Source organism: Pseudoalteromonas sp. GB43 (assembly GCF_054923805.1).
This window is the reverse complement of the sequence record NZ_JBPCHJ010000001.1, coordinates 1,095,758-1,211,100: the sequence shown is the minus strand read 5'-3', so window position 1 is coordinate 1,211,100 and position 115,343 is coordinate 1,095,758. Positions and strand designations below refer to the sequence as shown.

Genomic DNA, 115,343 nt, shown 5'->3' with positions numbered 1-115,343 from the left:
AGCCAATCATGCTTGCAGGTGGTTTAGGTAACATTCGTTCTGAGCATGTTCAAAAAGGCGAAATCCCTGTAGGTGCTAAGCTAATTGCACTAGGTGGTCCGGCAATGAACATCGGCCTAGGTGGTGGTGCTGCGTCTAGTATGACATCAGGCCAATCAAACGAAGACTTAGACTTTGCATCGGTACAACGTGAAAACCCAGAAATGGAACGTCGTTGTCAGGAAGTTATTGATAAATGTTGGCAGCTAGGTGATGCAAACCCAATCGCTTTCATCCACGATGTGGGCGCAGGTGGTCTTTCTAACGCATTCCCTGAGCTTGTAGACGACGGTGGTCGTGGTGGTAAATTCCAACTTCGTGATATTCCAAACGATGAGCCGGGTATGGCACCACACGAAATTTGGTGTAACGAATCTCAAGAGCGTTACGTATTAGCAGTTGCGGCAGAAGACTTCGCGCGCTTTGAAGCAATCTGTAAACGTGAACGTGCAGAATACGCTGTTATTGGTGAAGCAACAGAAGAGCGTCACTTAACGGTTGAAGATAGCCACTTCGGTAACAACCCTGTTGATCTTCCGCTTGATGTTTTACTTGGTAAAGCACCAAAAATGCACCGTGAAGTTGAATCGAAAAAAGCGCAATCTCAACCATTAGACGTTGCTAACATTGATGCTGCAGACGCTGCACAGCGTTTATTACGCTTACCAACGATTGCTGAGAAAACATTCTTAATCACCATTGGTGACCGTACGGTAACGGGTTTAGTTGCGCGTGACCAAATGGTAGGTCCTTGGCAGGTGCCAGTAGCAAACTGTGCGGTAACAGCCGCTGCGTTTGATACTTACCACGGTGAAGCAATGTCACTAGGTGAACGTACACCAGCTGCACTTTTAAACTACGGTGCTTCTGCTCGTTTAGCTGTGGCTGAGTCACTAACGAACATCGCGTGTGCGAACATCGGTGGCCTTGAAAATATCAAGCTATCTGCAAACTGGATGGCTGCAGCAGGTCACCCTGGCGAAGATGCGGGTCTTTACGAAGCTGTAAAAGCGGTAGGTGAAGAGCTTTGTCCGGCACTCGGTTTAACTATTCCTGTGGGTAAAGACTCAATGTCGATGAAAACTCAATGGGATGAAAACGGTGAGCAAAAATCAGTTACTGCACCATTATCACTGATCATTACTGCCTTTGGTCGTGTTGAAGATGTGCGTAAAACAGTAACGCCACAGCTACGCACTGATAAAGGTGAGTCATCACTATTATTAGTTGATTTAGGTGCGGGTCAAAACCGCATGGGCGCATCAAGCCTTGCACAGGTTTATAAGCAACTAGGTGATGTAACGCCTGATGTTGATAACCCAGCACTATTAAAAGGCTTCTACGAAGCAATGCAAGCGCTTGTTGCTGATAACAAGTTACTTGCTTACCATGACCGTTCTGATGGTGGTTTATTCACAACTATCGCTGAAATGGCATTTGCTGGCCACACGGGTGTTACTGTTGACCTTGCAGGCTTAACAGGTTCAGACATCGAAGCGCTTTACAATGAAGAGCTAGGTGCGGTTATCCAAGTGGCAAACGCTGACTTAGACGCAGTTAAAGCCGTTCTTGCAGACCACGGTCTAGCAGCTATCAGCCATGAAATTGGTGCACTAAACGCTGATGACCGCGTGGTATTCACTCGTGGTGATGATGTGGTTCTTAACCACACGCGCACTGAGCTTCGTACTATTTGGGCAGAAACAACTTACCAAATGCAAGCGCGTCGTGATAACCCAGAGTGTGCTAAGCAAGAGTTTGACGCTAAGTTTGACGCAAAAGACCCAGGTCTTAACGTAAAACTAAGCTTTGACTTAAACGAAGATGTTGCAGCGCCTTACATTGCAACGGGTGCGAAGCCGAAAATGGCGATTCTACGTGAGCAAGGTGTTAACTCTCACTTAGAAATGGCTGCGGCATTTAACCGTGCAGGCTTTGCTGCGGTTGACGTGCACATGAGCGACATTCTTGAAGGTCGTTTAACACTTGAGCAATTTAAAGGCTTAGTGGCATGTGGTGGTTTCTCTTACGGTGACGTATTAGGCGCAGGTGAAGGCTGGGCTAAGTCAATCTTATTTAATGAGATGGCACGTGAGCAGTTCCAAAGCTTCTTCCACCGCGAAGATACATTCAGCTTAGGTGTGTGTAATGGCTGTCAAATGCTTTCAACATTGAAAGAATTGATCCCGGGCACTGAGCACTGGCCACGTTTCGTAACGAATAAGTCAGAGCGTTTTGAAGCTCGCTTTAGCCTTGTAGAAGTACAAGAAAACCCATCGGTATTCTTTAACGGTATGGCAGGTTCACGTATGCCGATCGCTGTTTCTCATGGTGAAGGTCATGCTGAGTTCGCAAACACTGATGCAGTTAAAGCAGCGCTTGAGTCAGGTACTGTGGCAGTGAAGTTTGTTGATAACTACGGTAACCCAACAACGCAATACCCAGCTAACCCGAATGGCTCGCCAGAAGGTATCACAGGTATTACTTCTACAGATGGTCGTGCAACGGTTATGATGCCGCACCCAGAGCGTGTATTCCGTACTGTTGCTAACTCATGGCACCCAGATGAGTGGACTGAGGATAGCCCATGGATGCGTATGTTCCGCAACGCTCGTAAAAACGTTGGCTAGAACTTAATTGTGTGCCTAGCTATACAAGCTAGGTTCATACAAACCCTTTAAACTAAAAAGGCTGCACTATCATGTGTGGCCTTTTTGTTTATAATGTTCTGAGAAGCGAGAAGCGAGAAGCGAGAAGCGAGAAGCGAGAAGCGAGAAGCGAGAAGCGAGAAGCGAGAAGCGAGAAGCAAGGAGAGTTTTTTGAGTTTTAAGCGGGCGTGTGTTGGGTTGCTAGGTATCGTGTTAAGCATGGTGCTGTTGGCGTATCTGTTCAGATTACCACTGACATCGTGGTACTTAACGCCTATGCTCAGTAAAAATGGTGCTGAGCTTCACTGCATTGATTGGTCATTAACTCGCAAGCTTGATTTGAATATCGAGAAATTATGCTTAACCTACCAAGGACAGCAAATTGAGTTAGCTGGCATTATTGCGAATAAGCAACAGGTTAGTGTTTCTCGCGCTAACCTCATCGTTAGTGACCTTACAAATAATCAACAACCTGACACTTCACAAACTGAATTTAAAAAGCTTGCTTTGGTATTACCCGAGCAAAGACCGCTAATAAGTATTGAGCAGCTTGATGTAGTCTCACCGTTTACCCAAAATCCTGTTAGGTTGGCGATACAAGAAAAACGCCTAAATCATTTTACGATTTCACGGGATCTCAATGCTGACGTTGTAATATCTAATTATGAAGTCAAAGCCAACATCACGTTTGATGAGCAAGTGGCAGAGCGATTCGTAACATTGCCAACAAGCAGCCATTTTACCACTCAATCACAGATTAAGTTTGATGGAATTACAGTTGCAATTGAAAGCTCAATCAATGCAAGTTATCAGCATGCTCTAGCGCAATGCGACTTAGGTTTTGCTAGTGAAGGGCAATTGAGTGCTAAGTATCAATTAAATCAACAGCATTTATACGCGGATTTATCAGCTTTACAAAATCAACTGAGCGCAAACCGAGATTGCTTAAACACCATAGCAGACCAACAGCATCAATCATTTATTGAAGCGCAGTTACCGCTTACTTGGCAGTTACACATTGAAAAACCAGTGAGTGTAGAAGATAAAAATCTTTCAGCCCCAATCATAAAGCTGCAAGCTATACAAGGGCAAAGTGAGGTGACAGTCAGTAATACATCCCTTTCTTTGCTGGATCCGCTCACATCACTGAATAGCCAAGTTAGCATTTATTTTAATAGTAAAGATATAGATGAGCTTAAGCTAAACGCACATTTGCATGAAAGCAGCGTTAGCGCTGATTTTCAACTGTTGGTGGATTCACTACCTGCATTTTTAGATTTTCAGTCTGATGGCGCCTTGACTGAGGGTTTTGGGGTTGAAGATATTGGGGCTAAAGGAAAGCTAAATATTGAAGGGTTATTTACTAGCCCTACAGCTAAACTGAATACCAATATCAGTGTTAAAAACGCCCTAATATCGGGTGCACAGATAGCTGATTTTAGCAGCGCAATTAACGCTGAGTATAATGCCCAGCAGCACCTAGTTGTTATCGCTAATAGCAAAGTTAAATCATTAACTTATGATGATATTAACGCAGCAAAAATTAGCAATGAGCTTACTCTTAGTACAGATCTCAGTGTGGGGGAGTTATTTGCTGATATTGATGCCAAAACCACAGCCGCTAAATTATCAACAGCAGAGCTTAGCTTAAATAAGTTGTCTGTTGTGTCAAAAGCTCTTCAAAGCCGCGCCTTGCAGGCAACGCATCATGTGTTTGCAGATGGCTTTGAAGCGCTTGTTAGCCATCATATGTCTGAGGTTGCTCACCCATTTGAATTAGTGATACCAGAGCAGGCAGTATCCAAGCTAAACCCGATAATTGCTCAGTTTGAGCCGCTTGCTATAGTCACTGATGGAGTCGTTTCGGGCAATATAAAAGGGGATGTAAATCTTCAACAAGCACAAGGGCGCGTGCAAATAAGTAAATTCAGTGCGCTTTATAATGATTATCTAGCGAATGATTTTGCAGTGAATTTGAACGGCACGTTTAATTCAGGGCAGCTTAATATTGCAGCGACTAAATTTACACTCAATGAACTGCGCGCAGGTGCCGTGGTCAAAAATATACAAGGTCAGTTGCAGGTAACAGCTAATCAGCCTTGCGCAGCTAAACTAACTGGTCAGGTTATGGGCGGGGCATTTGTGGTGAATAAGTATTGCCCACTCAGTGATAACCAAACCGCGACTGTTAAATTTGAAAATATTGATGCCAGTAAATTGGTCACCCTTGATGCTGAATCAGGGATTAGCTTAAGTGGGCGCTTAGCAGGCACTTTACCCGTTGTAATAAGTCAACAGGGTATCGAGGTAAAGCAAGGGCAGTTAGTTAATCAGGGTGATGGTAAATTACTGATCACTAATAATGCGGGCTTTGAAGCGGTAAAAGCGCAGCAACAAGAGCTGAGTACCACGCTGAGTTTACTTGAGAATTTAGATATTAAAAAACTACGCAGCAGTGTTAATCTCAAACCGGATGGTTGGTTACATTTAGGTGTAAATTTAGAGGGTTATAATGAAGCGCAGCAGCAAGCAGTGAACTTTAATTATAATCATGAAGAGAATGTATTTACTTTACTTAGAGCGCTGCGTTTAAGTGATGAAATTACTCAAAGAGTTGAGAAAGAGTATGCAAAAAAAGGAAGCAATGATGGCTAAGTGGTTAGTAATGCTGACGGCGGTAGGCATGCTGAGTGCCTGTACGCATCGTGTTGAAGTGGCAGCAAAAGAGCCGATTACAATCAACTTAAATGTAAAAGTTGACCATGAGATCCGCGTAAAAGTGGATAAAGAACTAGATACCTTATTCAGTGATGACAGCGAATTATTCTAAGGAGCACACATGCGTAAATTACAACTTAAAAAACTAAATGTGATCACCTTGATCAGTGCTGTTTGTTTATCTTTCTCTGCTTGGGCTATCAGCCTTGATGATGCAAAAAGCCAAGACGTTTAGTGGGTGAAGACAGCTCAGGCTATTTAGGTTTAGTGGTTAATAACAGCGAAGCAAAAGCGGTCGTTGATGAAATTAATGCAAAGCGTAAAGAGCAATATTTAAAACTTGCGAAAAAGAACAATCTTTCGTTAGCTCAAGTTGAAGCCCTTGCAGCTGCTAAAACTATCGAGAAAACGAAGCCGGGTCACTACATTGAAGTGAACGGTGAGTGGGTAAAAAAATAACTCACTAAATTTAATCGCTATAATAAACAAAAAGCCAGCATTACTGGCTTTTTATCTATAGAACGCTGGTAGGTGTTAGCGCTTATCGATGCAGTTTTGCAGTAGCTGCTGCCAAAAATCGATGCCTTTGCGTCTTGCAAGTTTAATGTTGTGCTCTGGGATAGATTCGGGTTCATCGTAGTTGTCTAACGCTTCGCTCATGCTGGCTTCACGGATTAAATGCAGTGTTGGGTAAGGTGCACGATTCGTATAGTTTGCAGCATCGCTGTCATCGCTATCAGCAAATACATAGTCAGGGTGAAAGTTGGCTATTTGATACTTACCTTCATAGCCTTGCGCAGCTAAAAGCGCATTGGCTAAATCGACTAAATCTAAGAACTCTTCAAAATCTTTAAAGCCTTGCTCAAACATCAACAAAGTGGTTTCGCGCTCTGCTTGTTGGTCTAACGCGCTACATTGCTCAAGCATATCCATTACTGCATCATCAAGCGTAATAGACTGACTAATTTGATAATGAATGCAATTGCTTTCAACTTCTTTACGGGCAAACGGGCAGAAATTGTATTTTACGATTACGCTTGATACCCATTCGCGCATTTGTATTTCTGGGCGATTCATCGCTTGCTTTGAAGTCACATTATTTCTCTATTCTATTTTACTTTTCTAAGTAATGCTCAATTAAATTAACCGTTTTACTGATGGCGCCTTGATTGTTAGCAACGCATTTTTGAGCTTGTTGACCGAGCTTAATCGTCTTTTTTACATCAGTGCTCAAAGCGATAAGTGTGTCAGCAAGGTGATTTTCATCGGTAACGGTTTTAGCTCCCTGAGCACTAATCAGTTCAGGATAAATATGGTCGAAGTTATAGGTATGAGGGCCTGCTAATACGCCAACCGAAAACGCTGCTGACTCTAACGGGTTATGGCCGCCTCGCTCTATTAAACTACCGCCAACATAGCTGATGTTTGCCACACCATATAAGCATTGTAACTCACCTAACGTGTCAGCTAACACTATTTGTTGGTTGTTATAGTTATCTTCACTGCGACGACTAAAGCTCAAATTTGAACTTTTTAAAACTTCAGCAACTTTATCAAATTGCTCTGGGTGACGTGGAGCAATAATCAAAAGAGCGTTGGGTAACGCTTTTAACAGCTTCTTATGAGCAGTTAAAATAAGCTCGTGTTCAACAGGATGAGTAGAGCCAGCAACCCAGATAAAGCGCTCGTTGTTATACTGAGTTTTAAGTGCTGCGACTTTATTTAATTGCTCTTCTGTAGGCGTGATATCAAATTTAATTGAGCCAAATACGCGTGCCTTTTCAGGTTTTAAGCCAAGTTCAATAAAACGTTTTGCATCATTTTGATTGTGACTGACCAGGTCGCTAATAGACTGCATGATCACCTTAGTTAAAGGCATTACCTTTTGGTAGCCTTGTTGTGATTTAGTTGAAAGTCGGGCATTTAAAACAAGTACTTTTGTGCCGGTGTTGTTGCTTTGCGCCATCAGGTTTGGCCAAAGCTCAGTTTCTAAAATACACAGTACCTTTGGCTGGATACGTTTTAAAAATCGATTGGTAGCGAAGAAAAAATCAATCGGTAAATAACAGCAGCTAACCGCATCTTTAAAGTTATTTTTTATCTGTTCGCGACCCGTTGGGGTATTACAGGTTACTAAAATAGTAAGTGCAGGGTTTTCTGATTGAACGGCCTTAATAAGCGGCGTTGCTGCTAACACTTCCCCTACAGAGGCACAATGAAAAACAACATCGTGATGAGATAAGTTCGAAAAGCCAAAGCGCTCAGCAAAATGTTCACGGTAACCCTTATTCTTTTTGCCGCGTAAAACATACAGGTAAAAAACAACCAGTGGGCTTAGTAGGTATAAAAGTAAAGAGTATAAAATGCGCGCCATTGCTTAGCCTATATAGGTAAAACGTTATGATAGCGTGGAACCTTTGGGATCTAAATATAAAATGTTAAAAAGGGTTATTAAAGAAAGTTTTAAAGTGTTTACTGTTAGCTAATTTGGTAATATTTCGGTTACTTAATAAATCAACGAAGCAGTTATGAAATTTAAAATGATAAAAGCCTCGGTAATTGGTGCTTTTCTAAGTTGTTCAATGCCTTTATTTGCAGCACCTACCGCCTACTTACCGATTGGCATGGATGCACAGCTTGATCATCAATTAGATACTTTGTTTGCCTTAACCACAGGCGCGCCTATGGTTAAACCTTATCGTTTATCGGAAGTAGAAAGTGCGCTTCTTGAGCTTGAAAAAAAAGAGCCAGGACTAGTCGCAGCTATCCGTTATAAAATAAAGCCTTATCAAAGTGATGATGCAGTAACACGTGCAGGTGTTAAATTACAAGTTGATACAGACAACAGTAAAAAAATAGCAAATCAACGCGGACTTAGCTCTGATGAATGGGGACAAGGCTTTTTTGAAGGTATTTGGCGTGCCAATGATTACACGCTAGTACAGGTTGGAGTTGATTACCGAGCGAAGGCAAATAAGTTTGTAAATTACAATTCGTTTATTAGTTTTGCTGGTGAAGATTTACAGTTAAACCTTGGGTATAAAGAACATTGGTTCTCGCCGTTTAAGCATTCTGCACAAATCATTTCAACCAACGCAAAAACAGCCCCGTCAATTTCGATTGGTATGGTAAAGCCTGCTCATAATTGGTGGAATTTTGATTTTGAATTGTATTATTCAGAGTTAGAACATGTTGAGAATGGTATTTTATATCAAGGTGAACTTCATAGTGGTACGCCTAAACTTGCGGGTACTCACTTCAGTATTGAACCTATTAGTGGTTGGAAAATTGGCCTTAACCGAATGATGCAGTTTGGCGGTGGGCCTCGTAAAGTAGATGCTGGAGATGTATTTGACGCTTTTTTTGATCCTGCCGGAAATGATAATGTTGCATTAGTAGGTAGCTCTGATGCGGAGCTGGGCGATCAGTTCGCTTCAATTACAAATGTAATTAACTTTAATTGGGGATTGCCAACAGAGCTTTATTTTGAATACGGTGGTGAAGATACTAAAGAGCACAAAAACTATCAGTTTGGTAATGTCGCTTATAGTTTAGGGGCTTTTTTCCCAAAATTAACAGACTCAATAAGTTTTAGATTTGAACATACCAATATGCACAGCTTTTGGTATAAAAACTATATTTATCCTACTAAGGGTAATACGGTAGATGGATTTGTTGTTGGACATTTTGCTGCAGATCAGCGTTACTTTGGTGACGGCGTACCGTCTGAAGTAAATGTTTTAGAAGTGACTTATTCTGAATCTTTTCAGTCTCTATGGCGTGCTAAAGTTTCAACCATTTCGAATAAAAGTAACTACGAGTATGATATAGGTGGATTTAGTCGAGAATATGATGATGCAATTGAACTTCAACTAAGTAACACGCGTCAATTAAACGAGCATACATTAGAGACAACTCTTACCTATGGTGAAGATGTTTTTGGCGATAACTATACTTGGTTATCTGTAGCCTATTTTTGGTAAGCAAAGCCGTTAATACTTTTTAAGGAATATTTATGTCAAATCTTGATTCTGTAGCGGCAAGCTACCTAGAAAGTTTAAATCGTCATCAAATGTTGTTTGAGACGATGGAAACCTACCACCCTGAAGTAATGCAACTACTAGAAGCTTGTCACAGTGCTTTACAAGCAGGTGGTAAGGTTATTTGGTTTGGTAATGGTGGTAGCGCGGCTGATGCACAGCATTTAGCTGCTGAGTTTGTTGTGCGTTATAAATTGGAGCGCGGTCCACTTGCTTCTATCGCATTGACAACAGATACCTCAATTTTAACCGCTCACAGTAACGACTATCATTTTGATACTGTATTTGAGCGCCAAGTGCAGGCGTTATGTAAGCCTGAAGATTTGGTGATTGGCTTAACCACATCTGGCACTAGCCCTAACATCAATCTTGCACTGGCAGCGGCAAATGAAATCGGCGCCTTTACTGTGGCATTAACAGGTCGAGATGGTGGTAAGGTAAAAGATATCGCTAAGCTACCTATTATTATTAAAAATGATGAAACCGCGCGTATCCAAGAGGCGCACATGTTTATCGGGCATTGGCTATGCGAAGCCATTGATATGGTTGTAGCGGAGCAAAAGTAATGGATTTAGCGTTACTAAAAAACCTTTCAAAGGCACGTATTTTAGTTGTTGGTGATGTCATGCTAGATAGATACTGGCATGGCGACTCAGGGCGTATTTCGCCTGAAGCCCCTGTACCTGTTGTAAAAGTCAGTAAGTTTGAAGACAAAGCCGGTGGTGCAGCAAACGTCGCAAAAAATATTGCCCGTTTAGATGGTAAAGTCGGCTTATTAGGCTTGGTTGGTGAAGATGAAAGCGGGCAAATCCTCGAAACAATTTTAAGTTCAGAGAAAATTGATTCGCAATTAGTGAGTGTTTGCGATTTACCGACTATTTCTAAAATGCGAGTAATCAGCCGCCATCAACAAGTTGTGCGTCTTGATCTTGAAGAGACCTTTACTGAGCAACACAGTCAACTGTTATTAAACCGTTTAGAGCTGGTTTTAAATGACTACGATTTTGTGTTGTTTTCTGATTACAACAAAGGCTCACTGAGCTTAATTCAACAAATGGTTCAGGTTGCAAAGAAAGCGGGTAAAACGGTGCTTATTGATCCTAAATCATCTGATTTAAGCTTATACCGAGGTGCTGATTATATAACACCTAACTTAAACGAATTTAAACTTGCTGGTGGTAAAACTGATTCTGAGCAAAGCTTAACCCAAAGCGCTCGTGATCTAATCAATGAGGCTGGTATTGCAGCGATGCTATTAACGCGCTCAGAGCAGGGCATGTCGTTAATTAGCCAAGCAGAAAAACATGATTTTGCAGCCCAGCAGCTTGAAGTCAGCGATGTTACTGGCGCAGGCGATACCGTAATCGCGACATTAGCAGTGATGCTTGGTGCGGGAATGGCTGCAAAAGATGCAGTTGAAATTGCCAACCTCGCTGCTGGTATTGCGGTGAGTAAATTGGGTGCCGCAACCGTGTCCCCAGAAGAGTTGAGCCGTAAACTTGGTCAATATTTACAGCAAACCGGCGAGCATTACCAAACGCCGTTTGAAGATGTGCTTCAGCATATTGAGTTTGCTAAGCAAAATGGTGAAAAAATAGTTTTCACTAATGGTTGTTTTGACATTCTTCACGCAGGTCATGTGCGCTACCTTGCTCAGGCTAAAGCACGAGGTGATAGGCTGGTTGTTGGCTTAAATAATGATGAATCAATCACTCGCTTAAAAGGCCCAGAAAGACCAATTAATCCATTGGATGAGCGTGCTATGGTATTAAGTGCGCTTGCGTCAGTTGATTGGGTTATTCCATTTGGCAGCATTGAAGAAAATGACACGCCAGCTAAGCTGATTGAGCAAATTAGCCCTGATGTGCTAGTAAAAGGCGGCGATTACACCGTTGACCAAATTGCTGGTGCCGATCATGTTTTACGCCATGGCGGAAAAGTCGAAGTACTTGAGTTTCTTAATGGATGCTCAACATCAAACGTAATTAGCAAAATTAAGTCTTAAGCAATGCTTGGTAGTCACACACCAGTGACTGCCAATCACTTTGTTGCCAATGCATCACTTCATTACGGCCTTGCTCTTTTGCAAATGAACGGGCAAGGCGTTTGATATTCTCTGTTTGCCAGCTAGCATGTGGCTGTTTGATTTCACCGCGGTCAAAGTCAATGATAAACACCTTACCTGTATCATCGAACAAGATGTTATTGATGTTTAAATCTGCGTGATAGACGCCATGATTGTGAAATTCGCTGAGAGTGACTGCTATCGCTTTTAGCTCAGACTGGCTAAGTGGACGCGTGATTAAAATATCTAACACGCTTTTGGCGCCTGTTACTGCCTCGGTGATGATATCGCCGCGATAGATTAAGCCATGGGTAGTAACTTTTGCTGCAATGGGTGTCGGCACATTTAGGCCAAGTTCAAGCAAACGCATCATCAGTGTAAACTCTTTATAGACACGAGTTTGCTTTAAACCAACATATAGGTACTGATCGCTCAGTAACTTACCAATTAAACCACCACGCCAATAGTGACGAAGAACGCCTGTAAACTGTTGATGTTTAAAAAACCACGCTGTTGCACGACCTTTTTTGGCACCAACTATTTTATCTTGTTGTTGCCAATACTTGGCATCGAACCACTGTTGCGTGAGCTCGTCTTTATAAGCTGGGTGACACAAAAGGGTGGTGTTTTGCAGATGCTGAGTTTCAAACATAACAACTTCAAGATTAAATAAAATTAGCGCTATCTTACCGTATTTTTAGCTTTTCGCATAAGTGCTTGCATTAGCATCAAGTTAATTTAAGATCGCATATTATTTGCTGTAGCTAAGGGCGCACGTGACTCAATCAACCTCCTATTCAGATATTTGTATTTTAAGGCTTTCGGCTATTGGTGATGTATGTCATGCCGTATCAGCAGTGCAAGCAATTCAAAAGGCACATCCGAAGGCAAAAATTACCTGGGTGATTGGTAAAGTTGAGGCTATGTTACTGGCCGATTTACCAGGTGTTGAGTTTGTTGTGTTCGATAAAAAGCAGGGCAAACAGGCTTATCAGCAACTTAAAGACACGTTCAAGGGGCGTAAATTTGATGTGCTATTACATATGCAAGTCGCACTCAGAGCGAATTTAGCAGCCCGTTGTATTCCTGCAAAGATCAAAGTGGGGTTTGATTGGGCACGCTCAAAAGAGTTGCATAGTTTGTTTATTAATAAGCGTATTGCCCCGCAATCAGAGGCGCATGTATTAGAAGGTTTTAAAGGCTTTGCTCAAGCAATTGGCATCCCTGATTACAAACCTCAATGGCAAATGCCAATTACTGAGCAGCATCAACAAGCAGCCGATGCGCTATTAGGTGAAGAACGTTTAGCCGGGCGTATTTTTGTTATCTCGCCTGCGGCAAGTAAAAAAGAGCGAAATTGGTTACCTGAGCGTTATGCTGCACTTGCAGAACATGCTCATCAACAAGGCTTTTCGGTGGTTATTACTGGCGGCCCAACCCCTTTAGAGATTGAACTTGCCGAGCAAATTATCGCGCAGAGTTCGGCACCTGTGCTTAACTTAGTAGGGAAAACTCAACTAAAAGAACTGTTATGTGTTTTGAAACGTGCTGCGTTAGTGCTAGCTCCTGATACTGGGCCTGCGCATATGGCTGTAACGGTAGGAACACCTGTTATTGGTTTGTATGCCCACTCAAACCCAAAACGCACAGGACCTTATTTTTATCAAGAGTATGTTGTTGAGGTTTATCACCAAAACTTACGTGAACAAACAGGCAAAACAGCGCAACAGCTACCTTGGGGAACACGCGTTAAAGGGGCTGATTTAATGGCGCAAATAAGTGTAGAAAAGGTGATTTCGATGTTTGACCACGTGGTAGATAAAGAGCAATTGTCATGAGCAAAGTTTTATTTTTAGACCGTGATGGTGTGGTCAATATTGATCATGGCTATGTATACAAACCAGAAGAGTTTGAACTTGTACCCGGTGTATTCGAAGCGTGCAAAGCCTTCGCCGACGCTGGTTATAAAATTGTGGTAGTAACTAACCAGTCGGGTATTGGCCGTGGTTATTATTCAGAGCAAGATTTTTCCAACCTTACTGAGTGGATGAAGGGCGAATTTTTACGCCATGGCGTTACAATTCTTGATGTCTATTTTTGTCCGCATCATCCAAGCAAGGCTGAGCCTGCTTATTTGCAAGAGTGCAACTGTCGCAAGCCTGCTCCGGGTATGCTGTTACAAGCCATCGATGAGCATCAAATCGACCCATCACAAAGTATTATGGTCGGTGATAAGCTTGGCGACCTTATTGCCGCTGAAAGAGCCAATATCGCGACCCGTGTTTTAGTTCGCTCAGGGCAAAGTTATGCTGAGTCAACAGAACAACATGCCGATATTGTTTGTGAATCTTTAGCTGATTTACCCAATTTATATTTGTAATTTATGAGGTAAGACCAGTTTAAGTTCACAAACCCACACCAGTTGAGGGTTTGCGACGAACTGCAAACAGTGCAATTGTTCGTCTAAGCTTTTACAATAGGTGCAAAATTTAAATTCATGCTAATCATTTCTGATTAGGTACAAGAATATGTGGAGATTACAGATGAGAGCATCTGCGTTTTTTAATCAGTTGCAGCAGCAAATTGATGAAGTGAAAGCTGAGGGCTTATACAAAAGCGAACGTGTTATCACGTCGCAGCAACAGGCTCAAATTGAAGTTGCCTCTGGTGATAAGGTTATTAATTTTTGCGCTAATAACTACCTTGGCTTAGCAAATAGCCCAGCGTTAATTAAAGCTGCTCAACAAGGCCTTGATGATCACGGTTTTGGTGTAGCGTCTGTGCGCTTTATTTGTGGTACTCAAGATATCCATAAAACTTTAGAGCAAAAGATTCTCTGAGTTCTTAGAAACAGAAGACACCATTCTTTACTCATCATGCTTTGATGCAAACGCAGGTTTATTCGAAACAATTCTAGGTCCAGATGATGCGATTATCTCTGATGCACTAAACCATGCTTCGATCATTGATGGTGTACGACTTTGTAAAGCAAAGCGTTTCCGCTATGCAAATAACGATATGAGTGACCTTGAAAAGCAACTTATTGCTGCTGATGAAGCGGGCGCTAAAACTAAGTTAATCGCTACTGACGGCGTTTTCTCAATGGACGGCGTTATTTGTAACCTTGAAGCGGTTTGTGACCTTGCCGATAAATATGATGCATTAGTGATGGTTGATGACTCTCACGCTGTTGGTTTTGTTGGTGAAAATGGTAAAGGTACGCCGGAGTACTGCGGTGTACTAGACCGTGTTGATATCATCACGGGTACCCTTGGTAAAGCACTTGGTGGCGCATCAGGCGGTTACACATCAGGTAAAAAAGAAATTGTTGAGTGGTTACGCCAGCGCTCTCGTCCTTACCTTTTCTCAAACTCACTTGCACCATCAATTGTTACTGCATCAATTAAAGTACTTGAGATGCTGAGCAATGGCGGCGAGTTACGCGCTAAACTTTGGGATAACGCAAAGTATTTCCGTGAACAAATGGAAGCAGCAGGATTTACCTGTGCAGGTAAAGACCACGCTATTATCCCTGTCATGTTAGGCGATGCTAAAGTTGCCTCAGCCATGGCTGACAAATTACTTGCTGAAGGTATTTACGTAACAGGTTTCTCATTCCCTGTAGTACCTAAAGGTCAAGCACGTATCCGTACGCAAATTTCTGCGGCGCATACAAAAGAGCAATTAGATACCGCTATTGCTGCCTTTACCCGTATTGGTAAAGAAATGGGTGTTATCTAATTTTATTCCCTAAACCGAAGCTTTTGCTTCGGTTTTGTTTAATTGAGTGTAAATCATGAAAGCATTATCTAAATTAAAAGCAGAACCAGGGATCTGGATGACTGATGCGCCAAAGCCTGAAGTTGGCCATAACGATCTGCTTATTAAAATCCGCAAAACAGCAATTTGTGGTACAGATGTCCATATTTATAAATGGGATGAGTGGGCACAAAATACAATTCCTACGCCAATGGTTGTTGGCCACGAATATGTAGGTGAAGTGGTTGATATGGGTCAGGAAGTACGTGGTTTCCAAGTGGGTGACCGTGTTTCTGGCGAAGGCCATATTACCTGTGGTCACTGTCGTAACTGTCGCGCTGGTCGTGTGCATTTATGTCGTAATACAACAGGTGTTGGTGTAAACCGTGAAGGTGCATTTGCTGAATACCTTGTGATCCCAGCTTTCAACGCATTTAAAATTCCAGATAACATTCCTGATGAACTAGCATCAATCTTTGACCCATTCGGTAATGCAGTACACACAGCGTTGTCGTTTGACTTAGTCGGTGAAGACGTATTAATCACAGGTGCTATCCAATTGGTATCATGGCAGCTGCTGTTGCCAAACACGTGGGTGCACGTCATGTGGTTATCACCGATGTGAACGAATACCGTCTAGATTTAGCGCGTAAAATGGGCGCGACTCGTGCTGTAAACGTAGCAACTGAAAAGCTTGAAGATGTAATGAAAGAGCTTGGCATGACTGAAGGCTTTGATATTGGTCTTGAAATGTCAGGTGTGCCAGTAGCATTTAACAGCATGCTAAACAACATGAATCACGGTGGTAAAATTGCCATGTTAGGTATTCCACCTTCAGATATGGCGGTTGATTGGAACCAGGTTATTTTCAAAGGTCTAATCATTAAAGGGATTTATGGCCGTGAAATGTTTGAAACGTGGTACAAGATGGCGAGTCTAATTCAGTCAGGCCTTGATTTGAAACCAATTATCACTCACCAGTTCTCCGTGGATGACTTCCAAGCAGGCTTTGATACAATGATTTCAGGCCAATCAGGTAAAGTAATCCTCAACTGGGATTAATACCGAGTAATTTGATAAGGCGGCTTTGGCCGCCTTTTTAGTTTAGAGAGTACTATGTCGTATAAACATATTTCAGTGAGCGAAACATTTGCGCTGTTAGATAAAGAAGAGGTTGTGATTGCTGATATTCGCGATCCTAACTCATTTCAAACGGGTCATATCCCAGGTGCTGAGCATTTATCAAATGCCAACATCAGCGAATTTATGATGCATAAAGAGTTTGACCAGCCAATCATCATCGTTTGTTATCATGGTGTGAGCTCTCAAGGTGCTGCTAGCTATTTAGTTGAGCAGGGGTTTGAAGACGTATACAGCATGGATGGTGGCTTTACAGCTTGGCAGACGCAACTTCCGGAGCATATTGAACGATGATTGAGTTGGGTAGCATAAATAATCCTCGCGCCGCACAAGGCTTTATAGATTACATAAAAAGTAAGGGCTTACATGGAGAGCTGCGCTCGCAAGATGGACAAACTGTGATTATTTGTGTTGCTCCAGAGCACTTTCATCAAGCCCAATCTCTTTGGCAGGAGTTTGCTGCTAACCCTCATGACGAAAAATACCAACAAGCTTCATGGCAGGTGGGCAGTACACAATCGCCTCTGTCATATCAAGGGCAATCCCTTAATTTAAAAGCTCGCTTTAAGGCATTAAGCTGGCTAAACCGTACAGTTACTCTAGTCTCGATATCTATATTTATTGCCTTCTTATTAGGTGGTTTTGAAACTATTTACAGTATGTTGCAGTTCAACCCTGCACAGCCACTAACTTGGTTTACACCTGCCATTGTGCATTTTAGCGCTATTCATCTTATTTTTAATTTGATCTGGTGGATGACGCTGGGTAACGATATAGAAAAACGCAGTGGCAAATTAACCTTAGTGGGTTTATTTTTAGTGACGGCATTCATTAGTAATTGGGCACAGTTTTTAGTAGTTGGGCCTAACTTTGGTGGTCTAAGCGGCGTTGTGTATGGTTTACTGGGGTTTTGTTGGATCTACAGCGTAATGAGGCCAACAGAGCCGCCACTAGTAAGTAATAGCATTGTCGGTTTTATGCTGGTATGGCTTATTCTAGGCTTTGTAGATATGTTGCCTGTGAGTATGGCGAACTGGGCGCATTTAGCGGGGTTATTGGCTGGTATGGCTTATGCCGTGTCAGACAAGCTGCTTTCACGCAAATAATCGCGTAAATAAAAATGGCGGCTAATGCCGCCATCTTACAATTAATGATATAAATACTTAGTAAATAACACTTCTCGGACAATCTCTTGTCCTGTTTCTTGTTTTAGTAGTGCTTTTAGCTTTTCGGTGCAGCGCTTTCTTATTTCTTCGCGACCGGTAAGCGATTTAATGTTTTCTTCAGGCTCTTTTGAGAGTATTTCAACAATCGCATCACGCAATAGTGGAGTGTGATGTTCTACGATTGCGATATCAGATAGATCATTGAGCATGAGATCCACCGTAATACGAACATAGCCAAGTTTTTTATTACCTTGACCTATGTAGTTAGTGATGATGTCAGGCTCAAAACCAAAGTAGCCAACATTTGATTCAGCGCGAACAGACCAACTTGTTGCAGTAACAAGTAGCATGCTTATCAAGTAAATTGATAACAATGATTTTTTCATAGTTAAGAATATTCCACCCTTTCAATGATTTTTAGTCTATACCCAAATTCACTTAAGATACAGGCTGTTCTGTGTTTTTTAACCCAGCTTGAGATTAAATCATGACTTTTGCCAAACGTGCAGCAGTGATATCATTTGCACGGTTTTTAAAAATAATGAGTCGTTGTGATCACATTCCCAGTTTCATTAGCTGCAAATTGGCAGCCTGCTTCAGCATTTCCAGATTTGACGCAACAACAGCAAAGTTGGTTGCTTGAAGCTGGGTCATTAACAGCTAAGCTTAAAAGTCACTGTCAGGTCTTTTCAGTTAAAGTTTTAAACGAAGCACCTTTTGACTTAACCCGCGAGCAACAAGCATTACTCAATACCTCTTTAAGTCAGGCATTAAATCGCGAAGTGTTACTACTATGCGATGGTAAACCAATGGTTTATGCACAAAGCTGGTTGCCGGCAGATGATACATTAAAAAAGCAGCAGTTACTAAGTATGGGGACAAGGCCGCTGGGCGATGTTATTTTTCAAGACCCAAACTTATCGCGCACTGAAATAGAAGTTGCTGAGTTTTCACAGCAGCACGCTATTCAAGCTTTAACAGCTGAAATAGGCTACTCTTCACAAGCATTGTGGGGAAGGCGCAGTGTATTTAGCTTATCTAATGCTCATTTTCTCGTGGCTGAAGTATTCTTACCTGGAGCGTATATTTACCTATGAAGCTAGCTGCACTTAAGGTCGCACATATAGCTTACTATAAGCAATTAATGCGTACCGATAAGCCAATAGGCACTTTATTATTATTGTGGCCTACTTACTGGGCGCTATGGCTTGCCGAGCTTGGCACGCCTAGCTTATTAAATTTTGTGGTATTTAGTTTGGGTGTCTTTGTGATGCGCAGTGCCGGCTGTGTAATTAATGACTTTGCCGATCGTAAAATTGATGGCTCAGTTAAGCGCACAGCCCAGCGACCGCTAGCAGCAGGTTTGGTATCAAGTGGTGAGGCTCTGAGCTTATTTGTACTGCTCATTGTGGTGGCGTTTGGCTTAGTGTTAACACTTGGATGGTCAACGATTTTACTATCGTTTGGTGCTTTAGCACTGGCGTTCTGTTATCCATTTATGAAGCGCTACACCCAGCTGCCGCAAGTTGTACTTGGCGCGGCATTCAGTTGGGCTATTCCAATGGTTTATATGGCATCAATTGGCTCAGTACCATTAGAAGCCTGGCTCCTATTTATCGCGAATCTTGTTTGGACTGTGGCTTATGACACCATGTATGCCATGGTTGATAGAGATGATGACTTAAAAATTGGCGTTAAATCGACAGCAATCTTGTTTGCCAGCTATGACAGACATATCATCTTTTTACTCAATGCCTTATTTATTGCGATTCTTGCTTACATAGGTATGAGTCATCAGCTTGGCTTGCCATATTGGCTGGGCTTAGCTGCAGCGGTTGGTTTTTTACTTTATCAACAAACGCTTATTCATAAACGAGAGCGAGAGCCTTGCTTCAAAGCATTTTTGAATAATCACTATGTGGGGTTAGTGATTTTTATCGGTTTAGCAGCATCCTTGCCACTGTCCTTTTAATTATCTTGGTGGGTCGATAATACCGCTGATTGAGGCATTTTTTCTGAACCAACCCGCAATTGAGTAGCGTACATCGTTTGCGGGTAATACTTCATGCATAAAGCGTTCGCTTTCAAACATCACCAATAAGCCCGCTTGAGGTTTAATGACTATTTCAATCTCTTTACTCTTTGGTTTGTAGATCACCAATTCACCGCCAGATTCAGGCGTATTTAAGTAACAAACCGTTGTAAAAATGCGATTAGAACGGCCTTTGAAGGCATCATAGTGCTTTTTATAAAAGTCACCTTGTTGATACTTTGCATAATGGCATTCATAGTCAAATAAGCCTAAATAAAAGCCACGGTTTAACTGTGTCTTTATTGCTTCCATGGTCGCCAGATAAGTAATTTGTGCTTGGCTTGAGCTATCAAACCAAAAGGTTTTATCTTTACGAACAGTTTTATCTATTTGTTGGTCGTTTAATCGGCCAATACCTGCGGTATGAAAATGCGGATTAATGCGATAGCAATCGGCAATTAAATCAGCAATTAAGCTTTCATTAATCGCGTTTTCAACAACAGCATAACCAGTACGTTCAATAGCATCTAAGTATGTGTCGGTAATAAGCGGTGCGGTCATTCATGTGCACAATCAAAAAAAGGTGCGTAAGTGTATATGAAAAATTGTGTGATGCACGCTTTTTATGCAGTAAAAATGAAGAAATAAAAAAAGATTGGCTAGCCTGATTAATTACAGGCTAGCAGTAGATTAAATAGCTTCTAACCTTGGCTTGAAAGGGCCGTTTTTTCAATGAGATCGAGTAAGTGGCTAACGTGAGAATTCTCATTGATTTGTTGGTTTGTTTGGATTATTAGCTGGTCGTGTGCGATACCTTTATTAGTTTTTAATAATAGTAACTCCGGATCAGATGACACACTATTAGCATGCTCAATGCTGGCAATCGCGATATGGTTTGATTTTTTCAGACCATCCATAACTTGTTCAATACTGCCTACTTTGATGCTTGATGTTTTATCAAAGGAATCAATTGCATCGTTTAGCATAGATTGCACTTGTTTTGACTGTGAAAAACAGCTGTACATAGGGTAGTCAGCTAAGTCGCGTTTACTAATGTCACTTTTATTTGCAAGCGGGTGATTTTTAGCCACGAAAATGATTAGTTGATCAGGTAAATGTATATCGCTGCCAATGCTGTTCATCGCTTGCGAACATACACTGATATCAATTTCACCTAATTGCAGTTTACGTACTAGCTCACTTTGCTCTTGCAACTGCATCTCGATTTTCACATGAGGGTACTGCGCTAAAAACTGACCGCAAGAAACAGGCACAACCGTGCTCGCTTTGTTGGTGTAGCCAATAATCAGTTTTTCACTTGCGCAGCCGTTTAATGATTCAAATAAATGCTTCTTGGTTTCTTCAAGATTGTCGAGAGTTTGTTTTGCATACTCTAGGAAAAGCTCACCTTCTTTGGTTAACTTTACTGAGCGAGTAGAGCGAGTAACTAGCTCATAACCAATTTCATCTTCAAGTGTTTGAATACTTCTAGTTAATGCAGAAGTGCTTATTTGAGTTTTCTCTGCAGCTTGGCGGAAATGCCTTAGCACGCCTAATGCTACGAATTGTTCAAGTTGTTCAAATCTCACTTTAATAGTCCCTTGTTATAAGTAAGCCCTACATCCAGGCGGTACAATTTTACATCACGAGAGGCATAGTAAAGTATTGTACCCGTATTGGGAAGTACTTGTTTTACAGAAAAGTTACATCAATCAGGATAACGTTCCTTAATTTCTAAGAAAAGCGCTAAATTTTCAAGTAGCTGATCGACTAAAATTGGATCAAAATGTTTCCCACGTTGCTCTTTTATCAATGAGAGAGCATCATCGAGTGGCCATGCTTTTTTGTAGCATCGGTCACTGCAAAGTGCGTCAAATACATCTGCAATTGCAGTAATTCGACCAACAATATCGATATTATCACCAATTAGTCCTTGCGGATAACCAGTTCCATCCCATTTTTCATGGTGTTGGTAGGAAATTAAGGCCCCACAGTTTAATATTTCGTTTGTTGAGTTTTTTAGTATTTCATAGCCAGTTTCGGCATGAGTTTTCATTATTTCCCATTCTTCATCAGTGAGTTTACCAGGCTTATTTAGAATCTTGTCTGGAATACTAATTTTACCAATATCATGTAATGGTGAAGCCAGTTTAATGATTTCACAGCGGAACGAATCCAAGCCATATAATTTTGCGAGTAACTCACTGTACAAAGCGACACGTTTAACATGTGAGCCAGTTTCCTTTGAGCGCTTTTCGACTGCTTCGCCAAGAATATACGACAACTCTTTTTGTGACTCTTTGACCATTTCTCTAAGCTTTAAGTTGTCATAAGCAAGTGCGATATTATTGGCGTAAAATTCTAGCAGTTGATAGTCTGTATTTTGCAGTTTTGAACCTTTATTGACATACAGCATAGTTTCAAGGCCTGCTTTTGTTGGAAAGTAGCCAATGTAATCTGTGCTGTTTTTTAAAGACGATTTTCTTTCATGTGCATCAATAAATAAGTTTTTTACATCCTCAGGAATTTTATTTTTACATGGAGTTGGCTCAACACCTGAAGCGGCAAGTAATTGAAAGTCATTAGCTGGCGATGATTGCAGGTTAACCGCAGCGGCACAATATATTTCTCTGTCACTTATCCCCATTACGTTAGTAACATGGTTTAAAATTGTGGAGGCAAACTCTTGCACACTATCACATTTTAGGAAATTGGCTGAGGCATTGATAATTTGTTCGAGGCCATGTTTATGATGATCAATAATCTGAATATCACGATGTGATCGTAGCGCTGAATAGAGCAAAGTTTTCATTTTTATCGCGGTGAGCTCAGTTTTATTTTTGTAATCATTGATATCGTAATCACGAATGATGGCTTCTTCAGGGGCTTCCCCAGGCTGACCTGTACGCAGTATTAAACGTATATCATGGTTTTCTATTTCATCGCGGATGTATTGAATGAGATCGAGGCCTGCGTGGTTTGTTTCCATTACCACATCAACAAGTGCCACTGAAAATGGAGTTCCTTTACCTAAAAGCTCTCTCGCTTCAGCAGCAGAATAGGCATGATAAAAGCGAAGCGCTTTATTTTCAAAAGTGAACCCAGCTAATACTAGTTTCGTAACTTGATGAATATCTTCTTCATCATCAACAACAAGAATATGCCAGTATTCAGCCTCTTCCGTACCTACATTATTTTCTTCTAAGGATTCTTCAGAAAATAAAAAATCATCCACAAAAGCACCACTTATTGTTGTATCTCATACAATAAGTATAGAGGGTGAATTTTACTCTGCCTTATCTGAAAGAGGTTTTTTTTCGATATTTTTCAATTCAATCTCGATTGCATCGCAAGAAATGTGGATCTCATACAAAGAGGTGAGAAGCGACAAGGCTAAGCACGCGAGGCTGATGCCAAATAAAATGATTCCAGTAGTATTAAATTCTATAAATAATGCAAACATTGATAAGGTACACATTAAAAAAGAGGCAACACCATAAACTTGCATTACGCGAATTAATTTAATGCGTTTTCTTAAATTGGTAATCTGTGCAACAACTAATGGGCGGATACTTTCTCCTTCACGTGCATTGAGCTCTCGAATAAGCTGAGCAAGCACCAAAAAACGGTTGGTGTAAGCAAGTAACAGTAAAGAAATTGCTGGGAATAACAATCCCGGTGTTGTTAAAGTCATGTGGCTACCTTGAAATAAGCATTGCAGCGAAGTTAGTTGCTAGCGTAGTTTAGGATTTAAAGATAGAAAAGTAAAAGGGAAGTGATTTGCAAAACAGTAATTTAAATCAACCTGCGAAGCAGGACCCATTCACTTGGGTAAAAGTGTTTCAGGCTGAAAATGGCTTAGAGGCAAACATTATTAAAGGGCTTTTAAAAAGTAAAGGGATCGAATCGCAACTGCAAGGTGAGCTTTTACAAGGGGCGCTTGGGGAGATCCCATTTGAACAAACAGGGGTCGATATACTTGTTTACGCATTAAAAGAGCGCCAGGCGCAAGAAATATTGCTAAACTACCGGCAATTAAAACAATCGGCTCCTGACTGGGTATGCCCAAAATGTCATGAGCTTAACGGAGCAACATTTGAAATATGTTGGTCTTGTGGGACTGTAAAGAATGACGAAAGCGAATAATTTTCAACGTATTAGAGAATTAAACTATTTGCAAAAAGCGGTATTAGGTGGCGCATTACTTGAGCGTATGCTGCCTAATTACAGCTTATTTAGTGAAGCAACAGGGTTCGGTGATGCCGCGGTTTTTCGTAGCGCATTGAGTGTTTGCTGGGAAAAAATCTTACTGCCAAAAAGTAAAATCAGCCTTGAAAAGCAAATTGAAAAAATTGAACCAAACGTGCCAGAGCTTACTGACTTTGACATGTTTGGCACCTATCCCGCAATCGATACAGCGACAGCTTTGCTTGGCATGCTGCACGGTTTGATAGCCAAAGATGAACAAGAGTTTTTAAATATTAGTAAAATTTCACAGGCTTCAGTGGCTCGTTTCATTGAATATCAACTAACAGTGGATGGTGAAATTGCTGATAACAAAGCTGTTCGTGAACACCCTTTAATGCAGTATGAAATTGATGTGCTTGCAGAGCTTATTGATTTTGTAGAGCAAATGATCCAATTACCTCAGAGAACGTAAAAGAGCTTAAGCAACTTGCGGTATCTGACGGTCAAACCAATATTGGTATTGCAATTTAATATTCAGTAATGCGTATTTTCACTGTAAAATACGCATTTGTTTTTTCTTGGCGGAGTAATTGATGCGAATTTTAGGTATTGAATCATCATGTGATGAAACGGGTATTGCCATTTATGATGATGAACAAGGCTTATTAGCACATCAACTGTATAGCCAAGTAAAAGTACATGCTGATTATGGCGGTGTGGTTCCTGAGCTTGCTTCTCGCGATCACGTACGTAAAACCTTACCTTTGATTGATGCTGCCTTTGCACAAGCGGGTTGTGGTCCTGAAGACTTAGATGGCATTGCATACACCGCAGGCCCTGGACTTGTTGGTGCGCTTCTGGTGGGAACCTCAATTGGTCGCTCACTGGCTTATGGTTGGAATATTCCAGCGGTTGCTGTACATCATATGGAAGGTCACCTACTTGCGCCAATGCTTGAAGAGGACAAACCGGAATTTCCGTTTATCGCACTACTGGTGTCTGGCGGCCATACTATGATGGTAAAAGTATCTGGCATTGGTGAATACGAAGTGCTGGGAGAGTCAGTTGATGACGCGGCTGGTGAAGCATTCGATAAAACCGCGAAGTTATTAGGTCTTGATTACCCTGGTGGCCCGCGTTTAGCAAAACTTGCGGAGCAGGGTACGCCTAAGCGTTTTGTATTTCCACGTCCGATGACTGATAAACCTGGCTTAGATTTTAGTTTTAGTGGTTTAAAAACGGCGGCATCGCTTGCTATTCGTGATAGCGATGATGACGAGCAAACCAAAGCTGATATTGCTCATGCATTCCAAACAGCGGTAATTGATACCTTAATCATTAAATGCAAACGTGCATTAAAGCAAACTGGTATCAAACGTTTAGTGATCGCCGGTGGTGTGAGTGCAAACGTGCAATTGCGTGCGCAACTTGAACGAGTAATGCAAGGCATGAAAGGGCGTGTGTATTACCCGCGCACAGAGTTTTGTACAGATAACGGTGCAATGATTGCTTACGCTGGTATGCAGCGCTTAAAGGCAGGGCAGTTTGCTAGCCTTGATATGAAAACTAAGCCGCGCTAACCTATTGATTCACTCGAAGCGCTTTAATTTACATCACTATTCCTGCTCTGGGGCTTTCTTCTTAGCCCCTACTTTAGGTTCTTCCCCAGCCATCAAGCGAGTAATGTTTGCTCTGTGGCGGAAAATTATCAGTACGGTTAAAAAGGTAACTGGCAGAGTATACAAAGGTTTTATCCACCAAGTATAAATAGGCGCTAATGAAACCGTAACCAGTGCCGCGAGAGATGAGTAACGCGTGATAGCAACAATTAAAAGCCAAGTTGCAATCAACATCCCCCCTAGCGATAAACCAATGGGTAATAACGTGCCAAAAGCGGTCGCGACGGCTTTACCACCTTTAAAGCTAAAAAACAGTGGATACATATGACCCAAACAAGCAGCTACACCAATTAAACCTAACATTAGTGGCTCTATCTTTAAAAAGTAAGCACCCCAAACAGGGATGGTTCCTTTTAAAATATCAAAGACAAGAACTAAAACAGCGGGGACTTTACCACCAAGGCGATAAACATTTGTAGCACCCGGGTTATTCGATCCATGACTGCGTGGGTCTGGTAGTTTAAACAGCCGAGATACAAGGATAGCGGAAGAGACCGAACCTAGTATGTAAGCCAAAACTAACATTAAAACTTCTAACACGCGCTTCCTTATTTTTTAATCTGCACTTTTGGGCTATCATTGGCGGCAAAACCATTTGCCACTCTCGTCGAGTCGGATGTAAGCACCCTATGCAATGCATCTATTCGTTATTGTAGGGGTAATTTTTACATATTAAAACAGTATGACAGCTTATATAGCGCATTATTAAAATTAATAAGCGTTAAGGCTGAGTATTGTTTTTAATATTTATGTCGCTTGGAGTATCAATGGACAAGGTATATATATCACAACTGCACGTAGACACCATCATTGGCGTGTATGATTTTGAAAAAGAAAGTAAACAAAGCCTGTATTTTGATATCGAAATGTTATGTGATATTTCTGCCGCAGCGGCGACAGATGATATAAATTTGGCTCTTGATTATGCCAAAGTGAGTGAGCGAGTGATTGAGCACACAACGGCAAAACCTGTTGAGTTACTAGAAACTTTAGTTGAGCAATTAGCTGCCATTATTTTAGCTGAATTTGCGACCCGCCAAGTCACTATTCGCGTGAGTAAACCAGCCGCAGTGCCACAAGCGCAAACTGTTGGAGTTGAGATCACCCGATGTAAGGCAAATTAGAGATGGCGCAAATTTTTATAAGCCTAGGTTCTAATGTCAATAAAGAGCATTATCTTCGACAGGCGCTTATCGCGCTGAAAGCTTACTTTCCTGATTTTATTCATTCATCAGTATACGAAAGTGAAGCGGTGGGGTTTGCAGGTAGTAATTTTTATAATTCAGTTGTTGCAGCAAAAACAGATATGCCATTAGCTGAACTATGTAAATTACTGAAAAAAATTGAACTTGATAATGGCCGCACCCGTGAAGATAAAAAGTTTAGCCCGCGGACATTAGATCTCGATTTATTGTTTTATGATGACATTATCTGTGAAACACCTGCGCAATTACCGCGGGATGAAATAACCAAAAATGCGTTTGTATTACAGCCTCTTGCTGAAATAGCGCCTGATTTTTATCACCCCGTAGCTAAGCTAACTTTGGCTGAGTTATGGAATAATTATTACAACCCCCAACAAAAACTATGGAAGGTGGAGTTTTCTAACCCATGAGTATTATTGAGATAATTGTTTTAGCCCTGATCCAAGGATTGACTGAGTTTTTACCTATTTCGAGCTCAGCGCATTTAATTTTACCCTCACAAGTTTTAGGTTGGCACGATCAAGGCTTAGCATTTGATGTGGCTGTTCATGTTGGAACCTTAGGTGCAGTTGTATTGTACTTTAGAAAAGAAGTGGTCGATATTCTTGGTGCTTGGTTTAAGTCGTTTGGTGCACAAGGTGCAACCGATGATAGTCGTTTAGGCTGGTGGATTATTGTTGCGACTATTCCTGCATTATTAATTGGTTACTTATTCAAAGATTTTGTAGAGAGCTACTCGCGTAATGCATGGGTTATTGCCACCTCAACCATCGTATTTGGTTTGCTACTTTGGTATGCCGATGCTAAAGCAAAGCAAGTTAAAAATATTTACCAAGTAAACTTTTTTAGTGCGCTATTGCTGGGCTTTTCACAAGTGCTTGCTATGGTATTCCCTGGTACATCCCGTTCAGGTATTACTATTACAGTGGGTTTAATGCTGGGCCTAAACAAACAAAGTGCTGCGCGTTTTTCATTTTTAATGTCAATTCCAGTTATTGCTGCAGCAGGTTCATATTATGTATATCAGTTGGCTACTGCAGGTGAGGCGATTGATTGGCATGCAATTTTACTAGGCGCTGGTTTATCATTTGTGTCGGCTTACGCCTGTATTTTCTTTTTCTTAAAAGTGATTGAGCGCATGGGCATGATGCCATTTGTTATCTATCGCTTACTATTAGGTGTTGGTTTGTTTGCATTCTTAATGCTGTAAACAGGCTTTAAACTTAATTCAAAAACACCTCACGTTGAGGTGTTTTTTTATGTTGGCTATTTGGCAAAAGTCTAATGCCGTGTAGTAATGGTAAGTAAAGCTTATATTTGGCATTATAGCGCCTTACTTATCTCTTATTCATTTTGCTCAGGACAGTAGATGCATATTCATATTCTTGGAATTTGTGGCACCTTTATGGGTGGTATTGCCGCAATCGCTAAATCGTTAGGTCACACAGTGACAGGCTCTGATCAAAATGTGTACCCACCGATGAGCACACAATTAGAAGAGCTAGGTATAAAGCTCACTCAAGGATATGACGTTGCCCAACTAGAACCTGCGCCAGATATGGTGGTAATTGGTAATGCTATGAGTCGAGGCAATCCTTGCGTTGAGTACGTACTTGATAAAGGCTTACCTTATACTTCTGGCCCAGAATGGTTAAAGCATAATTTACTGCAAAATTCGTGGGTGTTGGCTGTAGCAGGCACACACGGCAAAACAACCACAGCTAGTATGCTAGCATGGTTACTTGAATACGCTGGAATGACACCGGGCTTTTTGATTGGTGGTATCGTGCAAAACTTTGGTGTCTCTGCTCGTGTTGGCGAAACACCATTTTTTGTTATTGAAGCCGACGAATACGACACGGCGTTTTTCGATAAACGCAGTAAATTTGTACACTACTTACCGCGTACCTTAATTCTGAATAATCTTGAATTTGATCATGCTGATATTTTTGAAGATTTAAACGCGATAAAGAAACAATTTCATCATTTGATGCGTACATTACCCTGTAGTGGCAAAGTAATTTGGCCAAGCCAAGACGAAGCACTACAAGATGTGATTGAACGTGGCCTTTGGAGCGAAAGCGAAACACTGTTAGGTGATTGGGATTACCGCTTACTTAAAGCTGATGGTAGTGAATTTGAAGTGCTTCTAGATTCACAAGCGCAAGGTGTTGTCAGCTGGCAAGCCATGGGCGAGCACAATGTCAAAAATGCCATAATGGCCATTGCAGCAGCCAGACACGTAGGCATCGCGGTATCAGTCAGTATTGCAGGCTTAGCTGAGTTTATCTCTCCTAAGCGTCGTATGGAGCTGAAAGCCGACATTAACTCAATAAAAGTGTATGACGACTTTGCCCATCATCCAACGGCAATTAAAACGACCTTAGCAGGGCTACGTGCAAAAGTAGGCACTGATAAGATAGTTGCTATTTTAGAGCCTCGTTCAAACACTATGAAAATGGGCGTGCATCAACAAACCTTAATTGATTCACTCGATGCAGCAGATGATGTGTATTTATTTGAGCCAGAAAATTTAAGCTGGTCGCTGAAAGAATATGCAGACAAAGCAGGTATGCATTGCATGAAAAGCACTGAGGAAATCATTACTCAGGTTGTTGGCAACAGTGCGCCGTCACAACATATTTTAATTATGAGTAATGGTGGTTTTGAAGGTATTCATCAGCGTTTAATCACTGCTCTTGAACAAAACTAACCAGTATACGGAGCTTAACTGTATGCAATTTAAAGATAAAATAACGTTAGCTTTTAGCGGTGCCTCTGGGGCTCCTTATGGCTTAAGGTTATTAGAAGTATTACTTGAACAGCAGTTTCAGGTGTATGTATTGATTTCAAGTGCGGCAAGAGTGGTCTTTGATACAGAATCGAATATCAAACTTTCGGGTAATGAAGACAAAGCGACAGAGCAACTGAGTACACTTTTTAATGCCGCTCCTGAGCAACTTAAAGTATTTGGTAAAGACAACTGGTTTAGCCCTGTTGCATCTGGCTCTGCTGCGCCGAAAAAAATGGTGGTATGCCCGTGTAGTGCAGGTTCAGTATCTGCAATTGCGGTCGGGGCATCAGATAACTTACTCGAACGCGCCGCTGACGTGGTCATTAAAGAGCGTGGGCAGCTGATTTTAGTCCCGCGTGAAACGCCATTTAGCGAAATCCACCTTGAAAACATGCTGAAGCTAGCACGGCTCGGCGTAACTATTATGCCTGCGGCACCGGGCTTTTATCATCAACCAGAGCAGATTTCCGATTTGGTTGATTTTATGGTGGCGCGAATTTTAGATCATTTAAACATTGAACATACTTTGACGAAACGTTGGGGTTATGGAGAGGGCAAACAGTGAGCGAAAAAACGATCGCATTAAATATTGAAGGCCTAAAAAAGGTTTATAAAAATGGTGTTGAAGCCGTAAAAGGCATTGATTTACAAGTTCAGCAAGGCGACTTCTTTGCCTTACTTGGACCAAACGGGGCAGGTAAATCAACCACTATTGGTGTTATCTCATCGTTAGTAAATAAAAGTGCCGGTCGAGTACAGGTATTTGGTCACGACATTGATACAGACCTTGAAGCAGCTAAGTCAGAACTTGGCTTAGTACCGCAAGAATTTAATTTCAGTCAGTTTGAAACACTAAATCAAATTTTGGTGAACCAAGCGGGCTATTACGGTGTACCAAGAAAGCTGGCGCATGAGCGCGCTGAAAAATACTTAAAGCAGCTTGGTTTATTTGAGAAAAAAGATAAACAAGCGCGCACCCTTTCAGGTGGTATGAAACGCCGCTTAATGATTGCTCGTGCACTGATGCATGAACCTAAATTACTCATTTTAGATGAACCAACAGCCGGTGTTGATATTGAGTTGCGCCGCTCTATGTGGGATTTTCTTCGCGAGATAAATAAGCAAGGTGTGACCATCATCTTGACTACCCATTACCTTGAAGAGGCTGAGCTGTTATGTAAAAACATCGCGATTATCGACAGCGGTGTGATTGTTGAAAACACCACCATTAAAGCGTTACTTGCCAAGCTTGATAAAGAAACCTTTGTACTGGATTTAAAGCAACCTGTGCAGCCAATTAGCATCGACGGTTACAAATACATACTGACTGACGACCACACTTTAGAAGTTGAAGTGGCGAAGTCTCAGGGCTTAAACCAAGTATTTAGTGCGCTGACTGAACAAGGTAATACTGTGCTGAGTATGCGAAATAAAGCAAACCGATTAGAAGAGCTGTTTGTAGGGTTATTAGAACAAGGGCGAGGCGAATAATGTTTAAATATGGAGTAGCGCTAAAAAGTATTTGGATCAAAGAGTGTATTCGCTTTTTACGTATTTGGGTGCAAACCTTAGTTCCGCCGGCAATCACGATGAGCCTGTATTTTGTGATTTTTGGTAATCTGATTGGTTCTCGTATCGGTGATATGGGTGGCTTTAGTTATATGGAGTTTATTGTCCCGGGTCTGATTATGATGTCGGTGATCACCAACTCTTACTCGAATGTTGCCTCGAGTTTTTATTCGACTAAATTTCAAAAAAGCATTGAAGAGCTTTTAGTTGCACCAGTGCCAAACTACATCATTGTACTTGGCTACATGGGCGGTGGTATGACACGAGGCATGCTGGTTGGTTTAATTGTTACCTGTGTCTCTTTGCTATTTGTTGATATTCAAATTCATAATATTTTTGTGATTATGGCTACGGTTATTTTAACGTCGGCTGTGTTTGCATTAGGCGGACTTATCAATGCTATTTATGCTAATAGCTTTGATGATATTAGTATTATCCCGACCTTTATTTTAACGCCGCTGACTTATCTAGGTGGGGTGTTTTACTCTATCACCTTGTTGCCAGAATTTTGGCAAGGCGTATCGCAAGTAAACCCAATTATTTATATGGTGAATGCATTTAGATATGGCTTCTTAGGTGTGTCTGATGTCGACTTATCGGTAGCATTTGGTGTACTTGGTTTATTTATTGTGGGGTTATTTACCTTAGCATTAACCCTTATTAAACGTGGTGTGGGGCTTAGACACTAATGACGGATGCAAATTCGAGAAGTATTGTATCGAATCAACCTGGCTTACATGAAAAGCTAGACGAAATTGTTTTAAAGCACTTAAGTGCTGAATTTAAAAAGCCGATTGCAGAGCATACGCAAGCGGCTTTTGATCAGGTAAACGAAAAGGTGCAAGCGTTTGCAGGATTATTATTCTTGATTCCTGTTGTGGGGTAGGTGAAAGCACCGCAAACTTAGCAAAGCGCCACCCAGATGCGTTAGTGATTGGCATTGATAAATCATCACATCGTCTAGATAAGCATGATATCGAATACAAGCAAACGGATGCGGGGCAGTACATTTTAGTGCAAGCTGATTTAAACGATTTCTGGCGCTTGGCGGTGGCTGCAAACTGGCAGCCAAGCCATCACTATCTGCTGTATCCAAATCCTTGGCCAAAAGCCAAGCACTTGCAAAGACGATGGCATGGCGCTGCTATATTTCCGTTTATCGTTAAATTAGGCGGTCGCTTAGAGCTCAGAAGCAATTGGGATATATACGTAAAAGAGTTTGCTCGCTCATTAGAGCTTGCAGGGCATAAGTGCGATGTTGAGCTGTATGAAAGTGATACTGCAATTACCCCATTCGAACGTAAATATTGGGCCAGTGGTCAACAAAGCCACCGCTTGGTGATCAACCTTTAATGAATATAGGGAGTTGGCGGTGCAAAATGACTCCCTTGCATTAAAGTAACACCTGCACGAGCAAGCGCGTCTGCTATTTGTTCGTTATCAACTTGCTCAGCGATTACATCTAATTTTAGTTGCTGAGCGTATTTCACCAAGTTTTCAATAAACAGATAGTTATCTTTATTAGTATGAATTTGGCTTACCAATCCTTTATCTAATTTCAAGCCATCGATTCTCAAGCTTCCTAATGTGAGGCAAGTTTGAAAAGCCTGCGCCAAATTCATTAATAAAAACCTGAGCTCCTTTATTCTTTAAAGTGCTAATAAAGGTTTTTATTTCACCAAAGTAAGCAATCGCATCGCGTTCATGGAATTGAAAGATAATATTATGGGGTTGCGGATAACGCCTTAGCTGTAATTCAAAAAACTCGCTCAAGCTTGGGTCAAGGATATCCTGTGCGGTAATGTTGATACTCCAGCGTACATTGGTTTTCCTAAATTGCTCAATACAACGAGTAAATATAGTACGTCTCAAGGGGCCATCCATGCGTGAGCGCTTTAGTACCATCATAAAGTAATCAGGTGCGTGAATACGTCCAGTTGAACTTACCATTCTGGCAAGGCATTGATAATGATCTACGGCCTTACTTTGGTTGTTATAAATTGCTTGAAAATAAGGCACTATGCGATTGTTATCGAAGGCTTCTTTGACTTCTTTAGCAAGGAAAACGTTACTTTTAAATTGTTCTTCAACTTGTTTAAAAACATTTTCATAGCGTATTAAACGCTGGTTGTTTAGTTTGGCCTGCTGAAGTGCTATGTGGGCGTTTTCTATCAGTAATAATTTATTACCTGTAGCGACACCTGCGGATAAGCTGACATAAATAAACGGTTCTTTCAGTGCTGGGATCGCATTGTTAAAAGCGTTTATTACTTCGTCGATATTATGCTCATCAGTATGAGTACGTAATAATGCGATTTTATTGGTTGTTAAGCGGTAAATACCGCCATCACGAGGTATACGTGATTGAAAGTACCTAAGTATGTTAGCCATCACTTTATCACTCACTTCACTGCCATAAAAACTGCTGATGTCTTCAAGCTCGTTGATGATGATAATCGCCAATTCCATACGGTGTTTGGTCGTTTTCTTTATGTGATATTCAAGGGCAACATGATTAGCAAAGCCAGTGCGTGCGTCTGTTGATAGCGAGCGTTTAAGCTGTAAAAAATATAATCCTGCTATAAGTAATGCAATAAAGAAGAAAAAGCTACTGGTAACCATCGCCCTTGTAACGCTTTGCTGAAGCTGCTGGTTTAAGTCACTTATAGTAATGTCTGCGCCAGTTATATAAGTTTGGCCATTATCATCGACAAAAGTAACAAAGATACTTTTAAAATACCCCCATTGATCCTGCGATATTTCAAAAACGGGTTCGGTCGAATAAAAGGCTTCTTTGTTAAGTTCTGTCGCTTCGGGGTAGGCATCTAAAAACTGTGTGACACGACCAGTGTTTTGATCTTTTTGAGTGTAACTTGAGGCGCTAAAGTAGACTTTGTCATCGCGAAGGACCATTGCATACACATAAGCAAGTTGCATTTGCTTTGCGTACTCTGAAAGGGCAAGACTCTTTTCTTTGTAGGTAGAACTGGAAATAGGTAGACCAGCATTGACTGTATTATGGTAGTCATCACCTAGGATATGCTTGACACTGACCGCGGCATTTAGCAATTTGCTATCGATATTTGCCATGATCTCACTACGTGTGGTTTCATAGGTATAATAGATATAGCCAAATAAACTAATAAAAAAAACGGCGAAACCATATAGCAGCCAGCTAGTTTTTTGCATTCCTTTGGGCATAAACGTTCCCTTTGCGGTTATCGTTTGATTATACTTAAAAAATACTTCTCTGATAGTATAAATTGACCGCAAATTTCATCAATAAATCATTTTTTTGTCATCGAAATTATGCCTTTTTAGCTTTATGCGAGACATTTTCGTGATATTCCAGTAAAGTTAGCCAATTTCGTAGCAACAGTGCCGCAAAAGTGTTCACCAAGATGTCCCATCATCAGGTGCATTTTTAGCTGCTAATTATGGGTATTAGGATGGATCAAAAGCGTTGTGCCGTCGCCTCTAAAGAAAGCTTGATTCGTATTTTTACGGTGCCAGAAGCACCAGACTCGACATTAAGTAAAATCGAATCTGAAATTTCTAGCAACTTAGCTGGGTTCTTAAATGAGAATATAGCTGCAATTGAAAAGCCTTTGCACGAAATTGAAAAAGACTTTCAAACGGCCACTATCCCAGAAGAGCCAACCTTTGTTTCTGATTATGCTCAAGATATTATGGAGCAGTTGGTTGCTCATTCAGTGCATACTGCTGCACCAAGCTTTATTGGTCACATGACCTCAGCGTTACCGCATTTTGTGTTACCGCTTTCTAAATTAATGGTCGGTCTAAACCAAAACCTAGTAAAAATTGAAACTTCAAAGGCATTTACGCCTCTAGAAAGACAAGTTTTGGGCATGATGCATCACCTTGCTTATGGTGAAGACGACAGCTTTTATAGCAAATGGATGCACAGTGCGAAAACGTCATTAGGCGCATTCTGTTCAGGCGGCACTGTCGCTAACATTACCGCCTTATGGATTGCCCGCAACCGTTTATTAAAAGCCAATGGTGACTATAAAGGTATTGCTGCACAGGGTTTAATCGCTGGAATGCTGCACTACGGTTACAAAGGCTTAGCTGTGCTTGTTTCTGAGCGATGTCATTACTCATTAGGCAAAACCGTTGATCTACTGGGTATTGGTCGCGATAACATTGTTGCAATCGCAACCGGCGAAAATAATAAAGTCGATGTCGATGCGATGCGTAAAAAGGCCCATGAGCTTGAAGCGTCTGGCATTAAGGTAATGGCACTTGTGGGTGTTGCTGGTACGACTGAAACGGGCAGCATAGATCCACTCAATGAAATGGCTGATTTAAGCGAAGAACTTGGCTGTCATTTTCATGTTGACGCTGCATGGGGTGGTGCAACCTTACTTTCTTCAAATTACCGCCACCTTTTAAACGGTATCGAACGCGCTGATTCAATTACCATTGATGCTCACAAACAAATGTATGTGCCAATGGGAGCGGGTCTGGTGTTATTTAAAGACCCTGCAGCGACGGATGCTATTGAGCATCATGCGGAATATATTCTTCGTAAAGGCTCAAAAGATTTAGGCAGTCATACCCTTGAGGGCAGCCGCCCAGGTATGGCAATGTTAGTGCATGCTTGCTTACGTGTTATTGGCCGTAAAGGCTACGAGATGCTAATTGATCGCAGTATCGTGAAAGCGCGCACTTTTGCCGACATGATCAAGCAGGATGAAGACTTTGAGTTAATCTCAGAGCCTGAGCTTTGCCTATTAACCTATCGTTACGTACCAAAAGAAATCCAAGCGAAACTGAAAGATGCAGACAAAGAAACGAAATTAGATATTTACGCTTCGTTGAATCGCTTTACTGCAAGCATGCAAAAGCGTCAGCGTGAAGCGGGTCGCTCTTTTGTATCGCGTACACGTTTAACTCCTGCAAAATATGACCATCAGCCCACCGTGGTTTTTCGTGTTGTATTAGCCAACCCGTTAACCTCTAAAGCAATTCTAAAAGATATTTTAGCGGAGCAAAAAGAGCTGGCGAAAACCGACCCGGTATTTAAAAAATATTTAAGTAAGTATATGGATTAACAAAGGGAGCGTGATGCTCCCGTTATTCACTAAAGCAGCTTGCTTTAATCATGTTACTGATAATCGCTTGTGATGGTTTAATTTTTTCCATCGCCAAAAACTCATCTGGCTGGTGGGCTTGGTTAATTGAGCCGGGCCCCATGACGATGGTTTCGCAGCCAAGCTGTTGAATAAAAGGGGCTTCTGTACAATAGTTTACAGCGACAGCGGGTTGACCTGAGATTTTTTCGGCCAGCTTTACAAGTGCTGTATCAGTGCTACCACTAAATGCTGGGATAGGTTCATGCATGTCGATAACGCTCACTGCATTTGGGTATTGGGCATTAATCTCTTCTGCGGCTGTTAGCAAAATCGCTTGTAGTTCTTGCACACTTAAACCAGGTAAAGGCCGCATATCAATGTGCATTTCACAACAACCACAAATGCGGTTGGCATTATCGCCACCATGAATATGACCAAGGTTCAAAGTAGGGTACGGAATTTCAAAGTGCTCAACTGAATATTTATTCTTTAATTCTTCTTTGATGATTAACAATTTTGTAATCATTTTATGCATGACTTCGATGGCGTTTAAACCACGTTCAGGATCGGAACTATGGCCTGAGCGACCAATTACTCTAATGGCTGTACTCATATGACCTTTATGAGTAAATACCGGCGTCATATCTGTTGGCTCACCAATAATACAGCGCGCTGGTTTTAAGTCTGGGTGACGGCAAATTTGTTGCGCACCTGCCATTGTGGTTTCTTCATCGGCTGTGGCTAGGATTAAAAGTGGCTCTGTTTGCTTAGTTTCATCAAGCTCGCTGATAGCCTGTAGTACAAAGGCAAAAAAGCCTTTCATATCGATACTACCTAAGCCATATAGTTTATTGTCATGCTCGCTGAGTTTAAATGGATCGTAGTTCCAGCGGCTATCATCAAATGGCACAGTATCAGTATGACCTGCAAGCATTAAACCGCCATCTCCTTTACCGCGTTTAGCTAATAAGTTGTAACGGATTTTTGCCGTTTTCAAGCTCTGTTATTTCACATGTAAAACCCAGGCTTTCGCACCAGTCTGCGAGCAAGGTAATTACCCCTTTATTGCTCATGCACAAAGAATCTTCAATCGCACTAATTGAAGGGGCAGCAATTAGCTGCTGATACATAGATATAAAAGAGGGTAGCGACATAAAAAAATCCAAAAATAATTATTCAATCTAATTGCATAACAATATAAAAGTATTTATGATGAATATCAATTCACTTTTTGAGCATAAATATTGGTAAAGCTGTACGATGAACACGAAACGACGATAACCTGATTTGATTACTTTAGACAGTGTTTTTATTCGCAATTGAGCGAGTAATTTTAGGCGTATCGATAAACAGATTTAATAGGTAAAAGTAAGCAATGAATGTAGTGATTATTGGCGCAAGTGGTTATAGCGGCGCAGAGCTAGCAAGTTTAGTTGCTAAGCACCCCAAACTGACCCTACAAGCATGTTATGTGTCTGAAGGGAGTTTAGATAAAGGCAAATTATTAAGCGATTTATACCCTGAGCACCTTGGATTGTTAGAGTATCCACTACAACCTCTAACAGCTGAGGCTTTCCAAGATATCGAAAGCAATGCTGACTATGTATGCCTGTGTACTGATCACAAGGTCAGTGTTGATCTTGCTCCGAAATTTTTAGCCATGGGTAAAAAAGTATTCGACCTATCTGGTGGTTTCCGTTTAGCTGGGAATGAGGATTACCTGACTTATTACGGTTTCGCACATGAACACCCTGCGCTTTTAGAGCAAGCAGCGTATGGTTTAGCCGAATGGAATAGCGATGCAATTAGTAAAGCGGACCTTGTAGCTGTAGCGGGTTGTTACCCAACAGCGGCTCTTAATTCTTTAAAACCACTTAAAGAAGCAGGGCTATTAGCTGATCAAGCCATTATTGTTAATGCGGTGTCAGGTGTTACAGGCGCTGGCAGAAAAGCCAGTGTTAACACGCACTTTTGCGAAGTGTCACTTGCTCCTTATGGCTTGTTTAACCACAGACACACACCTGAGATTGAGCAGCACCTTGGTCACCCTGTGTTATTCACCCCACATTTAGGTAATTTCCCTCGCGGAATCTTAGAAACTATTTATGTGCAATTAAAACCAGGCGTAACAGTAGAGCAAGTGAGCGCGGCGTATCAAGTGTTAGCTAACGAGCCGTTAATTCGTTTACTTGGCAATAAAATTCCAAGCATTAAAGGCGTCGCTAAACAACCATTTGTTGATATTGCATGGCAGCAAAAAGGTGAGCAACTCATCGTTATGTCAGCGATTGATAACCTTCTAAAAGGCGCAGCTGGGCAAGCATTACAGTGTATTAATTTAGCCATGGGTGAACCTCACCACACTGGTTTGGTAGGAGCGCTGTAATGAAAACTTGGATCATTAAAGTCGGTGGTGCTGTGTTAAATAGCGCAGATGCCGCAAAAGCGCTTTTTGATGTTTTAGCCTCTGAACAAGATAACTTTGTTATTGTTCATGGTGGTGGTGCCTTGGTTGATGCTTGGCTTAAAGACGCCGGCTTTGTAACTGCAAAACATCAAGGTTTACGTATCAGCCCAAATGAGCAAATGCCATATATTGTTGGTGCTCTTGCCGGTTGTGCCAATAAACAATTGATGAGCCAAGCAATCAGCGCTGGCCACAAACCTGTTGGTTTAAGCCTTTATGAAGCGGGTGTACTGGTATCTGAAAAACTTAAAGTATTGGCGCAAGTAGGTCAGTGCTCAGGTAGTTGTGACAGCGTGCTACCTAGCATGCTTGAACAAGGTCGTTTACCTCTAGTGAGCTCTATTGGTTTTGGGGAAGATGGCCAATGGTACAACGTCAATGCAGATGAAGCTGCAGCGGCTATCGCTAAAGAGCTTAATGCAGAACTTATTTTTATGACAGATGTAGAGGCTGTGCTTGATGCCAATAAGCAGCCACTACATCAACTTAATACGCAGCAAATCGAAACACTTATCCTTGAAGGAGTTATTCAGGGCGGGATGGAGGTCAAAGTAAAGACCAGCCTTCTTGCTGCCCAACATTTACGACGTGGTGTGTATATCTCAAGCTGGCTGAAGCCAGAGAACTTAGTCGCTTTATTAAAAGGCGAGCATGTAGGAACGAAAATTACACCATAGGTATTTCATGTTAAAAAATTTCTTAAATGGTCTTGAATTAGACCAAAAAGGCGCACTTAAATTACTAAACTTAGCGCAAAAAATTAAAGCAAACCCAACAGACTTCAGCCAAGCATTAGCGGGCAAATCAGTGGTTACCTTGTTTGAAAAGCCAAGTTTACGTACTCGTTTATCATTTGATATTGGTATTAATAAACTGGGTGGTCACGCAGTTTATTTAGATTCACAAAATGGTGCCATGGGCGCTCGTGAATCGGTTAAAGATTTTGCTCTTAATATCTCAACTTGGGCTGATGGCATTGTTGCTCGCGTGAATGCGCACAAAACACTGACCACACTTGCTGAATATTCATCGGTGCCTGTTGTTAATAGCCTATGTGATTTATATCACCCATGCCAAGCACTTGCTGACTTTTTAACGCTGCAAGAAGTGCATGGCGATGTTAGCAAACTAAAGCTTGCTTACTTAGGTGAAGGTAACAACGTCACACACTCTCTAATGCTATTAGCAGCCAATTTAGGCACTGATTTTGTTGCAGTTTGTCCTAAAGGCAGTTCGCCAGATTCGCAAATTCTCAAGCAAGCAGAGCAAATTGCAGCAATGAATGGCGCGTCTGTTATGGTGAGTGACAGAATTGAGGCGGCAGTTGGCGCAAATGCAGTCTATGCTGATACCTGGGTTTCAATGGGTGATAAAACACCGCTTGAGCAGGTAAAAGCTAAATATATGCCTTATCAGCTTAACCAAGCCCTATTAGAGAAAACCGGTGCGCAGACTGTACTGCATTGTCAGCCAGCGCATCGTGAGTTTGAAATTACCTCTGAGGTAATGGATGGTCCAGCATCAAAAATTATTCAACAAGCAGAGAATCGTATGCACGCGCAAAACGCTCTACTTGTCACATTATTAAATCCAAATTTTGTTTAAGGAACACCAATGAGTTCAATTAAAAAAGTCGTATTAGCCTATTCTGGTGGTCTTGATACATCGGCAATCGTGCCATGGTTAAAAGAAAACTACGGCTGTGAAGTAATCGCGTTTGTTGCTGATGTAAACGTCAAGGCGCAGAGGAGCTTGAAGGCGTTGAAGAAAAAGCCATTGCTTCAGGTGCGTCGGAATGCCATATCGTAGACTTAAAAGGCGAAATGGTCAGTGATTATATTTACCCAACTTTAAAAACGGGTTCTATTTACGAAGGCACTTATTTACTAGGTACGTCTATGGCGCGTCCAATCATTGCTAAAGCGCAGGTTGAAATTGCCCGTAAAGTAGGTGCTGATGCGCTTTCACATGGTTGTACTGGTAAAGGTAACGATCAGGTGCGTTTTGAGTCATGTTTCGCAGCCCTTGCACCAGATCTAAAAGTGATTGCACCATGGCGTGAGTGGGACTTATCAAGCCGTGAATCATTACTTGATTACTTAGCTGAGCGTAATATTCCGTGTTCTGCGTCAGCTACGAAAATTTATAGCCGTGATGCGAATGCTTGGCATATTTCTCACGAAGGTGGTGAGCTTGAAGATCCATGGTGCCAACCAAGTGATCAAGTATGGACATGGACTAACTCGCCAGAGCAAGCACCTAATGAAGCAGAATATGTAACATTAAACGTTGTTGAAGGTGAAGTGGTTGCTGTTAACGGTGAGTCATTAAAACCATATGACTGCTTAGTTAAATTAAATGACATTGCTGCGCCGCATGGTGTGGGTCGTGTTGATATCGTAGAAAACCGTTTAGTGGGTATGAAGTCGCGTGGCTGTTATGAAACACCTGGAGGCACTGTGATCATGGCAGCTCTTCAAGCGATTGACGAGTTAGTGCTAGATAAATCAAGCCGTAAATGGAAAGAAGTGCTTGGTGGTGAGTTCTCTCATTTAGTCTATGATGGTCGTTGGTTTACGCCATTAAAAGACTCGATTCTTGCAGGTGCTGAATCACTGTCTAAGTTAGCAACGGGTGAAGTAGTACTTAAGCTTTATAAAGGCCAAGTCACTGCGGTACAGAAAAAATCACCGAATAGCTTATACAGCGAAGATTTCGCAACCTTCGGCGAAGATGATGTATATGACCAATCTCATGCAGAAGGTTTCATTCGTTTATTCTCGCTTTCAAGCAGAATCTCAGCACTAACGAAAAAGTAATTTAATTATTGCCCTGCATTGCAGGGCAATAGCCGAATTTGGAGACAGTTCAATGGCACTATGGGGCGGACGTTTTTCTACGGGTCCAGATGAAGCGTTTAAACAATTCAACGATTCACTTCCTTTTGATTATCAACTTGCAGAGCAAGACATTATTGGTTCAGTTGCTTGGGCTGGGGCGTTAAAACAAGTAAACGTTTTAAACCAGCAAGAATACGATGACTTAGTTGCAGCACTTAATAAGCTGTTAGATGAAGTTAAAGCAAACCCACAAGCAGTTGCTGTAGCAGGGCATGAAGATATTCATTCTTATGTTGAATCAGCACTGATTGATAAAGTGGGTGACCTTGCTAAAAAGTTACACACTGGTCGTAGTCGTAATGACCAAGTTGCAACAGATTTCCGCTTGTGGTGTCGTGATACAGCTGAGCATATCCTTGCAGCAATCGCAGAGCTGAAAGGTGAGTTTATTGCCTTAGCTGAGCGTGAGCTTGGCACTATTTTACCGGGTTACACACACTTACAGCGTGCACAACCTGTGTTATTTAGTCATTGGTGTATGGCTTATGTTGAAATGCTTGAGCGTGATGAGAGCCGTTTAAGCGATGCCAAAAACCGTATGAACTATTGCCCACTTGGTAGCGGTGCATTAGCCGGTACTGCGTACCCAATTGATAGGCAAATGCTTGCCGAAGGGTTAGGCTTTAATGGTGCCACACGCAATAGCCTTGATGCTGTATCAGATCGTGATTTTGTGGTTGAGCTATTAAGCTGTGCATCGATTTCGATGATTCACTTATCGCGTATGGCCGAAGATTTAATTTTCTATAATTCGGGTGAAGCGGGCTTTATTGAGCTTTCTGATGGGGTAACATCAGGCTCTTCACTAATGCCGCAAAAGAAAAACCCAGACGCACTAGAGTTAATTCGTGGTAAAACTGGCCGCGTTTTTGGCGCATTCAGTGCCATGATGATGACACTTAAAGCGCTACCACTTGCTTACAATAAAGATATGCAAGAGGACAAAGAGGGCTTATTTGATGCGATGCCAACTTGGCTGGCATGTATTCATATGGCGCAAGCGTGTATCAAAGGCATTAAAGTTAATGCAGATAAAACATTAGCAGCTGCAAAAGGTGGTCACTCAAATGCGACTGAACTTGCTGATTATTTAGTGGCTAAAGGTATTCCATTTAGGGAAGGTCATCACATTGTTGGTACGCTCGTGCAAATGGCTATTGCACAAGGGAATAACTTAGAAGATTTAAGTTTAGAGCAATTTAAGTCAGTGCATAGCATTTTCGAATCAGATGTATATCCTGTATTAGAAATAGACGCCTGTATTAAAGCAAGACAAGCGCAGGGTGGTACCTCTCTCGAGCAAGTAACAAGTGCCATCAAATACGCAAAAAAAAACAGCAAATAGCGGTACGTGACGCAACCTTAAATGATGTTGAGTCTATCGCTAAGCTTATTCAGCATTGGGCTACGGTAGGTGAAAACCTACCACGAGCTAAAAGCGACATGATTCACTCAATTAATGAGTTTGCTGTCACTGAAGTTGAAAACCAAGTTGCTGGCTGTGCCTCGCTTTATATTTACGATACTGGCCTTGCTGAAATTCGCTCGCTCGGGGTGGACCCCGAATCACGAATTGCCGGGCAGGGACGTCAACTTGTTGAACATTTGCTAAAAAAAGCCAAAAGCTTGGCGCTTAGTCGGGTAATTGTTCTGACAAGAGTGCCAGAATTTTTTGCAAGCCAAGGTTTCAGCTTTTGTAGCAAAGACAGTTTGCCAGAAAAAGTGATTAAAGATTGTGAGCTTTGCCTTCGTAAAGATAATTGCGATGAAGTGGCAATGGAATATATTTTAAAGCCAAGTAATAGCGCGGTGATCCCGTGTAAACACGTGGCTTAATTTTCCCTGGATAGGAAAAACGCACGGTTACCCCTGTGCGTTTTTTTATGTCTGAAATTTAGATTTACTGACTTTTATGATCAAAATGATCAACTTTTGTAAAAGTTGGATCGTTAATTGCTTTTATTATCAATGCGGTGGCAACGTCGCGATGAAGTATAAAAAAGCGTCAAAAAAATGAGAACGCTTAACTCAGCTTACAAGCTATTGTAAGCTACACTGAAAAAACAATTAACTTAAAGGAATTAACTTATGCAAGTTTCAAACAATAGCCAATTGCAAATGCAAGCTTATAGCCAAATGCAACAAACAAAGCCTGCTTTGGAACAAACTACTAGTAATAAAACCCTGCAATCTGATACAGTAACTTTATCAAAAGAAGCGCTGTCTTTATCAGGTGGTGTAGAGATTCAACGTGGCGGTGGTGCAATGCTCCCACCTAGCAAGAAAGAGTACTAGGAACTGAATGTCTTTTATAGAGCAACTAGGTTTTTTTTCCCTATCCGCAATGAGTGCGTGGGGATTTTTAATGGCGTTCTTTTTTAATATTTTTGTTTATTGTATAGATGAAAATAAAAGAAAAACCACGTTGCTCTTAAGCTCATTTATAATGATGCTCTCCTATCTAGGAGGGGATTATTTTTTCAATTGGATAACTTATACTGCTACTACTTTTCTAGATTGGGCTCTTTATGATCTAGCTACACTTACATTCTTGGTTGTTTCTTTCTATTTTGTAAAACGTACTACGCCTTCATTTATTTATCTTATTGTAGGCTTGATAATTAACACAATTTTGTTCCTTTCTGTTTACCTAGACGTTGAAGTTTATAAAAATACCACTCATTGGATTTTATGGGATGTGTATTCTCTCGGAGTCAATATAGTTGACTTTACAATGATTATTGCTCTAATTGTTGATCGCGACTTTCTATTCTTAAATAAATTGAAAAACTTTGTTTTTGCTTCTGCAAAGACTCATAAATTAGCTTAATAATAACAGCCATGTACATAAGTGACTTTGTCGGAAGTTTGATAGGATCTTTCATTGAATGGGGGTTCTTAATGGCTTTTCTTTTTAATTTAGTGACCCACATTAATAAACCTGATAAACGCTTAGTTATTTTGGCGTTTATAATGATGGTTTCATACTTTTTAAGTGGTATTTTTAACTTATCTATTTATAGCTATCTAAACTGGTTTTATTTCGACCTGCTAACCATAACAACAATTTTAGCGTGGATTTGCATTACAAAAATAGGCACTTTTAATGCGATCTACTACATTGTCTTCGGGTTGCTTTTAAACGCAACTTTGATGATTAGTATATTTTTAGATATTTTTGTTATCGAAAACAGAACACCTTGGGCACTCTGGAGTATCTATTCGTTTGGAGTAAATACCGTTGATATAATTATGCTCATTGCATTGATTACGAATCGCGACTTTTTTCTTTTGCATAAACTTTGCCGTCTTATGAAATATAAAATTAGAGCGTCATTTTTAGATAAACCTGAACACCTTACTAACGCTTAATGAAACTCGTAGTATTTTTAGAGTAGCTAAATTTTAAGACTTACTTCATGCTTAAACTAATCCAAGACAACTTTGGAGTATACCTCGCAGCATTCATCATGTGGGGGTTTTTGATGTCGTTTCTTTATAACATGGTAAAGAAATCATCTGTACCGAATGGTGACAAAACAGTGATGTGGATCTCACTTGCACTGTTTATTTCTTACATGATGAGCGACCCATTACTCAATATCGCGCTTGGTTATGATATGTTAGATTCAAGCTTTGCCTATGTCATATGGGCGCTATCTGATTTAACAATTCTGCTAATTGTATGGTTAATTGCTCGAAAGCGAAATCTTGCACAGGCTCCAGCTAAGCTTTATGTGTACACTGGGCTTCTCGTCAATTCATCACTGTTTTTAGCCATGTATTTCGATATTAACTATGCTTATACTGGAAGTTGGTGGTTTTGGGATGTTTACAGTATCACTGTGAATCTGATGGATATCATGATGCTCATCGCCCTTTTCAGTAATAAAGATTTTCTAGGGCTTGTGAAGCTATATAGGCGAGTTCGACGCCAAGCTGAACCAGCTTGACCTCATTAGTTAGAAACGGAATTCCCAACTGGTTCTAAGGGCTGTGTTTGTTTCTGACTCATCGCCTATTTCATCTTTTGAAATAAGCCCCGTCACTTTCCACAGACCATTAAAGACAGATTGTTGATAACCGAGTTCTAACTGCAGCTGACTCATATCTGATGCGAGCTCAGCTTGCGCTGCTTCGCTTTCAATCCAACGAAGCTTAGCATGGCCACCATAACCGTTTAGAGTATGGTAATAGGCGCCTAGGATAGCCGATTTACTTTGTTGTGGTGTTGAGCTGCCGATTAAACGTGAGCGTTGTGTATAGCTACCAGAGCCATATACGCAATCACTAATTTGCTCACAAGTTTGCTCTGTATTGGAGTATTCAAAGTAGCTTTTTAATAGACTTTCTTTCGAGCCAAAATAGCTTTCAACACCCAGCGTATAAAATGGCTCTCTCGGTGCTAAACCACTTTCATTTCGACCCATTACTTCAGCATAAAATGCCACAGGTTGCGCCGCTAAAGAGGTTGAGTACTTAACATCTAAGCTAGTTAAACGGTGTGTTGATTCACTGCTTTCTAGTGTAACAGGGTCAATTTCTAAGTTAGTTAAATAATCAGAGCCTGCACTGTTAATTGCTATTTCAAGGCCTGTTAATGGCGTACTTGCAAATCGGAGCGCCCAAAAGTCACCGTCATCTGAGCTATTTAGATATGGCTTTTGTTTGGCGTAAATACCCGTTAACTGCCAGTTACCGATAAATGATAACCAACTTGGGCCTACATATTGTGTATTTGCTCTGGTAAAGCGCACGCCTTTCATTGGCGCCGTATTATTTGATAGTAGTAGGGCGTTATCGTTACTTGGCCCCCACCAATGGCTTACTTGCTCTGCACTAAGTGACCAATTACCCAGAAGTATGGCTAAATAGCTATCTTGGTAAGTAACATGCTGCTTATCAAGGGCGTCATCGGCGTAATTTACACTGACTTTAGCGCTAACACGCTTCCCTGTGATTGAACCATAACTATTTACACCGCTTTCTTGCTGGTGGCGTTTACCAAACCCTTGCTGAGACAGTGGCTCGCTGTTGTAGTTTAGGCGAATACCTGAACTAGTTTTTTGCTTTGCATTATCAAGAGCATGTTTTACATGCTGGTACGCAAATAAGCTTTGCTCATCAAGTTGGCTGGTATTGGCAACGTCTAGGTCCCGTGCGATACCTTGCCACATTAATGGGTAGCTATTAATAGGCTGTTTAATAATGCCTTGGTTAAATAGCATTTCGATTGAAGCGCGAAGCAGTGGGTCGTCGCTTTCTATCCATGGCCCAGCAACACTTGGCGCAGAGATCATTAGTAATGCAGTTAAGCTAATGAACTTTTTTAATTTCATCCGTGAATTTTATCCTGTAAGGCTTTGGCTACAATAGGGTCAACAAACTCGCTCACATCGCCATTGTGGCGTGCAACTTCTTTAACTAGAGTTGATGATATAAACGAATTCTTTTCTGCTGGTGTTAAAAATACACTTTCTAGATCAGGGTTTAGACGACGATTCATATTAGCTAACTGAAATTCATAGTCAAAGTCAGACACAGCACGAATACCGCGAATAAGCACTTCGGCTTTATGGTCGCGAGCTAAATCAGCCAATAAGCCAGAAAAACCAATTACACTCACGTTATCAAGGTGCGCCAAAATCTTATTAGCAAGTTCAACACGCTCATCAAGGGTAAAGCAGGGTTGTTTACTAGGATTATGCGCAATGGCAACAATCACTTTATCGAACATTTTTGCCGCGCGATGAATTAGGTCTGTATGGCCATTTGTAAGTGGGTCGAAAGTGCCCGGATAGATTGCAGTAACGTTCATAACTATCAGCGATTTATAAATTTGCTTGCTATATTAACAGTGTTTTCTCGACTATGCAGCTTAGAAAATACGCGTATCGGATTAGGAACCTTCACCTATATAAGGTACTAAGCCGATTGAGGTTAATATTTTTCAAGGTAGTATTTAATTGTCGCGCATTTGTTTATACTGCTCGGCTGGGGACCGTAATAATCATAAAAAACAGAGTAAATAGGCTATGAGCACAAAGGACAAGATCATACACACCAGCATCGAATTATTTAATCGCCACGGTGAGCGTGCCATAACAACTAACCATATTGCTTCGCACATGGGGATAAGCCCAGGTAACTTGTATTATCACTTTAAAAATAAAGAAGATATTATTCGCCACATATTTGCTTTGTATAGCGACCATTTACATACCCACTTTAAACCACTGACTCCTGACGATGATGCACTAGAAAACCTAGCGGGCTATCTTGATTCGCTATTTGAACTTATGTGGCGTTTTCAGTTTTTCTACGACAACTTAGGCGATATTTTATCTCGTGATGAAGAGCTGAAAAAAGGCTACATTGCGTTTCAAGCTGAGCTTTTGGAGCAAGTAAAAGAGGTACTTTTTGCATTACGAGAAGGCGGTATCATTTGTATTGAAGACGAAGATGTCACAGAGCTTGCGCATATGCTTAAAATGACCGTGAGCTTTTGGACACCTTACATCAAAGCTCGCCGCTTAAGCGGCGAACTTGCCAGAGCCGATATTTATAACGGTATTTTAAAGGTATTGCTGCTATTAAAAGCCCATTGCACCGAGCAACACTTAGAGCAAGTAAATCAATTAAGGGCAAAGTATTTAGCCCTTGCTGAAACAGAGCAAAGCGAACAATAACCCCGCAAAGCAGTTTATTTCCTAGACGCTATAATTTTTGTTATAATCGCGCGCCCTTGAGGTTGCTATACCTTAGGGCGTGTGAAATCCACAGTCTAAGAGTGAACTATGCTTAAATTTATCGTCAAATTACACCCTGAAATCGCGATCAAGAGTAAATCTGTTCGTAAGCGTTTTACCAAGTTATTAGAAAATAACATTAAGATCGTTTTGCGTCGTGTTGACGAAAAAGTGCAGGTAAGAAACAACTGGGACAATATCTCTGTTGTTAGCTTGCTAGAATCTGAGCAAGTTCGCTTAGATATTATCGATGGCTTAAAACGCATTCCAGGTATCGTACAGTTTATTGAAGTAACAGAAACAGACTTCGACTCAATTGACGATATTTACCAAAAAGCACTTGAACTAATCGGTCACACGATTGCAGGCAAAACCTTCTGTGTGCGATGTAAACGTTCTGGTAAGCATGATTTCACATCGAGCGATGTAGAGCGCTACGTTGGTGGTGGTTTAAACCAGCATGTTGAAGGTGCACGCGTTAAATTATCTCACCCTGAAGTGACTGTTCGCTTAGAAGTACGTGATGATAAAGCATATATTGTAACTCAAACTCACTTAGGTATGGCGGGCTTCCCGTTGCCAACACAAGAAGATGTATTATCGCTTATGTCGGGCGGTTTTGACTCTGGTGTTGCTAGCTACCAAATGATCCGTAAAGGTGCACGTACTCACTTCTTGTTCTTTAACTTAGGTGGTGCGGCTCACGAAATCGGTGTTAAGCAGGCGAGTTATTATATCTGGAAACAGTTCAGCTCTACTCACAAAGTGAAGTTTGTTACTGTTGATTTTGAACCTGTTGTTGCTGAGATTTTAGAGAATGTTGAAAACAGCCAAATGGGTGTTGTGCTTAAGCGTATGATGATGCGTGCCGGTAGCCAAGTTGCAGAAAAACTAGGTGTACAAGCGCTAGTGACTGGCGAAAGTATTGGTCAGGTATCAAGCCAAACATTGGCTAATCTAAGTGTGATTGACCGTGTGACGGAAACTTTAATCATTCGCCCGTTAATCCAACACGACAAGCAAGATATTATCAATATTGCGCGTCAAATCGGCACAGCAGAGATGGCAGAAAGCATGCCTGAATACTGTGGCGTCATTTCTAAAAAGCCAACGGTTAAAGCTAAAATCAAAACTATTCTTGCCGAAGAAGCTAAGTTTGACTTCGACGTGCTAAATACAGTTGTTGAAAATGCACGTGTGATGGATATTCGCGATATCGACACCGAAGCAAAAGAAGAGGTGAAAGAAGCTGAGTCTGTATCTGATTTACCTGAAGGGGCGGTTGTTGTTGATATTCGCTCACCTGAAGAAGAAGACGCAAACCCACTAGAACTTGAAGGTATTGAAGTTGTACATTTACCTTTCTTCCGCTTAGCAACTAAATTTGGTGACTTACCAAAAGATAAAGAATATTACTTATATTGTGCTAAAGGTGTGATGAGTCAGCTACAAGCGCTGATTCTTGCACGAAGAAGGCTTTAGCAACGTAAAAGTGTATCGTCCGTAAGAGATACTGATAAAAGCGCGAAATGTTCGCGCTTTTTAATACCTGAAATCATTACGAGAACTTTCCCCTTGTAGCTTAACTTTTTATTTTTATCATGCTGAGCAGTGCTTGATTATAGGGGGTTTTTATTCCTAACTTAGCGCCTTGCTCGCACACATAACCACAAATTGCATCAATTTCAGATTCTCGATTATGGCTGATGTCTTGTTGCATAGAAGAAAAGTTTTCAGCGGTGGCTGTCATCACAGAGTAGGCTTGATCCAGCGCCTCGCTGAGTTTTACTTTAACCCCCTGTTTTTTGGCTACCAGGCACGCCTCATTAAGTAAATTAATAATACGCGTGCTAAATTGCGGTGCACGTAGCTGGCCATTTTTTACGTTATGAATCGCTGTTAACGGGTTAATAGCAATATTCACTAACAGTTTCTGCCATCGCAATGAGTGAATATCATCACTCACAGAAAAGTGTGGTAAGTAACTAAACTGCTGCTTAAGTTCACCGAGGTTTTCACATGCAGCCGCATTACATGCACCTAGCACACTTTCACCATCACCTGTATGGCTCACACTATAAGGCGTTGTTTTAAAACCAGCTAAACGCGTTGTTAAAAACGCCAACCCTTGCGTTTTTAAAAGCTGAGCATTCAGCTCATCAACATTACCCATGCCATTATGAGAAATAACGACTTGGCATGTTTTACTGAGATAAGGCTTTACTTGCCCAAAGGCTGTTTGCACCTGGAATGCTTTTACTGTTATTAACACCAAGTCAAAGGGGGCGGATTGGCTTAGCTCTTTGTGATGTATAAGGCGAGCTTTAATCGGGTGTGATTTACCATTACTCGCTTGATAAAAACGCGTGGTCAGGGTTGGCTTACGGGTCAGTAATGTAATGTCATGTTGTGCAGATAAAAAATGGCTAAACAATAAGCCAATCGCACCGTCGCCAACAATTAAAATGTTAGCCATTACGTTGTTTACTACCTAAATGAAAACCAAGTTTAATGATAAAGTAGCTAACTGCACCGATAAAATCAGCGACAAAATCCCCAACCGAAGCTTGACGATAAGGCAGCATATCTTGCATAAATTCTATGGCTGCACCATATCCGGCTAACAGTAAAATTTGCACCATAAGTGGCAATTTAAAGGCTTTGTCCATCACCATGACCAGTACAAAGAAAATACCAAAATGCGCCACTTTATCAACGTGTGGAAAGAGGTTGCTCACCCCTTTAATTTCTTTGGCAAATAAAATTGTAAAGCCAATAATGCTGGCTAAAAAGATAACTTGGTAAACACGCCTTGTCACAATAAACCCTAAAAATGCCGAAATTGAATGGCCAGTATAACAAACAATTTTTGCATCGCACCTGAACAAGTCGGATAAAAATAGAAAGAATCGACAAATAAGCGTTATAATTGCCAACCATAAATGAATTTAAAAAAGACTATGTTAGGAGAACCCCATGCCTTCATTTGATATTGTTTCTGAAGTAGAAATGAACGAAGCGCAGAATGCAGTAGATAATGCAAAGCGTGAACTAGAGACACGCTTTGATTTTCGTGGTGTTGATGCATCAATCGAACTAAGTGACAAAGTAATCAAGTTAAAAGCAGAAGCACCACAACAAGTTATGCAACTTTTTGACATTCTTGCTGCGAAAATTTCAAAGCGTGGCTTAGATGTATCTAGCCTTGAGCTTAAAGATGAGTCGCGTAGCGGTAAATACGTAATGCGTGACGTTGCTCTTAAGCAAGGTATCGAAAAAGACGTAGCGAAGAAAATCGTTAAGTTAATCAAAGACTCAAAGATCAAAGTACAAGCTGCTATTCAAGGTGAAGAATTACGTGTAACTGGTAAAAAGCGTGATGATTTACAAGAAGCAATGCAAGTTGTTCGTACTGCTGATTTAGGTCAACCATTCCAGTTCAAAAACTTCCGCGATTAATACTCTATGTTTTTAGCTTTAAGCTGTAAGTTTTAAGCTATAAGCCTACAAGTTTCTGAACTTTACAAGGAGTGTATTTTGAGACAAATATTAGGTTACAGAGAAAAAGATATCTTCTAGCTATTTTCAGCTAGAGGATATTTATGTCAGTAAAAAACAAAGCAATAGATCGTAATAAACACGGTAAAATAAACAGAAAATACACATACCACACAGTACTTATTTTTACCAACAAACACCAAGTTGGTGGGTGAAAATGACGATGACCAAGCCAAGAAGACGTTTAAATAAAGCTCTTTGTAAGCTTGTGCTTAATGGTGCTGACCCAGAAGGAATTGTTTTTCCGTTAGGAAACTCGAAACCCCATGAGTATTTCTGGTAATCATTGTTTTATAAAAGCCAATCAGCCATGCTGATTGGCTTTTTTACTTTAGGCTTACACCTTAGCACTTAACTTGCAGCTTGAAGCTTTAGACTTAAAACTTTAGTTTAGAAGTATAGCCGTCCATTGACTTTCCTCCCCAAAATCATCACAATAACGGCCTATTTTCGAGGTGCTTGCTGTATCTTCAGATACGTTTTATTTCAAAGGGTGAAATAGTCGCAAGATAATCGGGAAGTTGGTGCGTTTTCAGGGAGAAAACAATGCCAACACTGCCCCCGCAACGGTAATGTAGATGCCATGCATGTACAGAGTCCGGAGACCGGCCTTGAAGTAACTTACTATTCGCGTGTGCGGTGGGCACAGGCTAGGGGATATCATGCTAAATAAATCTGCGTTAGGCGTAGCGGTTGCTGCTGCGTTGTCTTTTTCTGTATCTGCTGACGAGCAATCAATCGAGCACATCACAGTTTCTGCCAATAAATTCGAACAATCAATTAATGATGTATTAGCCAGCGTTACTGTCATTGACCGCGCTGATATTGAAGCAAGCTATGTGCGTGACTTACCAAGCTTACTAGCCACTCAAGCAGGCTTTCAAATTAATGCCAATGGTGGTTTTGGGCAAAGCTCTGGTGTGTCATTACGTGGTGCAAGTTCTCGTCATACACTTATTTTAATTGATGGTGTACGCACAGGCTCTGCAACACTTGGCTATAAAAGTATTAGCAATATTCCTTTAAACAGTATTGAGCGTGTTGAAGTAATTAAAGGCTCACGTGCAGCTGTATATGGTTCTGATGCGCTAGCTGGTGTGATTAATATCATTACCCGTACAGCACAAAACACGACCTTAGATGTTACTTTTGGCTCAGACTCTTACCAAGAGTACCAAGTAGCGACAGGTGGTCAGTTTGCAGGTGTTGATGTTGCCGTTAATGCCGGTTATGAAAAAACAGATGGTTTTGATGTTCTGCAAGGCTTAGCGCCAGATGAAGACGGCTACGAGAACAAAAACCTTGGCTTTAATCTTGGTTATCAAAATGAGCAGTTAGGTGAGTTTTTAGCGCAAGCACAATACTCAGAAGGCGAAGCAAAATACGATAGTGCTTATAGCCCTGCAGACAGCACCGTAGAAAAAGGCGAGTTCGAAAATTACCAAGCTTCACTAGGTTGGAAAAAGGCTTTCGAAAAACACAGTCATTCCATTGATATTGCCATATCAAGTGATAGCTCAGATGACTCACGCATTGATTACACGGGTGCAACGGTGGTTGATAAGTTTGAAACTGAGCGTGAGCAAATTGATTACAATGGCCAATACTTTTTCAATCAAGCACTGACTCTTAGTGGCGGTCTGAATTGGTATAAAGATGAAGTGAACACTAATTCAGGTACTTACTTAAGAGACAGCCGTGAAGTATTCGCTGCGTTTGTTGGCGCTTATTATGACGACGAACACGTGCTGGCAAACCTAACCGTTCGCCAAGATGATGATCAGCAGTTTGGTGATGAAACAACTTACACTGCTGCTGCTGGCTATCACTTAAATGACATCGCGACATTCCGCGTAAGTCAAAGCACAGGTTTTAAATCTCCAACATTTAATGACCTATATTACCCGGGCTCAGGTAACCCAGAGTTAAACCCTGAAACATCAGATAACCAAGAGCTTGGCTTATCACTCAATGTGAATGATATCAGCCTTGATATTGCGATTTTCCGCAGCGAAATCGACAACAAAATCGCTTGGGCACCAAATGCATCAGGGCAGTGGATCCCAACTAATATAAACGAAGCTCGCCACGAAGGTGTTGAGTTTAGCTTTAAAAACCAAGTGTTTGGCTTTGATCACAGCTTTAACTTTACCTACCTTTCAGCGGAAGATACTGAGACAGGTCAGTCACTAACCTATGTGTCAAATCACAGTGTAAATTGGTCATTAAACAAAGCATGGGGTGATTTTGATGCTGGTATCGATATGCAATACCGTGGTGATCGTGATGGCAAGTTAACGCACTTACCATCGTATACGTTATGGAATTTAGTTGGTCACTACCAAGCGACTGACAACTTAACAGTGTCACTTCGTGTAGAAAACCTATTCGATAAAGAGTACAACGCCGTTGATGCCTATGGTACAGACCTAGATGGTGATTACATCAACGACGAATTTTATTATTACAACACGATCGAGCGTCGCTTGTTTGTAGGTGCCCGTTATCAGTTCTAATAATAAGGAAAATTATTAGTTCTGCGTTTAAAAGCTCGCTACCTACTTAGCGGGCTTTTTTCATTTAAGTTTAGCTGCGTAATACTGTTCGAACTTTGCAAGCTTTGGGGCAATAAGAATACTGCAATAACCTTGATTTGGGTTTTCATTGTAATAGTCTTGATGGTACTGCTCTGCAGGGTAAAAGTTTGTAAGCGGACTCAGCTCGGTGACAACCGGCTCACGAATTTGCTTTTGTAAAGCATCAATCATGGCTTGAGATTCTGCTTTTTGCTGTTCATTATGATAGTAAATAACACTGCGATACTGAGTGCCGACATCATTACCTTGGCGGTTTAATTGTGTGGCATCGTGTAAAGTGAAGAACATTTCAAGCAGGGTGTTATAGCTCACGATACTACTGTCAAAATCGAGCTGAACCACCTCAGCGTGACCCGTTAAGCCAGTACAAATTTGCTGATAACTAGGGTTTTCAATCTCACCGCCTGCATAGCCAGAGCTGACATTAAGCACGCCTTTCACACGTCTAAATGCGGCATCAATACACCAAAAGCAGCCGCCGCCAAAAGTGGCTATTTGTATGTTGTTATCCATATTAAACTCCCTTATCGTTTTGCTGACTATAGCCGAAAAAACAAAACGCCGTAAAGACGGCGTTTTGTATCAATAAAGTGCGTTTTAAATTTCTTCTAACGGCTTGTCTTTTGCTTGTTGTTCTAACTTGCTTTGTAAGTACTCAGGCGACTGAGTATTTCGAGCAAGTGCACTGTATGCTGCAGGTACCACGAATAAGGTAAGTAAGGTTGCAACAATAACACCAGTAAACACCACCACACCAATTACCATGCGGCTTTCTGCGCCTGAATCACTTGCAAGAACCAGCGGTACCGAGCTCATTACTGTGGTCAATGAGGTCATAATAATTGGGCGTAAACGCTGCGTAGCAGCTTGGCTAATCGCTTCGTTAAACTCAACGCCTTTATCGCGCAGTTGGTTGGCGAACTCAACAATCAAGATACCGTTTTTCGCACTTAAACCTATCAGCATTACAATACCAATTTGGCTGTAAATATTAAGAGTAAGTCCGGTGTACCACAAACCAAATAATGCTCCCACTAAACCAAGTGGCACAGTAAGCATGATCACAAATGGGTGAATAAAGCTTTCAAACTGGGCTGCAAGTACTAAGAAGGTGACTGTCAATGCCAGTATGAATACATAGGTCATTGCCGATGCGCCTTCATAGAACAGCTGGGATTCACCCTTGTAGTCAATTGCACCGTCGATGTCGTTTTCTTCTGCTGCAACTTGATTTAAGAAGTTAAGCGCTTCTTCTAGGGTATAACCATCTGCTAAGTTCGCACTTAACGTAATTGCGCGCATACGGTTATAACGGTTTAAACGCGATGCTGTGGCTTCTTCTTTTAAGCTAATTAAGCTATCAAGCGGTACTAATTCGCCACTGCGTGATTTTAAATAGATATTTGAGATATCAGTCGGATTAGCAAAGTCTTCTTTGGTGCCTTTTAAAATCACATCGTATTCTTCACCACGGTCGATAAAGGTCGTTACGCGGCGTTGGCCTAACATGGTTTCGAGTGTGCGGCCTACATCTGATACAGAAACCCCTAAATCAGCGGCTTTGTTTTTATCAATATTGATTAAAAACTGCGGGAATGTTTCTTTGTAATCGTGATCGATTCTTACCAAGCCAGGATTTTTCTCAGCACGCTCAATGATACGGTCTCGCCAATCGGCTAGTTGGTCGTAATCGTTACCTTGCAGTACAAATTCAATCGGGCGAGATGAACCACCGCCACCAATACCACGGCGCATAATTGCAAATGCACGCACATCGGTCACTTCAGTCATTTTGCCGCTGATTTCGTCCATTACTTCCCATGTTGAGCGCTTACGCTTATCCCAGTCGGCCATACCAATGATAGCAACACCACCTTGGCCACCCCAGCCAGGTACACGAACAAGCACTCGGCTTAATTCACCAGATTCAGAGTAAGGCATTAAACGTTCTTCAATTTTTGCCATGTTTGCAGCGTTATTTTCATAACTTGCGCCCTCAGGACCACTCATCATGATAAAGAAAGTACCGCGGTCTTCTTTTGGCGTAAGCTCTGATGGCACTTTTTGAAATAGCATAAAGCTGGCAACACCAGCCAAAATCATAGTCAGTAGCAAGCTCCACTTACGGCCCATATTTGAAGCCAGAGAGTTACGATAGGCGTTTTCGATTTTGTTAAAGGTTCTATCCATCCACTGGCTAAACTTGCTTTCTTTTTCTGAAGCTTTCAATACTTTAGAGCAAAGCGCTGGAGAAAGTGTTAATGCCGTAATACTAGAGAAGAACACTGCGGCGCTTACTGCCATCGCAAATTCTGTGAATAGGGCACCAATACGGCCATCCATAAACACTAGCGGCACGAACACCGCAATCAGTACGAGGGTGGTGGCAATAATCGCAAAGCCAACTTCACGGGCACCACGAAATGCAGCAAGCAGTGGTGGTTCACCCAGCTCTATACGGCGGTGAATATTCTCAAGCATTACAATCGCATCATCCACTACCAAACCGATAGCAAGCACGAGTGCCAGAAGAGTTAACAAGTTGATTGAGTAACCTATAGCGAGCAAGAACATAAAGCTACCCACTAACGCCACTGGTACGGTTACAGCAGGCACTAGGGTTGCGCGAATATTGCCTAAGAATAGGTAAATAACCAATACAACCAGCGCCATTGAAATCCCAAGGGTTCTATATACTTCATCAATAGACTCTTTGATGAAAATAGATGAGTCATAGCTGTCTTGAATGGTGGTACCTTCTGGCAGGTTACGCTTAATTTTTTCAAGCTCTGCGCGGGCATTATCAACCACGGTTAGGGTATTGGCTTTGGCTTGCTTGACGATACCCAAACCAATCATATTACGGCCATTACCACGGAATAAGCTTTCGTCGTCAGCAGCTTCTAGGTGAACATCAGCCACTTCACCTAAACGTACTAAATAGCCATCATCACCACGTTTGATCACTAAGTTTCTAAAATCTCGCTGATCTTTATAACTACGCGCGGTACGTACTGTAAAATCACGGTCGATAGATTCGATTTCACCGGCGGGTAATTCAACGTTTTCAGTGCGTAAGGTGTTTTCAATATCGCTACTGGTAATACCGCGTGCAGCCATCGCTTTACGGTTTAACCAAATTTTCATGGCGTATTTACGCTCGCCACCCACGCGTACGTTAGAGACACCATCAACAACGGCTAATCGGTCAACAATAAAGCGCTGTGCGTAATCAGATAACTGTAATGAATCCATGGTAGTACTGTTTAGTACGAACCAGGCAATAGGGCTTTCATCACTGTTTGACTTAGAGACCTCTGGCGGGCGAACTTGCTCAGGTAAGCTATCAAGGGCTCGGGCTACACGTTCGCGTACATCGTTTGATGCGGCATCGATATCGCGGCTGATATTAAACTCAATGGTGATGTTTGAGCGTCATTTCGGCTCGACGAGTTAATACTTTTAATGCCTTCGATACCCGAAATGCGGTTTTCGAGTACTTGGGTGATTTTAGTTTCAATGATCTCTGCGCTGGCGCCGGTGTAATCAGTGCTCACACTAACAATCGGTGTTTCAATATCTGGGTATTCGCGCAGTGGTAGCATAGAAAATGCCACCAAACCAAAGGTAAGTAACAACAGGTTTATTACGATCGCAAAGACGGGGCGTTTAACGCTAGTATCAGTAATTTTCATGGTTTAGCCCTTGATACTTACTTTGCTGCCAGTACGGATCTTAATGATGCCTTCAGTCACGACTTGCTGACCATTTTCAAGGCCTTTATCAATAGCTACCCAGCCATTGTGACGACCCGCCACATGTACTTCGACTTTGTTAGCAACGCCATCTTCAATTTGGAACACGTAGTGTTTGTCTTGCTGAGGAATGACGGCTTTCTCTGGTACCATTAGCGCTTGGTTTGAGCTTAGCTCTAATGCTGTATTTAATAGCATGCCTGGGCGTAATAGGCCTTTTTCATTGATAAAGCTTGCTGTCACTTCAACGCTACGAGTGACTGAATCGATACGCGAGCTAATGTGGGTCACTTTACCGTTGAAGGTTTTTTCTGGGTAAGCATCATTTTGCGTCATCACTTTCATACCCAGTTGTAACTGCGCTAGGTATTTTTCTGGCACTTTAAAGTCGACTTTAATGATACTGATATCATCAAGGGTGGTGATGTTTGTAGTATTGCTAACATAAGTACCAATTGAAATCTCGCGCTTGCCAAGTAAGCCAGAAAACGGTGCTTTAATTGTCATTTCTGCTAGCTTGGTTTTGGCGCTCTCAAGCTGCGCCTCGGTTGCATCAACACGTGAAAGCTGCTCTTCTAGTAAAGATTTAGCCGTTGATTGTGAGCGTGATAGTTCAGTGAGACGATCAAGTTGACGGCGCTCTTCGCGTAAATTAATGCTTAGCTCTTTAACTGCTAATTCTTCTTCTTGAGACTGTAACTGAACCAGTTTTTGACCTTTACTGACTAAGTCGCCATCATTGAAAAATATATCTGTAACATAATCGTTTTGCGCACTGCGAATATAGATCGCTTGGTTAGCACGAGCACTACCTATTGCTTCTATGAGCACAGCATTTTCTTCAGATGTGACAGTGTGAGCTGTTACTTGAGTTGCAGCGCCTGAGAAGTTGCTCTGCTCACCTTGGCTCGAAGGAAGGTATAAGTAAATGCATAACCCTAGAAAAAGGGTAATAATAAAAGGGAATAGTGCCTTACCAGATTGTGTAGAGTACATCGTCGTGTTACCAGAAATTTAGTTGAGTGTAGTGTACAAAATTAGTACGTGCCACGTATGTCAGGTATCTCATAAATTTGTGCATTTAGCGTAAAAGTGAAAAGTTATGCTAATTTGTTCCTTTATTGTGACAAATTAAGAAAGGTTTAGAATGAGTAAAGCACCAAAGTGTAATTATTGTTTAACGCTCAGAAAAATAATATTGGTCACAATTGTGATGTTTATTTTTTACTTCTCTGTTTATGGATAAAAATCTTCCTGCACTAAAAGTGCGTGCTCAATCATCTCGCCATGGCAGTGAGTTTTTAATTGTTGGTGGAATAGGGTTAATCATTATTATGCTGGTTAACTTATTGAGACCCGGTGAAATTAGCATTGTTGAGATTTTTTTGGCCACAACCTGTATAGCGGCAATTTTTATTGGCTTTTTAAAAACTCAAGAACCATACTTTAGCTTAACTTTTACTCAGAATTTGCTTATTTATCATCATAAGATTGGGAATTGGCAGTTAAATCGTGCTAATTTTCATCATAGTGGTATACCAAAAGTGGAACAGGGCTTAGAATACCTTGAGTTAAATGCAGTTGGTATTAAACTCAATAACATAGATGAATTTTTAACACAGATTCACCCAAGAATTGCCGGACGATTACTTATCGAGCAACGTCATTTATTTATGCAAGTCATTCAAAAGTATTGCAAAAATGGTGATTGCCCATCAGAATGGTTAATAGAAGAGACGGACTACACGGCCCCTAGTGGTCAGATTTATAAAGGATTGATTGCCATGTTTGCCAATCGTACGCAACATTTAAGGCAGTTGACAGGATACGATTTACTATTACCTGCCAATGTTCTTGATGTTGATATTTGGCAATTCAGTGCTGATTTGAATCGTTGGAAACTGAACCCTAAAGAGTTTTTAGAGACTCGCTTACAGAAAAGTAAGCTATAGGCGGCAGTTATGTAGTAGGAAAAGACTATGAGTCAAGAACGTTCTTTTATTAAAAGCGGTCGAAACACAATTATACATAAAGATAAGAAACTCGATTTAGTGGTTGTGAATGGTGAGAACCATCCGCGCATTAAAGTTACTCAAAATGGTTTAGAGCCGTTTAAAGAAGACCTGCCAAAAAATCGTCGCGAGGCTAAAGAGCGTTATTTAGAAATGGTGTATGTATCAAGCCCAGATGTATTTGCAGAAGAAAAACGTTTGTTGTTTATCCAAGCTCTAGATGGCAGAGAATACAAAGTTGATTACAGTAAAATAGGCACCAAGCTCTTCGTACGTATCCACCAAGAAAGTTATTTATAACCCCAAGTTTGGCATTTTAATTGCTAGTTGTTAGTTTATTTGGCAGCCGGTTATTGCCGGCTTTGTATTTTAAGGTGGTATTCATGAGATTAGTGCCTCTTAGCCTAATAGCATTAACCACATTAACAGCTTGTGGTGGTGGCGGTTCGAGTGATTCGAATACAATCGCAGCGACAGTTAATGCTGGTTCAGATCAACAAATTATTGAAAAAAGTGAATTTACTGTCTCAGCTAAAGGCTCTCCTGCAGATGGTACCTTTACCTGGGAGCGTGTCAGTGGCCCCGCAGTAGAAGGTTTTCCTGCCGAAGGTGCTGAACAAACCATCACAGCTCCTGATATTAAACTTAACTCAGAACTTGTTTTAAAAGTAAATTACCAAACCGACGATGGGCAACTTGTTTCCGATCAGGTCAGTATTTTTATTACCTCGAATAATCAACTGCCAGTTGCAGTGATCACCCAAACTGCGCCAGAAGAGTTACCGTCAAAATATAATGATGTGATCACATTAAGTGGCGAAGAATCTGCTGATATAGATGAAAACGGTACAGTTGACAGTTATTTATGGACTCAACTTGATGGCCCTGATTTAACGGCTGACAGCTACAACAACCAAACCATTAGCTTTACTCACCCACTACTTGAATCAAATACAGCGATGACATGGCGTTTAACTGTAACGGATGATGAAGGTGGATCAGCAAGTACAGAGGCGTCGTTCACCTTAAACAAAACGGTTGAGGTAATTATTGCTGATGCAGGTGTTGATCAGCAGGTTATCGAGTTTGATACCGTAACCCTTGATGCCAGCAATAGTGAAATTGTGACGGCAACAAAATCATGTTTTTGGCAGCAATTAACAGGCGAAACTGTGACCTTGGCAAACCAGAACCAATGTATCACGACGTTTGTAGCCCCTGATGTTGATACCGATTCAGAGCTTAGTTTTGAAGTTACCGTGACAGACAGTAAATCGCGTAGCGACACAGATACAGTGATTATTGATATTAGCCCAAAACCACTAGGGTTAATTAACGATACCGGGATGAGTGATTGCTACAACAATTCGCAAAAAATTAATTGCAGCAGCGAAGACTTCCCAAGCCAAGACGCAGATATAGGTCGTGACAGCGTCGCAAATCAGCTCGATAAAGTCGGTTTAGGTGATTTGGCATTTGATTTTACTAAGATGAATGAGTTTGCTGACGAACTTCCAGATGATGCGACTAGCTTTAGTTGCGTACGCGATAATGTAACTGGGCTTATTTGGGAAGTAAAAGAAGCCAGTTCAACATTGCCACCGGCAACCTCCGAGCGTGCAGCATCAAATCATTATACTTGGTATTTAAATGGTTCAAGCGGTGTGCAAACGGGTAGTGTACAAGGGGCTGCGGGCTCTACCTGTCCAAGCACCAGTGACTGTGGCCTACAAACTTACATTAATGATGTGAACAGCAGCGACTTTTGCGGTGGTACAAACTGGCGTGTGCCAACTTACACGGAATTATTAGGGTTATTAGATTATGCCAAGCAAGGTGAGTCTACGTTACTTAACAGTGACTTCTTCCCAAATCAACCAAGTGATACTCAGTTAAGCACTGGTAGCAGTTCATTTATGCCTTATTGGACTTCGCAAACCGCGGCAGACGGTACAAGTTTATCGCAAGCTTATATTATCGATATGAGTAGTGCTAATGATTTAGCGTATCCGAAAAGTAACACCGCCTTTGTGCGCTTAGTTAGAACGCCAGGAGAGTAATATGCGAAAGTTACCATTAATTACAGCACTTACTGTTATTGCTCTACAATCGGGTTATGCCGCTGCGCAAGTATGTTATAGCGCTGTCAATGAAACGACTCCTGATAGCCGCTTTGTTATTAACGAAGATGGCACAGTGAGCGACAGCGAAACAGGTCTAATGTGGCAACGTTGTACGTTTGGTCAAAGCTACAACGCTGAAACGGATACGTGTGAAGGTAATAGTCAGCAGCTTACTTGGGGCGAAGCTTTACGCGGGGCTGAAAATGCAACCTTTGCTGATTACAGCGATTGGCATGTGCCAAATGTTAAAGAGTTAGCCAGTATTTTAGAGCACAGTTGTGTGCAGCCTAGCATTAACGAAAACGCATTTTTATCGACTAAGCTGCAAAACTACTGGAGTAGCACTTCAGGGATCAGTCGCACTGATCTAGCTTGGGTGTATCAATTTGATAAAGGCATCAACAGTCTTCACGCAAAAACGTCCGATGTTTATTTGCGTTTAGTGCGCTACGAAAAGTAGCCTTTAATAATCTCTAACCGCGCTTGCTCAAGCGCGGTTTTTATTTCTGCGCCTTTAATACCTTGTGCAATAAACTGTTGCGGGCTGACTGCTCGTGCTTGCGTGGCTGCGTTTTTGAGAGAGTCATAACAAACTACAGGCTGTTGGTGACTAACTTCTAATGTTTTGAGTACTTGCTCAAAACGTTCAGGGCGACGCCATAAATCAAGTTGATTAAAGCAAGCAAAAACGGTCTCGCTAGTCGGCTTTTCTGCACTTAAACTTGTTTGATGAGTTTGGCTAAACAGCGCTAAATCGCGCACTTCATTAGGTAAGCGTATGTTGCTAGCTATCGCTTTTATCTCATTGCTTGAAAGCGCTAAGGTAACTTGGCTGAATAATAACGCAGTGTCACTAATTTGTTGTTCATTCGCATAGGCAAATCGAGCTTGTAAGGTACGGTAAAGCTCATCACACCATTTACTTTCAAGCTCAGGGCTAATTACATACAGGCCATGGATGCTGGCAAGTACATTTAGAAACTCGCTAAATGCGCCATCACTGAGGGATTTTTCGCATTCTAACCAAACGCGTTCAGCAGTTAGCGTGTTCAGTTCACCGGCTTTAACCATCTCGGTCAATAGTGACTGGGTTTCTGGCGCAATAGTAAAACCTAGGTAATGATAACGAGCAGCAAAGCGGGCTACTCGCAATATGCGTAGAGGGTCTTCACTAAAGGCATCTGAGACATGGCGTAAGACACGATTTTCAAGATCCTGCTGGCCAGAAAATGGGTCAACTAAGCTGCCATCTTGGGCTTGTGCTATGGCGTTTACGGTGAGATCTCGACGAACTAAGTCTTGCTCTAATGTGACATCCGGCGCGAAATCACAAATGAAGCCAGTGTAACCTTGACCTTGTTTTCGCTCGGTGCGCGCCAGCGCATATTCTTCTTTACTTTGTGGGTGTAGAAATACCGGAAAATCTTTACCAACTTGTTGATAACCTTGGCTGATCAGTTGTTCTGGCGTGGCACCAACTACCACATAGTCGCGTTCTTTAACGTCACGACCAAGTAGGGCGTCTCTGACTGCGCCACCGACTAAATAAACCTGCATAAAACACCTATAATTTTACCTTTTCGCTATTTTACGTTATTTAACCAATAAAATGTAAACAAGGTTTTAAGTAGCGATGTTTTTTGCCATTATAGACCGTGATTTTAAACGCAAGGAATAACACGGTGTATTTAAGCTATTTTGGCTTGTCAGAAAAACCCTTTTCGATTGCCCCAAATCCTGAGTATTTATTTCTTAGTGAGCGCCACAAAGAGGCATTAGCGCACCTTACCTATGGATTAGGTGAAGCGGGAGGCTTCGTATTATTAACAGGCGAAGTGGGTACAGGTAAAACAACACTAACAAGAAGCCTGCAAGAGCAGTTACCTGAAAACACGCAAGTGGCACAAATTCATAACCCAGCTTTGTCACAGCTTGAGCTGCTTGCCAGTATTTGTGACGAATTAAAGATTGAGTATGACAGCGCGAATGCGACTCTGAAGACACTTACTGATGTGATTAAAAAGCACCTTGAGGCAAATAATCAAGCGGGCGGTCATACCATTTTAATTATTGATGAAGCTCAATTACTCGCTCCTGATGTGCTAGAGCAATTGCGCCTGTTAACCAATATCGAAACAGATCATAAAAAGCTACTGCAAATTGTGTTAGTAGGGCAACCTGAACTGCAAGAGTTATTAAAACGCACTGAATTAAGGCAGCTTGCCCAGCGCATTACGGCTCGTTATCACTTATTGCCACTTACTGAAGGGCAGGTGTTTGCCTATGTTAAGCATCGTTTATTTAAAGCGGGGACAGAGCAAGCCTTGTTCTCAGGGGATGCGTTAAAAGCGATTTATCAGGTTACTCAAGGGGTGCCGAGATTAATCAATTTGTTGTGTGAGCGGTGCCTCGTTGGTGCATTTTCACAGCAAAAGCTAAGTATCGACAGTGAGCTTGTAATGCTCTCTGCTGCTGAGGCTCTTCCTCCAACCAGTACCCCTGTTGCAACAGTAACAAATAAAGAGCCGAGTTATGTTTGGCTTTACCCAGTTTCATTTTTAGCCGTATTAGGAATGGGTATTGGTTTATCCTACCTAATATAACGAGTGTTCATTTATGTCCTTATTATTAGATGCAATTAAACAGTCTGATCAGCATGCACAAACTGCTGTAGATCATGACCAAGCCGCTCTTGCGCTCAAACAACAGCAAGAATTAACGCGCTATCGCCGTTTGGCCTTTTCATTTGGCCTATTACTGGCGGCGATATTAACCCTTATGGCAGGTTTTTCGATTGGTAAATGGTTACAGCAAACTAAAGTTGCCGAGCAGCCAAAGGTTGTTAATAACAGCAATGAAGCCGCAGAAAGCGTTGCGACTGAAGTTGAGGCAAACCCTGAAACACAACAACCAACGATGCAACAGCAAGTAGCACAAAGCCAAACCCCGCAAGTGACCAATAACTCAGGGCAATCAGCTGCCATGCCACAAGGGCAAGTGCAACAATCTTTACCGCAACAAATGATGCAGCAGACTCCAGTGCAAGGTCAGCAATTTCAGTGGGTGCAAGTACCTGTCAATTCAGCCCCTGTGTATGCTAATCAAGGTTATCAAGTTCAGCCTCAGTACCAGCAGCAAGCAATATATCAAAATCAGCCAGTGTATCAATCACAGCCACAGTTTTCGCAGCCAATGCAGCAAATCAATCCGCAGCAAATGAGCAGTAATGGCATTGATTTAAGTAAATATAAGGTGCTAGGCAAGCCGCTTGATGGTCAGCCAAGTCAACCGGCTTCTCAACCATCAACAAATGATGAATTAAGAGATGTGCCAGATACATTGAAAGATGCCTTTGCTAAAGCAGTTGAAGATGTTGATAACAAACATAGTGTTGATATTACCCGTAGCACTAAAAACACGTCTTATGCAGAGCCTATTGAGCTTTTGCCAGATGCATTACAAAGCCTTATTCCTACCATAAAATATCAAGCTCACATTTATGCTTCAGAAACATCGAAGCGCTGGATTAAGTTAAATGGTCGTGAGTTATATGAAGGCGATAACATCGGCGTGTTATCAGTAATTGAAATTACCCCAGAGCAGAGCTTATTAAGTTACGATGGCTATGAGTTTACCTTAAAAGCATTACAAGACTGGCCTGAATAGCCAGTCCTGAGCTTAAGGGATTAAGGTAAAATTGAGTTCTTAAAAAAGCGGATCAGGTCGATGTTGAACTCAGTGGTTTGACGGCGGCTTCTAAACTGTCGTGACAGCGACTATTTGCTAAGTTTATATCCTGTATTTCGGTATAGCGTGCATGTTTAGCGTTATAGAACACTTTAACTTGAGGTTTTAAAGGGCTAGTAGGGTTACTGTGAGTGACCACACCTAATTTTTGGCTTTCAAGTTTCACTAAGGTGCCGACTGGGTGAACACCGATGCACTGAATAAACTTAGTGACTAGGTCTCCGTCAAAGCTATCGGGGCAGCCATCTTTGAGTATCTTAAATGCCTTAATTGGCTCCATACCAGCTTTATAGACCCGCTCTGCGGTTAATGCATCATAAACATCAACAATCGAAGCCATACGTACGTACAAGCTAATCTCTTCAGCACTTTTACCAAATGGGTAGCCACTGCCGTCTAAGCGTTCGTGATGGAAGCCTGCTATATCAACAGCAATTCCGCTCAAGCCTGCTTGTTCTAAAATTTCTTTACTAAAACGAGCATGGTCTTGAATAGTTTGGTATTCGGCATCGGTTAATTTGCCGGGTTTATTGAGTATTTCATCGGGAATATTTATTTTTCCAATATCGTGCAGTAAAGCACCGGTCGCAAGCTCCTCAATAATGGTTTTTTCGATACCTAAGTGTTTAGCAAAGATACTAATTAAAATCGAAACATTGATTGAATGTTCAAGTAGATAAGTATCTTTGTCACGCATACGGGTGATACAAGCAAGCGCATCTTGGTTACGAAAAACCGAGTCAATAAATCCAGTCGCGAGCTCTTGAAAAGGGGCAATATCAATTTTGTTGCCATTACGAATATCGTCAAAGGCTTTACTTTGTAATGATCTTGCTTCGTTATATAAGTTATTGGCTTTAGTCATTTCTGCCGACACACTGTGAGTGGTGTGCCAAGGATCGAAAGCGGCAGCGTCTCCTACTGGTTGCGGATTGTGTTGCTGCTCAACCACTTTATTGTCACTGTCTAAGGTCAGTGTTTTGTCTGGATCGATCGCAATTTCTAATATGCCAGCTTTGATCAGCTTGTCTATACTTCCCTGTGTTTTAACCCAACCTTGGTTTTTTATACGGATCTTGCCTGTTTGTTTTGTCACGCTCTGTACAAACATGCCCGGCTTAAGTTGATTGATAGGAAGTGTTTTCAAGACCTTTACTTCTAAACGACTACAATAATATAAAATTAGCAGAAAGTTCGTGTATCAGTAAATAATAATAGTAAAAAGGAGGGGTTTTTATGGCTGTAAACAAAAAGCCCTCGACTAGCGAGGGCTTTCTCATTTAGTTATTGCAATACAACTTACTCGTCGTCTTCAACCAAGGTCATTAGTGATGTGTTACCACCTGATGCGGTTGTATCAACGCTGATTGTTTTCTCAGTCAGTAAGCGCTTGATTAGCGTGTCGTAGTACTCAGAGCTGATCACTGGCAGGATTGCACCTTTACGTTGTGCTAGCTGCTGGCTAAAGTAGCCTAAACGTGATGAACGAGCCGCAACAACCGCACCTGCAAGGTGAGGGTGCGCTAAGATAGCTTGTAACTGATTAGGTTTAGCAACTTGGAATACACCTTCAGCGATACCTGTAGAGATAAACTTGTCTCTGAATGCAACCGCTTCGTCAAAGAATAACTCAGAAGCAACCGTGATTACCGTGTTACCAGCAGCAAGTGCTGTGATAACCGAAATTGCCCAGAAGTTAAATGACGTACTCTTATCTGCATAACAAACCACACAACCACGAGGCTCTAAGTGAAGTGTGTTTGACTCACCCGTTATCCAGGCAACACAGTGTGCTTACGCATGTGTTTTTCAAGACGGTTAAGTTGCGCACGAGCATCAGCTAGCGTTAATGCTAAGTCATCGGCAAGCTCGTCAATAATTTCTACAGTCGCTACTTTTGCAAGTAATTGACGTACAGCAGAAACTCGGTCGTTTAGTGGTGTCGCACGCCAGATCTTCTCATCGCGTAATGAGTTATCCATTAGCTTAGCAACTTGCTCAGCTGCACCTGAATAGTGGTGAGTATCTAACTCATCAGGTGTTAGGTTTGTCATTTGTACGTTATCTGGTGATGCTTTTTCTTTCACAAGGCGTTGTAGGTAGTTAGGGCCGCCCGCTTTAGGACCAGTACCAGATAAACCACGGCCACCGAAAGGTTGTACGCCAACAATCGCACCGATCATATTACGGTTGATGTAAACGTTTCCTGCACGTGACATTTTCGCTAGGTATTCACAGCGCTCTTCGATACGTGAATGCACACCCATCGTTAAGCCAAAGCCCGTGCCATTGATTTGGTCAATCACGTTATCAAGCTCTGTGCCTTTAAAGCGGATGATATGTACACAAGGACCAAATACTTCGCGCTTAAGTACAGATAAATCTTTGATTTCGTATAAACGAGGCGCAAAGAAGTAAGCACCATTTTCACTGTTATCAGGAATAGCACACTCATAGTGAAGTGTTGCATTACCTTTTAAGTATTCAACGTGGTCACTTAAGTTTTTAAGTGCTTTTTCGTCGATAACTGGGCCGATATCTGTTGAAAGTAATGAAGGGTCGCCAACGTGAAGTTCTTTTAAAGCGCCTTTGATCATCTCAATGATGCCATCGGCAACGTCTTCTTGTAAGAATAATACACGTAGTGCAGAACAGCGTTGACCAGCACTTTGGAAACCTGAACTGATTACATCATCAACAACTTGCTCTGGTAGAGCAGTTGAGTCAACGATCATACAGTTTTGACCACCCGTTTCAGCAATAAGCGGTACTTGAATATCATTACGCGCAGCCAATGTTTGCGAAATAACAGTACCGGTTTCTGTAGAACCTGTGAACATAACAGCTTGAATACGCTCATCAGGAACGATGGTTTTACCTACTTCGCTACCACGAGCAATAACAGGTTGTACAACGTGCTCAGGTAAACCAACAGATAGCATAAGTTCAATGGTACGAAGGGCAATTAAGCTTGTTTGCTCAGCAGGTTTAGCAATAACTGTGTTACCTGTCACGATTGCCGCAGCAACTTGACCTAGGAAGATTGCAAGTGGGAAGTTCCATGGGCTGATACATAAGATCACACCACGTGCTTCAAAACGCTCGTCTTCAGAAAGTTCCTCTGCGCGTGCAGCGTAGTAGCGGCAGAAATCCACTGCTTCACGAACTTCATCGATGCCATCTTGAGTTACTTTACCTGCTTCTTTGATACATAGTGCCACTAACTCATCGTGGTGACGCTCTAAGATATCAGCAACGCGGCGTAATAGGTTTGCGCGCTCTTTTACTGGCGTTTGTGACCATGACTCAAATGCTTTTTCTGCATTTTCTAAAAGTGCAGTCATTTCGTCAGAAGATTGTAGCTTCACATGACCAATGATTTCTTTGTGATTCGCAGGGTTCTTTACCGGAAGAGAGCCTTCTGGCACATCGCTTAATTCAATGCGGTGCTCAGCAAACCAGGTATCAAGGTTTTCTTTAAATGGTGTGATTACGTTGATATCAGTTAAGTCCATGCCTTTTGAGTTAGCACGTTCTTCACCGTATAAATCAATAGGCATCTTAATTTGCGTGTTGTACTTGTTACGTAAACCTTGCAGTGTTTCTACAGGGTCAGGTAATAGTGACTCAACAGGCTTAGTGGTATCAACAATCGCATTTACGAATGATGAGTTAGCACCGTTTTCTAATAAACGACGTACTAAGTAGGCAAGTAAGTCTTCATGTTGACCTACAGGCGCGTAAACACGACATTGAATTTTTTCTTGGCTTACGATTTGGTCGAATAACGACTCACCCATACCGTGTAGGCGTTGGAATTCAAAACCTTCGTTGTCACCTTTTGCAACTTCTAAGATTGTTGCTGCAGTGTAGGCGTTGTGTGTAGCAAATTGCGGGTACAGTACATCACGTGCTTCAAGTAGTTTAATAGCACAGGCTTTGTAAGAAACGTCTGTGGTCGCTTTACGCGTGAATACAGGGTAGTGATCTAAACCATCTTGTTGAGTGGTTTTGATTTCTGTATCCCAGTATGCGCCTTTTACAAGACGAACCATTAGTTTACGACCAACGCGACGAGCTAGCTCTGCAACCCATTCAACCACAAAAATAGCGCGTTTTTGGTATGCTTGAACTGCTAAACCAAAGCCGTTCCAGTTACCTAAATCGTCATCACTGAATACTGCTTCAATAACATCTAAAGAGATATCTAAGCGGTCAGCTTCTTCAGCATCAACAGTAAAGCCGATATCGTAGCTTTTCGCTGCAAGCGCAAGTTCTTTTAACTTAGGTACGATTTCAGCAATAACACGTTCACGATGTGTGAACTCATAGCGTGGGTGAATCGCAGAAATTTTAACTGAGATACCAGGGCTCTTGATTGGACCACGGCCATTTGCCGCTTTACCAATTGCGTGGATAGCTGTCATGTAGCTGTTGAAGTAACGCTCTGCATCTTTCATTGTGCGTGCGCCTTCACCTAGCATATCGTATGAGTATACGTAGCCTTTTTGCTCTTTATCGGCTGCACGTTCAATCGCTTCGTTGATAGTACGACCCATAACGAATTGCTTACCCATGATCTTCATCGCGAAGTTCACAGATTTACGAATAACAGGCTCACCTAAACGACCAATTGTTTTTTTAAGAACACCGAATTGCTGCTCTTTTGACTTGTCGCTGTAGTTAACCATTTTACCGGTTACTAACAGACCCCAAGAAGAGGCGTTTACAAATAAAGAATCGCTGCTACCTAAATGCGAGCTCCAGTCACCTTTAGCAAGTTTGTCACGAATTAGTGACTCTTGCGTTGCTTTATCTGGAACACGTAATAGTGCTTCTGCAAGACACATTAATACAACGCCTTCTTCACTCGAAAGTGAGAATTCATTTAGTAATGCATCTACACCGCTTTGACCATCCTGATCGCGACGGATATTTAAAACCATTTGACGAGCACGTTCCCACGCTCGGCTACGCGCTTTCACGCCTACTTCAGCCAAAGGCAAAATATGATCAATAACCGCATTTTCGTCAATACGGTAGAAATCACGGATCTTTTGTCTAATTGGACATTCAGTTGTCAAATCGCCATTAAATAGCATATGTAACCCTCTGGTATGTGGAGTCTAGAAATGAACTTATTGCATTTCTTACCATTGATATAATTCGTGCATTCTAATTAAAATCCAGCAGAATATGCTGGTTAAATTTTTCGATTTACGATAATTTACAGGGCATACCGTTAACTTAGCCGCATAAAATTCTGTTATGACCAGTCCGAATAGATTACGCATGTTAGATCGCATCGATTTAGCAATTTTAGACGCTCTGCAAAAAAATGGCAGAATATCGAACGTAAACCTCGCAAAACAGGTAAATCTGAGCCCAAGCCCGTGTCTAGATCGTGTAAAACGTTTAGAGCAAGAAGGCTACATCGAAGGCTATTACGCAAAGCTTAGCGAAGCTAAACTTAACCAGAGCTTGTTAGCACATGTACAGGTATCATTGGTGACCTCGAATACATCAGTATTTAAAGTGTTTCGCGAATATATATTGAATATTCCACAAGTGGTTGAATGCGACATGGTCGCTGGTGGCTATGACTACCTATTAAAAGTACGGGTCTCAGATATGGATGAGTATCGCCAAGTACTGGGTGATTTAGTAGATATTCCCGGAGTGGGTACACATCACACCTATATGGTGATCGAAAAAATAAAACAGGACACAGGCCTTAGATTCGATATTTAACGTAAGGAAACCGAGTGGTTTCCTATCTTTCTGTAGCACTGAACGAACGGCGCTACAGTTTATACAACTAACCTAATTGATGTTAATTTTTGATAGTTTTGCTTTGAGTGTTGCCAGCATCGAACCGACAGAACTGTCTTCCTGATTAAGCCCTTCCATGAGCGTCATAAAGTAAATATCAATAATGATATCTGCATCTAAAGCGGTTGCTTCATTGTCATTGATCAGGCGCTTTTTGAATGCTTTAAGCTGCGGTTCAAGCTCGTTCTGTTGCCACATAATTTCTTTAAATAACTCTCGGCTAAACTCCTTTTTTGCAAGGTAAAACTCATAAAGAAAACAAGCGTAATGGTACATTCTATCTGTCGCTGTAGTACTCGAATCTGAGTGTTTAGCGCGGCTTAGAATATCTTCTAGTTCACTCTCAAAACTGTATTTAAGAATCTCAACTTTAGTCGCAAAGTGACTAAATACTGTGCCATTGGCGACATTAGCTGCTCTTGCAATATCTCGTGTGCTGGTCTGGTGGTAGCCGAGCTCTGAAAAAAGCTGCCATGAGGCTGTAAGTATCTGTTGTTTTGTTTGCTCTTTTTTGGTCACTGAACACTCCAATTTTTATGCTATTTAACCAGAAATTAAAAAAAACTCAATCAAAGGTGTTGTAAATTGAGCGCGCTCAATATTAAAATGAGCGCGCTCAATTAAATGGATGGTTGCACTATGAATAAATTAAAACGCTTAATTGGTTATGTATTATTCGTACCTGGTATTTGCTTTTATAGCTTTATCTTAAACCTCTGCTTATTGCAGTGCTATTGCCTGGAGGCTTGATATTGTTATTGCTTATCTTAGGTTACAAAGAGGGGCTTTTAGTGTTAAAGCAAGAAGTGTTTAAGACTCTTAGACAAAAATGCTCTTGAGTAAAAAGTGGATAAGTTTAAAAAATAAACCCTGCAAAATGCAGGGTTTATTTTTGTCAAAATGGGGAGGAGGTTTATGCCCAGCCGTCGTAACGTTTACGACGAGATAACACCACGGTTAGGATAATACCAAGTAGTAAGCCGATGAACGCAATTGCGCCGCCATAAGTTAATAACTGACGTTTCTCTTTGGCACTGGCTGTTTGCTTAGCATTACGCTCAGACTCAATAGTACTTTTAAGTGCTTCAATTTGCTTGCTAAGCGCTAGGTTTTGCTCTGTTAGTGATTTGTTCTGCTCTTGTAGTTGTGGTAGTTCAATTTCAGCTTGGCGAAGCTGTTCTTGCATTACCGTCATGTCGTTATTCAGCGCTTGAAACTGTTGTTGAATACCTGCATTTTCAGTAACAAATTTTGACTCTACCCAACCTTCACGATCTTTATCATCACGAATTTTAAAGTAGCCATTATCTTCACCCGACAATAACACTATTTGTGTGCCTGCATCGACTGAACCTAAAATGCGGTAGTTTTTGCTTGGACCTGAGTGCATAAAGGTGTACAGGTTATCGACTATGTAGGCGGTGTTTTGGCTGTCGCTGCTTGGTGCTTCTTCTGCGTAGCTAATAAAAGAGGTGGCCGCAAGGAGCAACCCAAAAATACACTGTTTTAACATCAATCTACCTTGTTAATGTGATCTTGCCTAGAAGTGGCTAAATTTATAATTTCTTTATGTATAGAGATAGTAGGGATTTCAACTATTAATAGCAAGGCTGATATTGTAATCCGTGCGTGGGCTTAACCGCAAAAAACAGGAAAAAATTTGCATTAACAGTCTGCTTTGTTTATTTTGATCACTTATTTATTTTAAATGTACTCCGCAAAGCGAATGGATACTGAGATAGAACTGAAGTTTTTGGTGTCAGATGCCGTTGTTCCACTGATCCCCGCATTAATTACCCAATTTGCAAAAACCGTTACCAATAAACCGTCACGCAATTTACAAAATGCTTATTACGATACGCCAAGCCGAGAATTACGCGCTTTAGATATTGGCCTTCGTACTCGCTGTTGTGATGGTGAGTGTGAGCAAACCATCAAGCTTGCTGGCGAAGTGGTGGGCGGCTTACATCAGCGCCCTGAATACAATTTGCCACTGTCAGGTAATCGCCCTGATTTACTTGCATTTGATGCTGCTATTTGGTCGCATGGTATGCAAGTGCCTGCCATCGCAGAAAACCTATACCCAATTTTTAGCACTAACTTTATACGCCGTACTTGGTTACTCGAAACCGAAAATGGCGCAAAAATTGAAGTGGTATTAGATAAAGGTGAAGTGGCTGCATCGGGCCAAGTTGAGCCAATCTCTGAACTTGAAATCGAACTGATTGAAGGTAGTCGCAATGAGTTGTTTGCTTTGGCAGATAAACTGGTAAGTGAAAGCCATGTTCGCTTAGGGCTTTATTCTAAAGCTGCTCGAGGTTATCGTCTTGCAGATGACAAACCATTAAAAGCAAGTAAATCAATTGGCTTTGTGCCACTAAAACGTGGTGCAACCCAAGAACAAGCCTTAGTAGAAAGCATTAACTACGCGATTCGCTTTGTACAAAAACATGAAGCCTGCTACTTCATAAAACCAAGCTTAAAAACCCTTAAGCGTGTCACCGACGGTATTCGTTTGATTCGCCATACATTTTGGCTGTTTGACGATATTGTTAGTAAAGACGATACCGACTCATTACGTACAGAATTAAAGTGGTTATTAAGCGAATTAGCATGGGTTGAAAATGCTATTCAGCTAAAAACCTACACATCTAAGCGCCACGCGTACTACAAAAAAATCAACAGTGCGCCTGAGCTCACTCAAGTTATTAATGACTTAAAAGAGTTGCAGCCAAGCATTGAAGATATCGAAAAACTTTTCCATAGCACCCGATACAATCGCTTATTATTACAATTAACAACATGGTTGATTGAAAAACAATGGCGTAAGTCATGGGGGCAAACTGAGTTTCAAGCTGCTGAAAAACCTGTTGCCGATATTGCTAAGCGTTTATTTGCTAAAGATTGGCACGATATGCACGAACTTATTCCTGAGCAGCAAGTGTTTACAGATAAAGACTATTTGGCACTGCGCACCCGCCTTGAAAACTCATTACTCAGCGGCAACTGCTTAGGCGCTTTGTTCGATAAAGAAGATCGAAACGAGTTTCGTATGCCGTGGGTTGATATCTCTCATGGTATTTATGAGTTAAGCACCCTTGAGTACTTAAAGCAGTTATGTGCAGGGCAAGACGACTTAGAGCTAACAAAAATTCAATCATGGCTTGATCAAAAGTCAGAGTTTTTGGTCAGTGCAATGGAGCAAAGTCGCCACGCGTCATTTAATACAGACCCTTATTGGTTTTAAATAAATGCGCTTGTGCCTATGGATAGGGTTAGCATGTTTGAGTCTCTCGGCAGTGGCTAACCCTATTGAATGGCAAACCTACAAACAGCAAGACGATATAAAGGTTAGCTATAAAAAGCACGAAACTGGCATTATAGAAATTAATGCTTCTGTGCTGGTAAAAAATGCTAAACGCCAGTGACTTTATGGCGCTGTTAAGTGATACCGACAACGCGCCTAATTGGCTCGAAAATGTTAAAAGCGTGACTTTAATGGAGCGCTTAAGCCCCTCAGAAACCCTTGTTTACACTCACTTTAACTCGCCTTGGCCGGTGTTAGATCGCGATTTGGTGAGTTACTCTTGTTATCATGCCTTAGGTGAACATAAAACAGAGCTAAAAATTATCAGTCAGCCATACGCTAAAGCAGAAGTCTCTGGGGTTGTGCGTATTAAAGAGCTCAGGGCTTATTGGCGTTTAGAAGAGCAGCAAAGTCATTTATTGGTAAGCCATCAGGCCTATGCTGATCCGGGTGGCTCAATCCCGCATTGGTTGAGCAATAAGGTATCGCTAAAGAGCGTTTATAAAACGCTACAAGCACTGACAGAGCAATTAACCAATAATCAGTTCTCGCGAGATAACTTAATAAGTCAGTTAGGTTCGTGTTCATAAAAAAAGCGCCAAAAGGCGCTTTTTTCATTTTATCTAACCTATTACAGGCCAGCAGCTGCGCGAAGTGCGTCTGCTTTGTCTGTACGCTCCCAAGGGAACTCATCACGACCGAAGTGACCATAAGCCGCAGTCGGTTGATAGATAGGACGCTCAAGATCAAGCATTTGGATTAAGCCGTAAGGACGTAGGTCGAAGTGCTCACGTACTAATTCGATTAGACGCGCTTCTTCTAATTTACCTGTACCAAATGTCTCGATGCTGATAGATGTTGGCTCTGCAACACCGATAGCGTAAGAAACTTGTAGCTCACATTTGTCAGCAAGGCCTGCAGCAACCACGTTTTTAGCAACGTAACGAGCAGCATATGCCGCTGAACGGTCAACTTTTGATGGATCTTTACCTGAGAAAGCACCACCACCGTGACGAGCCATACCACCGTATGTATCAACGATGATTTTACGACCTGTAAGACCACAGTCACCCATTGGGCCACCGATTACGAAACGGCCAGTTGGGTTGATGAAGAACTTAGTCGCGCTTGAGATTAGCTCAGCAGGAAGAACTGGCTTAATGATCGTTTCCATTACCGCTTCAACTAAGTCGTTTTGTGAGATTGAATCACAGTGTTGAGTTGAAAGAACAACGGCATCAATACCAACAGGCTTGCCATTTTCGTATGCAAACGTTACTTGAGATTTTGCATCTGGGCGTAACCAGTTAAGCTCACCGCTTTTACGAACTTCAGCTTGGCGCTGAACTAGACGATGTGAATAAGTGATTGGTGCAGGCATTAAAACGTCAGTTTCATTACATGCGTAACCGAACATTAGACCTTGGTCACCAGCACCTTGCTCTTCAGGGCGAGCACGGTCAACACCTTGGTTGATGTCTGGAGATTGTTTACCGATAGTGTTTAGGATCGCACAAGAGTCAGCATCGAAACCCATGTCTGAGTGCGTGTAACCGATTTCACGTACTGTTTTACGTGTGATTTCTTCGATATCAACCCAAGCGCTAGTTGTGATTTCACCACCAACCATCACCATGCCAGTTTTAACGTAAGTCTCACATGCAACACGGGCATGAGAATCTTGCTCTAAGATAGCATCTAGAACCGCGTCAGAGATTTGGTCCGCGATTTTATCCGGATGACCTTCAGAAACAGATTCAGAAGTAAATAAATGTTTTGCCATTGTATTTCTGCTCACAAATATTGCGCTTCACAAACGTCGGTAATAGCGCTAAAAAATTAAGGGGCGTATTTTATCTAAAACAAATATGTTTGCATAGTAATTTTACGCCTAGACGTCCATTTAAAATTAGTAATAACGTATTGTTCTTAACAAACGCCCATAAATGGTGCATTTAATGCGGATTTTTAATTGCACTGTACCCTTACAATAAGTAAGAATGGGGCTTCATAAACAACCAGCGCAAATACATAAAGGTAGGAGAATTCATGCCATCACGCAAAGAACTTGCAAATGCTATTCGCGTCTTATCAATGGACGCAGTACAACAGGCCAAATCTGGTCACCCTGGCGCCCCTATGGGCATGGCAGATATCGCAGAAGTACTATGGCGCGATTATCTAAAGCACAATCCAACGAATCCAGAGTGGGCAGACCGAGAATCGATTTATTCTTTCGAATGGCCACGGTTCAATGCTGATCTATTCTCTACTGCACTTAAGTGGCTATGACTTACCACTAGAGGAAATTAAAAACTTCCGTCAAATGCACTCAAAAACACCGGGTCACCCAGAGTATGGATATGCACCAGGTATTGAGACTACTACGGGTCCATTAGGTCAAGGGATCACAAATGCAGTGGGCATGGCAATTGCCGAAAAAGCGCTAGCTGCACAGTTTAACCGTGAAGGCCACGATATTGTTGATCACTTCACGTATGCATTCATGGGTGATGGCTGTTTAATGGAAGGTATTTCACACGAAGCCTGTTCATTAGCCGGTACATTAGGCCTAGGTAAACTAGTTGCGTTTTGGGATGACAACGGCATCTCAATTGATGGTGAAGTAGAAGGTTGGTTCAGCGATGACACACCAGCGCGCTTCAAAGCATACGGCTGGCACGTAGTTAGCGATGTTGATGGTCATAACCCTGATGCAATTCGCGCCGCTATCGAAGAAGCGCGTAGCATTACTGATAAGCCATCATTAATCTGTTGTAAAACAGTGATTGGTTATGGTTCACCTAATAAATCAGGTAGCCATGATTGTCACGGTGCACCACTAGGTGAAGACGAAATTAAAGCATCTCGTGAGTTCCTTGGTTGGACTGGCGATGCATTCGAAATCCCAGCTGATATCTATAGCGAGTGGGATGGCAAAGAAAAAGGTAAGCAACTAGAAGCAAGCTGGGACGAAAAATTTGCAGCTTATGAAAGTGCATACCCTGAACTTGCTGCTGAGTTTAAGCGCCGTACAAACGGTGAGCTACCGGCAGATTGGGCTGAAAAGTCACAAGCTTACATCGAAGAGCTACAAGCAAACCCTGCAAACCCTGCAACACGTAAAGCATCACAAAATGCATTAAACGCGTTTGGTCCGTTACTACCAGAATTCATGGGTGGCTCTGCTGACCTTGCTGGTTCTAACTTAACACTTTGGGATGGCTCAAAAGGCCTAGAAGCAAACGATGCAAACGGTAACTACATTTTCTACGGCGTACGTGAATTTGGTATGTCAGCGATTATGAATGGTATTGCACTGCATAAAGGCTTTATTCCTTACGGTGCTACATTCTTAATGTTCATGGAATACGCACGTAACGCAGTACGTATGGCGGCACTAATGAAGCAACCAAGTATCTTCGTATACACGCACGATTCAATTGGTTTAGGTGAAGATGGTCCAACGCACCAACCGGTAGAGCAGATCGCAAGCATGCGTTTAACGCCTAACCTAGTGAACTGGCGTCCATGTGACCAAGTTGAGTCAGCGATTGCATGGCAACAAGCTATTGAGCGTAAAGATGGCCCAACGTCACTCATTTTCACTCGTCAAGGCCTTGAGCAACAAACGCGTACTGCACAACAGTTAGCCGATGTGAAAAAAGGTGGTTACGTACTTAGCTGTGACGGTGAGCCAGAGCTTATCCTTATTGCAACAGGTTCTGAAGTACAGCTTGCACAAGATGCCGCTGCAGAACTTCGTTCACAAGGTAAAAAAGTACGCGTGGTATCTATGCCTTCAACTGATTTATTTGATGAGCAAGACGCCGCGTATAAAGAAAGCGTACTACCAGCAAGCGTTACACGCCGCGTAGCAATCGAAGCGGGCATCGCAGACTACTGGTACAAATACGTAGGTCTAAATGGTGCAGTAGTTGGTATGACGACATTCGGTGAGTCAGCACCTGCAGGCGAGCTATTCAAGCACTTTGGTTTCACTGTTGAAAACATCGTAAACAAAGCAAACGCTTTGTTCTAAGCTTAAGCCGCTAAAATTTAAAAGCCCGCCCTGTATAGCACAGCGCGGGCTTTTTTGTGTTTGACTGGTAGGTTGGGTAGAACGGAGTGAAACCCAACGGTTTTAGCTCTCAGCCGTCAGCCATCAGCTTTAAAAAAACCTCAGCGTAGGCGTGAAATTTATTTCGCGCTGAAATTGTGTCTAGCTATTAACCAATAGCTTTGATATTGATAGGCTATAAAAGAAGCAAAAAAAGCCGCGATAAAACGCATATTTGTTTTTTACTTATATTTTCTGCTCAAGGATGGTTATGAAAAGTTATCCAAAAGTGTTGGAGCCAAATAAAGTCGGCGAATATGCTGGTTTGGCAAAATCTGGTGGTGGTTATGTGTGGGATGAGGTGCTTGAATATCGAGTTTGGTGCCACCCTCATAACGGTGCTCCTGATTTAGAAGAGGGGAGCGATTATTACTATGCTTTCGACACTTACGAAGAAGCACTGGAATGTAGTAATGACATACCTGGAGCTGAAGAGCCACTCGCATTAATTCTCCAGCGTGAATATATAGATGAGCCATCAACAGGCCAGTATAAGCATGTGAAAGAAGAAAGATCACAGAATGGCCAGTACAATTTCTTGAGCGGTCAAGAAGAAGCGAATCGACTATTCCCAATTTTATGTCTGTTGATGCACCAGAAAATAAACTGGATATCATTCGTGGTATTGCTTAATAGTAATGTAAGGAAAGATATTTGCATTAGCTACAGACACTCGCAGGTTTGTCGGGGTTACTTGTCAAACACTTTTAGGAAAGCTTTATAAAACAGGAGCTACTTTAATGTTTGGTAAAAGTTCTACAATCAGAAAGTATAAATACAAATTAAGGCCTGCCTTAGCGAAAAGATACGGTGGCTCTGTAACGTATACAAAAGCTCAGGTTGATAAAACAATAGACGTTATGGGCTTTAATAAAAAACACATACATTACGCATATTTTATGTACTGTGATATTGCAACTTATAAAGCTAATCTCCCTGAAGGTGAATCATTAGAGTCTATGAATAATACGATTACCAATATATCGGGTATCGGTGTTTTAGGAGTGCTCTTAGGTTCATCAATGTTTAGTGATATAGATAGTGGCTCGGACGGAGGTGGGGATGGTGGCTTCGGCGGTGGAGATGGTGGTGCATTCTAGTTTTTGCAATTTCCAAGCTAGTATAGTCAAGGTATATAAATAACTAATCAGGGTTATCCCCAGATAGTTAGGTCGCTGTGTTTCATCATGAAAAAATCACATAAAAGAATAACCTCTTTAATCTCTTCGTTAATAGGTTTGCTTGTCGGGTTCAAGCTATTGGAATTTTTAAGAAGCGATAGATGCCTAGATTTAGGTGGCAGCATAACAAATTGGGGGGCGTGTGATTTTGGTGATGCAAGAGCAGAAGTAATACCCCTTAAACGTATGCCCTCATTGGCTTTAGTAATTACTGTAAGCATTGTTATCTACTTTGTAGTAAATTATTTTATAAAACCAGTGATTGGTTCTATATAAACATGTTAGGGATACAAGGATAGTTTGTGCATGAATTCTAATCAGGTTTGGTCTGCTCTGAAATTTCGAGAAAACTTAGGTTCTCTAATTTCAAAATTCAATACATTATTTTTAAGCGACATAGCGCCAATCATATCTAACCCTAATGGTGATAGAAAAGCATCATTGAGAGCTATCATTGCTCTAGATGTTCCCCAAGTCCAAATAGAAATTCATAAAGTTCTTAATGAGATTGAGCATGTATTAAGGGATAACGCTCATTTTTTATTATTACAATCTGGTTTCTCTGAAATAGAAAGTCAAACATACCTCTCAAGTAAGTTTCCTTCTGGCTTTATTAAATTGAGCATAATTAATGAGCTTAATACAACCTTTGGACTACTTAACGAGTTGACTGTTTTAGCTATATCTCACCTAAATGTGTTGGAAACAAATTCAGGCTTTGGAGGTATGCTGAGAGGACTATTTCAGGGATACTCTAATCAGGTTGATGGCATTGCTCATGTATTTGGGCAAGGAAGTATGCAAATTGAAGTAAGCTCCAGCCTACAGGAATTTAATTCTGCTTCGATTTTAGTTGGTCAATCTATAGATTCAGTTTCTAACTTATTACATTCAGTTGTTTTGGAAAAATGGAATAGTTTTGGGGCTATGGCAGAAAATTTATAGTTCTAAAAAACAACTTATTTAAAATTGCCAAAACTTGGCTATATAGTTGGACGTTACCCTGAATCTGCTTGCATAAAGCAATAAGTGTTGATGTTAATGGTAACCGAACGGTTTTTGTTGGTACATTAGCAAAGTTTAAAGCTTCATTGACGCGCTAAAGCACGATCTACCACAATTGCACGAGCTGCTCAAAACTGACAGCTTACAGCTAACCCGACTTGATTATTTCTCACTCAGTCCCCCTTGAATGCTAAACCGACAACTGGCACTGTCTGTAGCTTAATAACAAAACAACAGGAGTGAGGATGTCTCAGTTTGATAATGTAAGTGTGCTGAAAAAAGCCAATGTGTATTTTGACGGTAAAGTGTCTAGCCGTACTGTGGTATTTGCTGATGGCAGCACGAAAACGTTAGGCTTTATGCAACCGGGTGAGTTTGAATTTGCTACGAGTAAAAAAGAGTTGATGGAGCTTAACGGTGGCAGTTGGCAAGTGCTATTACCCGGTGAGAGCGAATGGCGAACAATGCAAGCTGGAGAGTCATTTACCGTTGATGCAAATGTTACCTTTCTAGTAAAGGTCAGCGAGTTTGCTGACTACTGTTGTTCGTATAGTTAATGAGCAGTTGTTAACCTTTCTGAAAAGCCCGTGTGATGCGGGCTTTTGCATATTTTATCCGCAACGCATGATCTAAATCATCTGTGGTTACAATCAATTACTAATTATCTGCGATTTTCGCTTGTGTTAATTCAATTCGCCCCCAATACTAACTGTGAGGTAACAAGAAAAAAGGATACCCTATGAAGATTAATATTTCTGGTCATCATGTTGACGTTACTGAGGCTGTTAGAGCTCATATCAACGAGAAGTTCTCGAAAATTGCTAGCCATTTTCCATCATTAATATCACTCGATATTATTCTTTCAAAAGAACACAATAAGTATCAGGCTGAGATTAGTACAACCTATGAAGGCGCACGTTTATCAGTAAAAGCTGAAGATGATGTGATGTACCCAGCTATCGCAGGTGCTGCTAAAAAACTAGATGCATCACTGAAACATCGTAAAGGGCAAATGAAAGCCAAACTACACGAAAAGCCGGTCAGTACTACACCGGAAATTGCCCACGAAATTATTCAGGAAATGAACCTGAGCTAATTACAGAGCACTAGCCTAAGCGGCTAGACTTAAACTAAATCTGAAAAAGCCAACCGTTGCGAAACGCTTGGCTTTTTTGGTTTTAATATTTAGCTGTCAGATTGATGATCTGACCCCGATAAAGTAGACACAGGGTTTAATTAACTTGTTCGTACTGCATGGGACTTTTATACCCTAGGGTGCCATGTCTTCTTACTGAGTTGTAGTATTTTTCAATATAAAAATACGTTTGTGTTGTCATTTCACTACGACTCAGTTCATTTAAATTCTTTATCCACTCCTTTTTATACTGCGCGAAAAAGCTTTCTGAGCACGCGTTATCCCAGCAGTTACCTTTTCTAGACATACTCACTGTGACACCTCTATTAGTTAACCACTTCACTGTTTCCTTTGCGACATACTGAGCTCCTTGATCTGAATGAAAGAGCAAGTTCGAACCATCAGGTTTGCGTGCAGACCATGCTTTTCTCAGGGTTTTAATAACTAACTCGGCGTTGTTTATCCGGCTTGTTACCCAGCCAACAACCTTACGAGAATACAAATCAAGGATGACGCATAAATACTGCCAACCATCTTTACAGCGTACTTGTGTGATATCTGATACCCACACGGTATTTGCTGTATCAACATTAAACTGGCGTCGTAATAAATTACTCGCTTTGATTGTACCTTCTTTCTTCGCGCGACTTGTATAGCGTCTCTTACCTGATTTTGAACGATAGCCAACGCTTTGTAATAGTCTCTGCACACGTCCCTTACTGCAATCAAAGCCATGCGCTACCGCAGCCTCCCAAAGCTTTCTATAACCAGGAATGCAGTGCTCTTGGTCGCTGACATGCTTTAGAAATTTCAGTAACGAACTGTTCTCTTTATGGCGTGTGCTAGGTAATTGCTTTAACCATTTATAATACCCAGCCGGCGACACAGATAACCAACTGCACAACTTCTTCACTGTGCGTTTGGCGTCTGTGACCTTGTGGATATATTCGAACCTTATTCTTTTAGGCTGTCGAAGTAGACCTTCGCCTTTTTTAAAACGTCATTCTCCAACTGAGCATCTTCGAGTTGCTTCTCAAGCTTACGAATTTGGCGTTCTAAATCTGCGTATGATTTGTCAGGGTCTTGGTTCTTTAGTGGCTTTGCCGTTTTCTTTTTCGAGGTCATGTGACTTCTCCAACTTGATAGCATGTCAAGATGAATTCCGTATTTATTAGCGACCATCCAGAGCGGTCATCAGTCAGCTAAAGCATCGAGAACCAAAAACGAAAAAAGAACAATGGCTCAAAGCATTAGTTGAAAGACGGGGTGTGAAGTGTGCCGCCATTGCATTAGCAAATAAAACAGTTAGGACAGCGTATGCCATGCTGAAAAAGGGCACGAGTTATGAACCCAGTTTACTAGCCAATTAATATTTAGCCTTCAATAACAGAAACAACAGTATTGACCAAGAACCTGCGTTAAGCGGTTAGACCCACCCTTGATAGCCTGTAAAGTGCCTGGCGTGTTAAAACACCGAGTAGGAGAAGAGGCACAAGGGCGCGAATACATCAAAGGGCCGAGGTAGCTCCTCATTATGAGCCCGCATATAAGCACGCAGTCTGACAAAATTAACGAAGGGTATTGTGCAATAGGAGGAGTCCATATAAGGCGTTTTAACGCCGAACAAACATGGAGATATTAGATATCAGTCGTTAGAAGTTAGATTAAAAAACAACGGCTTGACACAAGTGGTAGGCAGTCTAGTGTTGCTAACTTGCTAACTTGCTAACTTGCTAACTTGCTAACTTGCTAACTTGCTAACTTGCTAACTTGCTAACTTGCTAACTTGCTAACTTGCTAACTTGCTCTGCTTCCAATCTCACCTAAAACGCTGTAAGTTGCTTGTAACTAAGAATAAAACACACACAACTTATGCAATCAGCAGTATCAAATTGGCAGTCTAAATTAAATGCTTTAGGGCCGGGGATTTTAATGGCTACAGCCGCCATTGGTGGCTCACATCTAGTAGCATCAACACAAGCCGGGTCGTTATTCGGCTGGCAGCTATTTTGGCTAATCATTGTAGTTAACGTATTGAAGTACCCATTCTTTCGATTTGGCATGGAGTACACGCTCGCGACCAAACAAAGTTTAGTTGAGGGCTACAAGCAAAAAGGACCTGGGTATTTCTATAGCTTTATTGCGCTTAATATAGTCGCCGCCGTAGTGAATACTGCGGGGGTTTTATTATTAACGGCCAGTCTGTTGCACTATGCATTACCTGTCACAATTTCTGTAACCTTATTATGCTGGCTGATTTTAGCTGTGTGTTTGCTTATTTTGTTGTTAGGGCATTTTAAAGCGCTCGATAATGTCTCAAAGCTCATTATGGGGCTGTTAACGGTTACTACCTTAGCAGCGCTAGTTGTTGCTATTAATAATGGCCCAATGGCACCGGTTGACTATGTGGGGCCGTCGCCGTACGAACTTGCTATGCTCGGCTTTATGGTCGCGCTCATGGGCTGGATGCCTGCGCCTATCGAAATATCAGCAATTAGCTCACTGTGGCTAAAAGAAAAGCAGCATCAACAAGTCGTGACAAAACAACAAGGCTTGTTTGATTTTAATTTGGGCTACTGGCTTACCGCAGCACTTGCGTTAGTGTTTTTCTCATTAGGTGTATTAGTGCAATATGGCCAAGCACAAGCAGTGCAATTAGGTGGAGTCGCCTTTGCCAAGCAGCTAATTGATATGTATGCCCTCACTATGGGCGAGTGGGCAAGGCCTCTGGTTTCAGGTATCGCTTTTTTATGTATGTTTGGCACCACACTTACGGTACTTGACGGCTACGCCAGAACATTAAATGAGTCGCATAAACTGCTACCGATTAAACAATCTAAGCACAGTTTAAATATGTGGTTATTACTACAAGCATTTGCAGGTATGGCAGTGATTTTATTCTTTAAATCAGCCCTTAATCCAATGCTTACTTTTGCTATGACCCTCGCTTTTGTAACCACTCCTGTATTTGCATGGCTGAACTTTAGTTTAGTGCGCTCAGAACCCAGCATTCATCACTCACCTTTATTACGCACCCTAAGCTGGCTAGGTTTGCTTTATTTAGTGGGCTTTGCGCTGGTGTTTTTGGTTTGGAAGGGAATGTAAATGGGAGCTGTCAGCTTTCAGCCGTCAGTTTATAGCTGATCGAGAAGGGGCTTAGTTATTTGTATTTATAAACAATTATAACTTTACATTCATTTCTCAGTTTTTATGCTGTTTGACGGCTGATAGCTCTAACTCAACTCCCTAATCGCATTACTAATCCCATCTAGCGTGAGTGGGTACATGCGGTTATCCATTAACTGCTTTATAAAATCAATTGATTGATAATAGCGCCAGTGTTCAACGGGTTGTGGGTTGAGCCAAGCGACTTTATCAAAGTGATTGGTTATGCGGTTTAACCAAGCGCTGCCGGGTTCTTCATTCCAATGCTCCACGCTGCCACCAGGGTAAGCGATTTCGTAAGGGCCCATGGTGGCATCGCCAACAAAGATCACCTTGTAGTCGCTGGTGAACTTGTTAATCAAGGTCATGGTATCAATGACGTTTGAGTGACGACGCTCGTTGTCTTGCCAAACATGCTCATATAAACAGTTATGAAAATAGTAAAACTCAAGGTGTTTAAACTCGCTGTGGGCGGCGCTAAATAGCTCTTCGCAGGTATGAATGTAATCATCCATTGAACCGCCGATATCAAACAACATTAATACTTTTACTGCATTATGGCGCTCTGGTGCCATTTTCACATCCAACATACCGCCTTGCTTTGCAGTTGCGCGGATGGTTTCGGTTAAATCGAGAGTATCACTTGCACCAGTACGGGCAAATTTACGCAGTTTTTTTAGAGCGAGTTTAATGGTGCGCGAGCCGATTTCACGGTCACTATCAAGGTTTCGGTAGCTGCGTTTATCCCACACTTTTACCGCACGGCGATGTCGGTTACCGTCTTGGCCTATGCGCACACCTTCAGGGTTATACCCATAGGCGCCAAATGGTGAAGTGCCACCGGTACCCACCCACTTATTGCCCCCTGCATGGCGCTTTTGCTGCTCTTCAAGGCGTTGCTTGAGGGTTTCCATGAGTTTATCAAGGCCGCCCATGGCTTGTAATTGCGCTTTTTCTTCTTCGCTTAAGTGTTTTTCAAACTCTTTGCGCAGCCAATCATCAGGCAAGGCATGTTGCTGTTTTAAGCTTTCGAGCAGATCAAGGTCGGCCACGCCACTAAAATAATCTGCAAAGGCTTTATCAAAACGATCAAAGTGGGTTTCATCCTTGACCATGATGGTACGCGCTAAGTAATAAAACGCGTCAACATCGGCAAAAATAACCCCTTGCTTGAGCGCATTGATCAAATCAAGTAGCTCTCGCAAACTAACAGGTAAGCGATATTCGCGAAGTTTAAAGAAAAACGCAATTAACATCTTAACGGCGGCTCATAAACGCAAGTTTTTCGATTAAGCTAATGTCTTGCTCGTTCTTCAATAGTGCGCCAAACATTGGCATTAAGCCGCCTTTTTGGCTTTTATCATGCAGTGTTTTAGCGTCTATATCTTCGGCCATCAGTAGCTTTAACCAATCGAGTAGTTCGCTGGTTGATGGCTTTTTCTTAATGCCATTTACGTCACGTAGATTAAAGAACACCTCAAGTGCTTGGCGAACTAAATCTTGTTTAACATGCGGGTGATGTACATCGATAATTTGTGCCATTTCTTCACTACTTGGAAAATCAATGTAATGGAAAAAACAACGACGTAAAAAGGCGTCTGGCAGTTCTTTTTCGTTATTTGACGTAATGATCACAATCGGACGTTGCTTTGCAATAACTCGCTCGCCAGTCTCATAAACATGAAACTCCATTTTATCGAGCTCTAATAGCAAGTCGTTGGGAAATTCAATATCGGCTTTGTCTATTTCATCAATCAATAGCACAGGGCGCTTGTTATGTTGCTCACCATAGGTAAAGGCTTGCCATAATTTCCCTTTTACAATGTAGTTGCTGATATCGTGCACACGCTCATCACCTAACTGGCTATCGCGAAGGCGCGATACCGCATCATATTCATACAGGCCTTGCTGCGCTTTAGTGGTTGATTTGATATGCCATTGAATTAGCGTGGTGTCTAAGCTTTTTGCAAGCTCCTCGGACCAGCATGGTTTTACCTGTGCCAGGTTCACCTTTAATTAGCAGGGGTTTTTCGAGCAATATTGCTGCGTTAACCGCTTGTTTTAATGAGTTACTGGCAATGTAGTTATCGGTTGAATTAAAAAGCACGATGTCACCTTATCTGGTCTGAGCAGTGATTAATAACGTCATGATGCCACAGTTAGTCGGCGTCTGAAAGGTATGCAAAACGCGGTACTGTTTTACCCTCTACAGTAACTGTTTCTGTAAACATACTAAGTGGGCGTGCCCACATACCAAATTCGCCATATAGCGCTTGATAAATTACCAATGGCTCATTAGTTTCGCTGTGGGTAGCAATATATTCAACTTTGTATTTTGGGCCTTTGTAATGTTGGTAAATACCGGGTTTGATTGTCATGTGTTTATCTCGCATCTTGGAGTCATTTGGGTATAATTGCAGTTTGCACATTTTACGCTGAAACAAACTGCCTAAACTATGAATTATATTTCGTTAGATGAATACAAAAAAGCCTGGGTTTTTCGTCATAAAGATATGCCGATAAGCAGCGAAGACGCAGCGCAAATTAAACCAATGAGCGTTGAACGCGCTGCGGTCTTATGGACTACTATGGTGAGCCGCGAACATGATCACCCTGACTTTTTTGATAAAACAGATTGGTGTGGCAAAGACGACAGCTTTTCAGAGACTATTAATTGGGAAAACGCTTGGGAAGCGGGTGATGAGCAGTTACCAGAAGAAATCCTAAACCACTTAGCGTGGGAAGCTAATACCACTGTTTATTTTTGTATGGCTCGCGACAATATCATTGAAACCAGCTTTGCCGTTTTCAAGCGTTGTTGGCAAAACTTTATGTTTTTAGCTGATGGTAGTTTGTTGTTAGGTAAAAAGCGTGATGCAGTAGTGCAGTTTTTAGAAACTGGTAACGCAAAGTTGGGTAAAAAAGGCGCAGTAAAGTAGCGCTCAATAAACGCTCTATGCTATAAAACAGTCAAGCAATTGTTTTATAAGAGCGCGCATTGTCTAAACCAACTTCACAGAGCGAACACTCGCAACAAGCCGAAATTTGGCAAACTGATGCCGAGCGTGCTTTGTATGCGCAGTTATGTAATGCATTTTATGCTCGTGAGATCCCGCGTTTAGTCGATGAACCTGATACTGCAAGGCTTAAACGCTTATTAGCAAGTTTGCCTTACTATATTGAGCGTTTAGCTATGCGTATAGTTAGTGGCGATGCACCATTACAGCTTGATTCACAAAATGGCAGTTGGCTTGAAAAACAAAAAACAACGCCACCTGTTTATAATAAAAAAGACTCAAAAGACTTTTATAGTCAACATGCTAAGCGCGGGTTAATTGTTCCCGTGCTAATTAATGACGAGCAATGTACAACTGTGCGCATAGACAGCTTAGATCAAGTAAGCGACAATAAGGTACATTGCAACGAGCTTGGTTGGTTTGATACTTCAGGTGAATCGCTAGAAAGCACGCATATTCAACTGCTTAAGCCTGCAAAGGCAGTGATGGCGGCGGCGTGTTGCGGTCATCAATGGCAATTTAATAAACGCATCACACCTAAGCGTTTGTCATTAAGAGAAATGCTACTAGCAAGCAATATAAATTGGCGTAATTTAAAACGCCCTTTGACTTAATTTAACCGCGAAGGAGTGTTCAATGCGGGTTTTTCAATTCGCCTTGTTATGTTTGGCTTTATTTTTGCAATATCGTTTATGGTTTGGTCATAATGGTGTGCAAGATTACACTCGTCTGAAACAAGCGGTTACCTCTCATCAAGACACTAACGCGAAATTATTAAAGCGCAATACTGTACTTAAAGCAGATATAAAAGATCTAAAGCTTGGTCAAGAAGGTATCGAAGAGCGCGCGCGTAATGAATTAGGAATGATTAAACCTGGCGAAACCTTTATTCGCGTTTTGCCGATAACAACAAAATGAAAATTAAGCAAACTATAACCGCCATTGTTCCCGCTGCGGGGGTAGGGAGTCGAATGCAGCATTCGGCGCCAAAGCAGTATATTGAACTGGCGGGTAAAACTATTTTAGAACACACTCTGAGTAAACTTGCAGAACTTAACGAATTAAACACCATAAAAGTAGCAATTAGCGATGATGACGGCTACTTTGCTGATTTACCACACATAGATAAGCGTATTGAGCGTGTGAGTGGTGGTAAAGAGCGCGCTGATTCAGTGCTTAACGCCTTGCTATCACTTGCTGATAATCCACCTGATTGGGTACTTGTGCACGATGCAGCAAGGCCGTTAGTGTGTTTGGCTGATATTCAGCGTTTAATGACAGAATGCATCGCTGCCAATGAAGGCGGTATCTTAGCGTCAAAAGTAAAAGACACCATTAAGCGCGGTCATACCCACAGTGAGCAAACAGTGCCTCGTGATGATTTATGGCAGGCACTCACTCCTCAGTTTTTCCCTTATCAAGCGCTGACTAATGCGCTATCAAGTGCCCTTAAAAATGGTGTGACTATCACTGATGAAGCATCGGCAATTGAATGGGCTAAGCAGCCTGTTAAGCTGGTTGCCGGTCGCAGTGACAATATTAAAATCACCACCCCAGAAGATTTAGATTTAGCAGCATTTTTACTGCAAAAACAACAAAACGAGAGTACCTCATGATTCGAATTGGCCATGGCTTTGATGTACACAAATTTGGCGGCGAAGGCCCGTTGGTAATTTGTGGTGAAAAAATAGATTACCCACAAGGCTTTTTAGCGCATTCAGATGGTGATGTTGCCATTCACGCATTGTGTGATGCTATTTTAGGTGCATTAGCAATGGGGGATATTGGCAAGCATTTTCCAGACACTGCGAGCGAATACGAAAATATTGATAGCCGAATTTTACTACGCCACGTGGTTGGGCTTGCTAAAGAGCAAGGTTACGTACTTGGCAATGCCGATGTCACGATTGTTGCGCAAGCACCAAAAATGTTGCCACATATTCAAGCAATGCGTGAAAACTTATGCCAAGACCTTGAAGCTGATATTTCACAAGTTAATGTGAAAGCAACAACCACAGAGAAGCTTGGGTTTGAAGGCCGCAAAGAAGGTATTTCAAGCCACGCAGTGGTGATTATGAGCAAACTAAGCGCATGAGTGAGTTAAACTACCTATACGGTAAACCTCTTTCTAAGGCTGACTTTAAAACTCACGCCGAAGACTTCATGGTTGATGAAGACTTAGGTATTGAGTTTACTGGTTCTGGTGAGCATGTTTGCTTGCAGGTTGTAAAAAAAGGCGAAAATACTCAGTTTATTGCGAAACGCATTGCCGAAAAAGCAGGGGTATCCCCTCGTGACGTGAGTTATGCAGGCTTAAAAGACCGTCATGGCGTGTGTACACAGTGGTTTAGCGTGCCAGTACCAATTAAAAAGCACATAGAATTTAGTGAACTAAATAACGAGCAATTTTTTGTAATTTCGCAACAGCGTCATAATCGTAAGCTCAGAACGGGTTGCCATAAAGGCAATCGCTTTACCATTACGTTACGCAACGTGAGTGAGCCGCTGGATATTTTGTGCCGTATCAACGCGGTGCGTGCAGGGGTGCCTAATTACTTTGGTGAGCAGCGCTTTGGGCATGGTGGTCACAACCTTGAAATGGCAAAACGCATGTTTGCTGGAGAGCTTATCCGCGATAAAAAATTGCGTGGTTTAGTTATTTCAGCTGCACGATCTTATGTATTTAATGAAATTGTGAGTATGCGGGTTGCCGAGCATGGCCTTGCAAAAACAATGCACCGCGAAGTGTTTATGCTCAGCGGCAGTAATGCATTTTTTGAAGACAACATTAGTGATGACAATATTGCTCGCTTAGCGTCTGGTGATATTGTGATGTCGGCCCCCATGGTTGGTAAAGGCGAAAAAGGCCTGACCGAAACCGAAAAAGTGTGGCTAGAACCTTATCAATCTTGGATAGAGGGCCTTAGCGAACTTGGCCTTAAGAATGAGCGTAGAATGTTACGCCTTATTCCTGATTCATTAGCTGTTGAAACGATTGACGAAACTACTTTAAAGTTAAGTTTTGGTCTACCAAAAGGCTGTTTTGCTACTGCCTTACTACGTGAGTTGGTGGACTATCAAGATGCAAGCCCCAGAGAACAAAAACAAAAGGATGCGTAAATGAAAATCTTATTGAGCAATGATGATGGCGTACATGCTAAAGGGATTGCGGTTTTGTATCATGCATTAACGCAAATTGCAGATGTGACTTTAGTGGCGCCAGATCGCAATTGCAGTGGCGCAAGTAATTCATTAACGTTAATGAATCCACTGCGTGCAACTACCCTTGATAATGGTTTCATTTCAATTAATGGCACGCCGACTGACTGTGTGCACTTAGGGGTTAACGAGTTAACTGAGCAGCAGCCAGATCTCGTGGTAGCAGGAATAAACCACGGTGCCAATTTAGGTGATGACACCTTGTATTCAGGTACTGTTGCCGCCGCCACTGAAGGCCGCCACTTAGGACTTCCTGCCATTGCTGTGTCGTTATGCTCTAAAGAAGGAAATCACTTTGAAACTGCAGCTGCGGTTGCGGTGAGTATTATCAAAGAGTTGGCATCGCACCCATTACCGAAAGATCAAATCATCAACTTAAACGTGCCAGATATTCCACTTACTGAGCTAAAAGGAGTTAAGGTAACCCGTTTAGGTTCGCGCCATAAAGCTGAGACCATGACGAAACAACAAGACCCATGGGGCCGTGACATTTATTGGTATGGTACCCTTGGTGCTGAAAGTGATGCAGGTGAAGGCACTGATTTTTACGCCATAAATAATGGTTACGCATCAGTGACCCCGCTTAGTGTTGATATGACAGCGAAAGAAAGTTTACAAGCAGTCGATAGCTGGTTAGCAAATATGGAGATTAATAGTGCTGACTAATTATAATCGCAGCGCACTGGCATTAGCAGAGTTATTGAAACGCGAAGGTGTAGAAGACAGCACTGTGCTTGAAGCGATAGCCTCAACACCCAGACACATTTTTATCGATGATGTTTTGCAACACAAAGCTTATCAAAATACCGCACTGCCAATCGGTCAAGGACAAACTATTTCGCAGCCATATATTGTCGCACGCATGACTGAGCTGCTCCGCTTAGCGGGCGTACGTGATAAAGTGCTCGAAATTGGCACAGGGTCTGGCTACCAAACGGCAATACTGGCAAAAACCTTCACTAAAGTGTGCTCGGTAGAGCGTATAAAAGCACTACAGTGGCAAGCAAAACGCCGTTTGCACAAACTCGATTTATATAATGTCACCATGAAACATGGTGATGGTTGGCAAGGCTGGCAATCACAAGCGCCGTTTGAGGGGATTATTGTTACAGCTGCAGCCGCCACTATGCCACAAGGGTTACTTGCTCAATTGGCTGATGGGGGCGTTATGATTGCACCTATCGGTGAGCAAGATCAGCAATTAATGATGGTCGTTAGAAATGGCGATACTTTCACAGAACATAAAGTTGCACCAGTAAGATTTGTACCTTTGGTACCTGGTGATATTGAATAGGACGTTAAACTTTGAAGTTGTTTACTAAGTTATATGATATGGCACTGGTATGGGCTAAACATCGCCATGCAGAGCGTTATTTAGCAGGGATGAGTTTTGCTGAATCTGTTTTTTTTCCGGTACCACCGGATGTCATGCTAGCACCTATGTCACTTGCTCAACCAGATAAAGCATGGCGCTTTGCCAGCTTTACGACTATTGCTTCAGTGATTGGCGGTATTTTAGGTTACTTACTTGGCTTTTGGTTATTCGAACCAGTAGTTGAACCGTTGATTGCGCAAATGGGTTGGCAAGCCAAATTTGACACAGCGCTAAGTTGGTTTGAAAACTATGGTGTATGGGTGGTGTTTTTAGCGGGCTTCTCTCCTATACCTTATAAGGTTTTCACCATAGGTGCTGGTTTGATGCAAATGGCATTTCTGCCGTTTCTAATTGCTTCGGCAATTGGTCGTGGCGCACGCTTTTTCTTAGTGTCGGCTTTAATGAAGTGGGGCGGCGTTAAAATGGAGCAGAAATTACGTCAATATGTTGAAGCGCTTGGCTGGGGATTAGTTGTTTTAGTTGTGGTTGCGTACTTTTTACTGCGATAACCCGTAAAACCATTAAACTAGTACGATAAGGAGCATTTTACGATGAGCAGGCAGATAACAGTCTATGTTACTTTGTTTCTTAGTATTTTGCTCTTTGGTTGTACTTCTCGCGAAGCCCCAGCACCGGTGAGTAGTTTAGACAATAAAGTTAAACCCGCCACTCGCAAAGTAAATATCTCTGGCTCAAAATATGTAGTCAAAAAGGGCGATACTTTATATTCAATTGCTTTTAGCGCTCAGCAAGATTTTCGAACCCTCGCAAAAATAAACGATATTCCAGCACCTTATACCATCTTCCCTGGGCAGAATATTTCGCTCATAAAATCGGCACAAAAACAAAAAAAGACGAAAAAATATACGAATTCGAGTAAAAAGTCTACTGTTTCTATACAAAAAAATAACAAAAAATTAAAGAAAGAGCTTGATCAGCCAAAACAACGAGAGTATGTTCAGAAACAAGCCAACAAAATAATTAGTGAAAAAAAACGTAATTCTAATGCAAAAGTTGTATGGAACTGGCCTGCTAAAGGTAAAGTAACGCAACGCTTCTCTAATAAAGAGAATGGCTTTAAAGGGTTACAGAATCACTAATAAACAAGGGGCTTCTGTTGTAGCTGCTGCACATGGAACTGTGGTATACGCGGGCAACGCATTGAGGGGGTATGGTAATTTAATCATTTTGAAACACAATGATGATTACCTAAGTGCTTACGCGCACAATTCAAAGTTGCTTGTAAAGGAAAAACAGGAAGTAAAGGCGGGGCAGAAAATAGCAGAAATGGGCAGTTCAGACTCTACGGTTACGGCTTTGAGATTTGAAATTCGTTATCGGGGTCAAGCAGTCAATCCTGCTAAGTATCTACCTTAGCCATTTAGGGTATTGATAAAGTGATTTAGCTCAATCACATATTTGCTCGGGAGGACGCTTATGGGTCACACAGCAAAACTTGAGAAAAAAACTGACGCGATTGACGATAAATTTGATGACACGGTAGTCGAAGAAGAGTCTTCTGAATTACTTGAAGAAGTCGACAACGAAGATGAAATTTTTGCAAAAGAAGAAGTTGCCAAGAATTTAGATGCTACACAGCTGTATCTTGGTGAGATTGGTTTTTCTCCGCTGTTAAGCGCAGAAGAAGAAGTCTATTTTGCTCGAAAAGCACTGAAAGGCTGTGAAGCCTCTCGCAAGCGAATGATTGAAAGTAATTTACGTTTAGTGGTGAAAATTGCCCGCCGCTATAACAACCGTGGCCTTGCGCTACTAGACCTTATTGAAGAAGGTAATTTAGGCCTTATCAGAGCCGTTGAGAAATTTGACCCAGAACGAGGTTTCCGTTTTTCAACTTATGCAACTTGGTGGATACGTCAAACCATTGAACGTGCCATCATGAACCAAACACGTACGATTCGTTTACCTATTCATGTGGTCAAAGAGCTTAATGTTTATTTAAGAACAGCCCGTGAATTAACGCAGAAACTTGACCATGAACCCACTGCAGAAGAAATTGCAGAGTGCTTAGATAAGCCGGTTGAAGATGTTACTAAGATGCTGCGTTTAAACGAAAAAATCACCTCGGTGGATACACCTATCGGTGGTGAAAATGACAAAGCGTTATTAGATATTATCGCCGATGAGAAAGACTACGGTCCAGAAGGCGAAGTACAAAACAATGACATCAACAAGCACATTGTTGATTGGCTTGGAGAGTTAAACCCGAAACAGCGTGAAGTACTTGCTCGTCGTTTTGGTTTACTGGGCTATGAGCCATCAACCCTTGAAGATGTTGGTCGTGAAATTGGCTTAACACGTGAACGTGTAAGACAAATTCAAGTGGAAGCATTACGTCGCTTAAAAGACATTTTGCAACACGAAGGTTTAAGTACAGATAGCCTATTCGACCAATTCACCTGATTTGACAACAATGAATACCTGATCAAGGGTATAGAACCCACGGGTTCAGAACACACAAAAAAGCTGACGTTACGTCAGCTTTTTTATATCCACTCAAATTTTAAAGTAAATCTTTTAATTGATACAGTAGTTGGTGTGCTTGTCTTGGCGTTAGGCTATCTGGATCAAGCTGTTTTAAGGTTAATTCAAGCTCTGAAGGTTCATCATCAAAACTTAATGTTTGCTGTTGTTGCTCAATAGGGGCAGTAACAGGTTGATGATTCTCAAGCATTTTAAGCTTTTGTTTTGCTTGTTGGATAACCGCTTTTGGTACACCAGCCAAAGCAGCAACTTGTAAACCAAAGCTCTTGCTTGCTGCGCCTTCAAGCACGGTATGCATAAAGGCAATGGTGTCGTTGTGCTCAATGGCATCGAGGTGCACATTAACCAGCCCCGTTTTTTGCTCGGCCAGTTCGGTTAGCTCAAAATAGTGGGTTGCAAACAAAGTTTTAGCAGCAATTTTTGATGCTAAATAATCAGCCGTTGCATAGGCAAGCGATAAACCATCATAAGTTGAAGTACCGCGACCAATTTCATCCATCAGTACCAGTGATTGCGCTGTGGCGTTATTTAAAATTGTTGCCGTTTCGGTCATTTCAACCATGAAGGTTGAGCGCCCTGATGCTAGGTCATCACTTGCGCCAATACGCGTAAAAATACGGTCAATATTACCAATTTCTGCACTATCAGCAGGAACGTAACAACCAATGTGAGCCATCAAAACAATAAGTGCGGTTTGGCGCATATAGGTCGATTTACCACCCATATTTGGACCTGTGATAATTAACATTTTACGGTCGTTATTAAGCTCTACAGGGTTGGCAATAAACGGGTCTTTCATTACTTGTTCTACCACTGGGTGGCGACCCTGTTTAATACTGATATTATCGTTATCGCACAGTGTTGGCTTAGCATAATTGAGCGCTTGCGCACGTTGACCAAATTGTTCAGTACATCTAAATCTGCTAAAACAGCTGCCATTGTTTGTAACTGCTCAATGTGCGGAGCAATAAACTCAAAGAGTTGCTCGTAAAGCTGTTTTTCAAGTGCTAGCGCTTTTGACTGGCTACCAAGTACTTTATCTTCGTGCTCTTTAAGCTCAGGGATAATATAGCGCTCATTATTTTTTAGCGTTTGACGGCGAATATAATCGGCAGGAACCAAGTGCGAGTTAGCGCGACTTACTTCAATAAAAAAGCCATGCACCTTGTTATAGCCAATTTTTAAAGTGCTAATGCCTGTGCGTTCACGCTCACGTTCTTCAAGCTTTTCGAGAATATCGGTTGCGCCTTGGCTTAGGGCACGCCATTCATCAAGCTCACTGTTATAACCCGGGGCAATAACACCCCCATCACGAATAAGTACCGGTGGGGTTTCGATGACAGCACGTTCTAGTAAGTCTTGTAGCTCAGGTAATTGCTGTGATTGCGCTATTATTTGACTAATACGCGGATCGTTGGCGTCCAAAAGTAATTCGTGTAATGGTGCCAGAGCTTGCAGTGCGCTACGCAGGCGCGTTAAATCACGCGGGCGTGCTGTGCAAAGCGCTAAACGGGCGATAACACGCTCAATGTCGCCAATTTGCTTTAATGACTCTTGTAGCTCACCACATAATTGCGCATCGATAATTGCACTAATAGCGTTTAGTCGAGAGTTGAGCTCTGTTTTGCTGCGCACTGGTGTATGAATACGACGCTTTAATAAGCGTGAACCCATCGCAGTCGCTGTTTTATCAAGTACTTGTGCAAGCGTGTTTTCGTAGCCGCCTGATAAATTAACTGTTAGTTCAAGGTTTTTACGGGTTGCGGCATCTAAGAATCACCGCGTGTTCGTTTTGCTCAAGGGTAATCGCACGAATATGCGGCAGGGCAATACGTTGAGTGTCTTTTACATATTGCATTAAGCAGCCCGCAGCCACCAAAGCAGCGTGTGCTTTGTCTACACCAAAACCAACTAAATCTTTGGTGCCAAATTGGTCGCAAAGTAAATGCTGTGCAGTATCTAAATCAAATTCCCATTCTGGGCGACGACGTGCGCCTTTGATATGTTCAATTAAATGCACATTTGCAAATGTTTCACTATAGAGCAGCTCAGCAGGGGCTAAACGTTGTAATGTTGAGCTAAATGCTTCATCAGTATTTACTTCTAACACATTGAATCTGCCAGAGTTAATATCTAAATAAGCAATACCATATAAGCCTTGTTTACTTTGCCACACACTGGTTAGCAAGTTGTCTTGGCGTTCTTGTAATAACGCTTCGTCAGAAATAGTGCCCGGTGTAACAATGCGCACAACTTTACGCTCAACAGGGCCTTTGCTAGTAGCTGGGTCGCCAACTTGTTCACAAATAGCCACCGACTCACCCATTTGTACAAGGCGAGCTAAATAGTTCTCTACTGCGTGATAGGGCACACCCGCCATTGGAATGGGATCGCCACCGGCTTTACCTCGGTGGGTTTGAGAAATATCAAGAAGTTGTGCTGCACGCTTGGCATCATCAAAGAAAAGTTCGTAAAAGTCGCCCATACGATAAAACAATAAAATATCCCGATGCTCGGCTTTTATTTTTAGATACTGCTGCATCATAGGGGTTTGTTGTTTTATAGTGTGCGGTGCATAAAGATCAAACGACATGTATTTACCCAAAGGCTGAATATGGAATTACATCAAGAGATTAAAACACTTGCTGCGAAATTAGGAGCTATTTTAACGGATAAACGCTTATGGATCACTACCGCAGAATCATGCACTGGCGGTGGAGTGAGTTATGCGCTCACCGATACCCCGGGCAGTTCTAATTATATTGACCGAGCGTTTGTTACTTATAGTAACCAAGCAAAACATGAGCTCATTGGCGTTAGCGAGCAAACCTTAAACAGCTTTGGCGCGGTGAGTGAACAAACCGTTGTTGAAATGGCATCGGGGGCGGCAAAAGCTGCAAACGCCGATATCGCAATAGCTATTTCGGGGATAGCAATTACAGGTGGTGGAACACTGGATAAACCTGTGGGATTAGTGTGGTTTTGTATTCATTTGGCTGGTCAAAACTACTCAAGCAAACAGGTTTTCGCTGGTGATAGAGCTGAAGTTAGACTGCAAGCTATTGTTTATTCATTAAAAAACATAATTGAATTGATAAAATCTGAAAATTAGCTTGATACTGTGATTTCATACAGTATACTGTCTGCATTAGCCGGATTTGGAGAACAGAATGAACGATAACAAACAAAAAGCCTTAGACGCTGCTTTATCACAAATTGAGCGTCAATTTGGTAAAGGCTCAATTATGAAACTGGGCGACAACAAAGCCCTAGATATTGAAGCAATCTCAACAGGTTCACTAGGTATCGATATCGCACTAGGTATTGGTGGTTTACCTACAGGCCGTATTGTTGAAGTGTATGGTCCTGAATCATCAGGTAAAACAACACTTACTTTACAAGTTATCGCTGAAGCTCAAAAGCAAGGTAAAACGTGTGCATTCGTAGATGCTGAGCACGCTCTAGATCCTGTATACGCACAAAAATTGGGCGTAAACATTGATGATTTACTTGTTTCTCAGCCAGACACGGGTGAGCAAGCATTAGAAATTTGTGACATGTTAGTTCGTTCAAGTGCTGTTGATGTTGTGATTGTTGACTCGGTAGCAGCTTTAACACCTAAAGCTGAAATCGAAGGTGACATGGGTGACTCACACATGGGTCTGCAAGCTCGCTTAATGTCACAAGCATTACGTAAGCTTACAGGTAACATCAAGCGTTCAAACACACTATGTATTTTCATCAACCAAATCCGTATGAAAATTGGTGTTATGTTTGGTAACCCTGAAACAACAACAGGCGGTAACGCACTTAAATTCTACGCTTCAGTACGTATCGATATTCGTCGTATTGGTTCAGTGAAAGAAGGCGATGAGGTTGTTGGTAACGAAACCCGCGTTAAAGTTGTTAAAAACAAGGTTGCTCCGCCGTTTAAACAAGCTGAGTTCATCATCATGTATGGTGAAGGTATTTCTAAACAAGGCGAACTAATCGATCTAGGCGTTAAGCATAAGATTGTTGAAAAATCAGGTGCTTGGTACAGCTACAATGGCAGCAAAGTTGGTCAAGGTAAAGCAAACTCAATTAAGTTCTTAAAAGACAACCCAGAGATCGCAGATGAGATCGAAGGTAAGTTACGTGAGATGTTATTACTTCAAGCAACTGTGCAACCAGAAGATGGTGAAGATGCAAACTTATTAGCTGAAGACGAGCTATAAACACCGCAAAAGAGTATAGTTAAGCGTGATTTGACCCGCACTTAACACAAAAAGACCGCTACACAGTTAGCGGTTTTTTTATGGTTGCTTGTAGTTGCGATTTTATATCGCGTTTAATTACAGAACTTAATGCGGGATATACCCGCAGTTGTTGGAGTAGGAAGTAGTTTGTCGCATTTTCAATTCAGTGACAATTTTAAGTTATTTTACACGTTCAATATATTCGCTACGACGCCATAAAATAGCAGCAAGAGTTGCCAGAGGGATTATCAAAAAAATCGCTATTGTTTCAAATAGCGCATTATCGTCATATATGAATGCCAAGCTGGTAGCTGGTATTGTCATCAGCGTGAAAATTCGATACATAAGTTCTGTATCAGTTCGATATATGAGAGCTGTTTGGCAATCAGGGCAAGTGAATAGTTTACCGTCAACCCTGTCTATTGGTGTACTCGCTTTGGCTATTGGAAACTTCCATCCACAATCTGGACATCTTCTAGAGCGTTTCGATTTTTTAGCATCCATTAATCTGTACCAAATAACTAAAATATTCATTTTTTAATACACTACAGAAAAATTTATAAGGTGCAATGAAGTGAAGGTTATTCGCTATGTTTTTTGCTCTTAGAGTAAAATGGGGTAATAAAAAAGCCGCATATGATGCGGCTTTTCATGTACTTAAAGCTTAAAACTTGTCGCTTTATAAAATTATAGCTGCCAGTTGAAAGATACTGAATAACTACGCGGTGCGCCGTAATAACCTTGCTCCCAGAACAAGCTATGTAAGTACTTTTCGTTAGTTACGTTATTAACGTTTAAGTTAACGCTCATGTGGTCATTAATATCGTATGTTGCCATTAGATTTAATAAGCCGTAAGCATCTTGCTTAGTAACAGGAACAACGCCAGACGGCTGAGTAGGTTGTACACGTTTAGTGTCGTCTTGCCATTGGTAGTTTAAACCAAAGGTTAAACCATCAACTTCAGGCACTTTATGAGTTACAGCAAGTTTAAATTGGTTTTCAGGTGTGTAGTTTTTAACTAATTCATCACCATCAATGTTTAGATTGCTGAAACTAAAGCTCGCGCTCAGCGTTTCGTTGATTTTGCCACTAAGCTCTACTTCAATACCATCACTGTTAATACCATCTGCGCCATAGTAGCGAGTGTCATCAGGTAATGAACCTGGGATAGCAACAGCAAGGCCAACTTGTTTTGCATCAAAGTAGGCTACAGTTACAAATAAGTCGTCATCAAGTAGCTGTGCCTTTACACCAATTTCGCTACTTTTACCTGTGATTGGATCTAAATAATCACCGTTTACGTCACGCTCTGTTTGCGGAACAAAGGTTTCTGTGTAGCTTGCGTAAGTTGAGAAGCTTTCGTTGATATCATAAACAACACCGAAGTACGGCACTGTTTGGTCGCTATCTTTGTCTTTTGCAACGCCGTAAGAGGCACCTTCCGTTTCCCAATTTACTTGGCTTACACCCGCTAAAATGCTGAATGCGTCAGTTGCACGAATGCGTGTTGAAATATATGCAGAGCGTTGACGGCTGGTGATATCAGCACCTGTTAAACCATCGGTTAGTGTTGGCACTGGTGCAACACCATCCCAACCACCTAGCTCAGGCATTGCAGGGAAACCATTGCCTGTTGTACGGTCATACAATGATTTATCTTTATTATCCATATCTGCTTGGTTTACACCAAATGACAGATCATGTTCCATACCAAATAAATCAAATTTACCTGTAGCGTAAATATCTAAAATGTCGTGCTTATCTTTGTGGTCATATTCACTAGCATAACCAGTTAGGCCAAGACCTGTTTCTCTGTCTGGTGTGCCGTAAACATAGAAAAGCTCAGAATCTTGCTCATTTTCTAAGTGCGCGTAGCTGGCTTTTAAGAACCAAGTATTGGTGATTGCTTGCTCAATTGATAAGAACAGCTGCTCAGTTGTGTTATTCCAATATGACCAATCTGAAGCAGTGCTGGTTGACGCATCAAAGTTTGTTGCTGAACCATCGCTGTAATAAAGTGGTAAGGCACCCCAAAGTGGGCTGTCGGCATCTTTCTTTTGATTTACATAGTTTGCAGTGACTACTGTGCTATCAGTTAATTGACCTTCGTAGGCTAGGTAATAAATTGTTTTATCTTGCTCGTAACGGTCAAGGTATGACTCAGTTTTGTGCTTAGTGAATACTGCACGTACAGCGTGGTTTTCGTTGATAGCTGTTGAAGCGTCAAGCTCTAAACGTTTGTTGTCCCAAGAGCCATACGATACAGACGCATTTACTTGTGTTTGATAAGTAGGGCGTTTTAGAACCATGTTCACGGTTGCTGAAGGGTTACCCGCACCTGTCATTAAACCATTGGCACCACGTACAATTTCAACACTATCAAAAATAGAGGTATCAAGAGTACCTTGGATTGAACCGTTGTCTTGTGGCATACCCATGCCATTAACCTGGAAGTTAGTGATTTCAAAACCGCGAGCTTTAAAATAAGTACGATCAGTTTCAATTTGCTCAACAGTCACACCCGGTGTGCTTTCAAGTACAGCGTTTAGATTATCGAGTGAGAAGTCATCCATTAATGCACGTGAAACAACAGAGATTGACTGTGGTGTCTCTTTAATTGTTAGCCCTAATTTGGTCGCAGACTGTGCTTCTTCAGTGATGTAGTTTTTATGATGCTGGCCATACACGGCAATTTTTTCAATTGCTTGTTCTTCTTTTTGTTGTTCTGCAAAAGCGTGGCCACTTAAAAGTGCTGAGGTCACAAGGCTTAATTGAGATAAGCGCAAAAATTTTGTTGATGACATGCAAAGTTCCAATTAGTTCAATGAATCGTGAAATTAATGCGTAATCTAATCTAAATGAAAATAATTTGCAATTAAGGTTTGCTGTTTTAGTGAATAATTGATTGCAAAAAAGTTTAAAGGGCACAGAAATATAAAAAGGAGATATAAAAAAAGCGGCCGAAGCCGCTTCAGGAAGTAAAATAAGTTTAAATCTTAAAAAACGTATTTTGCAGAAAACTGTAGACGATCCATATCACCGTCAGCACCGCTTTCTAGTTCACGCTCGGCATGTTTAAACTCAACACCAAAGGTGAGCTTTTTAACAGGCGAGTATAAAAGGTTGGCACTATAGCTTTGGCTCATTTCTGTAGGGTCGCCAGTCACTGCAAGTAAATCTGTGTTGTTATCTGCTGAGAAGAATGAGTAAAGGAAAGTAGAACGCCATTGGCTGTTCCAGTGTTGTTGGTAGGCAATAAAACCTGATGTTGAATCAATCGCATCTAAATCATCACCATCAAGCACAGCACCATTTGCTACGTTTAAACCAATGTAGCGGCCTAAACCTGAGCCTTGAGTTAGCATAAATTTAAGGTTATTTTGGCCAAAATTTACTTTACCTGAGGCGCTGATACCGAACGATGATGTATCTGCATCAATGCCATTTTGCTTGTAAGTTAATTGACGAGCAAGACCGGTAAATACTAATTCACCCCAATCAGCTTTATGTGCATAACGTGCTGTAAAGTCAGGCATTGATGCATCATCAGTGGCTACGCGAGCGCCGTCTACTGTGACTGTGCTCTCTGGGTTTTCGATAGAGAATGACCAGTTGCCAGTAGTGTAACGTGCCTGTGCTTGGCGTACGAACACGGTACCCTCAGCAGGTCCCACGAAGTCGAGTGTTTCAGGTAATGCGCCTACGTTTTGAAAGTTTGACCATGCTTGACCAAATAACCAGCCATCATAAGTTACAAATGCCTGACGAATACGTGGTGCATAAGAATTACTTACACGTTCGTTACCGCCTGGTGCTGAAGCAATAAAGTCGATTTCAATTTTAGTTTTGATGGTTTTGCCATCGTCTAACTTTGTTGCGGTACCTAGGTTAAAGCGAGATTGGCGCGCGTGCATGTCAAATACAGCATCGCTGTCGCTGTCTGCGCCTACTGGTGTTGTACCAGGTACATAGAAGTCACGGCCAATACTACCACCGGCTGGTACGCCTGCTGAGTAATCACTCCACATGGCATCAAGTTTTACATAGCCACCATAAGAAACCTCTGTGTTACCAATGGTTGCAGCGTTAGCATTGCTGGCAAGTGCTGATAAAACAGCTGAAGCTGCTAGTGTTTTTAATGCGGTTACTTTTGTTGTTGTCATAATGTGTATTCCTGTCGAAGCTACTTGTTGCATTAATGATTTTTTAATAATGTTGTTGTACCACTGTTGTTTAAGATAAGACTTCTCTCAATTATCTATTGGTCTATTAGACTAAGGTGGAATATCTGGTTAAATCACAACCAATCTAACATTGAACTAGATTATAGAAGGCGATTTCGACGTTTTTTGTTAAATGACAAGATATACAACTAAGGTCTAATACTTTCAGGGGCTTTGCTGAGTGATCCTTGATGCAGGCCGTAGGCAAGTAATTAAAATGGAGACGACAACAATGTCAGAAAGTATCTATCCAGTACCAGCGCATATCAAGAATGCAGCACTAGTTGACAACGATAAATATAATACACTGTACAAGCAATCTATTGATGACCCTGAAGGATTTTGGCGAGAACACGGTAAACGTCTTGATTGGTCAACTCCTTATAATAAAGTAAAGAACACCTCATTCGACAAAGGCCACATCAGCATCCGCTGGTATGAAGACGGCCAACTTAACGCATCTTATAACTGTATTGACCGCCACCTTGCCACTAAAGCCGATAAAACAGCCCTCATTTGGGAAGGCGACAACCCTGAACACAACGAAAATATTAGCTACCAACAGCTTCACGACGAAGTCGCAAAATTAGCCAATGGCCTTAAAAAGTTAGGCGTATCAAAAGGTGACCGTGTTGCTATTTATATGCCAATGACACCGCAGGCTATTTACGCTATGCAAGCGTGTGCGCGTATTGGTGCGATTCACTCTGTGGTATTTGGTGGTTTCTCTCCATCAGCGATTGCTGACCGAATTAATGACTCAGGCGCTAAAGTGGTCATTACTTCAGACGAAGGTCGCCGTGCTGGCAACTGCGTACCACTTAAAGCAAATGTTGATGAAGCGGTATCACAAGACTCGGTAACCACCGTTGAGCACGTTATTGTTCATCAGCTAACGGGTGGTGAAGTTGAATGGAATAGTCATGATGTTTGGTGGCATGAGCTTGTCGCTGACTTACCAGCTGAGTGCGAACCTGAACCAATGAATGCAGAAGATCCGCTTTTCATTCTTTATACTTCAGGCTCAACGGGTCAACCAAAAGGTGTGGTTCATACTACCGGTGGTTACCTTGTTTATGCATCGATGACACATGAATATGTGTTTGATCTTAAAGAAGACGATATTTTCTGGTGTAGTGCCGATGTGGGCTGGATCACAGGTCACAGCTACATTGCTTATGGCCCATTAGTGAATGGCTGCACGCAAGTCGTATTTGAAGGTGTACCAACTTACCCAACAGCGGGCCGTATGGGTGAAGTAATTGATAAGCACAACGTGACTATCCTTTACACAGCACCGACTGCTATTCGTGCTCTAATGGCGAAAGGCGATGAGCCAACAGCGACTTCAACTCGTAAAAGTCTTCGTGTTATGGGTTCTGTAGGTGAGCCAATTAACCCAGAAGCGTGGGCATGGTATTACGAGCATATTGGTAACGAAAACTGCCCAATCGTCGATACTTGGTGGCAAACAGAAACTGGTGGCATCATGATCACACCATTACCAGGTGCGACAGATATGAAACCAGGTTCTGCAACTCGTCCGTTCTTTGGTATTGCACCGGCACTATTTGATGCTGAAGGCAACACATTAGAAGGCGCGGTTGACGGTAACCTTGTTATTTTAGACAGCTGGCCATCACAAGCTCGCACAGTTTATGGCGACCATGAGCGCTTTGAACAAACCTATTTCTCAGCATACCCAGGTGTGTACTTCACTGGTGACGGTTGTCGTCGTGATGAAGATGGCTACTACTGGATCACAGGCCGTGTAGATGACGTACTTAACGTATCAGGCCACCGCCTAGGTACTGCCGAAATCGAGAGTGCATTGGTTGCTCACGAAGCAGTAGCAGAAGCGGCTGTAGTTGGTTACCCGCATGATATTAAAGGTCAGGGCATCTATGTTTACATCACTCCAAATGAGGGTGTTGTAGTGAGTGATGAACTAACAAAAGAGGTACGTAACTGGGTTCGTAAAGAGTTAAGCCCAATTGCATCACCAGATATGATCCAATGGTCTCCGGGTTTACCGAAAACTCGTTCTGGTAAGATCATGCGTCGAATTTTACGTAAAATTGCGGCAAATGAGCACCAACAGCTTGGTGATACCTCTACACTAGCCGATCCAAGCGTTGTTGATGAGCTAATCGAAAACCGATTAAATCGTTAAAATCGCGTTAAAAACTTGATTAGAAGTTGATTCTAAACGTAGTATATCGGCTGTCACTTAGAAATAGGTGTCAGCCGAATTTATTAGGAGTGAACCATGAGTCAGTTTTTAATAGCGGACGATCATCCGTTATTTCGTGAAGCGCTGAAAGGGGCATTGAGTGCTAAGTTCGCTGATTTAGAAGTGTTTGAATCGGAAAACTTTGATACCACTTTGCAGGTGCTAAGCGAGCAAGAAGATCTTGATATCTTACTACTAGACCTTCACATGCCAGGCAATGGCGATTTATACGGCCTTATTCGCATTCGCGAAGACTATCCAAGCTTACCAATAGCTGTTGTTTCTGGCAGCGAAGACATCAATGTAGTTTCTAAAGTAATGGGTTATGGTGCGATGGGATTTATTCCTAAATCATCTTCATCAGATGATATTGCGCTGGCAATCAACCACATTCTTGAAGGCGATGTTTGGCTGCCACTTGAACTTAAAGATAAAGTGGCTGCTGTAGATGGCGAAGACAAAGAAATTGCAGCGCAAGTGGCTTCACTGACACCGCAGCAATACAAGGTGTTGCAATACTTACACGAAGGCTTGTTAAACAAACAGATTGCTTACGAGTTACATATTTCTGAAGCAACCGTTAAAGCACACATTACAGCAATTTTTAGAAAGCTAGGTGTGTATAACCGTACTCAAGCGGTATTAATTGCCTCTAAATTGCAACTAGAGCCTATTGAGTCGGCATAACAAACGATAATAAAAATAATAAAGAGGTCATTCAGCCTCTTCATTTTATTGCTTAAGCGAACACCACGGTTCGATTACCATTGATAAACAGTTTATGTTCAGATGCGAGTTGCAGCGCTTTACAGAATACTGTTTTCTCTACATCTTTACCCATTTTTGCCATCATCTCTGCGGTATCCGCATGGCTGACATGCGTCACATCTTGTAAAATAATCGGCCCTTCATCAAGCTCATTATTAACAAAATGGGCGGTCGCACCAATAATTTTTACACCGCGTTCAAACGCCTGATGGTAAGGCTTTGCACCAATAAAGGCAGGCAAAAATGAATGGTGAATATTAATAATCTTACCTTCAAAGCGCGCCACAAATTCAGGGCTTAAAATACGCATATATTTTGCAAGGCCGATAATATCAGGCTGATAGCTGGCAATTAAATCACCGACTTGTTGATCATGCTCCGCACGGCTTAAACCTTCGTGCGATACCACATGAAATGGCACGCCAAAGCCTGCAGCCAATGGCGCTAAATCAGCGTAGTTGGCAATCACAGCCAGTACTTCGATGTTTAAGGCTTTTTCGAACTGCTTAAGTAATACACCACCTAAGCAGTGCGCTTCTTTAGTGGCAAGCAATACCACTTTCGTTTTTTCGCTGCTGTGCAGGGCAAGCTCTGCGCCATCAGGAAGTAGCTCAGCAAGCCTTGGTAAAAAGTCCTCAGCAATAACACCGCTTAACTCTGTACGCATAAAAAAGCGTTTAGCGTCTTTATCTACAAATTCGTTATTACGTGTAATATTTAAATTATGCTGATGACAAAGGCCAGTGATCTTGGCAATTAGACCAACATCATCATCGCATTGTGTGGTTAAAATCGTGTTCATAGTCCTCATTCTAATCCCGTTTGTGTGAACACCATTATTTGCTAATTTTTTTGTGCTGCATAGCGCAAATTTAACTATCTAATAATTTATCTGATTTGATTGCATAAACGCCTAAAATGTAACCATTATTTACTTTTCGTGTAAAAGTAAGCTGCTTTCACTATAAATGTGATTTTCTGTCCATAATTATGATTAATTAAGTGCTTTTCTACATCATTTTCTACACTTTTTAACCTTATCGTAAGTAACTGTAAGTGAAGGTAATAGTTTGTAAAACATAGAATTTTTTTCGATTTATTCGAGTCAGAATGGGGTATTACAAACAATAAGGAAAAAATTCCATGAAAAGCACTCTGCTTAAAACAATTGTTGCCTCAAGTTTGCTTTCGGTACTAGCTGCCTGCTCAAGCGATGACAGCAGCAGTAGCAATAGTGGCTATGTGCAACTGTACAATGGCTCTTACAACAGCCCATACACGCGTTTATTTGTTGATGACACTGAGCGCTCGGGGGCAGACTTTGGTGATGTATCAACTCGTCATAACTACAGTTCGGGGGAGTATGATCTCAGTTTTGAATATGTTGATGCCAACGACAGTTATATTACGATTGACGAAGAAACTATCAATATAAAAAATGATCAAACTCAGTTATTAGTAATGAATGGTGACTTTGCTGAACCAATTTTTACAGAGCTAAGTGTGCCGACGTCAAGCGATGAAGATGAATTCAATGTCGGCTTTTTTAATATTGTTGGCGAAGACAATCTTTACGATGTATATGTTGCCACTGACGACGGTGTATTTGATACCGCAGAGTTATTAATGACTTCGCAATACCTCGTTGAGCCAGAATTAGCGACGCTTGAGGAAGGTTATTACACTATTTATATTACCGCTAGCGGCAGCACAGATGTGATTTTTGAATCACCAACCGTGTATTTTAATGATGAAGCAACGTACATGGCGATGATCCGCCCAAGTTATGCAACAGAAGAAGATGGCATTACGCTTGATGTCGTGACGGCAAGTAGCTCTGTAACACAACTAAACCACCAAGACGCGCAAGGTCAGCTGCGTTTTATTAATACCATCGATGATTACACGCAAACCCAGTTTAAAGTAACCCGAGGCACAACGGCGACTAACACCGAAGTTGTTAGCAACGATAGTTACTCTGAATACATGAGCATGTCGCCAAATAGTTACAGCGTCGCCATGTTAGATGAAGCTGGCGACACGATTGTAGATAATTTCTTAATGACATTAGAGCGTGAGCAAAGTGCGGTTGGTCTTTTCTACAATGACAAAGATTACGGCCCTCGTATGATGACCATTGAAGAAAATCTAACACCAAGCAGCTACAGCCACGCAGTTACTGTTGTTAACTTAATTGATAGCTATGCAGGGCAAGAGATAGACGAAGTCGATGTGTACTTTACCCTCAATGGCGAAACGGTTGAAGATACTAGCAATGTTGTTGAAGGGTTAGATCAATACGACCAACAAGAGCAGGTGGTTGATAACGAAGTTTATACAACTTATGTGGTGTTTGAAGATAACGACCAACAGATTGTGCTCTTGCAACAAAGCGATATGGATTTTACCGAAGAAGGTAACTATATCTTGGTGATTGAACACGATGAAACCACTGATTCAGGTTACAAGATGACCTTAGAGCGTACGGTGACTGAACAGTCTTAACCGGCTAAAACGCAATATCGTTGTTTATTTACTCTTGCTAAGTGTTTATTGTATAAACAATTAAGGCTTTTGCTTTTTTGTTTAAAGTATACACAAGGAGAGAGTATGGACGGCGGTATTGCGTTACTAGTCTTACTAGCACTAGTTGTTGTAGGTGGCTCAATTGCTGGCATTATTGCCCTTTTTCAACTCTCTAGTTTAAAGCGAGAGGTGGCTGCTCTTCGAGTAAAACTTAACGCGACATATGTTAATAACCCTCAAACAAATACTGCAAACACGTTTGAAAATTCAAACGAAGATCTGACTGACACAGCAAAATTTGAACCAAAGCCGAAAGCTATTATTAAGCCGATTGAGGTTATCGCTAAAAAGCCAGAGCCAACAAAACCCAAGCCTGCCATTTTAAATCCGCTAGTAAGCCAACTCGTTACACAAATCAAAGCCAATTGGCTAACTTGGGTAGGAGCGGTTGCACTTGCCTTTGGTGGTATCTTTTTAGCCCGCTATTCACTGGAAGCAGGCTTATTATCCGAAACTATGAGACTCACACTTGGGGCTATTTTTGGTCTGAGCTTAATTGTTGCGGCTGAGGTGTTACATCGTAAAGGTATTATCTTTGATGGGTTTAGTAACTATATTCCCGCTGCGCTTGCTAGCGGCGGCTTTATCAGTTGTTTTGCGCTCACTTTACTGGGTTTACAGCCATTATGGCTTACTCCAAGCATTACCTGCATTTAGCGTTTTAACCTTAATCTCTGTAGCTGCAAGTTGGATGGCGCTGCGTTTTGGTCCAGTGCTTGCGGTCATTGGTATTATTGGCGCCTACAGCGTGCCGGTTTGGGTCAATACTGGGAATAATGATTTTATAGCGCTGCTTACCTATGTTGCTTTTGTTAGTGTTTCTGCTTCGCTGGTAGCGCATTATGTAAAACGTCATTGGCTGTGGTATCTGTTATGGGCAGGTCATTTAGGTTGGTACATTTTAGTTGCATTGACAGTATCTAAAAACCTGCATTGGTTTATTAATCTTTATGCGCTATTTAGCATCATATTGTTAATTGCTATTCCACGCCTTGGGCTGGGCTTTAAGCAAATTGAATACCGCCCACATCGCTTTAAAACGCTACTGAAACAACTGCCCGACAACCCTTTGTTATTAGCGGTTGTCGTACCACTTTATCTTTTACTCATGAGTAGTAACCAACTGCTTACTTGGCAATTGAGTATGTTGTTGTTAGTGGCTTTACTGTTGTTTTTGGTATTAAAAAACAGTACATGGGATCACTGGCTAATAATATCTGTGGTGAGTGTGGTGTGTTTGCTGACAGGGCAAAATAATACTGTTGATTATTCTGAGCAACTTTTTGTATTTCGGCAAAACTACGGAGCAGGGCTGTTCTTTATTGCTCTGTTTGCAGGCTATGGTTTTTTATTTGGTCGTAAATACCCTAAACGCTTTGGCTTTACGTTACTTGCATCACTTTCAAGTTTTGTGATTATTAGTTGCTTATATCTCATCACTCCCGACCATGCCTTGATGACGGCATACCCGGTTTGGTGCTTTGTATTACTGGCACTGTCTGCCTGGCTATTTAAGTTATCCATCAATAGCACAAATCCAATGCGAGTATTTAGTTACTGGCTCGGCGGTAATGCCAATATTAGTTTGGCATTAACCATGCTCCTTGAAGGTAGCAGCTTGACCTTAGCGCTTGCTGTGCAAGTGTTGTTGATCAGTTTTTATGTGAATAAACAGTCACTCAGCATACTGACTTGGCCGCTTAAAGGTTTAGTTGGTGCTTTACTCATTAGATTAAGTTTTGCACCTTGGTCAGCGGATTACAGTGATGCGCTGCTGCTCGGTGTACATTGGAGTTTGGTTGTTTATCCTGTATGTGCTTGCTTATTTTACTTGGCAGCAAGGCATTGGCAGCAGCAATCTGTTCGAATGTGGCTAGAGGGGGCAGCCCTACATTGCATTGCTTTATTTATTACCACAGAGACGAGCTATCAGTTAGTAGGGCGCTATCCTGACTTTGAGAATTTGTCTGTGTATGAGCATATTTTACTGACCTGTAATTGGGGCATCTTGGGCTGTGTTTACTTACTGCGCTCACGCTTTACTGCGCAATTGGCTAAGCTCTATCAAATGGCTGGTTTTGCGTTATTAACATTAAGCGGTTTGCTAGTAGTGAAAAGCTTTACCGCTGTAAATCCGTTTTTTGAACCGATAAATATAGGCAGCTGGCCGATTATTAACTGGTTACTATTACTTTGGTTAGTACCAGCTTTAATTGCAATTTGGGCAAGCCGACTGACGAAATCTCAACACTATTTACAAAAGCTGTTTACAGCACTTGCAGGTGTGATGAGTGTTTTATATATCAATGCGGAAATTCGCCACAACTGGCAAGGCGAGTTTATAAATATTGCTTTGCCAACCTCAGATGCCGAGCTTTACAGTTATTCTTTAGTTTGGCTTATTATCGGAGCTATGTTAGTTGTGATAGGGCATTTAAAAACCATTACGTTATTACAAAAGCTTGGCCTTGGCTTATTGGCGCTGGTAGTGTTAAAAGTGTTCTTGATTGATATGGCAAACTTAACTGGATTATTGCGGGCTATTTCGTTTATCGGCTTAGGCTTGTCGTTAGTTGCGCTTAGTTGGTTGTTCCAAAAATTTAAGGCAAAGCCCGCAGCTTTGCCTTAAATCTATGTTTTTAAAAACGTTGGTTAAGCACTATTGTTAAGTACTGTGGTTAAGCAGTGCTTTGAGTTTTGCGGGCTTAACAGGTTTACTAAGGTAATGAATTTGCTCTTCTTTGGTTTGCTGTTTTAGCGCTTCATCACGTACCGCTGTGATTAAAATTGCCGGTACTGGGCTTTGCCAAATTTCTCGTAGGGTTTTAATAAGCGTGATGCCATCGCAATCATGACCGAGCTGATAATCCATTAAGATCACATCGGGCGCTCGGTGCTCTTTGGCATAGGCCATCACGGTTTCAACTTGATCAAAGAGTTGGTAATTGGCCTGCCACTTTTGCAATAGGCTTGCCATGGCATTAAGGTTTTCTGGGTCATCATCCACCGCAATAATATTCATTGCACTGCGGTTCTCAACACCTTTTTTAGGTGCCTCTTTTTGTTGAATAAATTGGCTTTCACCATAAGGTACTTCAATACTAAAGCGGCTACCTTTGCCAGGCTTTGAACTGACATCTAATCGTAAAGAGAGTAAGTCGGCCATTCGTTTTACAACTCCTAAGCCAAGGCCAACCCCTTTGTTATCTCCCGCTTCAATACGATAAAAGTCATTAAAGATCTTCGCTTGCTCTACTTCTGTAATGCCGGGATATGTGTCCCATACTTCAATACGTAAATGATGTTTGCGTTTGCGACAAGCAATTAAAACTCGGCCACTATCAGTGTATTTAACCGCATTTGACACCAAGTTTTGAATAATTCGTCGTAAATAAGTGATATCACTGTGAACAATTACTCCTTTTGAACGCACCGTCAGCTTTAAGCCTTTTTCGCTCGACATAATGGCGTATTCGTTCTTAAGCGGGGCAAGTATGTCATCAATACTAAAGTGACGTGGAGTTGGCGTCATTGCCCCTTGCTCGAGCTTGGCAATTTCTAACAGCGCAGACATCAAATGCACCGTTGAATCTAAACTTGCGCCAAGCTTTTCAAAGTTATTTAAGTTGTTGTTAGAGAGGGTTTTATCATCAATGGCTGCAAGGTACAGGCGCGCCGCATTCAGCGGTTGTAAAATATCGTGACTTGCTAAGGCTAAAAATCGCGTTTTACTGTCATTAGCTTGTTCTGCCTCTTTTTTAGCTAAAGTAAGTGCTTGCTCAGTTTGTACTCGGCTATCGATTTGTGCTTGTAAATCTTTATTGATAGTACGGATTTCTTGAGTACGCGCTTCAATACGGTTTTCAAGGTCCATGTTTACTTCTTCAAGCGCATTTTGCGTTTCGATATGCGTGGTAACATCAGAGAAACTTGTTACAAAGCCACCATCTGGCAGTGGGTTACCAATCATTTCGAACACTTGGCCATTACGGCGGTGGCGAATAAAGTGGTGGGGCGTGCCGTTTTTAAGATGCTGCACGCGCTTTTCTACATGGCGCTCAACTTCACCTGGACCACACTCGCCGCGCTCGGCATTGTAGCGGATCACTTCCTCTATGGGTTGACCAACCTCTAAAAAGTTTTCTGGGTAGTCAAACATTTCTGCGTAGCGCTTATTCCATGCCACTAAATTAAGCTCTTTATCAACAACAGAAATACCATGGCTGAGGTTTTCAAGTGAGGTGAATAATAGGTTTTGGTTAAATTGCAGAGCTTGTGTGGTTTCATCAAAAAAGTTAACGACTTCTTCAAGGTCATGCGTTTACCTGAGGCAACTGTGTGGATCAGCGCCTGTGCTGAAGAGGCACCAAGCACACCAGTTAAGGCGCGTTCACAATAGGCAATAAACTCAGGTTCTGGGTGTGCGTTATTATTATCTAAGTTATGAGTTAAAGAGTAATGGGCTAAAACTTGTTGCGAGCGCTGTACGCCCAAGAAGGTTTGTAGCAGAACCTTAAAGTCGTAGACGGTGGCTTTCACATTTTTATTCAAGCGTCTAGCAAACACGGCTTGCTCTTTTGGATTAACAAAGGCAGCTGCCTGAATTTTATCAATTAAACGCTCATCTGCACCGAGCGAAAAACTAATGTAACAGCCAATATTGGCAAATAAAGCAATGAGGGTGCCACGAGTAATGAGTGTTTGTTGTAGCTCTGCGTTTAAGGTATTGCCTGCATCTAAAATAGGTAGCATTAAGAATAAAACCCAGCAAATGAAGCCTGCTAATAATCCCGCATAAACCCCATAAGCATGGCCTTTTCGCCAATATAGACCACCCACAATAGCAGGCAGTAATTGCGATACTAAAGAAAAGGCGACTAAACCCATACTAGCCAATGCTTTACCATGACCAAACCATTGCTGGTAGAAATACGACAAAATCAAAATGCCAGCAATTGTGAATCGTCTAACTAACAGAATTTGTGATTTATAGCTGCTGGTGATGAGGTTACGTTTAAACTTACGACGCAGCATTAACGGCAATACCACATCGTTTGAGATCATGGTGCTGAGTGTAAGTGTGGCTACAACAATCATCGCTGTAGCCGCTGATAGACCTCCGATAAATACAAAGGTCGTTAAAAAGGCGTTTTCGTGCATCAGCGGTAGGGCTAATACAAAGCTATCTGGAGAGAAGCCACTACCAATGCCTGGGTGTATAGCTGCTGTTGCAATAGGGAAAATCATTGCCGCAGTCAGTAACAAATACAGGGGGAATGCCCAGCGGGCTGTATAAAGATGGCGTTTATCTTGGTTATCGACCACAGTTACATGGAACTGCCTTGGTAAACAGATAATCGCCGCAGCTGCCATTAATGACTGACCGA

96 protein-coding genes, 17 pseudogenes and 1 riboswitch (2 of these 114 running past the window's edge) are annotated in these 115,343 nt (G+C 41.7%); of the genes and pseudogenes, 77 read left to right on the top strand and 36 right to left on the bottom strand.

Annotated elements, in window-relative coordinates:
* The 4 genes and pseudogenes from purL to ACRWSG_RS05720 all read left to right on the top strand — a co-directional run.
* On the top strand, positions 1-2,669 hold the 3' portion of the coding sequence (gene purL, locus ACRWSG_RS05735) for a phosphoribosylformylglycinamidine synthase (protein ID WP_462165852.1). It extends 1,216 nt beyond the left edge of the window; the window shows 2,669 of its 3,885 coding nt (coding positions 1,217-3,885); its start codon lies beyond the left edge, outside the window; it ends in the stop codon at positions 2,667-2,669.
* A gap of 189 nt (positions 2,670-2,858) precedes the next feature.
* Entirely contained in the window at positions 2,859-5,342 is a 2,484-nt protein-coding gene (locus ACRWSG_RS05730) for an intermembrane phospholipid transport YdbH family protein (protein ID WP_462165851.1), read from the top strand.
* The gene (locus ACRWSG_RS05725; protein ID WP_054551055.1) at positions 5,335-5,517 is read left to right on the top strand and encodes a YnbE family lipoprotein; all 183 of its coding nucleotides are present in this window, start codon (positions 5,335-5,337) and stop codon (positions 5,515-5,517) included. The genes ACRWSG_RS05730 and ACRWSG_RS05725 overlap by 8 nt, the downstream gene beginning before the upstream one ends.
* A gap of 9 nt (positions 5,518-5,526) precedes the next feature.
* A pseudogene (locus tag ACRWSG_RS05720) lies at positions 5,527-5,864 on the top strand (YdbL family probable chaperone protein).
* Positions 5,865-5,939: 75 nt separating this feature from the next.
* On the opposite strand, the gene ACRWSG_RS05715 reads toward ACRWSG_RS05720, so the two are convergent.
* Together ACRWSG_RS05715 and waaA are read right to left on the bottom strand one after the other, a co-directional pair.
* Entirely contained in the window at positions 5,940-6,482 is a 543-nt protein-coding gene (locus tag ACRWSG_RS05715) for a DUF1415 domain-containing protein (protein ID WP_063703529.1), read from the bottom strand.
* A gap of 37 nt (positions 6,483-6,519) precedes the next feature.
* Positions 6,520-7,779, bottom strand: coding sequence for a lipid IV(A) 3-deoxy-D-manno-octulosonic acid transferase (waaA, locus tag ACRWSG_RS05710; protein WP_462165850.1), 1,260 nt, complete (start codon positions 7,777-7,779; stop codon positions 6,520-6,522).
* Positions 7,780-7,933: 154 nt separating this feature from the next.
* Between waaA and ACRWSG_RS05705 the strand changes: the two genes are divergently transcribed.
* From ACRWSG_RS05705 to hldE, 3 genes are read left to right on the top strand one after another with little or no spacing between them, the layout of a single operon-like run.
* Positions 7,934-9,388: a capsule assembly Wzi family protein gene (locus tag ACRWSG_RS05705; protein WP_138599648.1), complete on the top strand. Its 1,455-nt coding sequence runs from the start codon at positions 7,934-7,936 to the stop codon at positions 9,386-9,388.
* 32 nt (positions 9,389-9,420) lie between these two features.
* Entirely contained in the window at positions 9,421-10,011 is a 591-nt protein-coding gene (locus ACRWSG_RS05700) for a D-sedoheptulose-7-phosphate isomerase (RefSeq protein WP_054560969.1), read from the top strand.
* Positions 10,011-11,450: a bifunctional D-glycero-beta-D-manno-heptose-7-phosphate kinase/D-glycero-beta-D-manno-heptose 1-phosphate adenylyltransferase HldE gene (gene hldE / locus ACRWSG_RS05695; RefSeq protein WP_138599690.1), complete on the top strand. Its 1,440-nt coding sequence runs from the start codon at positions 10,011-10,013 to the stop codon at positions 11,448-11,450. Before ACRWSG_RS05700 ends, hldE begins: the two co-directional genes overlap by 1 nt.
* Here hldE and ACRWSG_RS05690 read toward each other — a convergent pair.
* The gene (locus ACRWSG_RS05690) at positions 11,440-12,162 is read right to left on the bottom strand and encodes a 3-deoxy-D-manno-octulosonic acid kinase (protein WP_462165849.1); all 723 of its coding nucleotides are present in this window, start codon (positions 12,160-12,162) and stop codon (positions 11,440-11,442) included. The two genes, hldE and ACRWSG_RS05690, sit on opposite strands and share 11 nt — an antisense overlap.
* A 124-nt stretch (positions 12,163-12,286) precedes the next feature.
* Here ACRWSG_RS05690 and ACRWSG_RS05685 point away from each other — a divergent pair, with 124 nt between their 5' ends.
* The 6 genes and pseudogenes from ACRWSG_RS05685 (at position 12,287) to glpG (ending at position 17,515) form a co-directional block, all read left to right on the top strand.
* Complete coding sequence (locus tag ACRWSG_RS05685; RefSeq protein WP_462165848.1) at positions 12,287-13,348, top strand: glycosyltransferase family 9 protein; 1,062 nt, start codon at positions 12,287-12,289, stop codon at positions 13,346-13,348.
* Positions 13,345-13,890: a D-glycero-beta-D-manno-heptose 1,7-bisphosphate 7-phosphatase gene (gene gmhB, locus ACRWSG_RS05680; protein ID WP_462165847.1), complete on the top strand. Its 546-nt coding sequence runs from the start codon at positions 13,345-13,347 to the stop codon at positions 13,888-13,890. The genes ACRWSG_RS05685 and gmhB overlap by 4 nt, the downstream gene beginning before the upstream one ends.
* Positions 13,891-14,053: 163 nt before the next feature.
* Positions 14,054-15,251: pseudogene (locus ACRWSG_RS05675) on the top strand (glycine C-acetyltransferase).
* Between the two features lie 55 nt (positions 15,252-15,306).
* Positions 15,307-16,331, top strand: a pseudogene (tdh, locus tag ACRWSG_RS05670) (L-threonine 3-dehydrogenase).
* 54 nt (positions 16,332-16,385) lie between these two features.
* Entirely contained in the window at positions 16,386-16,703 is a 318-nt protein-coding gene (glpE, locus tag ACRWSG_RS05665) for a thiosulfate sulfurtransferase GlpE (RefSeq protein ID WP_054560963.1), read from the top strand.
* Positions 16,700-17,515 carry a rhomboid family intramembrane serine protease GlpG gene (glpG, locus tag ACRWSG_RS05660; protein WP_462165845.1) on the top strand — a complete coding sequence of 272 codons (816 nt, stop codon included), beginning with the start codon at positions 16,700-16,702 and terminating at the stop codon, positions 17,513-17,515. Before glpE ends, glpG begins: the two co-directional genes overlap by 4 nt.
* A 41-nt stretch (positions 17,516-17,556) precedes the next feature.
* Here the strand turns inward: glpG and ACRWSG_RS05655 are convergent, their stop codons facing one another.
* Positions 17,557-17,925 carry a flagellar basal body-associated protein FliL gene (locus ACRWSG_RS05655; RefSeq protein WP_371351978.1) on the bottom strand — a complete coding sequence of 123 codons (369 nt, stop codon included), beginning with the start codon at positions 17,923-17,925 and terminating at the stop codon, positions 17,557-17,559.
* A 201-nt stretch (positions 17,926-18,126) separates the two neighbouring features.
* Here ACRWSG_RS05655 and ACRWSG_RS05650 point away from each other — a divergent pair, with 201 nt between their 5' ends.
* Positions 18,127-18,672 (top strand): chorismate--pyruvate lyase family protein, encoded by a 546-nt coding sequence (locus ACRWSG_RS05650; RefSeq protein ID WP_462165844.1) that lies wholly within the window; start codon positions 18,127-18,129, stop codon positions 18,670-18,672.
* Entirely contained in the window at positions 18,669-19,547 is an 879-nt protein-coding gene (gene ubiA / locus ACRWSG_RS05645; protein WP_462165843.1) for a 4-hydroxybenzoate octaprenyltransferase, read from the top strand. The genes ACRWSG_RS05650 and ubiA overlap by 4 nt, the downstream gene beginning before the upstream one ends.
* On the opposite strand, the gene ACRWSG_RS05640 is transcribed toward ubiA, so the two are convergent.
* The 4 genes from ACRWSG_RS05640 to ACRWSG_RS05625 all read right to left on the bottom strand — a co-directional run bounded on the left by ACRWSG_RS05640 (position 19,548) and on the right by ACRWSG_RS05625 (position 23,301).
* A complete protein-coding gene (locus ACRWSG_RS05640) occupies positions 19,548-20,168 on the bottom strand; it encodes a 2OG-Fe(II) oxygenase (protein ID WP_054551070.1) in 621 nt (206 codons plus the stop codon). It abuts the gene before it with no gap.
* Between the two features lie 140 nt (positions 20,169-20,308).
* Positions 20,309-21,196 (bottom strand): LysR family transcriptional regulator, encoded by an 888-nt coding sequence (locus ACRWSG_RS05635; protein ID WP_054551071.1) that lies wholly within the window; start codon positions 21,194-21,196, stop codon positions 20,309-20,311.
* Positions 21,197-21,315: 119 nt separating this feature from the next.
* Positions 21,316-22,842 carry a response regulator gene (locus tag ACRWSG_RS05630; protein ID WP_054551072.1) on the bottom strand — a complete coding sequence of 509 codons (1,527 nt, stop codon included), beginning with the start codon at positions 22,840-22,842 and terminating at the stop codon, positions 21,316-21,318.
* A gap of 51 nt (positions 22,843-22,893) precedes the next feature.
* The gene (locus ACRWSG_RS05625; RefSeq protein WP_054551073.1) at positions 22,894-23,301 is read right to left on the bottom strand and encodes a DUF2721 domain-containing protein; all 408 of its coding nucleotides are present in this window, start codon (positions 23,299-23,301) and stop codon (positions 22,894-22,896) included.
* 86 nt (positions 23,302-23,387) lie between these two features.
* Here ACRWSG_RS05625 and ACRWSG_RS05620 point away from each other — a divergent pair, with 86 nt between their 5' ends.
* The 3 genes and pseudogenes from ACRWSG_RS05620 (at position 23,388) to tsaD (ending at position 25,375) form a co-directional block, all read left to right on the top strand.
* The gene (locus tag ACRWSG_RS05620; protein WP_054551074.1) at positions 23,388-23,753 is read left to right on the top strand and encodes a putative signal transducing protein; all 366 of its coding nucleotides are present in this window, start codon (positions 23,388-23,390) and stop codon (positions 23,751-23,753) included.
* A pseudogene (locus tag ACRWSG_RS05615) lies at positions 23,737-24,326 on the top strand (YjaG family protein). The gene ACRWSG_RS05620 and the pseudogene ACRWSG_RS05615 overlap by 17 nt, the downstream one beginning before the upstream one ends.
* A gap of 62 nt (positions 24,327-24,388) precedes the next feature.
* Complete coding sequence (gene tsaD, locus ACRWSG_RS05610) at positions 24,389-25,375, top strand: tRNA (adenosine(37)-N6)-threonylcarbamoyltransferase complex transferase subunit TsaD (protein ID WP_462165841.1); 987 nt, start codon at positions 24,389-24,391, stop codon at positions 25,373-25,375.
* A gap of 36 nt (positions 25,376-25,411) precedes the next feature.
* On the opposite strand, the gene plsY is transcribed toward tsaD, so the two are convergent.
* Complete coding sequence (gene plsY, locus ACRWSG_RS05605) at positions 25,412-26,014, bottom strand: glycerol-3-phosphate 1-O-acyltransferase PlsY (RefSeq protein WP_138599657.1); 603 nt, start codon at positions 26,012-26,014, stop codon at positions 25,412-25,414.
* Positions 26,015-26,241: 227 nt separating this feature from the next.
* On the opposite strand from plsY, the gene folB reads away from it, so the two are divergent.
* The 8 genes and pseudogenes from folB to trmB all read left to right on the top strand — a co-directional run bounded on the left by folB (position 26,242) and on the right by trmB (position 32,395).
* A complete protein-coding gene (gene folB / locus ACRWSG_RS05600) occupies positions 26,242-26,598 on the top strand; it encodes a dihydroneopterin aldolase (RefSeq protein WP_462165840.1) in 357 nt (118 codons plus the stop codon).
* A gap of 2 nt (positions 26,599-26,600) precedes the next feature.
* Positions 26,601-27,089, top strand: coding sequence for a 2-amino-4-hydroxy-6-hydroxymethyldihydropteridine diphosphokinase (folK, locus tag ACRWSG_RS05595; protein WP_462165839.1), 489 nt, complete (start codon positions 26,601-26,603; stop codon positions 27,087-27,089).
* On the top strand, positions 27,086-27,889 hold the full coding sequence (locus tag ACRWSG_RS05590; protein ID WP_194441813.1) for an undecaprenyl-diphosphate phosphatase: 804 nt from the start codon (positions 27,086-27,088) through the stop codon (positions 27,887-27,889). Before folK ends, ACRWSG_RS05590 begins: the two co-directional genes overlap by 4 nt.
* A gap of 159 nt (positions 27,890-28,048) precedes the next feature.
* Positions 28,049-29,392 (top strand): UDP-N-acetylmuramate:L-alanyl-gamma-D-glutamyl-meso-diaminopimelate ligase, encoded by a 1,344-nt coding sequence (gene mpl / locus ACRWSG_RS05585; RefSeq protein WP_462165838.1) that lies wholly within the window; start codon positions 28,049-28,051, stop codon positions 29,390-29,392.
* Between the two features lie 22 nt (positions 29,393-29,414).
* A complete protein-coding gene (locus ACRWSG_RS05580) occupies positions 29,415-30,038 on the top strand; it encodes a flavin prenyltransferase UbiX (protein WP_054551081.1) in 624 nt (207 codons plus the stop codon).
* Complete coding sequence (locus tag ACRWSG_RS05575; protein WP_209327189.1) at positions 30,035-30,964, top strand: ABC transporter ATP-binding protein; 930 nt, start codon at positions 30,035-30,037, stop codon at positions 30,962-30,964. The genes ACRWSG_RS05580 and ACRWSG_RS05575 overlap by 4 nt, the downstream gene beginning before the upstream one ends.
* Complete coding sequence (locus tag ACRWSG_RS05570; RefSeq protein ID WP_036970898.1) at positions 30,964-31,731, top strand: ABC transporter permease; 768 nt, start codon at positions 30,964-30,966, stop codon at positions 31,729-31,731. Before ACRWSG_RS05575 ends, ACRWSG_RS05570 begins: the two co-directional genes overlap by 1 nt.
* Positions 31,731-32,395, top strand: a pseudogene (gene trmB / locus ACRWSG_RS05565) (tRNA (guanine(46)-N(7))-methyltransferase TrmB). Before ACRWSG_RS05570 ends, trmB begins: the two are co-directional and overlap by 1 nt.
* On the opposite strand, the gene ACRWSG_RS05560 reads toward trmB, so the two are convergent.
* Both ACRWSG_RS05560 and ACRWSG_RS05555 read right to left on the bottom strand, forming a co-directional pair.
* On the bottom strand, positions 32,392-32,664 hold the full coding sequence (locus tag ACRWSG_RS05560) for an EAL domain-containing protein (protein ID WP_462165837.1): 273 nt from the start codon (positions 32,662-32,664) through the stop codon (positions 32,392-32,394). The pseudogene trmB and the gene ACRWSG_RS05560 sit on opposite strands and share 4 nt — an antisense overlap.
* Positions 32,591-34,243, bottom strand: a complete 1,653-nt coding sequence (locus ACRWSG_RS05555) for an EAL domain-containing protein (protein WP_462165836.1) — start codon at positions 34,241-34,243, stop codon at positions 32,591-32,593. The genes ACRWSG_RS05560 and ACRWSG_RS05555 overlap by 74 nt, the downstream gene beginning before the upstream one ends.
* A 248-nt stretch (positions 34,244-34,491) precedes the next feature.
* Between ACRWSG_RS05555 and panP the strand changes: the two genes are divergently transcribed.
* Entirely contained in the window at positions 34,492-36,120 is a 1,629-nt protein-coding gene (panP, locus tag ACRWSG_RS05550; RefSeq protein ID WP_462165835.1) for a pyridoxal-dependent aspartate 1-decarboxylase PanP, read from the top strand.
* A 22-nt stretch (positions 36,121-36,142) separates the two neighbouring features.
* Here the strand turns inward: panP and argE are convergent.
* Positions 36,143-37,295, bottom strand: a pseudogene (gene argE / locus ACRWSG_RS05545) (acetylornithine deacetylase).
* A 221-nt stretch (positions 37,296-37,516) separates the two neighbouring features.
* On the opposite strand from argE, the gene argC reads away from it, so the two are divergent.
* The 9 genes and pseudogenes from argC to ACRWSG_RS05500 all read left to right on the top strand — a co-directional run bounded on the left by argC (position 37,517) and on the right by ACRWSG_RS05500 (position 45,461).
* On the top strand, positions 37,517-38,527 hold the full coding sequence (gene argC, locus ACRWSG_RS05540) for an N-acetyl-gamma-glutamyl-phosphate reductase (RefSeq protein ID WP_166340582.1): 1,011 nt from the start codon (positions 37,517-37,519) through the stop codon (positions 38,525-38,527).
* Positions 38,527-39,285 carry an acetylglutamate kinase gene (gene argB / locus ACRWSG_RS05535; protein WP_138599667.1) on the top strand — a complete coding sequence of 253 codons (759 nt, stop codon included), beginning with the start codon at positions 38,527-38,529 and terminating at the stop codon, positions 39,283-39,285. The genes argC and argB overlap by 1 nt, the downstream gene beginning before the upstream one ends.
* 7 nt (positions 39,286-39,292) lie before the next feature.
* Positions 39,293-40,213, top strand: coding sequence for an ornithine carbamoyltransferase (locus ACRWSG_RS05530; protein ID WP_054551090.1), 921 nt, complete (start codon positions 39,293-39,295; stop codon positions 40,211-40,213).
* Positions 40,214-40,222: 9 nt separating this feature from the next.
* Positions 40,223-41,427: pseudogene (locus tag ACRWSG_RS05525) on the top strand (argininosuccinate synthase).
* A gap of 52 nt (positions 41,428-41,479) precedes the next feature.
* Positions 41,480-43,344: pseudogene (argH, locus tag ACRWSG_RS05520) on the top strand (argininosuccinate lyase).
* 252 nt (positions 43,345-43,596) lie between these two features.
* Positions 43,597-43,803 (top strand): hypothetical protein, encoded by a 207-nt coding sequence (locus tag ACRWSG_RS05515; protein WP_199530179.1) that lies wholly within the window; start codon positions 43,597-43,599, stop codon positions 43,801-43,803.
* A gap of 7 nt (positions 43,804-43,810) precedes the next feature.
* The gene (locus ACRWSG_RS05510; RefSeq protein WP_199530178.1) at positions 43,811-44,338 is read left to right on the top strand and encodes a hypothetical protein; all 528 of its coding nucleotides are present in this window, start codon (positions 43,811-43,813) and stop codon (positions 44,336-44,338) included.
* Between the two features lie 71 nt (positions 44,339-44,409).
* Positions 44,410-44,880 carry a hypothetical protein gene (locus tag ACRWSG_RS05505; protein ID WP_199530177.1) on the top strand — a complete coding sequence of 157 codons (471 nt, stop codon included), beginning with the start codon at positions 44,410-44,412 and terminating at the stop codon, positions 44,878-44,880.
* A 47-nt stretch (positions 44,881-44,927) separates the two neighbouring features.
* Positions 44,928-45,461 (top strand): hypothetical protein, encoded by a 534-nt coding sequence (locus ACRWSG_RS05500; RefSeq protein ID WP_462165834.1) that lies wholly within the window; start codon positions 44,928-44,930, stop codon positions 45,459-45,461.
* A gap of 9 nt (positions 45,462-45,470) precedes the next feature.
* Here the strand turns inward: ACRWSG_RS05500 and ACRWSG_RS05495 are convergent, their stop codons facing one another.
* Together ACRWSG_RS05495 and coaD are read right to left on the bottom strand one after the other, a co-directional pair.
* Positions 45,471-46,847, bottom strand: coding sequence for a capsule assembly Wzi family protein (locus ACRWSG_RS05495; protein WP_199530176.1), 1,377 nt, complete (start codon positions 46,845-46,847; stop codon positions 45,471-45,473).
* Positions 46,844-47,326: a pantetheine-phosphate adenylyltransferase gene (coaD, locus tag ACRWSG_RS05490; protein WP_054551099.1), complete on the bottom strand. Its 483-nt coding sequence runs from the start codon at positions 47,324-47,326 to the stop codon at positions 46,844-46,846. Before coaD ends, ACRWSG_RS05495 begins: the two co-directional genes overlap by 4 nt.
* 217 nt (positions 47,327-47,543) lie before the next feature.
* Here coaD and ACRWSG_RS05485 point away from each other — a divergent pair, with 217 nt between their 5' ends.
* Positions 47,544-48,197 (top strand): TetR/AcrR family transcriptional regulator, encoded by a 654-nt coding sequence (locus tag ACRWSG_RS05485; RefSeq protein ID WP_138619258.1) that lies wholly within the window; start codon positions 47,544-47,546, stop codon positions 48,195-48,197.
* Positions 48,198-48,305: 108 nt separating this feature from the next.
* Positions 48,306-49,764, top strand: a pseudogene (gene thiI / locus ACRWSG_RS05480) (tRNA uracil 4-sulfurtransferase ThiI).
* A gap of 75 nt (positions 49,765-49,839) precedes the next feature.
* Here the strand turns inward: thiI and ACRWSG_RS05475 are convergent.
* Complete coding sequence (locus tag ACRWSG_RS05475; protein WP_199530175.1) at positions 49,840-50,733, bottom strand: ketopantoate reductase family protein; 894 nt, start codon at positions 50,731-50,733, stop codon at positions 49,840-49,842.
* Positions 50,726-51,076: a VanZ family protein gene (locus tag ACRWSG_RS05470; RefSeq protein WP_462165833.1), complete on the bottom strand. Its 351-nt coding sequence runs from the start codon at positions 51,074-51,076 to the stop codon at positions 50,726-50,728. The genes ACRWSG_RS05475 and ACRWSG_RS05470 overlap by 8 nt, the downstream gene beginning before the upstream one ends.
* A gap of 157 nt (positions 51,077-51,233) precedes the next feature.
* On the opposite strand from ACRWSG_RS05470, the gene ACRWSG_RS05465 reads away from it, so the two are divergent.
* Together ACRWSG_RS05465 and ACRWSG_RS05460 are read left to right on the top strand one after the other, a co-directional pair.
* Positions 51,234-51,716 carry a YajQ family cyclic di-GMP-binding protein gene (locus ACRWSG_RS05465; RefSeq protein ID WP_054551104.1) on the top strand — a complete coding sequence of 161 codons (483 nt, stop codon included), beginning with the start codon at positions 51,234-51,236 and terminating at the stop codon, positions 51,714-51,716.
* A 571-nt stretch (positions 51,717-52,287) separates the two neighbouring features.
* Positions 52,288-52,443, top strand: a riboswitch (cobalamin riboswitch).
* A 34-nt stretch (positions 52,444-52,477) separates the two neighbouring features.
* On the top strand, positions 52,478-54,331 hold the full coding sequence (locus ACRWSG_RS05460; RefSeq protein WP_462165832.1) for a TonB-dependent receptor domain-containing protein: 1,854 nt from the start codon (positions 52,478-52,480) through the stop codon (positions 54,329-54,331).
* A gap of 60 nt (positions 54,332-54,391) precedes the next feature.
* On the opposite strand, the gene msrA is transcribed toward ACRWSG_RS05460, so the two are convergent.
* The 3 genes and pseudogenes from msrA to ACRWSG_RS05445 all read right to left on the bottom strand — a co-directional run bounded on the left by msrA (position 54,392) and on the right by ACRWSG_RS05445 (position 59,163).
* Complete coding sequence (gene msrA, locus ACRWSG_RS05455) at positions 54,392-54,925, bottom strand: peptide-methionine (S)-S-oxide reductase MsrA (protein WP_199530174.1); 534 nt, start codon at positions 54,923-54,925, stop codon at positions 54,392-54,394.
* Between the two features lie 84 nt (positions 54,926-55,009).
* Positions 55,010-58,107, bottom strand: a pseudogene (locus tag ACRWSG_RS05450) (efflux RND transporter permease subunit).
* Positions 58,108-58,110: 3 nt separating this feature from the next.
* Positions 58,111-59,163 (bottom strand): efflux RND transporter periplasmic adaptor subunit, encoded by a 1,053-nt coding sequence (locus tag ACRWSG_RS05445; protein WP_138619266.1) that lies wholly within the window; start codon positions 59,161-59,163, stop codon positions 58,111-58,113.
* A gap of 242 nt (positions 59,164-59,405) precedes the next feature.
* On the opposite strand from ACRWSG_RS05445, the gene ACRWSG_RS05440 reads away from it, so the two are divergent.
* The 4 genes from ACRWSG_RS05440 to ACRWSG_RS05425 all read left to right on the top strand — a co-directional run bounded on the left by ACRWSG_RS05440 (position 59,406) and on the right by ACRWSG_RS05425 (position 62,762).
* Complete coding sequence (locus ACRWSG_RS05440; protein WP_138599679.1) at positions 59,406-60,119, top strand: DUF2982 domain-containing protein; 714 nt, start codon at positions 59,406-59,408, stop codon at positions 60,117-60,119.
* A gap of 27 nt (positions 60,120-60,146) precedes the next feature.
* A complete protein-coding gene (locus tag ACRWSG_RS05435; protein ID WP_054551111.1) occupies positions 60,147-60,479 on the top strand; it encodes a hypothetical protein in 333 nt (110 codons plus the stop codon).
* Positions 60,480-60,562: 83 nt separating this feature from the next.
* Positions 60,563-62,239, top strand: a complete 1,677-nt coding sequence (locus tag ACRWSG_RS05430; RefSeq protein WP_199530173.1) for an Lcl C-terminal domain-containing protein — start codon at positions 60,563-60,565, stop codon at positions 62,237-62,239.
* 1 nt (position 62,240) lies between these two features.
* Positions 62,241-62,762, top strand: coding sequence for an Lcl C-terminal domain-containing protein (locus ACRWSG_RS05425; protein ID WP_054551113.1), 522 nt, complete (start codon positions 62,241-62,243; stop codon positions 62,760-62,762).
* On the opposite strand, the gene ACRWSG_RS05420 is transcribed toward ACRWSG_RS05425, so the two are convergent.
* Complete coding sequence (locus ACRWSG_RS05420; protein WP_054551114.1) at positions 62,750-63,859, bottom strand: tRNA nucleotidyltransferase; 1,110 nt, start codon at positions 63,857-63,859, stop codon at positions 62,750-62,752. The two genes, ACRWSG_RS05425 and ACRWSG_RS05420, sit on opposite strands and share 13 nt — an antisense overlap.
* A gap of 125 nt (positions 63,860-63,984) precedes the next feature.
* On the opposite strand from ACRWSG_RS05420, the gene ACRWSG_RS05415 reads away from it, so the two are divergent.
* Together ACRWSG_RS05415 and ACRWSG_RS05410 are read left to right on the top strand one after the other, a co-directional pair.
* Positions 63,985-64,905: an ExeA family protein gene (locus tag ACRWSG_RS05415; protein WP_138599682.1), complete on the top strand. Its 921-nt coding sequence runs from the start codon at positions 63,985-63,987 to the stop codon at positions 64,903-64,905.
* 13 nt (positions 64,906-64,918) lie between these two features.
* On the top strand, positions 64,919-65,968 hold the full coding sequence (locus ACRWSG_RS05410; RefSeq protein ID WP_199530172.1) for a general secretion pathway protein GspB: 1,050 nt from the start codon (positions 64,919-64,921) through the stop codon (positions 65,966-65,968).
* A 52-nt stretch (positions 65,969-66,020) separates the two neighbouring features.
* Here the strand turns inward: ACRWSG_RS05410 and ACRWSG_RS05405 are convergent, their stop codons facing one another.
* On the bottom strand, positions 66,021-67,196 hold the full coding sequence (locus ACRWSG_RS05405) for an HD-GYP domain-containing protein (RefSeq protein WP_462165830.1): 1,176 nt from the start codon (positions 67,194-67,196) through the stop codon (positions 66,021-66,023).
* A 152-nt stretch (positions 67,197-67,348) separates the two neighbouring features.
* Positions 67,349-71,151, bottom strand: a pseudogene (gene putA, locus ACRWSG_RS05400) (bifunctional proline dehydrogenase/L-glutamate gamma-semialdehyde dehydrogenase PutA).
* Positions 71,152-71,317: 166 nt separating this feature from the next.
* Here putA and ACRWSG_RS05395 point away from each other — a divergent pair.
* Entirely contained in the window at positions 71,318-71,800 is a 483-nt protein-coding gene (locus tag ACRWSG_RS05395; protein WP_054551119.1) for a winged helix-turn-helix transcriptional regulator, read from the top strand.
* Positions 71,801-71,872: 72 nt separating this feature from the next.
* Here ACRWSG_RS05395 and ACRWSG_RS05390 read toward each other — a convergent pair whose 3' ends face one another.
* Both ACRWSG_RS05390 and ACRWSG_RS05385 read right to left on the bottom strand, forming a co-directional pair.
* Positions 71,873-72,400 (bottom strand): TetR family transcriptional regulator, encoded by a 528-nt coding sequence (locus ACRWSG_RS05390; RefSeq protein ID WP_199530171.1) that lies wholly within the window; start codon positions 72,398-72,400, stop codon positions 71,873-71,875.
* A 394-nt stretch (positions 72,401-72,794) separates the two neighbouring features.
* Positions 72,795-73,394: a TIGR04211 family SH3 domain-containing protein gene (locus tag ACRWSG_RS05385; RefSeq protein WP_054551122.1), complete on the bottom strand. Its 600-nt coding sequence runs from the start codon at positions 73,392-73,394 to the stop codon at positions 72,795-72,797.
* Positions 73,395-73,607: 213 nt separating this feature from the next.
* Here ACRWSG_RS05385 and ACRWSG_RS05380 point away from each other — a divergent pair, with 213 nt between their 5' ends.
* From ACRWSG_RS05380 to ACRWSG_RS05370, 3 genes are read left to right on the top strand one after another with little or no spacing between them, the layout of a single operon-like run.
* Positions 73,608-75,128: a CYTH and CHAD domain-containing protein gene (locus tag ACRWSG_RS05380; RefSeq protein WP_462165829.1), complete on the top strand. Its 1,521-nt coding sequence runs from the start codon at positions 73,608-73,610 to the stop codon at positions 75,126-75,128.
* Between the two features lie 37 nt (positions 75,129-75,165).
* A complete protein-coding gene (locus ACRWSG_RS05375) occupies positions 75,166-75,309 on the top strand; it encodes a hypothetical protein (protein ID WP_462165827.1) in 144 nt (47 codons plus the stop codon).
* Positions 75,293-75,778, top strand: a complete 486-nt coding sequence (locus tag ACRWSG_RS05370) for an START domain-containing protein (RefSeq protein ID WP_462165826.1) — start codon at positions 75,293-75,295, stop codon at positions 75,776-75,778. Before ACRWSG_RS05375 ends, ACRWSG_RS05370 begins: the two co-directional genes overlap by 17 nt.
* 41 nt (positions 75,779-75,819) lie before the next feature.
* Here the strand turns inward: ACRWSG_RS05370 and metK are convergent, their stop codons facing one another.
* Positions 75,820-76,971, bottom strand: a complete 1,152-nt coding sequence (gene metK / locus ACRWSG_RS05365; RefSeq protein ID WP_054551125.1) for a methionine adenosyltransferase — start codon at positions 76,969-76,971, stop codon at positions 75,820-75,822.
* Between the two features lie 266 nt (positions 76,972-77,237).
* Here metK and tkt point away from each other — a divergent pair.
* From tkt to hpf, 7 genes and pseudogenes are all read left to right on the top strand, one after another.
* A pseudogene (tkt, locus tag ACRWSG_RS05360) lies at positions 77,238-79,230 on the top strand (transketolase).
* Positions 79,231-79,519: 289 nt separating this feature from the next.
* On the top strand, positions 79,520-80,032 hold the full coding sequence (locus ACRWSG_RS05355) for a GCN5 family acetyltransferase (RefSeq protein ID WP_462165825.1): 513 nt from the start codon (positions 79,520-79,522) through the stop codon (positions 80,030-80,032).
* A 16-nt stretch (positions 80,033-80,048) separates the two neighbouring features.
* Positions 80,049-80,408: a DUF6559 family protein gene (locus ACRWSG_RS05350; RefSeq protein WP_058585786.1), complete on the top strand. Its 360-nt coding sequence runs from the start codon at positions 80,049-80,051 to the stop codon at positions 80,406-80,408.
* Positions 80,409-80,495: 87 nt separating this feature from the next.
* A complete protein-coding gene (locus ACRWSG_RS05345; RefSeq protein ID WP_462165824.1) occupies positions 80,496-80,765 on the top strand; it encodes a hypothetical protein in 270 nt (89 codons plus the stop codon).
* Between the two features lie 30 nt (positions 80,766-80,795).
* On the top strand, positions 80,796-81,434 hold the full coding sequence (locus ACRWSG_RS05340; protein ID WP_462165823.1) for a hypothetical protein: 639 nt from the start codon (positions 80,796-80,798) through the stop codon (positions 81,432-81,434).
* 305 nt (positions 81,435-81,739) lie between these two features.
* Positions 81,740-82,051, top strand: a complete 312-nt coding sequence (ppnP, locus tag ACRWSG_RS05335; RefSeq protein WP_462165822.1) for a pyrimidine/purine nucleoside phosphorylase — start codon at positions 81,740-81,742, stop codon at positions 82,049-82,051.
* Positions 82,052-82,233: 182 nt separating this feature from the next.
* Positions 82,234-82,590 carry a ribosome hibernation-promoting factor, HPF/YfiA family gene (gene hpf, locus ACRWSG_RS05330; protein WP_054551132.1) on the top strand — a complete coding sequence of 119 codons (357 nt, stop codon included), beginning with the start codon at positions 82,234-82,236 and terminating at the stop codon, positions 82,588-82,590.
* Between the two features lie 136 nt (positions 82,591-82,726).
* On the opposite strand, the gene ACRWSG_RS05325 is transcribed toward hpf, so the two are convergent.
* Both ACRWSG_RS05325 and ACRWSG_RS05320 read right to left on the bottom strand, forming a co-directional pair.
* Positions 82,727-83,572: an IS3 family transposase gene (locus ACRWSG_RS05325; RefSeq protein ID WP_462166902.1), complete on the bottom strand. Its 846-nt coding sequence runs from the start codon at positions 83,570-83,572 to the stop codon at positions 82,727-82,729.
* An 11-nt stretch (positions 83,573-83,583) separates the two neighbouring features.
* Positions 83,584-83,754, bottom strand: a complete 171-nt coding sequence (locus ACRWSG_RS05320; RefSeq protein ID WP_462165820.1) for a hypothetical protein — start codon at positions 83,752-83,754, stop codon at positions 83,584-83,586.
* 62 nt (positions 83,755-83,816) lie between these two features.
* Between ACRWSG_RS05320 and ACRWSG_RS05315 the strand changes: the two are divergent.
* Together ACRWSG_RS05315 and ACRWSG_RS05310 are read left to right on the top strand one after the other, a co-directional pair.
* Positions 83,817-83,999 (top strand): annotated as a pseudogene (locus ACRWSG_RS05315) (IS110 family transposase); the annotation flags it as partial.
* A gap of 562 nt (positions 84,000-84,561) precedes the next feature.
* Positions 84,562-85,734: an NRAMP family divalent metal transporter gene (locus tag ACRWSG_RS05310; protein ID WP_462166901.1), complete on the top strand. Its 1,173-nt coding sequence runs from the start codon at positions 84,562-84,564 to the stop codon at positions 85,732-85,734.
* 128 nt (positions 85,735-85,862) lie between these two features.
* Here the strand turns inward: ACRWSG_RS05310 and ACRWSG_RS05305 are convergent, their stop codons facing one another.
* The 3 genes and pseudogenes from ACRWSG_RS05305 to ACRWSG_RS05295 form a co-directional block, all read right to left on the bottom strand.
* Entirely contained in the window at positions 85,863-87,050 is a 1,188-nt protein-coding gene (locus ACRWSG_RS05305; RefSeq protein WP_054551134.1) for a vWA domain-containing protein, read from the bottom strand.
* 1 nt (position 87,051) lies between these two features.
* A pseudogene (locus ACRWSG_RS05300) lies at positions 87,052-87,901 on the bottom strand (AAA family ATPase).
* A gap of 52 nt (positions 87,902-87,953) precedes the next feature.
* Positions 87,954-88,187, bottom strand: coding sequence for a DUF1653 domain-containing protein (locus ACRWSG_RS05295; protein ID WP_419177722.1), 234 nt, complete (start codon positions 88,185-88,187; stop codon positions 87,954-87,956).
* Positions 88,188-88,250: 63 nt separating this feature from the next.
* Between ACRWSG_RS05295 and ACRWSG_RS05290 the strand changes: the two genes are divergently transcribed.
* The 11 genes and pseudogenes from ACRWSG_RS05290 (at position 88,251) to rpoS (ending at position 95,826) form a co-directional block, all read left to right on the top strand.
* Positions 88,251-88,733, top strand: coding sequence for a DUF2947 domain-containing protein (locus ACRWSG_RS05290; RefSeq protein ID WP_054551137.1), 483 nt, complete (start codon positions 88,251-88,253; stop codon positions 88,731-88,733).
* A gap of 59 nt (positions 88,734-88,792) precedes the next feature.
* Positions 88,793-89,425, top strand: a complete 633-nt coding sequence (locus tag ACRWSG_RS05285; protein WP_054551138.1) for a hypothetical protein — start codon at positions 88,793-88,795, stop codon at positions 89,423-89,425.
* A gap of 22 nt (positions 89,426-89,447) precedes the next feature.
* A complete protein-coding gene (ftsB, locus tag ACRWSG_RS05280) occupies positions 89,448-89,729 on the top strand; it encodes a cell division protein FtsB (RefSeq protein WP_462165819.1) in 282 nt (93 codons plus the stop codon).
* Positions 89,726-90,427, top strand: coding sequence for a 2-C-methyl-D-erythritol 4-phosphate cytidylyltransferase (ispD, locus tag ACRWSG_RS05275; RefSeq protein WP_054551140.1), 702 nt, complete (start codon positions 89,726-89,728; stop codon positions 90,425-90,427). The genes ftsB and ispD overlap by 4 nt, the downstream gene beginning before the upstream one ends.
* Positions 90,424-90,906: a 2-C-methyl-D-erythritol 2,4-cyclodiphosphate synthase gene (gene ispF / locus ACRWSG_RS05270; protein ID WP_054551141.1), complete on the top strand. Its 483-nt coding sequence runs from the start codon at positions 90,424-90,426 to the stop codon at positions 90,904-90,906. The genes ispD and ispF overlap by 4 nt, the downstream gene beginning before the upstream one ends.
* On the top strand, positions 90,903-91,931 hold the full coding sequence (truD, locus tag ACRWSG_RS05265; RefSeq protein ID WP_462165817.1) for a tRNA pseudouridine(13) synthase TruD: 1,029 nt from the start codon (positions 90,903-90,905) through the stop codon (positions 91,929-91,931). Before ispF ends, truD begins: the two co-directional genes overlap by 4 nt.
* Positions 91,932-92,696, top strand: coding sequence for a 5'/3'-nucleotidase SurE (surE, locus tag ACRWSG_RS05260; protein WP_054551143.1), 765 nt, complete (start codon positions 91,932-91,934; stop codon positions 92,694-92,696).
* Positions 92,686-93,324 (top strand): protein-L-isoaspartate(D-aspartate) O-methyltransferase, encoded by a 639-nt coding sequence (locus ACRWSG_RS05255; RefSeq protein WP_054551144.1) that lies wholly within the window; start codon positions 92,686-92,688, stop codon positions 93,322-93,324. Before surE ends, ACRWSG_RS05255 begins: the two co-directional genes overlap by 11 nt.
* Positions 93,325-93,335: 11 nt before the next feature.
* Positions 93,336-93,914, top strand: a complete 579-nt coding sequence (locus ACRWSG_RS05250) for a YqaA family protein (protein ID WP_054551145.1) — start codon at positions 93,336-93,338, stop codon at positions 93,912-93,914.
* A 42-nt stretch (positions 93,915-93,956) separates the two neighbouring features.
* Positions 93,957-94,782, top strand: a pseudogene (locus tag ACRWSG_RS05245) (peptidoglycan DD-metalloendopeptidase family protein).
* A 60-nt stretch (positions 94,783-94,842) separates the two neighbouring features.
* Positions 94,843-95,826 (top strand): RNA polymerase sigma factor RpoS, encoded by a 984-nt coding sequence (gene rpoS, locus ACRWSG_RS05240; RefSeq protein WP_054551147.1) that lies wholly within the window; start codon positions 94,843-94,845, stop codon positions 95,824-95,826.
* Positions 95,827-95,926: 100 nt separating this feature from the next.
* On the opposite strand, the pseudogene mutS reads toward rpoS, so the two are convergent.
* Positions 95,927-98,500, bottom strand: a pseudogene (gene mutS, locus ACRWSG_RS05235) (DNA mismatch repair protein MutS).
* Positions 98,501-98,521: 21 nt separating this feature from the next.
* On the opposite strand from mutS, the gene ACRWSG_RS05230 reads away from it, so the two are divergent.
* Entirely contained in the window at positions 98,522-99,019 is a 498-nt protein-coding gene (locus tag ACRWSG_RS05230; RefSeq protein WP_462165816.1) for a nicotinamide-nucleotide amidohydrolase family protein, read from the top strand.
* 58 nt (positions 99,020-99,077) lie between these two features.
* Positions 99,078-100,124, top strand: coding sequence for a recombinase RecA (gene recA / locus ACRWSG_RS05225; RefSeq protein ID WP_462165814.1), 1,047 nt, complete (start codon positions 99,078-99,080; stop codon positions 100,122-100,124).
* Between the two features lie 201 nt (positions 100,125-100,325).
* Here the strand turns inward: recA and ACRWSG_RS05220 are convergent, their stop codons facing one another.
* The 3 genes from ACRWSG_RS05220 to ACRWSG_RS05210 all read right to left on the bottom strand — a co-directional run bounded on the left by ACRWSG_RS05220 (position 100,326) and on the right by ACRWSG_RS05210 (position 104,309).
* Entirely contained in the window at positions 100,326-100,679 is a 354-nt protein-coding gene (locus ACRWSG_RS05220; RefSeq protein WP_138599726.1) for a hypothetical protein, read from the bottom strand.
* 153 nt (positions 100,680-100,832) lie between these two features.
* Positions 100,833-102,950: a TonB-dependent siderophore receptor gene (locus ACRWSG_RS05215; protein ID WP_054551152.1), complete on the bottom strand. Its 2,118-nt coding sequence runs from the start codon at positions 102,948-102,950 to the stop codon at positions 100,833-100,835.
* Positions 102,951-103,142: 192 nt separating this feature from the next.
* Entirely contained in the window at positions 103,143-104,309 is a 1,167-nt protein-coding gene (locus ACRWSG_RS05210) for a DcaP family trimeric outer membrane transporter (RefSeq protein WP_138599724.1), read from the bottom strand.
* Positions 104,310-104,601: 292 nt separating this feature from the next.
* On the opposite strand from ACRWSG_RS05210, the gene acs reads away from it, so the two are divergent.
* Together acs and ACRWSG_RS05200 are read left to right on the top strand one after the other, a co-directional pair.
* Entirely contained in the window at positions 104,602-106,542 is a 1,941-nt protein-coding gene (acs, locus tag ACRWSG_RS05205) for an acetate--CoA ligase (RefSeq protein WP_054551154.1), read from the top strand.
* Positions 106,543-106,638: 96 nt separating this feature from the next.
* Positions 106,639-107,289, top strand: a complete 651-nt coding sequence (locus ACRWSG_RS05200) for a response regulator transcription factor (protein ID WP_054551155.1) — start codon at positions 106,639-106,641, stop codon at positions 107,287-107,289.
* Positions 107,290-107,341: 52 nt separating this feature from the next.
* On the opposite strand, the gene purU is transcribed toward ACRWSG_RS05200, so the two are convergent.
* Positions 107,342-108,172: a formyltetrahydrofolate deformylase gene (gene purU, locus ACRWSG_RS05195; protein WP_054551156.1), complete on the bottom strand. Its 831-nt coding sequence runs from the start codon at positions 108,170-108,172 to the stop codon at positions 107,342-107,344.
* Positions 108,173-108,513: 341 nt separating this feature from the next.
* Here purU and ACRWSG_RS05190 point away from each other — a divergent pair, with 341 nt between their 5' ends.
* The 3 genes from ACRWSG_RS05190 (at position 108,514) to ACRWSG_RS05180 (ending at position 112,585) form a co-directional block, all read left to right on the top strand.
* Positions 108,514-109,875 (top strand): hypothetical protein, encoded by a 1,362-nt coding sequence (locus ACRWSG_RS05190; RefSeq protein WP_462165813.1) that lies wholly within the window; start codon positions 108,514-108,516, stop codon positions 109,873-109,875.
* A 105-nt stretch (positions 109,876-109,980) separates the two neighbouring features.
* Positions 109,981-110,613 carry a DUF2339 domain-containing protein gene (locus ACRWSG_RS05185; RefSeq protein WP_462165812.1) on the top strand — a complete coding sequence of 211 codons (633 nt, stop codon included), beginning with the start codon at positions 109,981-109,983 and terminating at the stop codon, positions 110,611-110,613.
* On the top strand, positions 110,495-112,585 hold the full coding sequence (locus ACRWSG_RS05180; RefSeq protein WP_462165811.1) for a DUF2339 domain-containing protein: 2,091 nt from the start codon (positions 110,495-110,497) through the stop codon (positions 112,583-112,585). The genes ACRWSG_RS05185 and ACRWSG_RS05180 overlap by 119 nt, the downstream gene beginning before the upstream one ends.
* 36 nt (positions 112,586-112,621) lie before the next feature.
* Here the strand turns inward: ACRWSG_RS05180 and ACRWSG_RS05175 are convergent.
* A pseudogene (locus ACRWSG_RS05175) lies at positions 112,622-115,343 on the bottom strand (PAS domain-containing hybrid sensor histidine kinase/response regulator) (it continues 717 nt past the right edge of the window).

What these genes read in the sequence shown, in the direction of transcription:
- ACRWSG_RS05420 (WP_054551114.1), bottom strand. Translation starts at nt 63,859, where the DNA reads ATGCAGGTTTATTTAGTCGGTGGCGCAGTCAGAGACGCCCTACTTGGT.
- ACRWSG_RS05715 (WP_063703529.1), bottom strand. Translation starts at nt 6,482, where the DNA reads ATGAATCGCCCAGAAATACAAATGCGCGAATGGGTATCAAGCGTAATC.
- ACRWSG_RS05180 (WP_462165811.1), top strand. Translation starts at nt 110,495, where the DNA reads ATGGGTTTAGTAACTATATTCCCGCTGCGCTTGCTAGCGGCGGCTTTA.
- ACRWSG_RS05475 (WP_199530175.1), bottom strand. Translation starts at nt 50,733, where the DNA reads ATGGCTAACATTTTAATTGTTGGCGACGGTGCGATTGGCTTATTGTTT.
- hldE (WP_138599690.1), top strand. Translation starts at nt 10,011, where the DNA reads ATGGATTTAGCGTTACTAAAAAACCTTTCAAAGGCACGTATTTTAGTT.
- ACRWSG_RS05500 (WP_462165834.1), top strand. Translation starts at nt 44,928, where the DNA reads ATGCTTAAACTAATCCAAGACAACTTTGGAGTATACCTCGCAGCATTC.
- ACRWSG_RS05380 (WP_462165829.1), top strand. Translation starts at nt 73,608, where the DNA reads ATGGATACTGAGATAGAACTGAAGTTTTTGGTGTCAGATGCCGTTGTT.
- purU (WP_054551156.1), bottom strand. Translation starts at nt 108,172, where the DNA reads ATGAACACGATTTTAACCACACAATGCGATGATGATGTTGGTCTAATT.
- ACRWSG_RS05345 (WP_462165824.1), top strand. Translation starts at nt 80,496, where the DNA reads ATGAAAAAATCACATAAAAGAATAACCTCTTTAATCTCTTCGTTAATA.
- surE (WP_054551143.1), top strand. Translation starts at nt 91,932, where the DNA reads ATGAAAATCTTATTGAGCAATGATGATGGCGTACATGCTAAAGGGATT.
- metK (WP_054551125.1), bottom strand. Translation starts at nt 76,971, where the DNA reads ATGGCAAAACATTTATTTACTTCTGAATCTGTTTCTGAAGGTCATCCG.
- mpl (WP_462165838.1), top strand. Translation starts at nt 28,049, where the DNA reads ATGCATATTCATATTCTTGGAATTTGTGGCACCTTTATGGGTGGTATT.
- ppnP (WP_462165822.1), top strand. Translation starts at nt 81,740, where the DNA reads ATGTCTCAGTTTGATAATGTAAGTGTGCTGAAAAAAGCCAATGTGTAT.
- ACRWSG_RS05290 (WP_054551137.1), top strand. Translation starts at nt 88,251, where the DNA reads ATGAATTATATTTCGTTAGATGAATACAAAAAAGCCTGGGTTTTTCGT.
- ACRWSG_RS05570 (WP_036970898.1), top strand. Translation starts at nt 30,964, where the DNA reads ATGTTTAAATATGGAGTAGCGCTAAAAAGTATTTGGATCAAAGAGTGT.
- rpoS (WP_054551147.1), top strand. Translation starts at nt 94,843, where the DNA reads ATGGGTCACACAGCAAAACTTGAGAAAAAAACTGACGCGATTGACGAT.
- ACRWSG_RS05310 (WP_462166901.1), top strand. Translation starts at nt 84,562, where the DNA reads ATGGCTACAGCCGCCATTGGTGGCTCACATCTAGTAGCATCAACACAA.
- coaD (WP_054551099.1), bottom strand. Translation starts at nt 47,326, where the DNA reads ATGAACGTTACTGCAATCTATCCGGGCACTTTCGACCCACTTACAAAT.
- truD (WP_462165817.1), top strand. Translation starts at nt 90,903, where the DNA reads ATGAGTGAGTTAAACTACCTATACGGTAAACCTCTTTCTAAGGCTGAC.
- ACRWSG_RS05495 (WP_199530176.1), bottom strand. Translation starts at nt 46,847, where the DNA reads ATGAAATTAAAAAAGTTCATTAGCTTAACTGCATTACTAATGATCTCT.
- folB (WP_462165840.1), top strand. Translation starts at nt 26,242, where the DNA reads ATGGACAAGGTATATATATCACAACTGCACGTAGACACCATCATTGGC.
- ACRWSG_RS05655 (WP_371351978.1), bottom strand. Translation starts at nt 17,925, where the DNA reads ATGCTACTTGTTACTGCAACAAGTTGGTCTGTTCGCGCTGAATCAAAT.
- ACRWSG_RS05510 (WP_199530178.1), top strand. Translation starts at nt 43,811, where the DNA reads ATGTCTTTTATAGAGCAACTAGGTTTTTTTTCCCTATCCGCAATGAGT.
- ACRWSG_RS05430 (WP_199530173.1), top strand. Translation starts at nt 60,563, where the DNA reads ATGAGATTAGTGCCTCTTAGCCTAATAGCATTAACCACATTAACAGCT.
- ACRWSG_RS05210 (WP_138599724.1), bottom strand. Translation starts at nt 104,309, where the DNA reads ATGACAACAACAAAAGTAACCGCATTAAAAACACTAGCAGCTTCAGCT.
- ispD (WP_054551140.1), top strand. Translation starts at nt 89,726, where the DNA reads ATGAAAATTAAGCAAACTATAACCGCCATTGTTCCCGCTGCGGGGGTA.
- ACRWSG_RS05385 (WP_054551122.1), bottom strand. Translation starts at nt 73,394, where the DNA reads ATGTTAAAACAGTGTATTTTTGGGTTGCTCCTTGCGGCCACCTCTTTT.
- ACRWSG_RS05185 (WP_462165812.1), top strand. Translation starts at nt 109,981, where the DNA reads ATGGACGGCGGTATTGCGTTACTAGTCTTACTAGCACTAGTTGTTGTA.
- ACRWSG_RS05340 (WP_462165823.1), top strand. Translation starts at nt 80,796, where the DNA reads ATGAATTCTAATCAGGTTTGGTCTGCTCTGAAATTTCGAGAAAACTTA.
- argC (WP_166340582.1), top strand. Translation starts at nt 37,517, where the DNA reads ATGAATGTAGTGATTATTGGCGCAAGTGGTTATAGCGGCGCAGAGCTA.
- ispF (WP_054551141.1), top strand. Translation starts at nt 90,424, where the DNA reads ATGATTCGAATTGGCCATGGCTTTGATGTACACAAATTTGGCGGCGAA.
- ACRWSG_RS05295 (WP_419177722.1), bottom strand. Translation starts at nt 88,187, where the DNA reads ATGCGAGATAAACACATGACAATCAAACCCGGTATTTACCAACATTAC.
- ACRWSG_RS05700 (WP_054560969.1), top strand. Translation starts at nt 9,421, where the DNA reads ATGTCAAATCTTGATTCTGTAGCGGCAAGCTACCTAGAAAGTTTAAAT.
- ubiA (WP_462165843.1), top strand. Translation starts at nt 18,669, where the DNA reads ATGAAGCTAGCTGCACTTAAGGTCGCACATATAGCTTACTATAAGCAA.
- ACRWSG_RS05395 (WP_054551119.1), top strand. Translation starts at nt 71,318, where the DNA reads ATGACCAGTCCGAATAGATTACGCATGTTAGATCGCATCGATTTAGCA.
- acs (WP_054551154.1), top strand. Translation starts at nt 104,602, where the DNA reads ATGTCAGAAAGTATCTATCCAGTACCAGCGCATATCAAGAATGCAGCA.
- panP (WP_462165835.1), top strand. Translation starts at nt 34,492, where the DNA reads ATGGATCAAAAGCGTTGTGCCGTCGCCTCTAAAGAAAGCTTGATTCGT.
- ACRWSG_RS05355 (WP_462165825.1), top strand. Translation starts at nt 79,520, where the DNA reads ATGAAAAGTTATCCAAAAGTGTTGGAGCCAAATAAAGTCGGCGAATAT.
- ACRWSG_RS05215 (WP_054551152.1), bottom strand. Translation starts at nt 102,950, where the DNA reads ATGTCATCAACAAAATTTTTGCGCTTATCTCAATTAAGCCTTGTGACC.
- waaA (WP_462165850.1), bottom strand. Translation starts at nt 7,779, where the DNA reads ATGGCGCGCATTTTATACTCTTTACTTTTATACCTACTAAGCCCACTG.
- ACRWSG_RS05530 (WP_054551090.1), top strand. Translation starts at nt 39,293, where the DNA reads ATGTTAAAAAATTTCTTAAATGGTCTTGAATTAGACCAAAAAGGCGCA.
- ACRWSG_RS05560 (WP_462165837.1), bottom strand. Translation starts at nt 32,664, where the DNA reads ATGAATTTGGCGCAGGCTTTTCAAACTTGCCTCACATTAGGAAGCTTG.
- recA (WP_462165814.1), top strand. Translation starts at nt 99,078, where the DNA reads ATGAACGATAACAAACAAAAAGCCTTAGACGCTGCTTTATCACAAATT.
- ACRWSG_RS05305 (WP_054551134.1), bottom strand. Translation starts at nt 87,050, where the DNA reads ATGTTAATTGCGTTTTTCTTTAAACTTCGCGAATATCGCTTACCTGTT.
- ACRWSG_RS05370 (WP_462165826.1), top strand. Translation starts at nt 75,293, where the DNA reads ATGCTAAACGCCAGTGACTTTATGGCGCTGTTAAGTGATACCGACAAC.
- ACRWSG_RS05725 (WP_054551055.1), top strand. Translation starts at nt 5,335, where the DNA reads ATGGCTAAGTGGTTAGTAATGCTGACGGCGGTAGGCATGCTGAGTGCC.
- ACRWSG_RS05410 (WP_199530172.1), top strand. Translation starts at nt 64,919, where the DNA reads ATGTCCTTATTATTAGATGCAATTAAACAGTCTGATCAGCATGCACAA.
- ftsB (WP_462165819.1), top strand. Translation starts at nt 89,448, where the DNA reads ATGCGGGTTTTTCAATTCGCCTTGTTATGTTTGGCTTTATTTTTGCAA.
- ACRWSG_RS05625 (WP_054551073.1), bottom strand. Translation starts at nt 23,301, where the DNA reads ATGACTTTAACAACACCGGGATTGTTATTCCCAGCAATTTCTTTACTG.
- ACRWSG_RS05200 (WP_054551155.1), top strand. Translation starts at nt 106,639, where the DNA reads ATGAGTCAGTTTTTAATAGCGGACGATCATCCGTTATTTCGTGAAGCG.
- ACRWSG_RS05425 (WP_054551113.1), top strand. Translation starts at nt 62,241, where the DNA reads ATGCGAAAGTTACCATTAATTACAGCACTTACTGTTATTGCTCTACAA.
- ACRWSG_RS05690 (WP_462165849.1), bottom strand. Translation starts at nt 12,162, where the DNA reads ATGTTTGAAACTCAGCATCTGCAAAACACCACCCTTTTGTGTCACCCA.
- ACRWSG_RS05590 (WP_194441813.1), top strand. Translation starts at nt 27,086, where the DNA reads ATGAGTATTATTGAGATAATTGTTTTAGCCCTGATCCAAGGATTGACT.
- tsaD (WP_462165841.1), top strand. Translation starts at nt 24,389, where the DNA reads ATGCGAATTTTAGGTATTGAATCATCATGTGATGAAACGGGTATTGCC.
- glpG (WP_462165845.1), top strand. Translation starts at nt 16,700, where the DNA reads ATGATTGAGTTGGGTAGCATAAATAATCCTCGCGCCGCACAAGGCTTT.
- ACRWSG_RS05515 (WP_199530179.1), top strand. Translation starts at nt 43,597, where the DNA reads ATGCAAGTTTCAAACAATAGCCAATTGCAAATGCAAGCTTATAGCCAA.
- ACRWSG_RS05555 (WP_462165836.1), bottom strand. Translation starts at nt 34,243, where the DNA reads ATGCCCAAAGGAATGCAAAAAACTAGCTGGCTGCTATATGGTTTCGCC.
- ACRWSG_RS05705 (WP_138599648.1), top strand. Translation starts at nt 7,934, where the DNA reads ATGAAATTTAAAATGATAAAAGCCTCGGTAATTGGTGCTTTTCTAAGT.
- ACRWSG_RS05460 (WP_462165832.1), top strand. Translation starts at nt 52,478, where the DNA reads ATGCTAAATAAATCTGCGTTAGGCGTAGCGGTTGCTGCTGCGTTGTCT.
- ACRWSG_RS05640 (WP_054551070.1), bottom strand. Translation starts at nt 20,168, where the DNA reads ATGACCGCACCGCTTATTACCGACACATACTTAGATGCTATTGAACGT.
- ACRWSG_RS05485 (WP_138619258.1), top strand. Translation starts at nt 47,544, where the DNA reads ATGAGCACAAAGGACAAGATCATACACACCAGCATCGAATTATTTAAT.
- ACRWSG_RS05580 (WP_054551081.1), top strand. Translation starts at nt 29,415, where the DNA reads ATGCAATTTAAAGATAAAATAACGTTAGCTTTTAGCGGTGCCTCTGGG.
- ACRWSG_RS05465 (WP_054551104.1), top strand. Translation starts at nt 51,234, where the DNA reads ATGCCTTCATTTGATATTGTTTCTGAAGTAGAAATGAACGAAGCGCAG.
- glpE (WP_054560963.1), top strand. Translation starts at nt 16,386, where the DNA reads ATGTCGTATAAACATATTTCAGTGAGCGAAACATTTGCGCTGTTAGAT.
- hpf (WP_054551132.1), top strand. Translation starts at nt 82,234, where the DNA reads ATGAAGATTAATATTTCTGGTCATCATGTTGACGTTACTGAGGCTGTT.
- ACRWSG_RS05320 (WP_462165820.1), bottom strand. Translation starts at nt 83,754, where the DNA reads ATGACCTCGAAAAAGAAAACGGCAAAGCCACTAAAGAACCAAGACCCT.
- ACRWSG_RS05350 (WP_058585786.1), top strand. Translation starts at nt 80,049, where the DNA reads ATGTTTGGTAAAAGTTCTACAATCAGAAAGTATAAATACAAATTAAGG.
- ACRWSG_RS05190 (WP_462165813.1), top strand. Translation starts at nt 108,514, where the DNA reads ATGAAAAGCACTCTGCTTAAAACAATTGTTGCCTCAAGTTTGCTTTCG.
- msrA (WP_199530174.1), bottom strand. Translation starts at nt 54,925, where the DNA reads ATGGATAACAACATACAAATAGCCACTTTTGGCGGCGGCTGCTTTTGG.
- gmhB (WP_462165847.1), top strand. Translation starts at nt 13,345, where the DNA reads ATGAGCAAAGTTTTATTTTTAGACCGTGATGGTGTGGTCAATATTGAT.
- ACRWSG_RS05440 (WP_138599679.1), top strand. Translation starts at nt 59,406, where the DNA reads ATGGATAAAAATCTTCCTGCACTAAAAGTGCGTGCTCAATCATCTCGC.
- folK (WP_462165839.1), top strand. Translation starts at nt 26,601, where the DNA reads ATGGCGCAAATTTTTATAAGCCTAGGTTCTAATGTCAATAAAGAGCAT.
- ACRWSG_RS05230 (WP_462165816.1), top strand. Translation starts at nt 98,522, where the DNA reads ATGGAATTACATCAAGAGATTAAAACACTTGCTGCGAAATTAGGAGCT.
- ACRWSG_RS05435 (WP_054551111.1), top strand. Translation starts at nt 60,147, where the DNA reads ATGAGTCAAGAACGTTCTTTTATTAAAAGCGGTCGAAACACAATTATA.
- ACRWSG_RS05505 (WP_199530177.1), top strand. Translation starts at nt 44,410, where the DNA reads ATGGCTTTTCTTTTTAATTTAGTGACCCACATTAATAAACCTGATAAA.
- argB (WP_138599667.1), top strand. Translation starts at nt 38,527, where the DNA reads ATGAAAACTTGGATCATTAAAGTCGGTGGTGCTGTGTTAAATAGCGCA.
- ACRWSG_RS05445 (WP_138619266.1), bottom strand. Translation starts at nt 59,163, where the DNA reads ATGTACTCTACACAATCTGGTAAGGCACTATTCCCTTTTATTATTACC.
- ACRWSG_RS05220 (WP_138599726.1), bottom strand. Translation starts at nt 100,679, where the DNA reads ATGAATATTTTAGTTATTTGGTACAGATTAATGGATGCTAAAAAATCG.